83 protein-coding genes, 2 pseudogenes and 1 riboswitch are annotated in these 84,227 nt (G+C 69.0%); of the genes and pseudogenes, 48 read left to right on the top strand and 37 right to left on the bottom strand.

Annotated elements, in window-relative coordinates:
- The first annotated feature begins 691 nt into the window (after positions 1–691).
- The 4 genes from ACFWV3_RS19280 to ACFWV3_RS19265 are packed head-to-tail and all read left to right on the top strand — an operon-like array spanning position 692 to position 4,002.
- Positions 692–1,045, top strand: a complete 354-nt coding sequence (locus tag ACFWV3_RS19280) for a hypothetical protein (protein ID WP_382412737.1) — start codon at positions 692–694, stop codon at positions 1,043–1,045.
- The gene (locus ACFWV3_RS19275) at positions 1,042–1,755 is read left to right on the top strand and encodes a GPP34 family phosphoprotein (RefSeq protein WP_382412736.1); all 714 of its coding nucleotides are present in this window, start codon (positions 1,042–1,044) and stop codon (positions 1,753–1,755) included. Before ACFWV3_RS19280 ends, ACFWV3_RS19275 begins: the two co-directional genes overlap by 4 nt.
- 40 nt (positions 1,756–1,795) lie before the next feature.
- Positions 1,796–3,277, top strand: a complete 1,482-nt coding sequence (locus ACFWV3_RS19270; protein WP_382412735.1) for an APC family permease — start codon at positions 1,796–1,798, stop codon at positions 3,275–3,277.
- Entirely contained in the window at positions 3,274–4,002 is a 729-nt protein-coding gene (locus tag ACFWV3_RS19265) for a hypothetical protein (protein WP_382412734.1), read from the top strand. The genes ACFWV3_RS19270 and ACFWV3_RS19265 overlap by 4 nt, the downstream gene beginning before the upstream one ends.
- 766 nt (positions 4,003–4,768) lie before the next feature.
- Here ACFWV3_RS19265 and ACFWV3_RS19260 read toward each other — a convergent pair.
- Entirely contained in the window at positions 4,769–5,014 is a 246-nt protein-coding gene (locus ACFWV3_RS19260; protein ID WP_382412733.1) for a hypothetical protein, read from the bottom strand.
- 18 nt (positions 5,015–5,032) lie between these two features.
- Here ACFWV3_RS19260 and ACFWV3_RS19255 point away from each other — a divergent pair, with 18 nt between their 5' ends.
- The 20 genes and pseudogenes from ACFWV3_RS19255 (at position 5,033) to ACFWV3_RS19160 (ending at position 21,678) form a co-directional block, all read left to right on the top strand.
- The gene (locus tag ACFWV3_RS19255; RefSeq protein ID WP_382412732.1) at positions 5,033–5,863 is read left to right on the top strand and encodes a trypsin-like serine protease; all 831 of its coding nucleotides are present in this window, start codon (positions 5,033–5,035) and stop codon (positions 5,861–5,863) included.
- Positions 5,864–6,036: 173 nt separating this feature from the next.
- A complete protein-coding gene (locus tag ACFWV3_RS19250) occupies positions 6,037–6,282 on the top strand; it encodes a helix-turn-helix domain-containing protein (protein WP_382412731.1) in 246 nt (81 codons plus the stop codon).
- Between the two features lie 445 nt (positions 6,283–6,727).
- Positions 6,728–7,570, top strand: a complete 843-nt coding sequence (locus ACFWV3_RS19245; RefSeq protein ID WP_382412730.1) for a DUF5753 domain-containing protein — start codon at positions 6,728–6,730, stop codon at positions 7,568–7,570.
- A 30-nt stretch (positions 7,571–7,600) separates the two neighbouring features.
- Positions 7,601–8,512, top strand: a complete 912-nt coding sequence (locus tag ACFWV3_RS19240) for a helix-turn-helix domain-containing protein (RefSeq protein WP_382412729.1) — start codon at positions 7,601–7,603, stop codon at positions 8,510–8,512.
- Positions 8,513–8,554: 42 nt separating this feature from the next.
- A complete protein-coding gene (locus tag ACFWV3_RS19235) occupies positions 8,555–9,130 on the top strand; it encodes a hypothetical protein (RefSeq protein ID WP_382412728.1) in 576 nt (191 codons plus the stop codon).
- A 513-nt stretch (positions 9,131–9,643) separates the two neighbouring features.
- Complete coding sequence (locus tag ACFWV3_RS19230) at positions 9,644–10,201, top strand: DUF3558 domain-containing protein (protein WP_382412727.1); 558 nt, start codon at positions 9,644–9,646, stop codon at positions 10,199–10,201.
- Positions 10,202–10,475: 274 nt separating this feature from the next.
- Positions 10,476–10,700 (top strand): hypothetical protein, encoded by a 225-nt coding sequence (locus ACFWV3_RS19225; protein WP_382412726.1) that lies wholly within the window; start codon positions 10,476–10,478, stop codon positions 10,698–10,700.
- 246 nt (positions 10,701–10,946) lie between these two features.
- Positions 10,947–11,186: a hypothetical protein gene (locus ACFWV3_RS19220; protein WP_382412725.1), complete on the top strand. Its 240-nt coding sequence runs from the start codon at positions 10,947–10,949 to the stop codon at positions 11,184–11,186.
- Positions 11,183–11,719, top strand: coding sequence for a DUF6879 family protein (locus ACFWV3_RS19215; protein ID WP_382412842.1), 537 nt, complete (start codon positions 11,183–11,185; stop codon positions 11,717–11,719). Before ACFWV3_RS19220 ends, ACFWV3_RS19215 begins: the two co-directional genes overlap by 4 nt.
- Complete coding sequence (locus ACFWV3_RS19210; RefSeq protein ID WP_382412724.1) at positions 11,694–12,566, top strand: helix-turn-helix domain-containing protein; 873 nt, start codon at positions 11,694–11,696, stop codon at positions 12,564–12,566. The genes ACFWV3_RS19215 and ACFWV3_RS19210 overlap by 26 nt, the downstream gene beginning before the upstream one ends.
- 105 nt (positions 12,567–12,671) lie before the next feature.
- Positions 12,672–13,838, top strand: a complete 1,167-nt coding sequence (locus ACFWV3_RS19205) for a radical SAM protein (RefSeq protein ID WP_382412723.1) — start codon at positions 12,672–12,674, stop codon at positions 13,836–13,838.
- Positions 13,835–14,413, top strand: a complete 579-nt coding sequence (locus tag ACFWV3_RS19200; protein WP_382412722.1) for an exonuclease domain-containing protein — start codon at positions 13,835–13,837, stop codon at positions 14,411–14,413. Before ACFWV3_RS19205 ends, ACFWV3_RS19200 begins: the two co-directional genes overlap by 4 nt.
- Before the next feature lie 13 nt (positions 14,414–14,426).
- Positions 14,427–15,038, top strand: a complete 612-nt coding sequence (tmk, locus tag ACFWV3_RS19195) for a dTMP kinase (RefSeq protein ID WP_382412841.1) — start codon at positions 14,427–14,429, stop codon at positions 15,036–15,038.
- 122 nt (positions 15,039–15,160) lie between these two features.
- A pseudogene (locus tag ACFWV3_RS19190) lies at positions 15,161–15,408 on the top strand (leucine zipper domain-containing protein); the annotation flags it as partial.
- A 366-nt stretch (positions 15,409–15,774) separates the two neighbouring features.
- Positions 15,775–16,272 (top strand): hypothetical protein, encoded by a 498-nt coding sequence (locus ACFWV3_RS19185; protein WP_382412721.1) that lies wholly within the window; start codon positions 15,775–15,777, stop codon positions 16,270–16,272.
- A gap of 109 nt (positions 16,273–16,381) precedes the next feature.
- Positions 16,382–16,681: a hypothetical protein gene (locus tag ACFWV3_RS19180; RefSeq protein ID WP_382412720.1), complete on the top strand. Its 300-nt coding sequence runs from the start codon at positions 16,382–16,384 to the stop codon at positions 16,679–16,681.
- 81 nt (positions 16,682–16,762) lie between these two features.
- Entirely contained in the window at positions 16,763–17,905 is a 1,143-nt protein-coding gene (locus ACFWV3_RS19175; protein WP_382412719.1) for a hypothetical protein, read from the top strand.
- Between the two features lie 1,996 nt (positions 17,906–19,901).
- Positions 19,902–20,192, top strand: a pseudogene (locus tag ACFWV3_RS19170) (tetratricopeptide repeat protein); the annotation flags it as partial.
- A gap of 6 nt (positions 20,193–20,198) precedes the next feature.
- Positions 20,199–20,663, top strand: coding sequence for a tetratricopeptide repeat protein (locus tag ACFWV3_RS19165; protein WP_382412840.1), 465 nt, complete (start codon positions 20,199–20,201; stop codon positions 20,661–20,663).
- Between the two features lie 493 nt (positions 20,664–21,156).
- The gene (locus tag ACFWV3_RS19160; RefSeq protein WP_382412718.1) at positions 21,157–21,678 is read left to right on the top strand and encodes a class I SAM-dependent methyltransferase; all 522 of its coding nucleotides are present in this window, start codon (positions 21,157–21,159) and stop codon (positions 21,676–21,678) included.
- Positions 21,679–21,709: 31 nt separating this feature from the next.
- Here the strand turns inward: ACFWV3_RS19160 and ACFWV3_RS19155 are convergent, their stop codons facing one another.
- The 4 genes from ACFWV3_RS19155 to ACFWV3_RS19140 all read right to left on the bottom strand — a co-directional run bounded on the left by ACFWV3_RS19155 (position 21,710) and on the right by ACFWV3_RS19140 (position 23,765).
- Positions 21,710–22,375: a 4a-hydroxytetrahydrobiopterin dehydratase gene (locus tag ACFWV3_RS19155; RefSeq protein ID WP_382412717.1), complete on the bottom strand. Its 666-nt coding sequence runs from the start codon at positions 22,373–22,375 to the stop codon at positions 21,710–21,712.
- A complete protein-coding gene (locus tag ACFWV3_RS19150) occupies positions 22,376–22,579 on the bottom strand; it encodes a toll/interleukin-1 receptor domain-containing protein (protein ID WP_382412716.1) in 204 nt (67 codons plus the stop codon).
- Between the two features lie 259 nt (positions 22,580–22,838).
- Positions 22,839–23,243 (bottom strand): ATP-binding protein, encoded by a 405-nt coding sequence (locus tag ACFWV3_RS19145; protein ID WP_382412715.1) that lies wholly within the window; start codon positions 23,241–23,243, stop codon positions 22,839–22,841.
- 291 nt (positions 23,244–23,534) lie between these two features.
- Positions 23,535–23,765, bottom strand: a complete 231-nt coding sequence (locus ACFWV3_RS19140) for a hypothetical protein (RefSeq protein ID WP_382412714.1) — start codon at positions 23,763–23,765, stop codon at positions 23,535–23,537.
- 390 nt (positions 23,766–24,155) lie between these two features.
- Between ACFWV3_RS19140 and ACFWV3_RS19135 the strand changes: the two genes are divergently transcribed.
- Complete coding sequence (locus tag ACFWV3_RS19135; protein WP_382412839.1) at positions 24,156–24,686, top strand: RGCVC family protein; 531 nt, start codon at positions 24,156–24,158, stop codon at positions 24,684–24,686.
- A gap of 298 nt (positions 24,687–24,984) precedes the next feature.
- Here ACFWV3_RS19135 and ACFWV3_RS19130 read toward each other — a convergent pair whose 3' ends face one another.
- On the bottom strand, positions 24,985–25,266 hold the full coding sequence (locus tag ACFWV3_RS19130) for an ANTAR domain-containing protein (RefSeq protein ID WP_382412713.1): 282 nt from the start codon (positions 25,264–25,266) through the stop codon (positions 24,985–24,987).
- A gap of 384 nt (positions 25,267–25,650) precedes the next feature.
- Here ACFWV3_RS19130 and ACFWV3_RS19125 point away from each other — a divergent pair, with 384 nt between their 5' ends.
- Both ACFWV3_RS19125 and ACFWV3_RS19120 read left to right on the top strand, forming a co-directional pair.
- Complete coding sequence (locus tag ACFWV3_RS19125; RefSeq protein ID WP_382412712.1) at positions 25,651–26,175, top strand: DUF5994 family protein; 525 nt, start codon at positions 25,651–25,653, stop codon at positions 26,173–26,175.
- Positions 26,172–26,327 (top strand): DUF6307 family protein, encoded by a 156-nt coding sequence (locus ACFWV3_RS19120; RefSeq protein ID WP_382412711.1) that lies wholly within the window; start codon positions 26,172–26,174, stop codon positions 26,325–26,327. Before ACFWV3_RS19125 ends, ACFWV3_RS19120 begins: the two co-directional genes overlap by 4 nt.
- A 452-nt stretch (positions 26,328–26,779) precedes the next feature.
- On the opposite strand, the gene ACFWV3_RS19115 is transcribed toward ACFWV3_RS19120, so the two are convergent.
- The 11 genes from ACFWV3_RS19115 to ACFWV3_RS19065 all read right to left on the bottom strand — a co-directional run bounded on the left by ACFWV3_RS19115 (position 26,780) and on the right by ACFWV3_RS19065 (position 36,281).
- On the bottom strand, positions 26,780–28,054 hold the full coding sequence (locus ACFWV3_RS19115) for a glycosyltransferase (RefSeq protein ID WP_382412710.1): 1,275 nt from the start codon (positions 28,052–28,054) through the stop codon (positions 26,780–26,782).
- A gap of 155 nt (positions 28,055–28,209) precedes the next feature.
- Positions 28,210–28,977, bottom strand: a complete 768-nt coding sequence (locus tag ACFWV3_RS19110) for an ANTAR domain-containing protein (RefSeq protein ID WP_382412709.1) — start codon at positions 28,975–28,977, stop codon at positions 28,210–28,212.
- A 62-nt stretch (positions 28,978–29,039) separates the two neighbouring features.
- Positions 29,040–29,741 carry a GAF and ANTAR domain-containing protein gene (locus tag ACFWV3_RS19105; protein WP_382412708.1) on the bottom strand — a complete coding sequence of 234 codons (702 nt, stop codon included), beginning with the start codon at positions 29,739–29,741 and terminating at the stop codon, positions 29,040–29,042.
- Between the two features lie 259 nt (positions 29,742–30,000).
- The gene (locus ACFWV3_RS19100; protein WP_382412707.1) at positions 30,001–30,228 is read right to left on the bottom strand and encodes a DUF2188 domain-containing protein; all 228 of its coding nucleotides are present in this window, start codon (positions 30,226–30,228) and stop codon (positions 30,001–30,003) included.
- A gap of 124 nt (positions 30,229–30,352) precedes the next feature.
- Positions 30,353–30,553 (bottom strand): sigma factor-like helix-turn-helix DNA-binding protein, encoded by a 201-nt coding sequence (locus ACFWV3_RS19095; RefSeq protein ID WP_382412706.1) that lies wholly within the window; start codon positions 30,551–30,553, stop codon positions 30,353–30,355.
- Complete coding sequence (locus ACFWV3_RS19090) at positions 30,550–31,050, bottom strand: GAF domain-containing protein (protein ID WP_382412705.1); 501 nt, start codon at positions 31,048–31,050, stop codon at positions 30,550–30,552. The genes ACFWV3_RS19095 and ACFWV3_RS19090 overlap by 4 nt, the downstream gene beginning before the upstream one ends.
- 185 nt (positions 31,051–31,235) lie before the next feature.
- Complete coding sequence (locus ACFWV3_RS19085; RefSeq protein WP_382412704.1) at positions 31,236–32,366, bottom strand: hypothetical protein; 1,131 nt, start codon at positions 32,364–32,366, stop codon at positions 31,236–31,238.
- A gap of 334 nt (positions 32,367–32,700) precedes the next feature.
- A complete protein-coding gene (locus ACFWV3_RS19080; protein WP_382412703.1) occupies positions 32,701–33,360 on the bottom strand; it encodes a Type 1 glutamine amidotransferase-like domain-containing protein in 660 nt (219 codons plus the stop codon).
- A 142-nt stretch (positions 33,361–33,502) separates the two neighbouring features.
- On the bottom strand, positions 33,503–33,856 hold the full coding sequence (locus ACFWV3_RS19075) for an alpha/beta hydrolase (RefSeq protein WP_382412702.1): 354 nt from the start codon (positions 33,854–33,856) through the stop codon (positions 33,503–33,505).
- An 86-nt stretch (positions 33,857–33,942) separates the two neighbouring features.
- Positions 33,943–34,713 carry a hypothetical protein gene (locus ACFWV3_RS19070; protein ID WP_382412701.1) on the bottom strand — a complete coding sequence of 257 codons (771 nt, stop codon included), beginning with the start codon at positions 34,711–34,713 and terminating at the stop codon, positions 33,943–33,945.
- Between the two features lie 353 nt (positions 34,714–35,066).
- Positions 35,067–36,281, bottom strand: coding sequence for an amidohydrolase family protein (locus tag ACFWV3_RS19065; RefSeq protein ID WP_382412700.1), 1,215 nt, complete (start codon positions 36,279–36,281; stop codon positions 35,067–35,069).
- 88 nt (positions 36,282–36,369) lie between these two features.
- Here ACFWV3_RS19065 and ACFWV3_RS19060 point away from each other — a divergent pair, with 88 nt between their 5' ends.
- The 3 genes from ACFWV3_RS19060 to ACFWV3_RS19050 are packed head-to-tail and all read left to right on the top strand — an operon-like array spanning position 36,370 to position 38,172.
- A complete protein-coding gene (locus ACFWV3_RS19060) occupies positions 36,370–36,954 on the top strand; it encodes a helix-turn-helix domain-containing protein (RefSeq protein ID WP_382412699.1) in 585 nt (194 codons plus the stop codon).
- 22 nt (positions 36,955–36,976) lie between these two features.
- Positions 36,977–37,303 carry a hypothetical protein gene (locus ACFWV3_RS19055; RefSeq protein ID WP_382412698.1) on the top strand — a complete coding sequence of 109 codons (327 nt, stop codon included), beginning with the start codon at positions 36,977–36,979 and terminating at the stop codon, positions 37,301–37,303.
- On the top strand, positions 37,300–38,172 hold the full coding sequence (locus ACFWV3_RS19050) for a fructosamine kinase family protein (RefSeq protein ID WP_382412697.1): 873 nt from the start codon (positions 37,300–37,302) through the stop codon (positions 38,170–38,172). Before ACFWV3_RS19055 ends, ACFWV3_RS19050 begins: the two co-directional genes overlap by 4 nt.
- Before the next feature lie 233 nt (positions 38,173–38,405).
- Here the strand turns inward: ACFWV3_RS19050 and ACFWV3_RS19045 are convergent, their stop codons facing one another.
- The 4 genes from ACFWV3_RS19045 to ACFWV3_RS19030 all read right to left on the bottom strand — a co-directional run bounded on the left by ACFWV3_RS19045 (position 38,406) and on the right by ACFWV3_RS19030 (position 43,950).
- Positions 38,406–38,798 carry a hypothetical protein gene (locus ACFWV3_RS19045; RefSeq protein ID WP_382412696.1) on the bottom strand — a complete coding sequence of 131 codons (393 nt, stop codon included), beginning with the start codon at positions 38,796–38,798 and terminating at the stop codon, positions 38,406–38,408.
- 350 nt (positions 38,799–39,148) lie between these two features.
- A complete protein-coding gene (locus ACFWV3_RS19040) occupies positions 39,149–39,484 on the bottom strand; it encodes a hypothetical protein (RefSeq protein ID WP_382412695.1) in 336 nt (111 codons plus the stop codon).
- 110 nt (positions 39,485–39,594) lie between these two features.
- Positions 39,595–39,975, bottom strand: coding sequence for a hypothetical protein (locus ACFWV3_RS19035; protein ID WP_382412694.1), 381 nt, complete (start codon positions 39,973–39,975; stop codon positions 39,595–39,597).
- 204 nt (positions 39,976–40,179) lie between these two features.
- Entirely contained in the window at positions 40,180–43,950 is a 3,771-nt protein-coding gene (locus ACFWV3_RS19030; RefSeq protein WP_382412693.1) for a hypothetical protein, read from the bottom strand.
- 331 nt (positions 43,951–44,281) lie between these two features.
- Between ACFWV3_RS19030 and ACFWV3_RS19025 the strand changes: the two genes are divergently transcribed.
- Positions 44,282–45,145, top strand: a complete 864-nt coding sequence (locus ACFWV3_RS19025; protein ID WP_382412692.1) for a hypothetical protein — start codon at positions 44,282–44,284, stop codon at positions 45,143–45,145.
- On the top strand, positions 45,142–45,873 hold the full coding sequence (locus ACFWV3_RS19020; RefSeq protein ID WP_382412691.1) for a hypothetical protein: 732 nt from the start codon (positions 45,142–45,144) through the stop codon (positions 45,871–45,873). Before ACFWV3_RS19025 ends, ACFWV3_RS19020 begins: the two co-directional genes overlap by 4 nt.
- 7 nt (positions 45,874–45,880) lie before the next feature.
- Here the strand turns inward: ACFWV3_RS19020 and ACFWV3_RS19015 are convergent, their stop codons facing one another.
- The 3 genes from ACFWV3_RS19015 to ACFWV3_RS19005 all read right to left on the bottom strand — a co-directional run bounded on the left by ACFWV3_RS19015 (position 45,881) and on the right by ACFWV3_RS19005 (position 47,782).
- The gene (locus ACFWV3_RS19015; protein WP_382412690.1) at positions 45,881–46,771 is read right to left on the bottom strand and encodes an NmrA/HSCARG family protein; all 891 of its coding nucleotides are present in this window, start codon (positions 46,769–46,771) and stop codon (positions 45,881–45,883) included.
- Between the two features lie 94 nt (positions 46,772–46,865).
- A complete protein-coding gene (locus ACFWV3_RS19010; protein WP_382412689.1) occupies positions 46,866–47,297 on the bottom strand; it encodes a DMT family transporter in 432 nt (143 codons plus the stop codon).
- Positions 47,210–47,782 carry a DMT family transporter gene (locus tag ACFWV3_RS19005; protein WP_382412688.1) on the bottom strand — a complete coding sequence of 191 codons (573 nt, stop codon included), beginning with the start codon at positions 47,780–47,782 and terminating at the stop codon, positions 47,210–47,212. The genes ACFWV3_RS19010 and ACFWV3_RS19005 overlap by 88 nt, the downstream gene beginning before the upstream one ends.
- A 115-nt stretch (positions 47,783–47,897) precedes the next feature.
- Here ACFWV3_RS19005 and ACFWV3_RS19000 point away from each other — a divergent pair, with 115 nt between their 5' ends.
- On the top strand, positions 47,898–48,335 hold the full coding sequence (locus tag ACFWV3_RS19000; protein WP_382412686.1) for an Lrp/AsnC family transcriptional regulator: 438 nt from the start codon (positions 47,898–47,900) through the stop codon (positions 48,333–48,335).
- On the opposite strand, the gene ACFWV3_RS18995 is transcribed toward ACFWV3_RS19000, so the two are convergent.
- Positions 48,332–49,255, bottom strand: a complete 924-nt coding sequence (locus tag ACFWV3_RS18995; RefSeq protein WP_382412684.1) for a phosphotransferase family protein — start codon at positions 49,253–49,255, stop codon at positions 48,332–48,334. The genes ACFWV3_RS19000 and ACFWV3_RS18995 overlap by 4 nt on opposite strands.
- A 95-nt stretch (positions 49,256–49,350) precedes the next feature.
- On the opposite strand from ACFWV3_RS18995, the gene ACFWV3_RS18990 reads away from it, so the two are divergent.
- Positions 49,351–51,615, top strand: coding sequence for an RCC1 domain-containing protein (locus ACFWV3_RS18990; protein WP_382412683.1), 2,265 nt, complete (start codon positions 49,351–49,353; stop codon positions 51,613–51,615).
- Between the two features lie 105 nt (positions 51,616–51,720).
- Here the strand turns inward: ACFWV3_RS18990 and ACFWV3_RS18985 are convergent, their stop codons facing one another.
- The 7 genes from ACFWV3_RS18985 to ACFWV3_RS18955 form a co-directional block, all read right to left on the bottom strand.
- Complete coding sequence (locus tag ACFWV3_RS18985; RefSeq protein WP_382412682.1) at positions 51,721–55,443, bottom strand: glycoside hydrolase family 2 TIM barrel-domain containing protein; 3,723 nt, start codon at positions 55,441–55,443, stop codon at positions 51,721–51,723.
- A 164-nt stretch (positions 55,444–55,607) separates the two neighbouring features.
- A complete protein-coding gene (locus tag ACFWV3_RS18980; RefSeq protein WP_382412681.1) occupies positions 55,608–56,912 on the bottom strand; it encodes a cellulose binding domain-containing protein in 1,305 nt (434 codons plus the stop codon).
- Positions 56,913–56,930: 18 nt separating this feature from the next.
- Entirely contained in the window at positions 56,931–59,777 is a 2,847-nt protein-coding gene (locus ACFWV3_RS18975; protein ID WP_382412679.1) for a glycoside hydrolase N-terminal domain-containing protein, read from the bottom strand.
- A gap of 25 nt (positions 59,778–59,802) precedes the next feature.
- Entirely contained in the window at positions 59,803–61,164 is a 1,362-nt protein-coding gene (locus ACFWV3_RS18970) for a glycoside hydrolase family 43 protein (RefSeq protein WP_382412678.1), read from the bottom strand.
- Between the two features lie 73 nt (positions 61,165–61,237).
- Positions 61,238–62,572 carry an endo-1,4-beta-xylanase gene (locus tag ACFWV3_RS18965; protein WP_382412676.1) on the bottom strand — a complete coding sequence of 445 codons (1,335 nt, stop codon included), beginning with the start codon at positions 62,570–62,572 and terminating at the stop codon, positions 61,238–61,240.
- A gap of 405 nt (positions 62,573–62,977) precedes the next feature.
- The gene (locus tag ACFWV3_RS18960) at positions 62,978–65,350 is read right to left on the bottom strand and encodes a ricin-type beta-trefoil lectin domain protein (protein ID WP_382412674.1); all 2,373 of its coding nucleotides are present in this window, start codon (positions 65,348–65,350) and stop codon (positions 62,978–62,980) included.
- Between the two features lie 320 nt (positions 65,351–65,670).
- Positions 65,671–66,123 carry a MarR family winged helix-turn-helix transcriptional regulator gene (locus ACFWV3_RS18955; RefSeq protein ID WP_382412672.1) on the bottom strand — a complete coding sequence of 151 codons (453 nt, stop codon included), beginning with the start codon at positions 66,121–66,123 and terminating at the stop codon, positions 65,671–65,673.
- An 83-nt stretch (positions 66,124–66,206) separates the two neighbouring features.
- Here ACFWV3_RS18955 and ACFWV3_RS18950 point away from each other — a divergent pair, with 83 nt between their 5' ends.
- Positions 66,207–67,517 (top strand): amidohydrolase family protein, encoded by a 1,311-nt coding sequence (locus tag ACFWV3_RS18950; RefSeq protein ID WP_382412670.1) that lies wholly within the window; start codon positions 66,207–66,209, stop codon positions 67,515–67,517.
- A 52-nt stretch (positions 67,518–67,569) separates the two neighbouring features.
- Here the strand turns inward: ACFWV3_RS18950 and ACFWV3_RS18945 are convergent, their stop codons facing one another.
- A complete protein-coding gene (locus tag ACFWV3_RS18945) occupies positions 67,570–68,694 on the bottom strand; it encodes a glycosyltransferase (RefSeq protein WP_382412668.1) in 1,125 nt (374 codons plus the stop codon).
- A gap of 76 nt (positions 68,695–68,770) precedes the next feature.
- Positions 68,771–69,409 (bottom strand): TetR/AcrR family transcriptional regulator, encoded by a 639-nt coding sequence (locus tag ACFWV3_RS18940; protein ID WP_382412667.1) that lies wholly within the window; start codon positions 69,407–69,409, stop codon positions 68,771–68,773.
- 88 nt (positions 69,410–69,497) lie between these two features.
- Here ACFWV3_RS18940 and ACFWV3_RS18935 point away from each other — a divergent pair, with 88 nt between their 5' ends.
- From ACFWV3_RS18935 to ACFWV3_RS18910, 6 genes are all read left to right on the top strand, one after another.
- Complete coding sequence (locus tag ACFWV3_RS18935; protein WP_382412665.1) at positions 69,498–71,498, top strand: ATP-binding protein; 2,001 nt, start codon at positions 69,498–69,500, stop codon at positions 71,496–71,498.
- A complete protein-coding gene (locus ACFWV3_RS18930) occupies positions 71,488–71,988 on the top strand; it encodes a hypothetical protein (protein WP_382412663.1) in 501 nt (166 codons plus the stop codon). The genes ACFWV3_RS18935 and ACFWV3_RS18930 overlap by 11 nt, the downstream gene beginning before the upstream one ends.
- A 49-nt stretch (positions 71,989–72,037) precedes the next feature.
- Positions 72,038–73,504 (top strand): carboxylesterase/lipase family protein, encoded by a 1,467-nt coding sequence (locus ACFWV3_RS18925; protein WP_382412661.1) that lies wholly within the window; start codon positions 72,038–72,040, stop codon positions 73,502–73,504.
- A gap of 69 nt (positions 73,505–73,573) precedes the next feature.
- The gene (locus ACFWV3_RS18920; RefSeq protein WP_382412659.1) at positions 73,574–74,524 is read left to right on the top strand and encodes an NAD(P)-dependent alcohol dehydrogenase; all 951 of its coding nucleotides are present in this window, start codon (positions 73,574–73,576) and stop codon (positions 74,522–74,524) included.
- Between the two features lie 51 nt (positions 74,525–74,575).
- On the top strand, positions 74,576–75,097 hold the full coding sequence (locus ACFWV3_RS18915; RefSeq protein ID WP_382412657.1) for a TetR/AcrR family transcriptional regulator: 522 nt from the start codon (positions 74,576–74,578) through the stop codon (positions 75,095–75,097).
- 109 nt (positions 75,098–75,206) lie between these two features.
- Positions 75,207–75,713, top strand: a complete 507-nt coding sequence (locus tag ACFWV3_RS18910) for a peptidoglycan-binding domain-containing protein (RefSeq protein ID WP_382412655.1) — start codon at positions 75,207–75,209, stop codon at positions 75,711–75,713.
- A 98-nt stretch (positions 75,714–75,811) separates the two neighbouring features.
- Here ACFWV3_RS18910 and ACFWV3_RS18905 read toward each other — a convergent pair whose 3' ends face one another.
- Together ACFWV3_RS18905 and ACFWV3_RS18900 are read right to left on the bottom strand one after the other, a co-directional pair.
- Positions 75,812–76,186 (bottom strand): hypothetical protein, encoded by a 375-nt coding sequence (locus tag ACFWV3_RS18905; protein ID WP_382412653.1) that lies wholly within the window; start codon positions 76,184–76,186, stop codon positions 75,812–75,814.
- Positions 76,187–76,190: 4 nt separating this feature from the next.
- Positions 76,191–77,189 (bottom strand): prenyltransferase/squalene oxidase repeat-containing protein, encoded by a 999-nt coding sequence (locus tag ACFWV3_RS18900; protein ID WP_382412652.1) that lies wholly within the window; start codon positions 77,187–77,189, stop codon positions 76,191–76,193.
- 52 nt (positions 77,190–77,241) lie between these two features.
- Positions 77,242–77,311, bottom strand: a riboswitch (cobalamin riboswitch).
- 194 nt (positions 77,312–77,505) lie between these two features.
- Here ACFWV3_RS18900 and ACFWV3_RS18895 point away from each other — a divergent pair.
- Genes ACFWV3_RS18895 through ACFWV3_RS18880 form a run of 4 tightly spaced genes read left to right on the top strand, consistent with a single transcriptional unit; the run spans position 77,506 to position 79,905 of the window.
- Complete coding sequence (locus tag ACFWV3_RS18895) at positions 77,506–77,709, top strand: hypothetical protein (protein ID WP_382412651.1); 204 nt, start codon at positions 77,506–77,508, stop codon at positions 77,707–77,709.
- Between the two features lie 2 nt (positions 77,710–77,711).
- A complete protein-coding gene (locus tag ACFWV3_RS18890) occupies positions 77,712–78,302 on the top strand; it encodes an EamA family transporter (protein ID WP_382412838.1) in 591 nt (196 codons plus the stop codon).
- Positions 78,303–78,352: 50 nt separating this feature from the next.
- Positions 78,353–78,853: a SigE family RNA polymerase sigma factor gene (locus ACFWV3_RS18885; RefSeq protein ID WP_382412650.1), complete on the top strand. Its 501-nt coding sequence runs from the start codon at positions 78,353–78,355 to the stop codon at positions 78,851–78,853.
- On the top strand, positions 78,853–79,905 hold the full coding sequence (locus tag ACFWV3_RS18880; RefSeq protein WP_382412649.1) for a hypothetical protein: 1,053 nt from the start codon (positions 78,853–78,855) through the stop codon (positions 79,903–79,905). Before ACFWV3_RS18885 ends, ACFWV3_RS18880 begins: the two co-directional genes overlap by 1 nt.
- Positions 79,906–79,958: 53 nt before the next feature.
- Here the strand turns inward: ACFWV3_RS18880 and ACFWV3_RS18875 are convergent, their stop codons facing one another.
- The gene (locus ACFWV3_RS18875; protein ID WP_382412648.1) at positions 79,959–81,149 is read right to left on the bottom strand and encodes a helix-turn-helix transcriptional regulator; all 1,191 of its coding nucleotides are present in this window, start codon (positions 81,147–81,149) and stop codon (positions 79,959–79,961) included.
- A gap of 102 nt (positions 81,150–81,251) precedes the next feature.
- On the opposite strand from ACFWV3_RS18875, the gene ACFWV3_RS18870 reads away from it, so the two are divergent.
- The 3 genes from ACFWV3_RS18870 to ACFWV3_RS18860 all read left to right on the top strand — a co-directional run bounded on the left by ACFWV3_RS18870 (position 81,252) and on the right by ACFWV3_RS18860 (position 84,102).
- Complete coding sequence (locus ACFWV3_RS18870; protein ID WP_382412647.1) at positions 81,252–81,680, top strand: VOC family protein; 429 nt, start codon at positions 81,252–81,254, stop codon at positions 81,678–81,680.
- An 80-nt stretch (positions 81,681–81,760) separates the two neighbouring features.
- Positions 81,761–83,098, top strand: coding sequence for a cytochrome ubiquinol oxidase subunit I (locus ACFWV3_RS18865; protein WP_382412646.1), 1,338 nt, complete (start codon positions 81,761–81,763; stop codon positions 83,096–83,098).
- Positions 83,095–84,102: a cytochrome d ubiquinol oxidase subunit II gene (locus tag ACFWV3_RS18860; RefSeq protein WP_382412645.1), complete on the top strand. Its 1,008-nt coding sequence runs from the start codon at positions 83,095–83,097 to the stop codon at positions 84,100–84,102. Before ACFWV3_RS18865 ends, ACFWV3_RS18860 begins: the two co-directional genes overlap by 4 nt.
- Positions 84,103–84,227 lie beyond the last annotated feature (125 nt).

Genomic DNA, 84,227 nt, shown 5'->3' with positions numbered 1-84,227 from the left:
GTGGGGTAAGCGGGGAGGAGGGGAGGGGCAGAGAAGAAGGGAAAGGGGTGGGGGAGGGGGGGGGGGGGGGGAGGAAAAAACAAAAAACCTCTCCCCCCCCCACCACCCTGGCTGACCACAAGTGACCAGCGCGATGGGTGGAGCGTCAGCCGTGAACACGGAAGCGCTGTATGCAGAGCGGTCGTTGATGCTCGGGTTTGCCGTGTGTGGGAGCGGCCGCCTTGGCCGACATATTGGGCGCTGTCGAGGACGGCACCGAAGGCGACAGGGGTCGCCTTTTGACGGCACACGGAGGTGCGCTTCAACTCGATCGAGGTCCGCCGAGACAGCGTGATCTGGGTGTGGCGCGCTAAGCCGCGTTCAGAGGGTCTCGGCGTCACCAGACCGGATTGACGACATCCGGTTCCGTGACGACGAGACACCGCCGCGACGAGTGCGCCGACTGCCCGCGGCGCTGCGGCGATAGGTGGTGGTGCAGCGTCCCGACCTTCAACTCAAGCGCTGCACCACCACCGCTACACATGGCTGGCCGCACACCGTTCGCATCTCGCGAGCAACCCCGACCGCGAAGAGATTCCCGCCGCAGCGCAGGGATCAAGTTCGAGGCCCGATCAGCACGTTCGTGCGATCTCGAGCGCCGAATGCCACCGAGCCGGTCGCTCGAACTGCAACAAAGATTGAGGTTGTCGCATTGAGAAGCAACATCCGACAGATCCTCGCCCGCGTCGGCGTGGCGCTGGTACTCGTCCTCGGGAATGCCCCGCTGGTGGCAACTGTCTGGCGGACCGATGACCGCACCGCCGTCGTCGCGCCGTCCATCATCGAACACCGCGTCACAACCGAGTTCTACGGGCGCAAGGCGAGTCTGCAGAATCCGGCTGGGGACGGTTCGTTGCATCATTTCCGCTACGCGTTGCTGATTCACCGCCAGTGGCTGGTCCCCGAGTACGGCGCGAAGACCAATGTCGTGATCGAGCTCGAACGGACCGTGCCACAGCAGCCGAGGGTGCCGTCGGCTGCCCAGCCCCTGAGCGGATCGCGATGACTTTCGTTGTGAGGCCGGCACTCCCGCGTGGTGCGGCAGAGCAGTTCTACCTCAGCGCCCATGACCACAGGGGAATCCCTCAGCTGACCGGCCGCGCCCTTGAGTTCGGAGCTGCCACCGCGCTGCTCGGCGAACTCGTCATCCAGGAATATCTCGCCTTCTCCGACGAGCAGACCCTGCTGCGTCGGCGGGCAGCACAGGTGCTGCGGTCACCGGTCGCGCCGAACCGGCCCACGGTCGTCTACAGGTTGCTGCAGCAGATCGCCGGCTCTCCCAAGCACACACCGGGTGACTGGATCACACACTTCGCGCCAAAAGCTCCACTGTGGATCGCACGACGGATGCTCGCGGCCAACGTGGTCAGCGCAGCGACGCCGCCCTGGGTCAAGTTTTGGGACACGACCACCCGCTACATGCCTCGCGATCCCAACGCGCCGTACAAGCTCGGCGATCACCTCGTGCTTGCGCTGCAGAACCGCAGTCGCCTGACGCTGCAAGACCTGTTTCTGGCAGGGCTGCTCCGGGCGACCGCGCTGCACCACACCCGCATAGCCGATCTTCCCCATGCCGACGAGCTGATCGCCACGAAAGTCCGGGCCCTCGACAGGCCCGCGCATCTGCAGAACGCCCGCCGCGACCGCTCGCTACGGGTGCTGCTCTCGCACACCGAACACCTGATCAACACCGCAGTGCTCGCCCAAACCCTCTGACCTGCCCTGCACAGCGACCATCCGGAGGACCACGCTCGCCATGCCTACCACCAGATCCACCGCCAGTCCCGGACCGGCCACAGCAGGGGAGACCGTCAACACTCCCTACATCGTGATGACCATCATGTCGATGGCCACTCCGATGACGGTGTTCACCGGCATCATTCCCCTCGGCTTCGCCGCGACCGGCCTGCTCGGCATGCCCGCCGCGTTCGTCCTGTCCGGCGCGTTCATGAGCCTGTTCTACGCCGCCTACACCCGGATGGCGCCGCTGATCGGCAACCCCGGATCGTTCGCCGGTTACATCGCGCACGGCCTGGGCCGCGTCGCCGGTGTCGGCGGCGCGCTGGTGGCGCTGGTCGCCTACGGCGTCTTGCTGTGGGGGCTGTTCGGGTTCGTAGGCACCGCAGCCGGGCCGCTGGCGCAGAATCGGCTCGGGATCGACCTGCCCTGGTGGGTCTACGCGGTGCTCGCCTGGGCTCTGGTGGCCTGGCTCGGGCACCGGCGTGTGCGCGACGCCGCGCGCGTGGTCGCCGGGCTTCTCGTCCTCGAGCTCACCGCGATCGTCGCGTTCAGCGTGACCAACCTGGTGCACCCCGCCGCCGGGATCATCACCTACGAGGCGCTGGTGCCCAGCGCCTTGATCACGCCGGGCATGGGCTCGCTGGTCGCCCTGTCGGTGATCGGCTTCATCGGCATCGAGGGCGTGGTGGTGTTCGCCAAGGTGTGCGCCGACCCCAGCCGCACTGTTCCTCGCGCCGCGCAGATCACGATCGTGGCCACCACCGTGCTCTACGCGGCCGGATCGTGGGCGCTCACCGTCGCGGCCGGCTCCGGCGGCATCGTCGAGGCCGCCCGGCAGCACGGCACCGAGCTCGTGTTCCAGCTCGCACTGCCGTACCTGGGCGAGGACGCCGTCGACGTCATGAAGCTCTTACTGCTCACCAGCGTCCTGGCCGCCATGATCGGTTTCCACAACGCCGGTGCCCGCTACCTGCTCTCGCTGGGCAAGGAACACACGACGCCGCTCTGGCTGGGCACCACCTCACCCAGGACCGGGGCTCCAGTGGCGGGCTCACGGGTGCAAAGCGCCGTCACCCTGCTGGTGATCCTCGTCTACGGCATCGCCGGCATCGACCCGGTCACGTACTTGTTCTACTGGGCCGGTGCCGCCGGCGCGCTCGGTGTGCTGATGCTGATGACTGCGACAGCGTGGTCCACGGTGCTGTACTTCGTGCGCACCCCGCGCAACACCCCGATCCTGTGGTGGATCGTCGCAATCACGGGCGCACTCGGGGTGAGCTGGATGCTGGCCGCGGTGGCATCGAACTTCTCCTTCGTGCTCGGTGAACAGCCCGGTTCTCCCGCCGCCCGCATCATCCCGGTGATCCTGTGCTCCGCGGGCGCGATCGGTGTGGCGTGGGGTTTGTGGCTTCGATCTACCCGCCCGGATGACTACCTGGCCATTGGCCTCGGAGGTACTCACGAGTCGGCCGGCGCGACCGGCATCCACGGGCGGTGACCCTCGTGCACGACGTCGACAGCAAGATCCACCACCTCGGGGCCGGCGAACCGAACCAGCTGCTGCGGGTGGCCAACACGATCGCGGACCGGTTCCAGCACCTCGACACCACAGCTTGGCTTGTCAGCAGCTCCACGCGGCGCGCCAGGATCATGCAGGGCAACGTCTCGATGTGGGCCAAGCACGCTCTCGACTACGGCGAGGTCCACCTCGCCACCCACAGCGTGCTCGGTACCGGTCCGCAGGCGGCGTTGGTGTCGCACGCCGCAGCGATCTGGCTGCACTATGACCGTGCCGACGGATCGCCTCCACCGCTGCCCGTTCGCTACCGCGAGCGACTCGCCGCCGACTGCGGCCGGTACGCACACGCTTTCGCCCAGCTCGACGAAATGCTCGACAAGCACCATCCGGCAGACCGCGGCCCGCACCACTATCTCGCGTTCCTGGCCGCCGCCCGCTCCGGCCACGGACACGGCAGCGCCCTGCTGAGCCACCACCTGTCCTTCCTAGACGCCCGCGAGCTCGGCGCCTACCTCGTCGCCGCTGACGCACGTTCCCGCGACCTGTACGCGCGGTTCGGTTTCGAGGTGCTCCACCCAGCGCTCGAGCTGCCCCACGCGGACGGCCGCGGCCCAGCACACGTGATGTACCCGATGTGGCGCGACCCCCAGCCACCGCAGCCGCAGCCCGACCACGACGAGCCGGACCGCTCGCACAGGGCGTGAGTACGGCGCACTGCGCCGTCGCGCCATCCATCGCAACTCCTGCCGCTCCCGGCTTCTGGATTACGACGAAAAGGACCATCTCGTGACGAACCTCCGTGCTGTCGCCGGCCTCACCACGGCCGCGACGCTGGCCGCAGCAGTGCTGACCACGACAATCGCGGTGTCCGCGACCACCAACCCGGGCAATCTTGGGCCCGTGGAGTATTCGCCGCCACACACGCGCCCCACGGTGACCCCACTCGTGCACCGCGCACGAATGGCACTCGACCAGTCAGGCGCGGCGTGTTCCGCCGCCGGTTGCGCACCGTCAACGTCGTCTCCCGAGCCGACCCCGGACGCGGCACATCGCTGAGCCACCACGGGCTCGGCGCACTTCCCCCGGCTTCATTGCTCGTGTGACATCGGGCAGGAGCCGGCCATCACCGCTGCGGCGCCGTGGGGGCTCGCAGCGGTGGGGTGGTGGCGCAGACCTCCCCATTCTGCGTCACCACCCACTACACGCGAGATCGCCGGCTCGGGCAACGGGCCCCGCGTCTGCGGCGACCGAATCCTGGCGGGTGTGAAGCCAGCACCGGCTGGCATGGATTGCGATTCGGTGGTCGAGCGCGTTGCGACGACGGCCGGTATCGACCCTGACCACTGGTTGCTGGGGACGCCGGGGGACTGGGCCGCAAGTCTCGGCAGGGCAGCGAGAAACCGTGGATGCGGTCACGGCGTGCACGACTCGCTCACAAGCTCCGGATGACCGTGTGGGAGTCCGGGTTGTTTACAGCTCAACCGATCGGAGGAACGTTCCGTTTTGAGAACCAATATTCAGCGTGGTCTCGGCGCGGTGCTGGCAGCGCTCGCACTCGTGGTCACCATGGCCACAGGCGCTGCTGGCCAGGTCGCCCTGACCGAGCCGACGGGTGAAGTCGGTACGCAGGTCGTTGGCGGTGGGCAGGCGAAAAAGCTCATCGATGGACTCGCGGCCGTCGAGTACGACGCGCCGGACTACTTCCGCGACGATCACCTGACCTGCACTGCGACGATGCTCGAGGACGAGCAGCGGCCGGGTTGGTCGCAGTGGGGCCTGCTGGCCGCGCACTGTGTCACGAACCTGCCCACGGGCATCTCGCAGGCGAGAGCCTGGATGTTCGGCGAGAGGCTCAACGGCTCGCCGGTGTGGGTCCCGGTGGAGAAGAAGGCGTACCAGGTGCGGGCGGGCTCGCTCGACCGCACGCAGGTGCCACCGGTGCAGATCGACCAGGTCGTGGTCTACCCCGGCTGGGAGTGGATCCCGGGCGGGGAGGCACCAGTCGAGGCAAAAGAGGCCGGCGACGCCGCGCTGTTCCGGCTGGCCACCCCGGTCAAGGTTCGGGGGGCCATCGTGGCCACCACCGAGCCGAAGCCGGGTGCGAAGGTCTCGCTCGTCGGATTCGGGCGCACCAGCAACGGTTCGGCGGCCACGCCCACGACCGCGTACACGCTGCGCACCACGGTCCTGCAGAAGCAGGCCTGTGCCAGCGCGGACGTCTCCGTCAATGACGTGTGCACCGACAACCCTCGCCGGGGCAACGGGCCCGGTGCCGGCGCCGGTGCGTGCAGCGGAGACTCCGGCGGCCCGGTCATCAAGGAGCAGCCAGGCCGCGACGAGGTCACGGGAGTCATCAGCCGTGGTGCCAACGTGGACTGCGGTGAAAGCCCCGACGTGAGCACCAGCGTCGCCTCGATCGCACCGTGGATCAAGTCGGTGCTCAACGACGAGATCGCCTACGGCCTTCCGCTCACCGCAGCGCAGGGCGGTCCGATTCCGCACCCGAGCATCAAGTTCAGTACCACCGCACCGATGCAGCGGTCGGACCGGCCGCGCGTCGGCTAGTTCCACCCGGCGCGCGGTAGCTCATGCCTTGCGCCCTTGACCCACCCTGACTGCAGGGTGGTCCGGTTGGGCGCGCGCCGCCACTCCCTCGGTGCGCGCCCAACCATCTACCAGAGCTCAGTTCCCCGCATGCCCCGCCAAGCACCCGAAGTACGTGAGGAGCGCCGACCGGGATGGCCATCCAGATTCCAGGAAAAGGGAAAAGGGTAATCTGTCCTGCCCGCACCAAGCTCGGCAAAGAGCTGGGGGAGAAGTACGAGAAGGGGGCCAGCGTCCGTGCTCTGGCCGAGGAGATCGGCCGCTCGTACGGCTTCGTGTACGGCCTCTTGACCGAGGCCGGTGTGAGTCTGCGCTCGCGAGGCGGCGACCGTCAGGCGGTAGCAGCGCGCTACTCGAAGCGGCGACGAGGACCACAATGATCAGCTCCTCCCGAATCCCGCGCATCGGCCCACAACCCATGCCACGACCATCGCGCAGAACCATCCACATGGAGTGATGTCCGCGCTTGTTTGCCTGGCGCGGCACCGCGGTCAGACCCAGCCGAAGTCGTTTGCCTCGCATATGGGTACGAAGTGGCCCGCTACTGGAAGTCGGGCCACCGGACCGATGGTCCAGTTACTCGGATTTCCGGCCTTGGTGCCCGGCGGCTGGGCTGTCTTCGGGCATCAAGCCTAGGGCAGGCCGTCCGCGCAGCGTGGCTGAGCGGTGCGCTGCCCGCACGGGTGCACGCACGGCGCCGAAACGCCGCGGATTCGACCACGCGCGTGCCCGTGCCTGCGAACTCGGCTTCACCTTCATTTCCCGGAGCAGAGCGCCCATCCGCCACCGGACACGCACTCGCTCATCACAGGAGAAACAGACGACATGAACATCAGGCTCTCCACCGTCCATGGCCGTGAGTTCGGCGCTGGAGTAGAAGCCGCGATCGTACGATCCGACCTCCGCCAAGCGGACATCGCGCGCATCCTGAACTGGCACGACTCAAAAGTCTCGAACCTCGTAAACGGCAAAGGCGGCGCCACCCAGCAGGAGATCGCCCAGCTACTGGGGGTATGCCGGACCAAGCCCGCTATAGTCACGCACCTGCTGGCGCTCTTCGCCATGCGGGAACAGAGCGGCTGGTGGCAGCAACACGGCATTTGCCAGCCCGTCGAACTTCGGACGACGACCACTAACCTCCGGTCGGCCGCGACTCTGGTCAGCTGGAACCCCCATGTGGTGCCGGACCTGCTGCAAACAACCGACTACCTACGGGCAGTGCTACAGGCGTCCGCAACCCTGCCGGCCGACGAACTCGAGCAACGAGTGGAAGCGCGCCGAAAATTGCAAGGAGCAATGCTGCGCGTCAAGACGCGTACGTTTTTCATCCACGAACTGGCACTCCGTCTGCCCGTCGGGGGTGCCGCGGTACACACGGAGCAACTGCGGCATCTTGCCACAGAAATAAACCCGCCGAACATGACCATCAGGATCGTTCCCGCAGCGCAGGGCGCGCACGCCGGCATGGCGGGGGCCTTCACCCGGCTGACCGGCGTCAGGCAAGCGCCGGTGGTGCTGGTCCAGACAGAGAACTCCAGCCTGTTCGCCGAAGCGAAGGACGCGGTCACCGGATACGAAATGGTCATTACCGCCCTTGAGAAGACCAGCCTGACCTGTGAGGAGTCGAAAAAGCTCATCGCTGGGTTGTGTCGGGAAGCGCGGTTGTGATCGCCCTGCAGGCACGATCCGCGGTCAGGGGTGTTTTTCCTGCTTGCATTCCGCATCGCCACACGGCGAGCAGCCGAAGGCGACATCCGCCATGCGAGACAGGTCACGGAAGAGCGAGATAAGAAATCTGAGATGCCGACGTACTATGCCGAGATTCTCGGTCGTGAATTGCGTTCCATGCGTGAGCGAACTGGATACCTTCAGAGTCAAGCATCATTGGCTGCGGGCATGTCGACGCCCACGGTGAGTCGCTACGAGAACGCGCTTGAACTGCCTTGTCTGACTCGTGTCGTCCAGCTGGCCGGCATCTACAGAGATAACCCGCAGGCGCTTCTTGTGCGGGCGGCACGGCTGGCACCGTGTTTTAGTCGTGCCGAGCTGGGCATGCCGAAGGGGCGGACGGTACTGTCTGCCGGAATCACTCACTACCTTGCGGGAGTGCGAGGGCGTCTTCCTCGAGGATGGGACCGCCACTATCCCGACAATCAGACCTCCTTGACGAGAAACTCTTCTCGCGCGCTTCCGCAAGGAAAATCCTATTCGGCGGTCCTTGCCAACGAGCTGCTCAAGATTCGATCCGAAAAGAACGTCGATCAATACTACGTAAGTCGGGAGCTGGGTGTCACCCAGAGTGTCGTATCTCACTGGGAGCGCGGAGATGTAATTCCGACCCTGCCGCTGCTCGTACGACTGGTCAACAAGGTCTATGGGCTGTGTGCTCAAGAGCTCTTGATCGAAGTTTGCAGAAGTACGGTCTGGGATCCTGACGTGGCGCCACTCAAGATCCCTCAGGGGCTGCAGATTCTCGGCGCTGTTCCGGAAAAGCAGCCGGTTCTGGCGGCGCTGGTGGCTTATGACCTTGGTACCCGCATACCGTCGGCGGCCCGGCATACGCGCAAATCCCAAGGCGCCGCTCGCGGAAGTTCGCATGAGGGCACGTGATAGGGCCCGTGCTTCCCTCGTTCGCTGTCCTTCGCATCTGTCATGGAGTTTCCCGTGCTTGCGCAGTCGCTGCAGTCGCTGATCGCCGTCGCTGCGGCATTGAGCGGATCTCTGATCACCGCCTGGATGCAACGGCGCGCATCCGCAGAACAGCGGACGGCCGAGCGGCGACGCGACCTGGATAAACACTTCATGGAGACCGTGGCCACAGTGGCGGAGGTCATCGACGCTCACCGGTCGGCGATGTGGACACTGGAGGAAGCTCGCCACGGAACGGGCGGGCACGCTGACGAAGACCTCGTCACGCGCAGCCGGTCGACCCGCATCGCGATCTCGGCACCGCTGATGACCTTGCAAATCATCGACCCCGTCCTGGGCGATGCCGCCCAGGCAGCAGCCGACGCCACGTACCGGATGTACCAAAGTCTGGATGTCGAAGCCCTCAAGGCCTGCCGTTCAGATGCACTCGACGCCGCGAGGGCATTCACTCTGGCTGCGAGGACGTGCCTCCATGCCACACGACTCAGACCTGCCCTGCCCGGCGAGGGGGTGGCGTACTCGAAGTCGTTTCTCGGCAGGTTCTTCCGCCGCCGGTGCCACCATGATCATGTGAGTTGAGGCGATGGAGACGATCGAGCCTGCCACGGGGATCGACCCGAACGGGTCTGGCGATCATGGCCAGTTCCATGCATGTCGACGCGTCCTCGACGAACTCGGGCGGTCACCTTCGCGAGTGCGGTGGGAAGGCCAAGATCAACGGACCGAAACAGTACGCCGCGCGGGGACCGTCAGTCCAAAGTCGCCAAGATCGAAGTCGGCAGGTTGTGGTCCGTTCAGACCGCGGACTGCTGGGGAGCTCGTGATCCTGTTAAGCGGCTACCTGGTCGATCGAACGGAAGTGTCCACGCTCAGCTGAAGCTCATCGGCCTCAGCGTCAGAGCCCCGGACGAGCGGCGCAATGTCTACCGCTTCGCCGCAGTAAAGCAGTCTCTGAAAGGCCTCATGAGGTTCCGCACCGATGTAGACAAGGCCATGGCCACTTATGAGACCAATGACGATGACACAGAACCGGGGGCGTCACCGGCACTCGTGGCTCCACCTATTCCGCATGACGGACCAGGAATGCGACTCGTGAGCCTTCGGATCTTCCTGACCTGCGTCGCCGCCGTGGCACTGACCACCATCACCGCGTGCACCGGAGTGACCCCGGGAAGTCCGGGGCCGGCACCGGGTACCGGCGGCTCCGCCTCGAACGAGAACGCTCGCAGCACGACCAGCCCGGCGACCCCGACCGACGCGAAGGAACCGCTCGAGAGCACCGATCCGTGCAGCCTGCTCACCAGGAGCGAGGCGGAGCAGGTGATGGGGCCTCTGGACGCGGAGCCGGCTCAGGAGAAGGTCGGCAGCGCACGGGTGTGCGACTTCGCGCCGAACCAGGCGAGTCTCGGGGTCGGCATCCGCACGAACGTGGGCTTGGCCGGTATCCAGCCGAACGGGGGCGAGGTCAAAGACGTCACCGTGAAACGCCATCAGGCGAAACAACTGCTCGGTGCGACCGGCAGCTGCGGCGTCTACATCGGGGTCACGTCCTCGTCTCGAGTGGACGTCGTCCTGAACGCGGGCGCGTCGACCGACCCGTGTCCGTTGGCCTTGAAGATCGCTGAGCTCGTCGAGCCGAGGTTGTCGTAGCGAGCTGTTGCCGGAGAGGGGTTCGAAGGGATGGACGAGGGAACACCAAGATGACCGTCCAATGCGCACTGGCGCCAGCCCGCCAAGGCACAGGCGCTCCTAGTGTGCTCTGCAAGGCCGGTGCACCGGCTGCTCGACGCGGGAGTCGAGTTGGCCTACGTCAACTCAACTTTGCGAGCTGCGTGAACCACCCCACTCGATCGGGACAAGAGTTGCTGGCGCGAACTGCCGATTCCTCTTGATGAAGGGATAGGTCCGAGAAGGGGGAGCACACGTGAACGTCCAGCTTGATGAGATGGCACTCGAGTACCTGCGCCTGGACACACAGCTGAAAGAAACACAGGAAGCGCGGCCCTCGACTCGGCCAACCCAGAGCCTCAAGGAAGCTCACTCCCTCGCATGGGTGCGCTTTGCGGCAGTTCTCGGGACCGAGCACGCCGAAACTTACTTGCGCCGACACGGCGAGCGGCTCAACGCGCAGCTGGATTCCGAGGGGTGAACACGACCGTGTCCTTCACACGGCCGTGACGCATATGGCACCGACGAGTAAAGCCAACTCGATAGCCGGAGGCCAAATCATCCCGCTGATATCACTGCCCCGGGCCACCCCGTCAGCGTCCCTGCAGCGGCCGGCGCGGTGACTCTGTCGGTCTAACCCGCCGTGGCCCGTGCGGAGTTGACGCGCCCCACCCGGTACCACGACCATAGCTGAGCATTTTGCTCCAACTTCGAGCAAGGAGACACGGTGCGCGCCGAATTTCTTGGCAAAGATCCCGAGTCCACCGAGGGTGCCTCCCCTACGCTGTTCGCAACCGACAGGACGGACCGCGTCACCTACATCGCCCAGGGATGGAAGGTGACCGACCCGCAGGTTCTGGCTGACGTCGGCCCGGTACCGGACCACGAGACCTTGATCGAGATCCCTGAGGAAGTGCTCAAGATGTACGTCCGCCGCTACGCCCAGGAGAAGGGAACGGACAGCTGACGTTCATCGAGCCCGGTCCGGAGTTCGCGAAGCTCTTCACGACCTTCGAGCACACGGCCTACCGCCTGGAAATGCGCGACCAGTACAACATCCCTCGTGAGGCAGAGCCGCTGGCCAAATTCCTGGCCGGCGAGCCGGACATCTCGTATCACGAGAGCTGGGCGAACATGGTCCGCCAGGCGACCGCCGAGGGGCGCCGGTTCTCCCGTGTGCGGGTGGTGAGCTTCCCGCTCGCGGACTACACCCGTTTCGCCATGTGGGTAGCGGGGCACACGCGCGAGGCGGGCGACGACATCCGCTACCTCACGCGTGAGCAGGCGGCCGGTCTGCCCAACTACGACTACTGGCTGTTCGACTCCCGCAAGTTGCTCAAGATGCGCTTCTCCGAGGCCGACGAGTTCCTGGGCGGAGAGTTCGTCGACGACCCCGCTGAGATCGTTCAGCACACCTACTGGCGTGACGCCGCTCAGCACCACGCCACCGAGCGAGACGAGTTCCTGTCCAAGCATGAGCAGCGCGACGACCGGCGTTGATGAGGCGCGCAAGGCACTTGGCAAACGACTCCGTGGGCTTCGGGTAGCCGCCGTGCTATCCGGCAAAGAGCTCGCGGAGTCGTTGTCATGGGCGGGTTCCAAGATCTCGAAGATCGAGAACGGTCATCAGAACCCATCGGATAGCGATATCTTGGCTTGGACCCAGGCCACGGGCGCGGAGCATGAAGCGGCCAGCCTGCTCGCTGCGCTCCACAACCTTGAGCAACAACATGCCGAGTGGCAACGGGTTCTCAAGGCCGGCCTGAAGACCCACCAACTGACACTGTCGCAGTTGGACGAACGAACCAAGCTGTACCGCGGGTTCGAGAACACCGTCATCCCTGGACTGGCGCAGACATCCGAGTACGCGCGGGCCCGCTTCGCTCAAGTGGTCATGGTGCACAAGGTGCCCAACGACATCGACGAAGCCGTGAAGGTCCGTATGCGACGTCAGGAGATGCTGTACCGGCCAGACAAGCGCTTCCACTTCGTCATCGCCGAGGCCGCGCTTCGCTACCGGCTTGTAAGCCCGGACGTCATGATCGGCCAGCTTGATCGCCTGATGGCAATGACCTCAATGCGCAACGTCAAGCTTGGGGTTATCGGCTTCGGGACGAAGTACGTCACCGACCCTCGCCATGGCTTCTGGATCTATGACGATCACCTTGTGCAGGTAGAGGTCTACTCGGCGGAGATCAACCTTCGGCAACCGCAGGAGATCGAACTCTACGCCAACATCTTCGAGCATCATGCCAGCGTCGCCAGCTATGGCGCTGAGGCGCGGTCCATCATCGGCCGCGTCGTAAGGGAGCTGGCCGATGAAACCGAAGAAGATCTTGGCACCTAATTTCGATGGTCGAGCATGCTGAAGATATTTCGAGAAAAACTGAGAAATTTTCTTTTCATGAAGTGATCATGTGCTTACTCTCCAGCAGCGTCGAGCCCTCTGACCTTGGAGAAGAGCATCGTGATGCTGCCTGTCCCTCTGCTCAGTCAGGAACGGATCGCCCGAATTCCGAAGCGCGCACAGGAGGTGGTGGAGTACCGCAAGAGTGGACTGAGCTTGAATCACATTCAAGGCTGCCCGCTCGGATGCGGATACTGCATCCGGCACACCTACGGCCTGTGGGACGAGAACAAGCCGGTAGCGCTGATGTCGGACGAGCAGGCGGTCGAGGCACTGGTTGGGCACCGATACTTCCAGCCACACGTGACGCCGATCCAGCTCTTCAACCGGGCCACCGAGCCCTTTTTGCCGAAGGTGCGCCCGCACACCTTCGCTGTGCTCGAAGACTTGGATGAGCGCGAGCTCACCAACCACGTCCTTGTCATCACTAGGCACCAGCTGAACGAAGCCGACATCGACCAGCTCTACCAGCTCCGTCACCTCAAGGTGACGTTGCTCTTCACCTACTCCGGCATCGATGACAAGAGGGTCGAGCCGTACCCGTCCCACGTCGCGGCCGAGTCGCTTAAGCTAATGAGTTCGCCCCGCATGCGGAAGTACCGGACGGTGCTCTACTGGCGCCCGTTGGTCCCCGGACTCAACGACACTGATGCGCACCTGGCCGCGGCGCACGAGCTGAGCAAGCACGCGGACGCCACGGTGTTCACCGGCCTCTTCTACCGGGACGAGATCGCCGCGTACTACAAGGCCAACAAGCTTCCCGAGCCGTACCAGGGCACGGCCCGGCGGAAGATCGTGCCCGAAGAGCTTGAAGCGCGTGTGCTCGATGCCTTTTCGAACTCTGCGGCCCTGTTCCGCAAGACCTCGTGCGCCGTCTCCTACGCGCATGGTCTTCCGGACTACAACGGGCACTACGGCATCCGAGAGCTCTGCGACATCTGCCCGCTCTCGCAGCTGGAGCTGTGTGCTGGCGCCCACCGAACGCCGACACTTGAAGAAGTACACCAAATCGCCAGCGTGTTGCCGGACACCCGCTCGCTCAAGGTTATAGACCTCACTAACCGGGCAGCACTCGTCAGCGGCCTGGACTCCGAGCAGCCGCGGTACTTCCTGCAGCACACTCTCGGCTTCCAGATCCACGACGAGGCTCACCCGCACCGCGAGAAGCGGCATGGCCGCGCCGAGATCGGATGGACGGAGAACGAGGCATGACGCACTGGACTTCCCTGAACTACGTCGTAGTCGACGTCGAGGGCAACGGCCGGCAGCCACCCGATCTGGTTGAGCTCGCAGCGGTGCCGATCGTGGGTGGGGTCATCGGTGAGGCGCGAACGTGGCTGGTGAAGCCCGACGAGCCGATCACCGGCTTCGCAAGGAGGATTCACGGCATCAGCAATGAAGATGTGCTGGGAGCTCCGCTGTTCGCGTACGTGGAGGCAGATGTGCTCAAGGCGCTGGATGCGTCAGCGCTTATCGGCCATAACGTGCACGTGGATCTCGGTGTCATCCAGCGCAAGCTCGGGGACTGGGAGTGCCCTGAGGTCTTCGACACGCTCAAGCTCGCCAGGCGCCTGCTGCCTGGTCTCCCGTCCTACAAGCTCGGTGCACTTGTCGAGAAGTACGACCTGGCAAGCGGTCTCGGCGGCGAGGACAGGCCGCACCGAGCCAAGTACGACGCGATCGTGACAGCAAGGCTCTTCGTTCACCTGACAGGCCGGCGCAGTCTCGAGGAGCTGCGGGATCAACCAGCAGGGGGCGGTTCCGCTGTAGAGCCAGCTCTCTTTTGATCGCGGGAGCGGTCTGTTCGTCACCGTTGATGGCCCTAGCGGCGCAGGGAAGACCACGATCATTCGTCATCTCGCACAGATGCTCCTGGTTGAGGGTGCACACGTCCATCTCACCGCGGAGCCGTCTAGCGGCCCTATCGGCAAACTCGCCGTAGAGCTGACCGAGACGGTGACCGGCCCAGCACTGGCCTGCTTATACGCAGCCGACCGGTACCACCACGTTGAGCATGAGATCTTGCCGCTTCTGCTGAGCGGTCACACAGTCATCTCCGATCGCTACATCGCGTCGGGTCTGGTGATCCAGCGTTTCGACGGTGTGGCCCCGGAGTTCCTGTGGCACCTCAACGAAGAAGCAAGGCGGCCGGACCTTGCGGTCATCCTTGAAGCCGACCCTGAGGTGATCGCGAGCCGTCTCGTCGAACGCGGCCCACATAACCGCTTCCAGCACACACCGCGCGGTAGCTACATCGAAGTGGAGTTCTACCGGCAGGCCACTGAGAGTCTGTGTGGTGCGGGTTTCGAGGTGTTCACTGTGGACTGTTCAAACCGTCCGCCTGAGCAGTCCGCCACGATCATCTACCGCCAGCTCATGCGTTCCGCCGCGCGAAGCGAGGTGCTGAGCTGATGAACAGCCCGATCACCGCAGAAGGGTTTGGGCGTGTGACGGCCTGTCATGAAGACAGGTGAAGGGCCTCCGGTTGTGAAGTCGAAACGTCTAGGAACGGCTTCACATTTCCGGAGGCCTTCGTGTCCCATCCAAAGGCGGCGTTGACACCGCGTGCCCGGCTACCCTGGCGTGTCTGATCGTCGAGCAGAACTGGCCGGTCGCCGAGGCGGCGAAAATGTTCATGGTCTCGGCGCGGACCGCGCGGAAGTGGGCTGACCGGTACTGGATCGAGGGCCAGGCCGGGATGGCCGACCGCAGCTCGCGTCCACACCACAGCCCGAACCGCCCGCCAGAGCCGGTGGTCCGCCAGATCGTGGTGCCGCCGTGGCTCCAGCACCGATGATGGCCGCAGCGTGGTGTGGTGTCGGCGAAACGGGTCAGGTTCGGGCCATGAGATGACCTCTACCTGGGCATACGGCTCGCCTCGCGCATCTGGTCGAGATAGACGCCCTGAGCATCTGCATGTTCAGCACGGTCGTTCAGGTCGGTGTCGACGCCTTAACCACTCGTAATGTCGGACTTTCGCATGGGCAAGAGCCACCGGCATCGGATCTTTTCCGGGGTCACTGGTCGTACTCGCGGTAACACCTGTGCGGGTTCGGCCGATCAGCCCAGCACACCGTCTGTCTGGAGAGGTCGAATGCGTCGCTGGTCGTCATGCTCCTCGCGGTGGCTGCGTCGTGTGGTCACCGCGATGGCCAGCGCGTGGAGGGTGAAGACCGGCTCGCGCGCGGTTCGGCAAATCGCGCCGTTGATGGTCGCCCGGTATCGCGAATTGGCCGACGTTCTCGATGGCGGTCACGATCGGGAGGTCCGCTTCGACTCTAGAAGCCAGGTCACGATCCTGCTCATGAAGGACCGCCGGGAAGACGGATCCGCGTGGCGGTCGATTCTGCGACTCGACCAGGCGGAGCTTGACGGCGCGGGCTGGAACGGTACGACGCCGGTGGTGTTCGACGAGTTCATCCTCGAGCACCACCGCCCGATGGTCCGGCATCGGTTCGGCGCGGTGCAGATCACACGCGACGCTAATGGACGCGCCCGCGTCGCCGGGCTTCCCGGACCACGCCACGACGACGTCACGGCGGAGGTGACGTGCATGCTCGAGCGCACCGGCGCCGACCTCGCGTTGACCAGCGACCTCGACCACCTGGTGACGCAAATCCGCGCCGGCGTCGCGCTCGTCCCGTAGCCCGCGGTGATCACGTCGGTGCCGCGCCGCCGCGTCGAGCCAACTCAGGCGCTTCAAGCGCTTCTCGCCAACTCTGCGGGATCGGATCATTGCCGGGACCATATCGGTCATGGCCGATCGGATTCTGGGTGCGCTCGCGGACTTCCACGACATGGACGGCGAGGCCAGCACGCTCGCGGACCTGGTGCTGGAATACCTGGGCCCGACAGCTGGCGACCATGACGTCGAGGCGATCTCCCGTGACTACCTCGACGTGGTGAACGCCCGCCTGAGAGAGACGGGGCTGAGCGTCGACGAGAACGGTGATGTGCTCGCCGACGGGTTCGTCGACGACGATCCACGCGAACTCGTCGACGACGCGCTGTTCAGGGCGAACCTGCAGGCGATCAGTGAGCGGCACCGGCGCTGATCACGGTGCCGTTTGCGTGACGAAATTCGAGGGCGAAAGCCTGAGGTGTTGCACACCGCGACGTCGCGACGACGTAGAGGCATGACTGTCGTTGAGTCTCCGCCCCCGGCGCGCTGGCGTCGAGCCCTGCGCAAGCTGCGAACGCTCGGCACGAAAACGGACACTGACGAGCAGTTGCCGTGGACCGCGCTCGTGCTGGGGCTGGTCGTTCTGGTGGGCGCGGTCATCGTGGCGCTGTTCTTCGTGCTGGGCTGGGTGGACGACGTCGCCGAGGTGCAGATGAAGCCAGACGCGGCGATCGGCGGCAAGGACTTCGTGACCGCGAAGCTCGACGTAGTGAAGATCGCGTTGAGCGCGGTGGCGGGCGGCGTCGCGCTGTTCGCGCTGTACCTCGCGGTACGTCGGCAGATGACCGCCGAGCGGGACCTGCGGGCCCGGTTGGACGCCCAAGCGCACACCGAGAACGACGCCAAAGCTCGACGGGTCACCGAGCTCTACACCAAAGCCGCCGACCAACTCGGCTCCGACAAAGCTCCGGTCCGACTGGCCGGCCTGTACGCGCTCGAACGCCTCGGCCAGGAAAACCCGGACCAACGGCCCACGATCGCCCAGCTGTGGTGCGCCTACCTGCGTATACCCTACACCCCACCCACCACAGCCCCGACCACCGCACAAGCCGCGAGTGTCAACCGGCCACTGCTCCACAACCCCTGCCGACGCATCGGGATACGCCCCCCAGACCCTAACCCTGCACTACCTGCCGATCCCAAAGCCGCCCACGCCGAGGCAGTACTCGAGCGCGACGTCCGGCTCTCCGTCCAGCGCCTACTCGCCAAGCATCTCCGACCGCAGCCAGACGACAACGGCCAACCACACCACGACTACTGGCCTGAAATTCTTGAACTCGACCTGACCGAAGCCACACTGATCGACCTCGACCTGCACAGCTGCCACTTACCGTACCTTCTCGTGCGTGGCGCTGCCTTCACCGGCGGCGCCAGGTTCGACGGCGTCACATTCGAGTCGGCGGCGCGACTACGATATGCGCGGGCCTGTCTTGAGGATGCCGAGCCGCTGGTGTCACGTGTTTGGCCGCGCGCGTGGACGCTGGATGCGACTGATCCGCGGGTTGATGGTGATGTTCGGTGGGGACGGTTGGTTCCGGTGCCGGAGGTCTTCGACGAGTCACACCGCTGGACCGATGTAGGTTCTCGCCGCCGATGACATGTTGATCTTCTGCGACCTGCGCGTTCCTGAGCTGTCTCACGGCGAGGTCACATAATCAGTCTCGGTTGTGATGCCACTCCTTCAGGTGCCAGTGCATCTTCGTGTTGCGTACCGCGATGTTGCAGCGACGTAGAGACGTGACCGTCGTTGATCCCACGCCCCGATCCCGTTGGCGCCGCGTGCTGGACTGGCTGCCGTCTGACGGCAGGCAGCGTATGAGCTGGTTGCGTGGAATGCGGTGGTGGCAACCGCTGGTGTCCGTGGTCGCCGCGGCAGGCGTTGGGGTGGTCACGAATCTGGCCACCGATAAGTTCTCTAAGGGGTTGACCGCCTTTTTGGTCGTGCTGGTGGTGGTCCAGATGAGCTTGTCGGTGTGGCAGGCAGCACGTGATCGGCGAGACCTGCGAGACGCCCGCGACTTGCTGCTGGGGCAATTGCGGCCGCCCGCACCCACTCTGTCTGACCTGGCCCCTGGTTCCCGTGACCAAGAGGCGGGAGCTGGAATGCGAGCGGTGGTGCACTGGCTGACTGCACCGTTTAGTCCCACTCCGCTGTGGGGACGCAGTATGGTCCACGACCGACTGGTGGCCTGGTGCGAGCCCCGAGACCCGCGCGCTGAGGTGGCGAGGGTGGTGACTGGCCCGGCAGGGATCGGTAAGAGTCGTCTGGCTTTGGCTGTCGCAGAGTCGTTGCAGGGCAAGGGATGGGCGGCTGGTCGCCTGCAAGGTGATGGGGCCGAGTTGGTACAGCGGATCGCGGCAGCTGGCGACCCGACGCTGGTCATTGTTGACGACGCTGATCGTGTGGCCGCTCCCGTGCTGGAAGCGCTTCTCGGCACGGCGATCCGGCACCCCGAGATGCTCCGGGTGTTGTTGCTGGCCCGTACGACTGAAGCAGTGCCAGTGCTCTCCGACACGGTGCTGCCGCACCTGAGGCGAGTGGAGGTGCTGGGGCCAGTGGGTGAGGCCGGTGACCGGCAGCGTTGGTACTCCCAAGCGGTCCGGCAGTACGCCCGTGCGCTGCGCGTACCTCCACCGGATCTGCTGGAACGCCCGGTCGGGTCGGACGACGACACCCTGCTGGTACTGCATGCCCGAGCACTGCTGGCCGTGCTGGGCCGCGCTGACACCCGCATCCAGCCACGGTCCAACCTGATCATGGAACTGGTCACACTGGAACAACGCGGCTGGTCCGCTGACCAGCCCCGGTTGCCCGCAGGATGTGACGTCGACGTACTTGCAGAAGCCGTTACCGTGCTGTTGCTTCTGCCTGCCGCTGACGTTGAGGACGCGGCCCAGTTGCTCGGTCACGTGCCGCAATTCGCTCACGACACGGCCCAGGAATCCCGGATCGCGGTGGCCCGTTGGGTACACCGACGCTACCCGCCGGGTCCAGACAATCGGCTGGACCTGCGCCCACACCTAGTCGCCGATCGGCTGATGCTGGATACCCTCACCCGCTGCCCAAAGCTTCTACACGACCTGGACGCGACCGCCGCCGCACCCGTGCTAACTCGCGCCTACAGCGCCTACCCCGATGCCCTCCAACACCTCGCCAATCTGCTCACATTCCAATCTGGGCAGTTGCCTGAAGCCCTCACCGCAGTCCTGGCCACCGGAGTCACCGACCACCTGCTTGACCGCGCCCTCGCAGCACTGATTGACACCCACGGCGCCGACGACACTCCCACACGACTTGTCGCGCTTACTCCAGCTGCGGCGTTTCCCCACTTGCGCGTCGCCCTCAGCCGACTTCTCGTGATCCACTACCGCCAGCTGACAGAAGCTGAGCCCGCATCGCACCGCCCAGACCTTGCTCAGTCCCTTGACGATCTCGGGACCAACCTTTGGGTGTTGGGGCACTACGGCGAGGCGTTGGAAGCCGCTGAGGAAGCGGTCAGGATCTGGCGGCAACTGGCTGAAGCTGAGCCCGATCAGGATCGCTCTTCCCTCGCCGCAGCGCTGAACGGACTCGGAAGCCGCCTGTTTATAAGTTGGGGCGGCATCGTGAGGCCCTGGAGACCGCTGAGGAAGCGGTCAGGATCCGGCGGCAACTGGCTGAAGCTAAGCCCGACCGGGATCGCTCTTCCCTCGCCGCAGCGTTGCACGGACTCGGGGTCAGCCTGTCGGCGTTGGGGCGATACGGCGAGGCCTTGGAAGCCGCTGAGGAAGCGGTCAGGATTTGGCGGCAGCTGGCTGAGATCGAGCCCGACCGGGACCGCCCCTCCCTCGCCGCAGCATTGCACGGCCTTGGGATCAAACTGTGGGAATTGGGGCGATACCACGAGGCGTTGGAGGCCACCGAGGAAGCGCTCAGGATCTGGCGGCAACTGGATGAAATCGAGCCCGGCCAGCGCCGCCTAGACCTCGCCTATTCGCTGCATAACCTTGGGGTAATCCTGGCGGAGTTGGGGCGGCATCGTGAGGCACTGGAGGTCACCAGGGAAGCGGTCGAGATTCGGCGGCACATGGCCGAGACCGAGCCAAACCTGCAACGCCCCTATCTTGCCATCTCACTGCACAGCCTCGGCACGCTGTTGCACGAGACGGACGACGTTAACAGCGCACTGAATGTCTTTCGTGAAGCACTGGCCGAGTGGAGAGCCTGCATCGAACAGGATCCGCAGCTGTACGCAGCACCTTACCGACGCGAACTGGCGCACCTACGCAAGCAGTTGGAGCTTCAAGGTCGTCACGATGAAGCAGCCGCCCTCGATCTCGGCGCGCCAGACGCATCCGACCAGGATGCCGAATAGTGTCCACGCCCTCACTCGGTCTTGGGGCGACCTGCGGCGGCAGCCGGCGAGGTGTTGTCACGACACGGCCGCGCAGCGCCGGGCCGCCGAGGTCGCACCGGCCGATCGGGTGCTCGGGCGGCGCGTGGCGGCCGTACTCCACCGCGACGTCGTTCTTCACGCCGTCCAACACGGCCTGGTCCAAGTGTTCGGTGCCGCATGGAATCTCACGAGAATGTCGTAAATGACATCCATACGACACGAACAATGAGATTATGACATCATTCGTGAAGCCCTACAGCGCATGTAGGTTCTCACTCTGCCGATAGCATGGCGATCTTGCTCGACCTCCGGCGTTTGTGGCTGTCTCGGAGCGAACGCACCATGATCAGTCTGCTCATCGAGCAGACTGCATGCCGAGACGAGCGCTGGGTTACGCAGCATGTGGCCGCGCTGCCGGACAACGTCCGAGCCGACACCTTCGCCTTCCGCAATCCTTACCCCGGACCTGCGTGTGTTCGAGGTCGACCACCCCGCCACCCAGGCGTGGAAGCGGGAACGTCTTGCTGCTGCTGGGATTTTGAGCCCGGAGACGGTGACGTTCGTGCCGGTCGACTTCGAAACCCAGGCGCTGGCAACGGAACTGGAGTCCGCCGGGTTCAGCCGGGCCCATTCCGCTGTGTTCGTGTGGCTGGGCGTCGTCTACTACCTGACCCCGGAGGCCGCCCGCGCCACGCTGGCGTACATCGCCGGTCAGGGCGGGGCAGTCGAGGTGGTGTTCGACTACCTGCGGTCGGCTGTCACCGAGGAGGAACGGGCTCACGAGCGGACTCGTGCCGACCGGCTGGCCGGGGTCGGTGAGCCGCTCTTCAGCTACTTCAGTCCTGATGGCATTGCCGCCGAGTTGCTCGCGCTGGGGTTCACCGGTGTCGAGGACTGCTCCGGGCCCGACCTGATCGCTGGCTACGGTGCAGTGTGCGACGGCGCTCCGCCCCCGGCGCTGTACGTGCTCCGCATGCTGCGGGCGAGCCGATGACCGCGACCTGGAGACCACCGGTACGAGGTTCTCACCTCCTGTCCACGGCGCCCTCGAACCTGGAGTAGGCGGCGTCGAGGTACTTGGCGAGCTGGATGTCGCGGTCGGACAACTGGTGTCCGATGTCCCAGGTGGTGAGGTACACCCGGACGGTCCGCCAGATGTTCTCCCAGCGCGGGTGGTGGTTCGCGATGTCACACCCCGGCGCGACTTCGTACATGAACTCGATGGCGTCCCGGAACCGGCGGAAACGGTACTCGCGGAACAGTTCGGTTCGCATGCCCGACTGATCCTCGGGCAGTGCGCTGCGCAGAACCGACCACGCGCTCAGGGCGCCCTGCAACCCGATGTCGAGCTTTTCGGTGCTGAGCGGATCCGGGGTCTCAGGTGGTGGCACCGGGTACGGGCCGGAGGGATAGGGCTCTCCGGTGTCCGATCCGGTGGTCAGCAGCGATCGGATCCTGCTCACCACGAGCTGGACGTCGTGGTCGAAATAGGTGTCTCGCAGCTCCACCGCCTGTCTGTCGGTCAGCGGGGCGATGGACGCCGGCAATTTGTCCGGCGGTGCCAGCTCGGCGCCACTGACAAGCAGGGGTATCAAGGGTTTGTCGAGCGAGAGCCCCAGTTCTATCTCCTGGCGCACCCAGTCGGTGGTTCTGTCGACATGTCGTTCGCCCCACCGGTTGGCAGCGCGCAATCAGTTCGGCCCGATCACCACCAGAACCACGCCCGCCTCGGTGATCGACTCCTTGAGCCTGTCCGGCCACACTGCACCCGGTTCGACGGAGGAGGTGTCGAGGAAGACCATGTCAGCCCCGAATTCGGCCCGGAGAGTGCTGTGCAGGCGGCCGGCGATCGTGCCCGCGTCGCTGCGTCGGTACGAAATGAAGACTTGCCCCATGCGCGAGCATCATAGTTGTCGCATTCATCGACACTACGGAGTCAGCACCCTCCAAGCGCAGATGTATCCAAAAAGGACGGTTTCCGGCCCTGTGCTGGTTCATCGCGCCAGGAATATCGCCTTCACCGCACACACTGACATCAACCCATTAGCCGTCCGGCGTCAGATCCTCCGCGGTTCGTCTGGACACGCTCTTCTCAGTGCGTTCCAGCACGGATAACGCCATCCTGACCCACCGGCGGTCGGCGGCTGAGGTCGGTCACGGCATCGTCGCGCAAGGCATGACAGCCCACACGGACTTGCCCGTCAGATGCCGGACCACGCCCCAACGTTCGGACAGCCCCTCGACGATCACCAGCCCGCGGTTGCGCACCGAGTCGAGAGTGGGCGGCCGCAACCGGGGCAGGGCGGGGGAGGAGTCCTCGGCGACGATGCTGACCAGACAGGGCTCGGCAGACTTGCGCAGCCTGAGACGGGCCGGGAACCGGGCGTGGTCGAACACGTTGGACGCGAGTTCGGAGACGACGAGAAGCACGTCGACCAGGTCGTCCTCGACCAGGTCGGACAACATCGCCTGGACCCATCTGCGCACTTTGGCGATGTCGGGGACACCGCAGATGAGTTCGAACGTGTTCCACCCGTCACCAGGATCCACGTCAGCCACGACAGGGCTTCCTTCTTCTGGCGTCACGTCAGTGAGGTACCTCGGCTGAACAGGTCAAAACCCTGGCGTTAGTGACGTGCCGGTCACGCGCTGTGCTCGCAACTGGTGGGCGTCCCTGCAGACGGGTGATGATGTTTCCATCGCCCGCTGGTGGTCGCCGCGGTGAACGGTCAGCCGTCGCCGTCGAGCAAGGTCACGGTGTGAGGGTCGCTGTTCGGCGCAGATGATTCGTGGGTAGCGCGGTTGCGGCCGCGAGCGGGCTCGCGGCGCGAACGAAGAACGATGTGCGGTTCAGCGATTCGAGGACGGGAAGTGACCGCCGGCGCTGCCGAGCGCGATGAGATCGGTGTACTGGTCCTGCCACGACCTCTCGGTGGCGAGCAGGTCCGCGAGCCGCTGCGCCCATTTCGCGTCGACCGGGGGAGCAGCTGCTGCTGCCAGGTGCCGCTCGGTCTCGTTGCGAGCGCTGATCCACTCGGACAACGTGGGGCCGAGGGTGGGGCCGCCCTGCGCGTCAGTCATGGGGTGATATTACCGCCGTGTGCTCCTGCCGGTGGGGGATCGAAGCCCGCTCGCCGCCCTCGGGGGTGATGAGACTGAATGCCTTGATGGTTGAACCACTTCACGGTGCGTTACACGGTCGCAGACCGGACAGGGCCTGCGCGAAATCGGGTGCGGCACCGTTCTGCCCACCGAATTACCTGGTCCGTTTCATGAACGCATCCACTCGCCGGGGGCGGCGCCTAGCCTCGGAGGAGCGAGGAGAGGAGCTGGCGGTCCGGCGTCAAGCCTGTGCTCCGATCTCCTGCCGGGGTGGCTCCGGGCGCCAGCAGGTCGGGGACCGCAGACGATCATCCACCGCGAAGAGTTGACGCCCAGGTCGGTCTTGTGAGGACGCTGGTTCGACGGGCGATGCCGCTCCGCCAACGCACCGGAGTCTCAGCGCTCCGAAGGAACGCGTGGTGCGGGCGACGGTTCCCGGAACACGTTGTCCAGGACGTTTGGAGTCCACTGTGGACTTATGAATGTCGCAGTCTGTCTCAGTGGACGTGCCTCGTGGCGGGACAACCGCCGACGATCGGCTTCCGGGACTCGCGTAGAGTGAAAACCGCCGAGGGCATGTCGTGCAGCAGCGATCGAGCTGGTGCCGCCTTGGGCGCTTCACAAGACCCGGCTGTCAGGCCGGAGGTGGGAGCGCCTGGCCGACCTCGGATACAGTCCGGGGCCTTGGTTTTCGCGTCTCCGTCACCGGCATCCGCCTCTTGCCGAACCGTTCATCGGAGTCCCCGCATGACCACGTCCGAACCGCTGATCATCGACACCGAACCCGATCGCACGTGCGACGTCTGCCCCCACCCGTGGCAGGAGCACGACTCTCTCGGTGTGCGGTACTGCACCGCCACCGCGACCTCCGCACTGCCCCGTGGATGCATATGCTCATGACTTGACCTGCCCACATCACCGAGCAGCTGGCCCACCCGTGGCAGCTCGAAGACCCATCCGCGGCACTGGACGTTCGCGGGCACGCCAGCGGTCAGCCGCGCACCTCAGCGGCGGCCAGGCCGCCCAGCGACAGCACCGCGCTCACCGCCGCGTTCGTGCTGATCAAAACTGAACCACCCGGTGCCGTCGGCTGCCGATTCCAGCCCGGCCGGCTGAAACCTCGTGAGCTCGGTGACGGCGACCAAGTCGCCACGAGCACACGACGTCACCGTCCGGCAGGTTTCCATCCAATGTGGATTCAGGTCGGCAGGCGTGCAGCGACTCGGCACCTCGTCAGCCCCATGACCCGAGGTGACCGCTCGATGACCTGTTTCGCGACTTCCGACAGCTGCTGGCCGGTGTTGCGCGCGTAGTTCCGCATGAGCGACAGGGCATCCACCACGCCGATCTCCAGGCGTTCCGTCAGCACGCCCTTCGCCTGCGCGATCACGACCCGGTCCGACAATGCGGACGCCAGTCGTCCCGCGGCCACCTCGTCCCGCGAACTCGCGGGCATCTGGGACAGGCTGATCGTCGTCACGTTCGCAAAGGACCGCGCGAGTGCCTCCGCCTCGGCCGGCCCCCGCATTTGCGGCCGAGGAGGTCTGGACACTTTTCTCCATCGTAGCGCCGGACGAGTCGCCCAGGCCCTTTTGGGCGATTTCGAGATGCCGGTGCCAACGCGAGGCGAAGGCCGAGGTGGAATTGAGCGGCTGAACGGGCGAGTGGCGACGAACTGGGTCGTGCGAGCCGCCAGCTGCGCTGACGCACGACATGAGGCTGATGGAAATGATGTGCGGCCAAATCGGTTGAAAACCTTGAAAGCGTGTAGTGTCGATTCTGTCGAGAACATCTCGTATCCCTGCGAGGTCGAGCTCGGCAAAATCTGAACCGGCCTTTTCCAGCCGGAGACGGGAGTCCCGGCATGACGTCGGCTCCGAATCAGTCCTACAGCGCCTCATCGTCCGTTGAACAGCCTCGGCACCCCCTGCGGTTGCGGCTGCGGCCGGAAGCACGTGCCACGGGGTACGTCGACGGTGCCTGGTGGCCGCGTTCACGGAACCTTGCCGCCGAACTGCCGGCACTGCTCGCGGCGCTGGCAGTTCGGCTGGGCGAGATCCCGCGGGTGAGCTACAACCTGACGGAGTGGGACACCGCGCCGCACCAGATCGCCGTCGGCGGTGTCCGCGTCCGGCTCAGCGGGTTCTGGTCCAGGCCCGCGCACACCGTCGACCTGGTCGCGGGGGACCGGCGCCGCCTCACACTGCTCGTCGTACCGCCGGGCGCCGACTCGTCGGCGGCCCATCACACGATGATGCGCGCCGCCCGGCGCGACAACGCCGACACCGTCGAGGGCCTGCTCCGCTGGGCCTCGACGTCCACTGCGGACCGCTGGCACGACGAGGGCGTCCGCCTACCCCGACAGAAGACGAGAGAAGAAGACCTGTGACCGAAGCGAATTTCACGTCCGCTTACGACCGCCGTCTCACGATGGTGCAGGACGTGCTGACCGGCCGCACCGAACTCGGCGGTGAGGCCGCGCGGGAACTGGCCGTGCACGTGTTGCGCGCGCTCGACCACATTCCGGAACAGGTGCGGTGACCTCACGCCCAACGGTCGCGGGGCACAACCGGCGCGGGGCACTCGGCTGCTCCGCGCCGGTTGTGCCTTCACCTGTGGAGCGGAAGTGTTCGCACCGGCACGACCAGGTGCGTGTGAGCCGTGAGTATCCGTTCACCGAGGTGTGCCGGGGCTTCGCGAATCCGGCGATCTCATTCCGCCGTGCCCTGAACATCCCGGCCTGCCAAGTCCCTTCCAGCAACTGACAGGTGGAGTAGGACCAGGGGGAGCCGCCCCAGCCGAAGCACACGTTGGTGATCAGCTGGTCGTTGAAGCACACCCAGCCCGCCAGGTTCCGCACATCGCCGATGGCCACGTGCAGCCGCTGCCGCACCCGGTTCGGATGGACCCCATCATTGCGGGCAGCACTCCACAACGGTGTGATGGCAAGGCCTACCTCGGACTGTCAGGTCGACGAGTCGTCATCACGGCCGTCACGCCGGAGCCGAACTTCTTCGCGGGCGTGCGGACCGAGGACTGACTGCAGAAGCCGTCCGGTTGGCACAGGCCGTCGAGTAGGTGCGCACCAGATCGGAGGCGACCCTGTGCCACGAGTACCGCGCGTGTGCCCTGTCGTGCCCTGCGGCGCTGAGCATCTCCCGGAGTGCGCTGTCGGCGAGCAGAGCCCTCAACGCCTTGGCGGTCGCCTCCGGGTTGTCCCGCGGCACCAACACGCCGGTCAGCCCGTCCACCACGAGATCCACGAGACCACCGACCGCGGTGGCGAGAACGGGGATGCCGCAGGCCATCGCCTCCAGCGCCACACCTGCGGACGACTGCTGACTCGGGGTGCACGCCACCACATCGGCGGACCGCAGCAGCACGGGTAGCTCCGCGTACGGCACGTGGCCCGCGAACATCACGCGATCATCGACACCCGGCGAACGGGCCAGCGTGAGCAACCTCTTCGCCTCCGGATCACCGTGGACGTCCCGATGCGTGCCCCCGCCGGCGATCACCAGCTCCACCCCGTCCACAGCGGACAGAAAGCGGATGAGGTCGTCGAATCCCTTGCGTGGCAAAAGCCTTCCCGCTGCGACGATCCTGCGTGGACGATGTCGTCCGGCGGTCTCCCGTCCTGCCGAGAACAGGTCGAGATCGACGCCGGTGGGCACCACGACGAGTTTCGACCGGTCCACACCCAGCCGCAGGACCGCGCGCGCCTCCGCCGACGAGGTCGCGACGACGCGAGCGGCCTCGTGGCCGACGAGCCGCTCCACGGTGAGACGTTTGGTCGAGCTGGAATCTGTCGCATGCCGGTCCTGTGGTCGCGCCACACCCAGCGAGTGATACGTCTGCACCACGGGCACCCGGCTCCTCCGGACGCTGAGCACGGCCACGATGCCGGACAGCCAGCCATGGGCGTGCACGACGTCAGGGCGGTGCTCGTTCCAGGCGCGCTCGAGGAACTCGACGAAGGCTCCCGCGTGGGCGAGCACTTCCTCCGGTCCGAGCGTCGTGGCAGGTCCGGCTGGCACGTGCACGACGTCGTAACCGTGAGGTGTGTGCACGCGCTGGGGAAAGTGGGGGTGGTCGCGCCTCGTGTAGACGACGACCTGGTGACCGAGGGAGGACAACGCCGCGGCGAGTCCCGCCACGTGGCGAATCCGGCTCCCTGCCACGCCCGGTTCGGTCAGGGGATTGGCCTGCTCGGAGACGAGCGCGATCCTCTTGGGCGCGAACGCTCCCGACTTGGTGCTGACACCCACGACGCTCTCCTCACGACGAGGTGACGAGGCCGCGGGTCCGGGCGGTTGTTGCTCACCGGCAACGAAATCAGTCTACCCGCACCGGGGTCGTTTCAGCACGCGACAACAGGGTGTGCGCTGTCGGCTGGAAAGTTCGAGCGACGTGACAAGCGAGGTCACGCGTCGGAGGCAGGACGCCGCACTGCGAGCAGGTCTTGGGGGCGCAGTTCGCCGACGACGAGCTCACGCGCCACGTCGGCCAGACGGCGACCACTGTTGCGGGCGTAGCCGCGCAACGCGTCGAACGCCTGCTCCATCTCCAGATCCCCGGCGAACGCCAGCACGCCTTTGGCCTGTTCGATGACGACCCGGCTGTTCAACGCCGTCTGCAGCTGCTCGGTGACGACCTCGCTGCGCCGGATCGCGCGTTCCTGCAGGATCCCGATCGTCGCCGTGTCGGCCAGCGCCCGCACGACCAGCAGGTCCTCGTCGCTGAGCAGTCCGGTCTCGCGGCGGAACAGGTTCAACGTGCCGATGGTCTCGCGGCGCAACCTCATCGGCACCGCGTGCACGGAGGCGAAGCCCTCCTCGAGGGCCAGTGGTGCGAAGCGGGGCCAGCGCCGGATCTCCGTCGTCAGATCCGCGACCAGCACCGCCTCGCCGCTGTGCACGCAGTCCAGGCACGGACCTTCGCTCGCTTGGACCTGGAACAGCTCGAGCATCCGCGTCTGGGCCGACGAGTAGGCCACCACCCGCAGACCGCCGTGCTGGTCGGAGAGCATCAACCCGGCCGCCGTGGCGTCCAGCAGCTGCACGCAGTGCTCGACCAGCCGGTGCAGCAGATCCACCACGTCGTAGTCGTCCACGAGCGTGTCCGCGAGCTGGACCAGCGCCTGGAGCAACCGCGACTCCCGCTGTGTCGTGGACGGGGCGTTATCGCTCATCACCAGCTCCTGTCTTGTTCGTCCGGCGGTGCCGCCAGGACCGGTTGCCGTCTCGTGCGTGCTCATGTTCCGAGGTCCAGTGGCGACAGCCTGCGGTTCGCGATGTCCCTGGCGACCTCGTCCAACGATCTGCCCGCCGCGAACGCGTGGCCCCTCAGTCGCGACAGGGCCTCCTCCGCGGAGATGTCCAGAGCGGCGATGAGCATGCCGGTCGCCTGGTGCACCTGTTCGCGCCCTGGCGACATCACACCCCTGAGCCCGACCACGTCGTCGACCTCGCCCAGGAGCACTCCGAGCAGCACCGCGGTGACGACGTCGACCACCTCCAGCGCCACGGCGAGCTCGTCGGCGGAAAGCCAGCCGGGCCGCCGGCGGTAGAGGTCGAGGGCGCCGATGCCGATCGCGCCCGCCTGCAACGGGAACGCGAAGATCGCCCCGATCGGCAGCGCGGTGATGGCGGCGGCGAACACAGGCCACTCCACGACCGACGCCTGGGGCAGATCGGGAACCAGCACGGGCTTGCGGGTCGCGAACGCCTCGAAGCAGGGGCCCTCGCCCAGGGTGAACTGGACGCCCTCGATCTCCGTCGCGATCGCGTCGCTGGCGTACAGCGTCTCCCGTTCCCGCGGGCCGCTCATCACCGAGATCGAGGCACCGTCCACCGGCAGCACGTCCACACACACGCGGATGACGCGCGCCAAGGCATCGAGCCCGCTCTTGTTGCCCCGCAACGCGGCCATGACCGCCGCGCGCGCTTCGTCCACCGACCGGTGCGGTCCATCAGGTACGGGCACCTGCGGTCACACCGCCGAACAACGGCGGGTTTTCTACGGCTGGCACAGGATTCCTCCACCACGTCGACTGGTCCCAGTCGTCCTGGACGTAGCGAGGTCTAGGCCCACGCCTTGCGCGATCGCATCAGGATCAACGACTTCAGCGTACTGCGCTACCGGGCAAGCCCGTCCGGGGCGGTCGCCAGTCGCGGGCAGGCAGTCGAGTCGAGACGTCGGCACGCTCACTGGCTCAGCGGGGGAGAGGAGTGCGGGAGTCACGCCCGCGGGGATAGACATCGCGCTCGATCGTGCCGTCACGGTCCCGGACGATGTGGTCCACCGCGCGCATGATCGCCATCTCCCGACCGTTCGTGGTTGCGTCCTTCTTGGTGAGGTGGGTGCTGGACACCTCGTCGCTGCCCTCGGCCTTGTTCTTCCACCGGCCGTCTTCGAAGTAGGTTTCGATGTCGCCGCGCATGGGACCGCTCCTGTCACGTTGCCCGGCCGAGTACCCCGGACGTCGAGGCGCACACCACCTGGTGACCTTCCGGACTGTGCCCAGCCGCACGGTGCGCTCTCCTGCGGCTGTGGTCCTTGAACACCTACTTGTGCCACGTGATCGCGTCGCGCAACGCGTTCAGGGCGTGGTGTTGCAGCAGCAGTACCGCCGCCACCGTGGAATCCAGCACCAGTGCCGCTTGCTCGGCGGACAGTCCGTGCACCACCCGAAGCTCGAGCACGCAGCGTTGCTCCTCGGTGAGCGCGGCCAGATGCCTCAGGTCGGCTCGGGACGGATCGCTCACGGCGGCACGTCGAGCAACAGGTTCAGCACCACGGCGGCCAGGTGCACCACGTCGACGATCTCGTCGGGCGTCAGCACGTCGCCGGTGTCGCGGTGGATCTCGAAGGCGCCGAGCGGTGCGGAGTCGACCGTCAGCGGGAACACGAACACCGCCTCGACCCCGGCTGAGACCGCCGCGGCCGAGAAGAGAGGCCAGCGCACGGAGGTGGCGTGGTCCACGAGGTTCGGCACGAACACCGGCCAGTTGTGCCGGATCGCTTCGAACGCCGGCCCGTCTCCGAGGACGGATTGCAGCTCCGCGATCTCCTCCCCGCAGAACCCCGAGCTCGTGAACGGGTGGACCGGACTTCCCCCTGCCCGCAGGTAGATCGCCGTTCCGACCGCGTTCGTCATCACCCCGCAGGCTGTGCAGACGGTTCGGATCGCGGCCTGCCGGTGTTCGAGCCCGGCGAAGACGTCGTGCGGTGCGGTGGCCGGAACCCCGGCAAGACCCAGCATGGCGGACAGCACTCCAGACCAGCATTGGTGAAGTGGTACCGCCGGGGACCGGGGCGGCTTGACAGGTGCTCGCCTGGTAGGGGCGAGCGTGGGGTCGACCTTAGCGCGATGTCGGCTCGAGGTCCGCCGCCGTTCGTGCATGCCGGTGAACCGGTTCGGGCGAAGCGGCGGGGTCTCGCGACATCTCAGTGGTTGTACATGGCTTCGAGCGCGCAGCGGCGGGTGGTGACGTCGCCGGGATCGTCCCCGAAGACGATCAGGTGCAGCGTGGTCTGCCTGACCGGGTTGTCCGTGCGGCGGGTGTCGTGGCCGCCGGTGACGAGCAGCCCTCCGCGCTGAAGGGCAGGTCGCAGGGCGGCCAGCAGTGCGGCGATCGGTGCTGTGGTGGTGAGTTTCGTGGACTCCGATGGGCGGTCGAGGGCGTCGGGACGGACGGTGTGCAGTGCCAGCAGCGGGATCGAGCCGCTGGTGATGCGGAAGTTGAGGTCGAGCATGACGAGCTTGCCGTCGTAGGTCTGGGCGCAGTCGAGGCTGCACATGCCGCGGTAACCGACGTCGGCGGCGCGCTGGGCGATCGCCAGGCATTCGGTGAGCAGCTCGGCCGGGAGGGGGACGATGAGCCCGAAGCGGCCGCCGGTGTAGACGCCGTGAGCGTCGATGCGCTGGTCGGTGACGGCGAGCAGGCGAGCCCGCCCGTCGACGGCGACGTAGAGCTGGACGCCCCAGTTGCGGTCGATGTTCAGGTACTCCTCGACGACGACCTCGCTGAGCACGTCGGTGAACGCGGGCAGCGCCACGAGATCTCCTGCCCGGTGCAGGTAGACGTCGAGGCTGGCACCGTGGGCGGCGTTGGTGGCCGCTTTGAGGACCCAGGACTTCTCGACAGGGGTGGCGTGGGCGAGTTCGGCGGTGGTGACGATCTGGCGGCGTGCCTGGAAGCGCGGGTCGACGAACGTGCTGATGCTGGCCTTGTTGTTGAGGTAGCCGACGAGTTCGGCGCTCTTGACCGACCGCTCGTCGGGGCTCAGGCCGACAGGCTGCGGATACTCCATGGACAGGCGCAAGCCATCGCTCAGAGCTTCGCGGACGCGCGTGGCGAACTCGGCTTCGGTGCGGAACTCCCGCGCGTCGGTGCCCACGGGCAGGCCGCCATCGCGAAGGGTGGCGATCAGGTTGGGCTCGGTACCACCCGCACTGCTGATGACAGGGGTGTCGGCGGCGACGGCGAGGGGACGGGCGGACAGGACGTCGCGGGTGTTCCGGTGCCTGCTCGACGGCACCGCCGGCTCCTGGGCGGGACGGGCACAGACGGCCACGTCGGGGCCGTAGATGTCGGTGAGCGTGCGAGGAGCGGCCGTAGCGGGCGTGAGTGCCGGAGCGGTGATGGGAGGTCTCCCTTGTGGGGGTGGTGCTGAGCCCGGTGAAGGGCGTGGAGTGGGGCGAACCTTCCGCGAGCGGTGAGACGCGCCTGGACCAGGCGGCGTCCGCTCCCAGATGAAGAAGCGCCTTCCGGCGTGAACCCGAGGCGACGTGAACCCCCACTGTGTCACGTTTCGCGGCTTCCGGTGCCACGACGCTGCCCGGCACAGTGGCAGCCGGCCTGTCGAGGCCGACACGCCACCCGCGCCTCCGCCGTGTCGCTGGGAGTGGTTAGGAGAACTGCGTCCAATTCCCCTTGGAGACGACCTCGACGGAGCCGTCGGTCACTTTGATGGCCGTCTGGTCGTCGATCGCGTACGCCGGACCCGCGATCTCGGCTGCCCACGCCTCGGCCACCGCCATGGTGTTCTCCGGCACGAGACCCAGGTGCGGGAAGATCGAGAAGTCGATGACACCGAGGGCGCTGTCTCCCCCGCCGGGCGGAGTCCACTCGACGAACTCGTCACCGATCCTGGGGGTCATCACCATGCTCCCGGCGCTCAAACCCACCCAGACGGTGTCCTGAAGCGAGGGCAGGAGCTCCGCCAGCCAGGACTGCCGCATCCAGTGGGACAGGAACAGCGCGTCACCGCCGCCCGCCAGCAGGACATCGGCCTTCCGCACCCAAGGGACCCAGTGCTCCTCGCCGACGCTGGGCAGTGCCGTCAGCTCCAGCACGCCCAGCGACTTCCAGCCGAGATTGCACATGGGCAGTGGCGTCTGGCCGGTGATGAAACGCCAGGCCGAGACCGGCCCGGACATGGGGTGGCCGTACTGCGCTGTCGGGATGCACAGAGCGGTGGAGTCGGCGATCGGCTTGCCCAGCAGGTCGACCAGCGCATCACGGATGCTCGGGTTGGTGACGCCTGCGGACGTGAGAAGAAGTCTCACGCTTGCCTCCTGTGAGTTGCCTTCCTGACGCTCTGCCGGAGTCAGGAAGTCGGGTGTGCAGGAAGGCAGACCGCACGGTGCGGCGAAATTCATCGCCGTCGCGCCTGACGCTCTGCTTGCGCACGCGCGTGGCACTGCGGGGTCAGTGGAGTGCGGGGGCGCGATCGAGGAACCCCTTGATCGCGAAACGCGCGGTCTGGGCGGGGATCGAGCCCCACTTCCACCGCGCCGAGGCTTGCCGCGAGCAACGCCAGGTGCCACCCGCCGACGAACCGAACAACGCGATCCGCGACGGGTCGACACCGAGTTCGCCAACGTGCGCCTCGACCCAGCTCATCGCCTCGAGCACGTCGAACGGGGCGACGTCCCACCTCGCCGGGGGAGCGAGCCGGTAGGTGACGCAGATGGCCCGGTAACCGTTGTCCGCCAACCAGTTGGCGTAGGCGCGCAGCTGCCGCCAGTTCCAGCCTGCCCATTCTCCGCCATGCGCCAGCACGATCGCCGGTCCCACAACCGGGCGGTCAACGGGATGCCGGACTCCCAGGGGGTGGTCTGGGTTCGGGGTGTGATCGCCCCACTTGATCAGGGACGCTGGTACACGCAATCACGTGTGCGTGCGATGTACAGGCCTCGGTTCAGGTAATCGAGAAGGGTGTCGATGGTGTCGTTGTCGAGGGCCTCTTGTGCGGTCGCTTGGACATTGGTGCCTGCGCCGGGAATCGTCTGGTTCGCCGCGATGCGGAGGTCGGTCGTCCAGGACGTCCACATGCGTGTTTTGAGGAATGCGCGAATGTCGTCCGGGGTGCCGTTCGACAGCTGCTCGTCGAGCCTGCCGGGCAAGGTGGTCAGCGCTTCGGGTCGGATGCGGGCCAGGATCTGGTTGGCCAGTAACCGTATGTTGGTATCGGAAGCGGTGTCCAGATCAATGGTGACAAGCTCGCCAATGTCCTGGAACAGCTTGAGGGCCCCGGCGGCCTGTGCCAATGCGAGGTACAGGCCGCGGTTCAGGTAGCCGAGAAAAGCGTCGACGGTACCGTTGTCGAGTGCTTCCTGTGCGGCTGCTCGTACTGTGTCGCCGGCACCCGACATCGTCTGGCTCACTGCGATGCGAAGGTCGGTCGTCCAGGACGTCCACATGCGTGTTTTGAGGAATGTGCGAATGTCATCCGGGGTGCCGTTCGACAGCTGCTCGTCGAGCCTGCCGGGCAAGGTCGTCAGCGCTTCGGCTCGGGCGCGAGCCAGGATCTGGTTGGCCAGTAGCCGTGCGTCGGTATCGGAAGCGGTGTCCAAATCAATGGTGACAAGCTCGCGAATATCCGTGTGCAGGGTGACTTGGCAGGTTTCCTGGTTCATGCTCGGTGAACTGGTCTGAGTCATCGCCGATGATGTCGGGGCCATTAAGGCAAGAACCACAAGAATGCCAGCTGAAATATTCCATCGCATGTGCATTTCGCTCCCCAGTTCAGTCGATGCGCATGGACTTTATCGTCAGCGGGTCGGAGAGACCAGCGGTATGACCTAAATGGTCCGCTTCGCTTCCGACCTGAGGACAGGGCGCTCCTCGCGCCGCTGGCTCGTGCCACTCTGCGCCGAGTCTTTCGCGGCCAACGTCGCCATCACCGTCTGAAGTTCCGAAGCGGAAGGCCAGGAGGGGCGACAGATGCCCCGGGTAGCGACAAGCGGAAGAAAGCCCGGGGTGCGAGGTCTCATCCGGTCAGGTCGGATGTCGCCTGGCCGCCGCGCCACACGTCCACGATCGAGAGGCTGTCGCTGATCGTGGTGGTCGGGTCGCCGTCGACGAGCACCAGGTCGGCTCGCAGCCCGGCGGCGACGCGCCCCCGGTCGTGAAGACCGAAACGCTGTGCCGGAACAGCTGTGGCCGCCCTCAGGGCGCGTACGGGGGAGAAGCCCGCTTCGACGAGCAGTGCCATTTCCTGGTGCACGCTCGCGCCGTGGGCCTGGCCGCCCGTGGTGGGGATGGCGACGGAGGCGTCAGTGCCGACCAGGACGTCCACGCCTGCGGCGTCAAGGGCGGCGACGCTGGCGAGTGCGTCGTCGAAAGGTGCGTCCCAAGTGGACATCGGCCTGCTCAGTGCCTCGGCCCAGTGCGGGGCCAACTTGCCCGACACCCGCGGATCGGCGGCGAACTCCGTGGCCGCGATGCCCAGGAAGGAGCGGACGAGCACCAGGCACGGCGTCACGAACGCGCCGGAAGCGGCGATCGTGTCGACGAGACGGTCGTCGTGGGGGCGGTCGATGAACAGGTGCGTCAGCGCGTCGGTGCCGCCCTGCGCGGCCTGGATCCAGGTGGCTGCGGTCTGCGCGTGCGTCATCGCCAGGTATCCGCGCTCGTGGGCGGCTTCGACGCCGGAGACGTAGGCGTCGTGAGGCAGAAGAGGAAGCCCGGGGTCGCCCAGGACGGTGCCTTCTTCGAGGATGAACTTGATGTAGTCGGACCCCGTGGACACGAGCCGGTCGACCAGCGTGCGCGCCTGCTCGGGTGAGCTGGTCTGTGGAAACGCCGCCACGTCGGGAACTCCGGGGCCGCTGAGCTTGGCGAAGAGCTGGGTGGGGTGGCCGTGCGGGGCCGTGACCGGATGCCCGGCGCCGCGGACGTCGGCGCTGCCGGGACGGTTCGCCCACGTCGCGCGGTCCTCGGCCGAGGACGGCCCACCCATGTCCATCACGGTCGTGACGCCGAAGCGCAGGGCCGTCACGAGGTCGTCCGGCTGGGCATGGGCGTGGGAGTCGATGAGGCCGGGCATCAGGGTGCGACCCGTCCCGTCGACCCTCCGGCCGGTTCCCTCCGGCGGCTCGGAACCGCCGACACGAACCACGAGGCCGTCCTCGACGACGACCGTCGTGGACTGCCGGACTTCCTCGCCGTCGAAGACGCGGACATCGGTGAAGACGGTGCGCACGAGTGGGCTCCTTCCCAGCCTGCGAGAACTGATGTGTACGACCATACACATCATGTGTACGGACGTACACAAGTGCTAGGGTGAGGCGGTGAGCGATTTGGACGGCGTGACGAACGAGCGGACGCGCGACGCCGCCCGGACCCGTGCCGTGATCCTCGCCGAAGCGCGCCGCCAGTTCGCCGCCACCGGCTACAGCACGACCGTGCGTGCCATCGCAGCCGGCGCGGGCGTGTCGCCGAACCTGATCACGCGCTACTTCGGCGGCAAGGACGGCCTTTTCCTCGCCGCGACACAGGTCCACCTGGAACTCGCCAAGCTCGACGGTCCTCGTGCGACGCTCGGCCGGCGGCTGGCGGACGCCGTCGTCGCGAGGTGGAGCGGCATGCAGGGCGAGGATCCACTGCTCGTGCTGCACCGCGCGTCAGGGGAACGGCCAGAAGCGGCCCGAGCGTTGACCGCTTTCCTGGACGAGGAGTCGTTGCGCCCGTTCACCGAACAGCTGCTCCGCTACGGGCTGACCCCCGCCGACGCCGCGGCGCGCGCCGCGGCCGTCGACGCGCTCGTCCTGGGCGTGAGCACGCGCCGCAGAGTGCTCGCCGACGACCTCGGTGACCTCGACGACCTGAGCGACTGGCTCGCCGGCGCTGTTCAGCGTCTCGTCGACGCGCCCTGACCCGCCCACGTCCCTCGGGTGGATGATGCGCGGAGAACTGCCCGCCGATGATGTGCAGCGTCCCGCCCCATGCGGGCGCCGCCTTCTGCCGCCGCGCGTGGAGACGGAGGTCTGCAACCACATGCGTGTCACGAGTTCGCGGGCAGCACCATCGGACCGCTTCGCTGATTTTGCGGTGAGCGCGGCCCTCTTGACCTTTCGCATCAGCAGCACCGAGGTGCACGTCATCAGCGCGATCGCACCGGGCATCGACCCGGCCGCTCTGCCGTACGACGCGCTGTCCTGCGGGGAAGTCGACGATCTCGTTGCGGAGCTCGAACCGATCGCCGCGAAGCCGGTAGCCCGGTGACCGCTTCCCTGCTGCGTCGCCTGCACGTCGCGGGGCTGGACGACGCCACGGTGGTGGAGCCGGTCGAGGGCGGGCTCGCCGCGGTCGCCGGCATCGCCGTACGGCGTGACGGCTCCCGGTTGTTCGTCAAATCGTTCGCCGAGGTGCCCGCACAGGACCTGTTCGCGGCCGAGGCGGAGGGACTGCACGCTCTGCGGGACCGCGGCGGGCTCGTGACGCCTGAGGTCGTCCTCGCGACGCCGGACCTGCTGGTGCTGTCGGTCCTGCGTGAACGACCGGCGGAGGAGGCGTTCTGGGAACAGCTCGCCCACGTACTCGCCCGGCTGCACACCTCCACGGTGCACGATCGGTTCGGGTGGGAGCGCGACAACTGGCTCGGCCGCTACCGGCAGGTGAACACGTGGACTGCCGACGGGCACGAGTTCTTCGCGCGCAACCGCCTGCTGCGCTGGTTGCCGGAGCGGCGGGTCCGGGCGGCGCTGGACGAACGGGACCGGCGGGCCCTGGAACGGCTCTGCGAGCGGTTGCCCGACCTGCTGCCGGCGAACCCGGCCTGTCTGACCCACGGCGACCTGTGGGCGAACAACGTCCTCGCCACCGCCGACGGCAAGCCCGCTGTCATCGACCCGGCCGTCTCCTACACCTGGGCCGAGGTCGACCTGGCCCACCTGTGGTGCTCGCCTCACCCGCCGGAAGCGAAACGGTTCTTCTCCACGTACGCGGAGCTGACCGGCCTCGACGACGACTGGGGCGCCCGGATGCCCCTGGTCCAGCTACGCCAAAGCCTCGCCCTCATCGCCATGTTCGACCACGACTGGGGCGCGGCTGATCAGGTCCGCGCCATCCTCAGGCCGTTTCGGACTGTGTGAACCTTGCCAGCGCGCTTCGCCTGGCTGTCGATGCCGCGGGTCTGCCCTTGGCGGTGATCCTCACGCCTGGCCAGGCCGTTTGTTCTTTCCGGGTGGAAGGAAACCGCGCAGCCGCGGCGTTGACAGTCGACACGGCCAGTCGTCCCTGACCAGAGAGCTGGTCAGGGACGACTGGCGCACCACGGCCTGCCGCCCATCAAGCACAGAGCCGATCGGCGCGGTCGGGGCAGGGGTCAGGCGTGCACCTGAAAGCGGCCGACGTTGTCGCTGAACCGCTCCAACCAGTGCCCCCGCCCTCCGATGAACAGGGAGAAGTCGTCCGCGTCGGTCAAGCCGATGTTGTAGACGCGGGCGACGTTGCAGTTGTTGTTCCCCGCGATCGAGCTGACGTTGCCCTTCCAGAAGGAAGTAGGAGTAATGAGATAGCCCGCGTTGTCGCACGGGTCATCAGCGGTGATCGTGGTCATCTCGTGGCCTGGGCCCGGCGGCCCCGATTCGAAGTTGTTGTAATCGACGTTCTGGTACCAGTACATGATCGGGATGCCAGCTCGCGGGACGACGCCCTGGGCGCGCGCGGTCGCGTTGTACTGGTCGTTCATCGCGACCTGGGCCCGCTCCATGGACACGTCCGAACAAGACTTGGCCACCACTGGAGACTCTTCGCCCGCCGGTGCCTTCGCGACTCTGATCGCACAGTACCGCCCGTCAGGCACGGTGATCGCCGTGCCCGGCGGGGTGACGTGGGCGCCTGGACCCGGATCGGCCGCCACAACGGCGGGAGGTGCGAGAGCCACCATGACCGCCAACGCGGCTATCGCTCCGGCCGCCCTCCGTAAACTCATCGTTCTTTGAGGCACGTGAATACTTCCCCTCAGTAGGTAAGCCGATCCACCGGGAGCGAAACCCTGTTCGTGGCGCCCCCGACTCTTGTTCTCCGATTTCCGGTTCGGACTCGCCGAACCGGCCGACGAGTCCGCTATCCGCGCGTCTCGACGATGAACCCGGAGTTCTGGACCAGGTAGGCCCCGCAGTCGCCGTAGACGAACCAGGGGTCCTGCCGGGCACCGATCCACCCGCCGACCCGGTTGCTCCCGTCGGAGCAGTAGGTGATCGTTCGGATCTGCCCGGAGGCGACCGAACAGCCGCCTTCCCAGCGGGAGGGGGAGACCAGGTGGAACCCGTAGCAGTTGTAGTTCGCGGCTGCGGCGGGAGGCGTCGTGTCCGGCTCGGAGCTGCCGGCGAGTGCGGGTGTGGTACCCCCGAGTGCGGCGAGTGCGAGGACGGCCGTGGACGCGAAGATCTTGCTGTTCATCGTTTCTCCTCGTGTTGGTCGGATGAGATGACACCGGGTGCCGTTACGGCGACGACCACGGTGCGGAAGCAGGGAGGCGGGGCACGGGCGCCAGCGGAGAGCGCCGTGCGTCAGCACGAATAACCGTTGGGAGTCACGGTCTCGTCGTCGGTGATCTTGTACCAGCCCGGGTCGTACCAGGTGATCCAGCCGTTGGTCGTCACAGTGCAGCCGGCGTCGACGCGGAAGTAGTCCACGTCGATCCCGTCGTTCCAGCGGCCACCCTTCTTCGTTCCCGGTGCGACCCAGCTGTAGGTGAAGCCCGAGTCGTCGTCCGCCCACGCCACGTAGACCTCGCGCTTGGTGCGGTTGTCCAGGGCGCCGCAGATCAGCCCGAGGAGGCAACTGCCCCGCACGCCTGCCTCCCCGTCGCCGGGCTGGGCGATGCCGCTACCCGAACCCGCCAGCGCCAGCGTGGCGCCGGTGGCCACCACCTTGCGCAGAAACCTCATGTGTCCCCCTTTGACCTGCCGTGCGCCCCCCTGCGCACGGCGACTCGGCAGGGCTCCGCGGAGCCGTCGACCCGCCGTCCCCACGGCTGGTCGCACCGATGGCCTCAGGTTTACCGATGCGGTGTTGTTCACGGTCGACGGGCGAGTGGTCAAGAAAGACCGGTGAAGAATGAGGAACGCCCTACAGGACGAAGGGGTCAGGCGCTATCGGCACGGTTCGGGGACGTCGACGCCGGTGAAGTAGGAGGTCCACTGCTCCGCGGTGGCCCGTGGGTGGGCGAGCGCGCACACCTCGGCCGCCGCGTCGTCCGGCTCGACCCGCCAGAGCAGGCTGACGGCGTCACGCCCGCCGGTGAGCAGCGTCCGGCCGTCGGGGAAGAACCTCACCGTGTGCACCTCGTCGGTGTGCCCGGAGAGGGTCGCCCACGGCGTGGGCTCGCGTGGGTTGGTGACGTCCCAGAGCCGTGCGGTGTGGTCGTACCCGGCGGTGGCGATGCGGGAGCCGTCCGGTGAGTAGGCCACCGCGGGCACGGCGCCGTGGTGCCCGGTCAGCGTGGAGAGGTGCGATGGAGAGCGTGGGTCGCCGATGTCCCACACTCGCGCGGTCTGGTCGAGGCCCGCGGACACGAGGTGCCGGCCGTCGGGGGCGAAGGCGAGCGCCAGCACGCGGTCGCGGTGACCTTCCAGCACCGCCACGAGACGGGGCCGTGCGGGGTCCGACACGTCGGTCAACCGCACCGTCCGGGACATGGCGGAGGCCAGCAGGGTGCCGTCCGGCGAGAACGCCAGGGCCGGTACGAAGTCCGTGAGTCCGGTGACCTCGCCGGCGAGTGTCGGCGCGGACGGGTCGCGCAGAGACCAGAGCCGGATCACGTGCTCGGGATCGTCGCCGCCGACGGCGAGGAGTAGGCCGTCCGGGCTGAACCCCAGTGCCCTTGCCGTGCCGGGGTGCTTGATCGTGCCGGGTAGCAGGTGGGCGCGGGCCGGATCGGAGACGTCCCACAACCGGACCAGCCCGTCCACGTCCCCGGCCGCCAGCACCGACCCGCTCAGCGCGATCGACCGGATCCGCGCCATCGTCGGGGAGGGCAGCTCCAGCCGGCGCGGGTGGTCGGGGTCGGAGGTGTCCCACAGCCGCACGGTGCCGTCGCGGTCGCCGGTCGCGACCGTCCGCCCGTCAGCGGAGACCGCCGAGGCACGCACGGTGTCGGTGTGCCCGCCGAGAACCCGGCCGGGCACGTCGGTCAGGCGGACCGTGCCGTCGTTGGCGGCGGTGGCGACCACCCGCCCGTCGGGGCTGAAGTCGGCTGCCCACACGATGTTGGTGTGGCCCGCGATGGTGGCCGTCACGACGGGCATGGCCGGAGCCGACACGTCCCACAGCATCGCGGTGTAGTCCCACCCGGTGGTGACCACCGTCCTGCCGTCCGGGGAGAACCGCGCTGCCTGCACGGTGTCGCGATGCCCGGCCAGCCGGCCCACCTCGCGTGGCCCGCCCTCAGCCCGCAGGTCCCACAGCCGCGCGGTGGCGTCGAACCCCGCGGTGAGCAGCAATGCGCCATCGGGACTGAACACCGCCGACGTGATCTTGGACGAGTGCGCCTGCAGCAGTGCCGTGCGCAGGGGCCGGGCGAGGTCGGTGACGTCCCACAGGCTCACCGTGCCGTCGTCGGAGGTGGTGACCGCACGGTGTCCGTCGGAGGCGAACTCGGCCCACACGACCGCGCCGCCGTGGCCGGTCAACGCGGAGACTCTGGTCGGCGTGGACGGGTCGCGGACGTCCCACAGCACGGCGGTGCCGTCGTTGCTCGCGGTGATCAGCGCGGTGGCGTCCGGGCTGAAGGCGACGTGGTAGACCGCCTCGGCGTGGGCCTGCACCTCGGCGAGCAAGCGGGGCTCGCCGGGGTTCTCCACGTTCCACAGCGACACCAGTCCGTCGTGCCCTGCGGTGGCCAGGCGCGTTCCGTCGCGTCCGAACGCCAGCGACTCGATCCGCCCGGACCGGGCGGGGATCTTCGCGACGGGTTTGGGGGAGTGGGCCGAGGACAGCCGGAACAGCTGCACGACGGGGGAATCTCCCGCGCTGGCCAGCAGGTTGCCGGTCGGCGAGAACGCCACCGCGCGACGGGCCATCTCCTCGGTCAGCACGGTGGTGCGCGGCCCGGCGACCGAGCTGAGCAGGGTGCTGCGGGTGTCGGCGGTCGGGTCGAGGCGGAAGGCCGCGAGGGCGAGCTGTCCCGCGAGCGCCGGTGCGATCGTGCGCAGTGCCGGGGCCTGCGTCGCCACCTTCTGCGCGAGCGCCGAGTTGCGTTGCTGCGCGGTGACCTGCGCCGCCCGCACGGCGTACCAGGTCGCTCCGGCCGCGATCAGGAGCAGAACGCTCAACAGCGCCACCAGCACGCGCAACTGGGCCGACCGCCTGCGTGTGGCGGCCCCGGCGCGGGCGTCGTCGGCCACCGAGGCCGCGAGGAAGTCGCGTTCCGACGGGCTGAGCGCCTGCTCGTGCTGGTCGGCCCAGGACCGGGCCAGCACCAGCCGCACACCGCGGTACAGCGCGCCGGGGTCCTCGTCCAGCGCGCGCCAGGCAGCGGCGGCATCGGTCAGGTCGCGGTGCAACCGCAGTCCGTCGCGGTCATCGGCGAGCCACCGGCGCAGGCGCGGCCACGACCGGATGAGCGCCTCGTGCGCGATCTCCACGCTGTCCTCGCCGAGCACGACCAACCGCGCGGCGGCCAGGCGTTCGAGCAGCGAGGGGACGTCGTCGCCGAGCTCGTCCAGCTCGTCGCGGACCGCCCGCCGCTTGGTGTCCTCGATGCCCTCGCCGATGGTGCACAACCGCAAGAACACTTGCCGGGCCGTGCGTTGCTGTTCGGGGGAGAGGGCGGTGAACGCGGCCTCGGCGGTGTGCGCGACAGCGTGCTCGATGCCGCCTGCCGCCTCGTAGCCCTTCAAGGTCAGCGTGGTGCCGCGCCGCCGCCGCCACGTCTCCATCAGCACGTGGGACACGAGGGGAAGCACACCGGGCTGTCCGGTCGCGTCGGCGATGATCCGGGCGACGAGCGCCGTCTCGACCACGCAGTCCGCCCGAGCCGCCGGCCGGACGATCACCTGGCGGAGCTCGTCGGTCGTCATCGGCTCGACCGTCACCTGCCCTTCGCGCATCGCCTGGGACAGCGCGGGATGCGCGAGGCAGTTGCCGTAGAAGTCGGCGCGCACGCTGAGCACCACCCGGCAACCACCTCGGTCGGCGGTCGCCGCCGTGAGCAACTGGTCGATGAAGCGGACCCTCTCGGCGTGGTCGGCGCAGAGCGTGAACACCTCCTCGAACTGGTCGACGACCAGCACCAGTTCGCTGCCGGCCGGCACGACGCCGCGCACCACGTGGTGCAGCCCCCTGGGATCGTCGGCGGGCCGCACCACGGGCGCGTTCGCCCAGTGCGCCAACTGGATCAGGCACTCCTCCAGCGGATGCGTACCAGGCGTCATGACCACGGCCGGGCTCTCGAGCCTCGGCATCACGCCTGCCCGCAACAACGACGTCTTGCCGGTACCCGACGCTCCCACGACCACGACGACCCGTTGCCCCGCCAGCAAGCCGAGAACCTTCTCCACTAACGCTTCCCGCCCGAAGAACGTCTCCGCGTCCTCGGCTGTGAACGCCGCGAGCCCGGTGTAGGGCGACCCGCCCAGGTCAGGTGGCTCGGGCGGCTCCAGCGCCGTCCTGACCTCGTGCCACCGGGCCTCCCACTCGTCGGCGTCCCCACTGCACGCCCGCACGTACGCGAGCGTCACGTCCAGGCTCGGCAGCTTCCGTCCGGCCGCGGCCTGCGACAAGGCCGCCTCGGAGTAGTGCGCCCGGCCGCTGAGCACCCGGTAGGTGGGCTTGCCCGCCTTCTCCCGCAGCAGCCGCAGATCACGCGCGAAATCCAGCAGCGGCCCGTCTCCCTCGACCAACGGGCTTTCCCCACGCGCCATTGGAACCACCCCCTGCCGACGATCAAACCACCGGTTGCGGAAGGAGGTGTTGACGGTGAACGGACCGCCTCGACGTGCACTACCGTCCACAAGGGACTGATCGGCTCAGGTGAGTGCTCTGGTGAGTCGTGTCCGGAACGGGAGAGACGACCCGCTCGCGAACAACGGCGGTGTACCCAAGCGAACCACCGGCGCTCCCTTGACCCCTACGTCGGGATCGCGGAAGAAGGGTCGGTACCCAGGAGACACCGGCCTTTTCGCGTTGCGCCGTAACTCTTGCGCCGAGCCCGGCGATTCCCTCTCGGAGTCGCCCGAATTCGGAGGGAGCCAGGTGGGTCAACGCGCGGAGAAGTTCACCAAGAACCCGTGGTTCCTGCTCGGTGGCGGAGTCGTCGCGGCCCTCGCGCTGGTGGCGGCCATCACCGGGCCGCTGCCCGACCTGACCGAGGACAAGACGTCGGTGACGAGCCTGATCGCCGAGCCGACGGGCAGCCCGATGAGCGACTGGGCGTTGCCCCTCGACGTGCCGCTCGACCTGATGCCGCGCTCGGCCAGCGGGTACTGCGAACCCGAGACGGTCGAGTGGCTGCGGCGGTTCGGCACGGAAAGCACGCCGTACCACGGTATCTCCGTCCGCAGCGCGGCTGAGGACGGTGCGATGTTGTCCATCGGCAACCTGCGGGCGGTGGACGTCGAACGGCACGATCCGAAGCCGGTGATCCACTTCCAATGTCCCAGCGGCGGCAACGCGGACACCGCGGTCCTCGGGCTGCGACTCGACCGGGATCGCAAGGCGGTGGAGTTCGTCGACGGCTCTCGGGAGAACACCCGGCCGTTCGCGTTCAACCTGGAGCCCGGCGAGACGGGGAACCTCGAGCTCCAGCTGGACAACGCGGACGGCTACTCCTACACGGGCCGGATCGTCGCGGACGTCACCGTCGGCAAGGAGAAGAAGACCGTGTCGCTGCCGCTCAGCGGCGACCACGTGGAGAAGTTCGACTGGGTCAGCCCTGGCAAGTACGCGCGTCTGGTGGTGCAACCCGGTCGTACCAAGGACGTCCAGTTCCAATGCGTGCTCTACCCACGTGGATACGCCCGGTGGCGGCCCGCCACCACCGACGACTTCGAGGACGCCTTCGACTGTTCGCACGACCGGGTGCGATCGCTGCTCACCGAGATCGGGGGCTCGTCGTGAAATGGGCCTGGGCGGTCGTGATCACCCTGGTCGTGGTGGCCGGTGGGATCTTCGCCTTCCGGATCGTCACCGCACCGGACACATCCGGCATCGGCGTGCAGACGGTCACGAGGACGCCGGTCCCGATACCGACGACCACCACCACTGCGACGGTTCCGGAGTTCGCGGACCCGAGTCCGGACCAGGCGACCGAGGTCGTGAGCGTGGTGGCCGTCGACAAGGCGGGCAACCCGGCGGCGGGGTACCAGGTCTCGGACGGCGGAGAGGCGGAGAACTGCCTGCCGTCGCCGGCGGCGACCGACACCGGTGTCGTCAGCTGTTCCCCGACCGCCGCGGGTGCGGGCGTCTGCTGGGTCACGCCCTCTCCGGGTGTGTTGCTGTGCGGGGACGAGCCGTGGAGGACCTCGCTGCGACGGGTGATCACGGCAGGCCCGGTGAACCAGACACCCCTGGGGGAGGAAGCGCAGCCGTGGGGGCTGGAGCTGGCGGACGGTGCGAAGTGCCAGCGCCGCAACGGGGGCTCGTGGCCGGGACGGGCGGACGGGTTCGTGGGCGCCTACTCCTGCGACCGGGACGAGGAGTTCGTGCTCGCCGGAAACGGCCCGCTGGTGAATCGGGCGAAACCCGCGTGGACGGTCAAGGTCGGCGGCCTGAGCGCGGACAACGGCGATTTCCCGCCGCCCGCCGACGTACGCGTGGTCAAGGCGTACTTCGCCGCCTCCCGCTGACGGAGCGTCAGGAACGGACTCGGTCCGCGGGCACGGTCCAGCCGGTGGCGCGGATCCACTCGGCCAGGTCCCAGGTGGTCGGTTCGATCGCCTTCACCGCCGCGAGGTCCGACGGGTGTTCGGACGCCTCGGCGAACTGGCGGAACATCGCCCGGTCGAGGTCGTTGGGAAGCACGCTCAGCGGCAGGGCTTCGTAGCGTGACGGCAGCCCGGCGTGCGCGCCGAACGCGGCGGCGATCTGCGGGCCGATCGGTTCGTCGCCGACGACCTCGACGGCTCCGCCGGGCACGTGCGCGGTGCCGAGCAGGATCGCGGCGGCGACCTGGCCGATGTCCCTGATCGAGATCATCTTCAGGGCGACGTCGGCCGGCAGTGGCAGCCTCAGCACGATCGTTCCGTCTTCCAGGGTCGGCGCCATCACGGTCGCGAAGTTCTCCATGAAGGCGGTGGGGCGGACCATCGTGGCCCGCAGGCCGGAGCGCTTCAGGTACTCCTCGATCCGGTGCTTCGAGTCGTGGTGCGGCACGCCGGTTTCGCGATCCGCTCCGAAGACCGAGTTGAACACGACGTGCGGCACGCGTGCCTTGGCCGCCGCGTCGACGAGGGCGGTGCCGACGCGGACTTCCTCCTCGACCTCTTCGAGGCTGTTCGCCTCCGGGGTCATGAAGTAGAACGCGTCGACCGCGTCCAGTGCGGCGACCACGGACGTCGGGTCGTCGATCCGGACGGCCGCCAGCTCGACACCTCGGGCGGCCAGCGCCTGTGCTCGATCGGAGTCGGGGGTGCGGACGAGGGCTCGCACCCGCGCCCCTCTGGCCAGGAGCGCGTCGACGACCGCCCCGCCCTGCTGTCCCGTCGCACCGAAGACCGCGATCACGCCGTTCTCCCGCGTGGTCATGTCGTCACCTCTCGCTGGAAAGGGCACGAGCTCCAACTAGTTCATGCCGTGAACGACACTAGTTCACGGCATGAACTGATGCAAGGAGGCCGAATCAGGTGGGATCCGGTGTCTCGGCGCGCTGCGGCAGCGGATCCGGTGAGCGTTCCTGGTGCAGGGCAACGCCCGCGACGACGAGCACCACGCCGATGATCTCGGTGACGGCGGGGATCTGCGTGAGCACGATGATCCCGACGACGGTGGCGGTGGCCGGGAGCAGGGAGACCATCAGGGCGTAGGTGGCTCTGGGCAGGCGGGCCATGGCGAGCTGGTCGCCGACGTAGGGGATGACCGACGAGCAGATCCCCACCCCGGCCGCCGCGGCCAGGACCACCGGGTCCAGGAGGGCCGGTGCCGCCTGGCCGATGCCGATCGGCAGGGCGATGACTGCCGCGATCATCATCGACAGAGCCAGGCCGTCGATGCCGGACACCTGCCGGCCGCGGGCCACGCGGTGCCCGAGGACGATGTAGAGGGCGAACAGCACCGCGTTGGCGACGGCGAACGCGATGCCCAGGGTTCGGCGACCAGGCGCACGTCGGTGAGCAGGTACACGCCCACCACTGCCGCGACCAGCGCGGCGACGTTGCGGCGGGTTCGCGCGGCGAGCGCGGCCAGCACGATGACCGGCAGGAACTCGATCGCCGCTACCGTGCCCAACGGCAGCCGGTCGATGGCGAGGTAGAACATGCTGTTCATCACCGCCAGCACCGCCGCCCAGCCGGTCAGCAGCCATCGGGTGGGCCGGTCCAGGTGCTGCCACAGCCGCCAGGGCCGCCGCCACACGGCGAACACCAGTGCGGCCGTGGCGATGCGCAGCCACGCCACCCCGAGCACCTCGACGCGGGCGAACAGCAGCACCGCCAGTGCGGGCCCGAGGTAGTGGAACACCGCGCTGACGACGAAGTACGCATGGGGAGGCATCCGCTGCACCGCTGCACTGCCCCTGTCGCGGAAACGTGGCTCGACCATGCCTCTATTGTCGAAAAGCCAGTCCCCGCAACACCATGCGCGAACAAAGGCAGAGGACGTCGATATGGTGGCAAAAGAAGGTGGAAGCTCCGTCGGCTTTCCTTCTGGAAAGCCGGTGCTGGACGACACGGACCGGCGGCTGCTGGACGTGCTCGGTGCCGATCCGCGGATCACCTCGGCCGAGCTGGCCCGCCGCATCGGCATGTCCGCTCCCGCCGCCCGCGACCGCCTCGCCCGCCTGGAACGGGCCGGCGTCATCCGCGGCTACCGCCTCGACATAGACCCCGCCGCGATCGGGCTGCCCGTCACCGCCTGGGTCCGGATCCGGCCCGGCCCCGGTCAGCTCCCGCGGATCGCCGAGCTGGCGGCCCGCACCCCGCAGGTCAGCGAGTGCCACCGCATCTCCGGCGAGGACTGCTTCCTGCTCAAGGTCCACGCACCCGCGATCGAGAGCCTGGAAGCCATCCTCGACCAGTTCCTCATCCACGGTCAGACGCACAGCTCTTTCGTCGTGGCCACCCCGGTGCCCCCACGCACACCCGCGGCCGGTTAGCCGAGCAGCGCCTCCAGCTCCGGAAGCCGGCCGAACAGCTCGGGCAGGCCGCGCACGCCGTCGCGCACGGACTCGTGCGACAGCGCGAGATCGGGGCCGGTGCTCGCCTCGACGCCGGCCAGGCACCGGAGGACGTTCCACCTCGTGTGCCCCAGCCAGCCGTCGACCAGGAACACGAACCAGCTCGGACCCGGCGGCGGCAACGCTCCGCCTCCCGCGACGTAGCCGTCGAGGACCGAGCGGAAGACGGCGGGCTCGATGTCGTCGAAGCCGGGGCCCTTCGCGAGGCTCAGCGCGGTCGAGCCGAGCTCACCGGACAGGTCGAGCAGCCCCGAGAGCTCCCAGTCGAGCACCACCGGCCGGCCCTCTCGCGCCAGCAGGTTCCACGGCTGGACGTCCCCGTGGGTCAGCACCACCGGGCCCGGCCGTGCGCAGGTGCCGACGAAGCGGGCGATCGCGAGGAAGGTCTCGGCGTGCGAGGCGAGCTCGTCCGCCCACGGCTGTCCGGTCGCCTTCGCCCGCGCGGCGAGCTCGGGCCAGTCCCGCGGCGTCGGCTCCTCGACCGGCGTGGGGGACCACGGGACGTCGAGCGCGTGGATGCGCGCGAGGATCTCACCGATCTCGAACGCGAACGCCGCCGGCACCGCCGCCTCGGGCACCTTCTGCCCCTCGACCCACCGGTGCACGAGCGTGCCGTGGCCGGCGGAGATCGGCTCCGGCATCGGGACACCGGCGGCGAAGGCCTCCCGCTCGAACCTGAACACGTCCTCGACGCGGTAGGCCCGGCGGCGGTCGGCGACGTTCAGCTCCTTGACCGCGAACGACCCCCGGTCGGTGTCGAGGCGGTACGTCCGGTTGGCGAACCCGCCGTGGACGCGGACCATCGGCCCGATCGGCGCGCCCAGGTGCGAGAGGTCCACCCGCGCATGCTAGTGCGGTCCAAAACGTGCTCTGAACCCCTCGACCAGGAGGTACGCTCCCGCGCGATAGCGAAGTGATCCTTGGGGGAAGTGGAATGATGCGACGTCTCGTGCTGCCTGTGGCGGCCCTCATGCTCTCCGCGATCGCCGTCTCGTCGCCCGCCGCCGCGGCGGCCGAGCCGGTGGCGTCCTCCTACACCCCGGTGACGCCGCTGCGCGTGCTGGACACGCGCACGGGCCTCGGCGCGGCGGGGCCGGTGGGGGCGGGGCAGAGCGTCGTGCTGGACCTGTCCTCACGGACGCCGGTCGGCACCACGGCCGTCGTGCTCAACGTGACCGCGACCGAGCCGACGTCGCTGACGCACGTGATCGTGTGGCCGTCCGGCAGCCCGCGCCCTGCCGCGTCCAACCTCAACGTCGTCGCCGGGGAGAGCAGACCGAACCTGGTCACGGTGCGGCTGGACCAGAGCCGGAAGGTGAGCCTCTACAACAACCTGGGTTCGGTGCACCTGCTGGCCGACCTGGCCGGCCACTACACGTCCGGTGCCGGCGCGCTCTACCAGCCGCTGCCACCCACGCGCGCCCTGGACACCCGCGACGGGACCGGTGTGACGCCGCGCAACCCGGACGGCTCGCTGCCGTTGAACCTGTCCGGTCTCGTGCCCGCCGACGCCACCGCCGTGACGTTCAACCTGACCGCCACCAACGTCACCGCCAACACGCACGTCATCGCGTGGCCGCACGGCAGGCCCCGGCCGGACACGTCGAACCTCAACCTGGCGCCGGGCGACACCCGCGCCAACCTGGTGACCGTCGCGCTGGGCACCGACCGCACCGTCGACCTGTTCAACAACCTGGGCGGGATCGACCTCGTCGCCGACCTCGCCGGCTTCTACGTGCCGGGCGAGGGCCTCGCCTACTACCCGCTCGACCCCAGGCGGGTCGTGGACACGCGCTCGTCCGCGACGATCCGGCCGGACAACCCGCTGAACCTGTGGCTCGACGCCGACGACTCCGTCCCGGCCACCGCGTCCGCGGTCGTGATGAACGTGACGGCGACCGAGGCGACGGAGGCGACCCACGTGAGCGTGTCGCCCGCGTGGGACTTCAGGTCGTCGACGCTGAACATCACCCGCGGCGGCACGGTGCCGAACCTGTCGGTGGTGGTGCTCGGGATGTACGGCGTGCTCAACATCAGGCCCAACGCCGGCGCCATGCACCTGATCGTCGACCTGGCCGGGTACTTCGCCCCCGCGCCGTCCACCTGCGCGACCGGATGCGTGTACGGGTGGGGCCAGAGCAACAACGGGTCGCTGGGCTCGGGTGGCGGCCTGGGCGAGAACCAGTACTTCGGCGAGCCGACGGCGCGGCCGGTGTCCGGCCTGAGCGGCGTGACGGCACTCGCCGGGCGCTACGCCCTGCTCGCGGACGGCACGGTGCGGGCGTGGGGCCCGAACAACTGGGGCGAGCTCGGCGCCGGATGGCACACCTACAACGGGTTCGCGTCGGTCCCGGTCCGGGTCAAGGGACTGTCCGGCGTCACGGCGCTCGCGGCTTCGGGGTCGAACGGCTACGCGCTGCGCTCCGACGGCACCGTCTGGGGCTGGGGCTACAACTACGCGGGCCAGGCCGGGCCCCGGACGACCCCGGACGACATCGTCGACCTGCCCGTCCGCATCGCCGGCCTCGACCAGGTGGTCGCCATCGCCGCCACCGCGGGCACCGGCTACGCGCTGCGCTCGGACGGCACGGTGTGGTCCTGGGGCAACAACTTCTCCGGCGAGCTCGGCAACGGCACGACGGGCGGCTCCTCGCCGGCCCCGGTGCAGGTGGCCGGTCTGACGGACGTCACCTCGATCGTCGCGAGCGGCAACGCCCGGTACGCGTTGCGCTCGGACGGCACCGTGTGGTCGTGGGGCAGCAACTCGGAAGGGCAGCTCGGCAACGGCGCCGGTACCGGCATGTCGGGCACCGCTGCCCCGGTGCGGGACCTGACGGGTGTCGTGTCGGTGGCGGCCGCCTACGCGACCGGGTTCGCCATCAGGGCCGACAAGACCGTCGTCGCCTGGGGTTCGCACTACAACGGTGCGGCCGGCGTCGGCTTCGCCGACCGGTTGGTGACCGTGCCGACGCGGATCAGGAACCTGTCCGACGGCAGGGCGGCCGACGTCACGAAGATCATCGGTACGTACGCGCTGCGGGCCGACGGCAGCCTGTGGGGCTGGGGGAGCAACGTCTGTGCCCAGTTGGGGTACCAGGACGCCTCCGACGTCGCCGTCGAGCCGAAGCTGATCCCCGGCCTCCCGCCGGTCAAGGCGTTCGGCACGACGGGCTCCGCGCTCTTCGCGATCGTCAGCTGAGCACCGCACCGCCTCCGTGAGCCCGGTGCGTGCGGAGGAACACCCCGGCATGCCGGACGACGTGATGACACGTCGTCCGGCATGCGCGCGTCGATTCCGGTCCGATCACAGGCGCTGGAGCGCGAACTGCTGGTTGAGGCCGGAACCCGCAGCCCACTGGGACACGCGGGCACCGTCGGCCGTCGACTGCTCCCACACGTCCATCGCGAGCCCGCTCTGCCGGTTGACGAAGCTCACCACGCCCAGTCCCCGGTCGACCACCTGCCACTGCTGGCTCGCCGAGCCGGCGTCGGGCTGCTGGGTGATGTCGGCGCCGCTGCCCGAGCTCGCGACCTGGAGCACGAGACCGCTGTGCCGCGCGCGGATCCGGTAGTGGCCGCCACCGGAGTCGAGGAAGTCGAAGACCTGGTTCAGCCCACCCGTGGCGGACCACTGGATCGCCGTGGCGCCCGCCGCGGTGGAGGCGCCGTTGATGTCCACCAGCTTGCCGCTGTGCTGGGCGACGAGCCGGTAGTCCACCCCGGTCTGCACCGGTCCGGTGCCGCCTCCCGCGGTGCCGACCGGCCTGCGGGACAACGCGAGCGCCTGGCCCAGGTCGGGCAGCGGCTTCAGCCGGTACGTGTAGGTGTAGTCGCGGTTGGGGAAGAGCTTGTAGGTGTCGAGCGGGTGCGCGCCCCAGCTGTCGTTGCCGCCGACGCCGGTCTGCCGCAGGTTCAGCCGCAGCACCACGTCCTGCCGTGGGGTCAGCTGGTAGTCGTGCCGCGCGCCCTTCGAGAGGTCCTCGGGGGTGAAGTAGGACGCGTTCACCTCCAACGGCTGGTCGCCGCACGCGAGCAGGCCGCGGCCGCTGCCGTTGACCAGGGCGACCCAGCGGACGTCGGTCTTGGTGCCGTTCTCCTGCGGCCGCAGGTAGCCGGTCCACTGCTCGGCCACGGTCGAGGAGTACGTGCCGACGTCGGAGCCTGTCTTGCGGTCCCACTGGTTCTCGTGCGGGCCGCGGCCGTAGTAGCGCAGCCGGGAGAGCTCTCCTGGCAGGAGCAGCAGCGTGCCGACCTCGGGGATGTAGGGCAGGGACGACGAGCCGGGGTGCAGGGTGTTGTCGACCTTGATCTCGCCGTTGCCGTAGACCGTGTACGTCATCGTGAACGTCGACACCGTGCTGGTCGGCAGGGTGCCGCTCACGGTGATCCGCACCTCGCGGTCGGAGGGCCGCTCGAGCGCCACCCGGCTCACCGTCCGGTTCGTGCCCGCGTAGCGCCAGGTGGCGTTGCGGCTCGGGTGGCCGTTGCCGACGTCGTTGTCGGTCGGCGCCCGCCAGAAGTTGGGCACCGGTCCTGAGCTCAGCAGCCGCATGCCCATCGCCTCGTAGGACGTGATCACGCCGGTGGGCTTCGCGACGGTGACGGTGAAGTCCTGACCGGTGACGGTGATGCGATCGCCGGTCTCGGTGGCGGACAGCGCCGGCACGGAGGTCACCGGCACCGGGACGACCGGCGGGCTGCCGAGGCTGACCGGCAGCTGCTGCTTGGCGACCTCGAAACCGGCGCCGGCCCACGGGGTCGCCGTCCGCAGCTTGAACGACAGCTGGAGGAAGTGCTCCTCGCCCGGTGCGGGGTTGGCAGGGCGTCGCACCGGCAGCTGCACCGTCTTGGCGGACAGCGGCGCGATGTCTGCCTGCGCCGCGGTGAGCTGTCCACTTTGGACGACCGTGCCGTCGGCGACCAGCGCCCAGTCGGCGACGAACTCGCCGACGTTGGTGAACAGGAACTCGTTGGTGATCCGGACGGTGTCGAACGAACCGCCCGAGGCGACGGTGATCGCCTGGTACACCTGCTTGACCTCGACGGCCTTGCCGCTGATCCGCCGGTCGGTGGTGACGATGCCGTCGCCGCTGAACGCGCCGTCGTTCGGGTTGTCGCCCCAGTCACCGCCGTAGGCCTGGAACGTGACACCGGACGAGGTCTTCCAGGTGAGCGCCTGGTCGACGAAGTCCCAGATCCAGCCGCCCTGCAGGACGGGGTTGGCGCGGATGACGTCCCAGTACTCCTTGAGGTTGCCGGTGGAGTTGCCCATGCTGTGGGTGTACTCGATCATCACGTACGGCCGGGTGTCCGAGGTGTTCCGCGCGCGGTTCTGCACGCCGGCGGGACTTTCGTACATCGCGGACCGGATGTCGCTGACCTCGGGCCGGTTGTCGCCCTCGTACTGGATGACCCTCGTCGGGTCGGCCGCGCGGATCCAGTCCCGCATCGCGACGAAGTTGCTGCCGCCACCGGCCTCGTTGCCGAGCGACCACATGATGACCGACGGGTGGTTCTTGTCCCGGTGCACCATCTGGGCGGCCCGGTCGAGCACGTTCGAGGTCCAGTCCGACCTCGACGCGGGGTAGTTGTCGCGGATTCCGTGGGTCTCGAGGTTGGTCTCGTCCAGCACGTAGAGCCCGTACTCGTCGGCCAGGTCGTACCAGAGCGTGTTGTTCGGGTAGTGCGACGTGCGGACCGAGTTGATGTTGAGCTGCTTCATGACGGTGATGTCGCGGACCATGTCGTCGCGGGTCAGCGCCGCGCCGCGGTCGGGGTGCATCTCGTGCCTGTTGGTGCCGCGCAACGACACCGGCTTGCCGTTGATGCGCATCAGGCCGTCCTTGAGCGCGAACTCGCGGAAGCCCACCCTGGCCGACACCGTCTGCACGACCGCGCCCGTCGCGTCCTTCAGCGAGAGCACCGCCGTGTACAGGTTCGGTTTCTCGGCTGACCACAGCGCCGGTCCCTGCACCGCCTTCGAGCCGCGGCCGGTGACCTCCTGGCCGGACGAGGGCGCGCTCACCGACGTGCGCAGCGGTTCCTGCCACACCGGTTGCCGGTTCTGGTCGTACAGCTGCGTCTCGACCGTGAACGTGCCCGTCTGGCCGCCGTTGTTGCGCACCACCACCGCCACGCCGAGATCGGCGTTGGTGTAGTTGTCGCGCAACGGCGTGGTGATCGTGAAGTCGCGCAGGTGCACGGGCGGCAGCGAGTAGAGGAAGACCGGCCGGAAGATCCCGGACAGCCGGATCATGTCCTGGTCCTCCAGCCAGTCGCCGTCCGGGTAGCGGAACACCTCGACGGCGAGCAGGTTCGACCCCGCCCGCACCTGGTCGGTGACGTCGAACTCCGAGGGCGTGTAGGAACCTTCGCGGTACCCGACCTTCGTGCCGTTGACCCACAGGTAGAAGCCGGCCTTGACGCCCTCGAAGTGGATCAGGACCCGCCGGCCCTGCCACGCGGACGGCAGGGTGAACGTGCGGCGGTACTGGCCGACGGCGTTGACCCGCCGCGGTGCGAACGGCGGCTGCACGTTCTCGTTCTGGCCGTTGCCGCCCCACCACGGGTAGGTGATGTTGACGTAGATCGGGTTGTCGTAGCCGTGCAGCTGCCAGTTGGCGGGCACCGGGAGGCTCGCCCAGCCGCTGTCGTCGACGTCGGTCCGCCAGAAGCTCAGGTCGCGGTCGGCGGGTTTGGTGACGTGCTTGAACTTCCACGTCCCGGTCAGGTCGAGCCGGAACGGCGACGTCGAGCGGTCGGCCGCCAGCGCCTGCTGGAGGTCGGCGTACGGCATGAGGGTCGCGTGCCCCGGCTGGGAGTTGACCTGGAAGATCCCGATGTTGTTGTTCCACTCGGGGTACCCGTTGGGTGGGTCGGGCCACGCCGCCGCCGGCACCTCGGCCGGAGCCGCGGCCTCGGCGGCGGGACCGGTCAGCGCGGGTGCGGCGAACGCCGCGAGGCCGCCGCCGAGCAGGGTGCGTCGGCGGATCGGGTGGGCCGGCTGTTCCTGTGGTTCCTGGGACACGTCTTCTGGCCTTTCGCCGTCGGCAGGGGGCGGTGGCGGGGCACTTCCCGAGCATCGACCAGAACTGCGCCGTCGTCCACCGCTGGTCGTGCCGTCGGCGGCCGCGATGAGCGGCCACGCCCGTCGTCGGATGGTGTTGCGTCGCACGGACTTCTCATCCACGGTCAGGTGGCTGCGCAGGTCTTGCCGTTGAGGGCGAACGAGGGCGGGGCGGAGGCGTCACCGGTGTGGCTCGCCTGGAAGCCGACCGTGATGGACGCGTTCGGCGCTATGTCGGCGTTGTAGGACACGTTCCTCGCGGTCACCTGGCCCGACGCGGGGGAGTAGGTGGCGCCCCAGCCGGAGGTGATGGCCTGCCCGCCGGGCAGGGTGAAGGCCAGCGACCAGCCGCTGATCGGCGTGGCGCCGGTGTTCGTGATGGTGATGGTCGACGTCAGGCCGTTGTTCCAGGCGTTGATCACGTCGCCGACCCGGCACTCCGCGCCACCCGGCGGGGTCGTGGTGGTGGTGGTGGTGGTGGTCGTCGTGGTCGTCGGGCCGGTACCGCCGTCGAACTGGGTGATGAACTTCCACGCCTCACCGGAGGTCCAGGTGCGCCAGCCGTCGCCGCCCGAGTCGATCGGGCCCGGCGTGTGGCCGCCGTCGAACGCCGCCCACACCACCGGGTATCCGGCGCGGCAGCCGCTGTAGGCGGTGACGATGTGCGTCCTGCTGCCCGCGCTCGGCTCGCGAGGGTTCTGCGCCGTGCAGCCGTTGTTGCGCACGAACCTGTCGCGCAGCCCGCGGCCCAGGCCGATGCCCAGGACGTTGTCGCTGACGCCGTGGATGCCCAGGTAGGCGATGGGATCGCTGCCGCCGCTGCACCCGCTGAGCTCGGCACCGGAGTAGACGACGACCGCGCGGAACACGGTGGCGCGGGCGCAGGCGAGGGCGTAGGACATGCCGCCGCCGTAGCTGAAGCCACCGGCGTAGCGCTGGGTCGTGTCGACGCACAGGCTGGTGTCCAGCAACCGGACCAGGTCGTCGATGAACGTCAGGTCCTGGCCGCCGGGATTGGCCCAGCCGTTGCCGTTGCCCTGCGGCGCCACGAAGATCGTGCCGTTGTTCGCCTGGTCGGACAGCCGGCGCAGGCCGTAGTAGGACCAGTTGTAGCCGTCGGTGCCACCGGAGTCGACGTCATTCGCCGTGCCGCCGCGCCAGTGCAGGCCGACGAACAGCCGGTACTGGCGGTGGGCGTCGTACCCGGACGGCACCCGCAGGACGTAGGTGCGGTTCTGCCCGCCGCTGCTGATGGTGTGCTGTCCGCTCGCGAGAGCCGGTGCCTTGCCGCACCCGGCCGTGCCCGCCGGCGCGGCCGGCCGGCCCGGTGTCGTGCCGCCGACGGCGATGCCCGCCGCGCCCAGGAAGACGACGGCACTCACCGCCGCGAGCACGACTCGGTACCGGAACCACTGGTGCTGCTGGACCATCGTCGTTCCTCCGGTCGGTCAGGCTGGCTGGAGCTGGAACCGCTGGTTCTCGGCCCCGCTGGGAGTCCACTGGGAGATCCGCGCGCCGTCGGCGGCCGAGGCCTCCCACACGTCGAGAGCGAGGCCGCTCAGCCGGTTCACCAGGCTGATCACCCCGCCGCCGTGGTCGGTCACGCGCCACTGCTGGGCCGTCGCACCGGTGTCGGTCTGCTGGGTGACGGCGGCGCCCGTGGCCGAGCTCGCGACCTGGAGCACCAGGCCGCTGTGCCGGGCCCGGACGCGGTGGTAGCCGCCGCCGGAGTCGAGGAAGTCGAACTGCTGGTTGGACCCGCCGGTCGGGGACCACTGCTGCAACACCGCTCCGGTAGCCGTGGAAGCACCGCTGATGTCGGCGTACTTGCCGCTGTGTCGTGCGATGAGCCGGTAGTAGACGCCCGGTTGCACGCCAGACCCGGTGCCCTGGCCGGTCGCGCGGTAGGTGTGTCCACTCTGGACGGCGAACTCCGCGACGTCGGTCTCCGGTTTCCCGGCCTGGATCGCGGCACCGGTGGTGGTGTCGCGCAGCTCGAACGTGCCGGTGAAGATCCGGTTGCGGACGCGGACCGTGCCGTCGCGGTCCGCGGTGACGGACAACGTGACCGTGCCGTCTGCCGCCCAGGTCGCGCCGACCGTGTAGCCGCCGCGTCCGCGCAGGCCGGTGACGCTGCCCGCGGGCCAGGCCGGTGGCAGGGCGGGGAGCACGTGCAGCTCGCCGTTGTGGCTGTGCAGCAGCATCTCCGCGATGCCGGACGTCGCGCCGAAGTTGCCGTCGATCTGGAACGGCGGGTGCAGGTCGAACATGTTGGGCGCCAACCGGTCCGTGGTCACGAGCGACCGCAGCAGGTCGTGTGCGCGCGACCCCTCTTCGAGCCGCGCCCAGTAGTTGATCTTCCAGGCGAGCGACCACCCGGTGCCCGCGTCACCGCGCAGTTCGAGGGTGCGGCGCGCAGCCGTGTGCAGTGTCGGCGTGCCGCGCTTGGTGATCTGGTTGCTCGGGTGCAGGCCGTACAGGTGCGAGACGTGCCGGTGGTTCGGTTCGGTCTCCACCCAGTCGTACAGCCACTCCACGACGTTGCCCCGCGACCCGACCCTCATCGGCGCCAGCCGTTGCCGCGCCGACCGCACCTGCGCGCGGAAGTCGGTGTCGACGCCCAGCACCTCGGACGCGCTCGCGCAGCCGTCGAACAGGTCGCGCAGGATCTGCATGTCCATCGTCGGCCCGGCGCAGACGCTCGCGTTGGAGTGGTGGTTGAGCTCCGGTGAGTTGGACGGGTTCGTGACGAGGTGGCCGAGGGCCGGCTCGGTGACGAGCGTGTCGAGGAAGAACTGCGCGCACCCCTTGAGCGCCGGGTAGTACGCGCGCAGGAACTCGACGTCGCCGGTGAACCGGTAGTGGTCCCAGATCAGCGTGGACAGCCAGGCCCCGCCGGTCTGCCACATGCCCGCCGCGGCGAAGTCGACGACCGAGGAACCACGCCAGGCGTCGGTGTTGTGGTGGGTGACCCAGCCACGCGCCCCGTACTGCACCTGCGCCGTGCGGGCACCGGTGATCGTGAGGTCGTCGACCATGCGGAAGACGGGCTGGAGGCACTCGCCGAGGTTGGTGGTGTCCGCCGGCCAGTAGTTCATCGGCAGGTTGGCGTTGATCGTGTACTTCGAGTCCCACGAGGGCGCCATCTGGTCGTTCCAGATGCCCTGCAGGTTCGCCGGTTGCGTGCCGGGCCGCGACGACGAGATGAGCAGGTAGCGGCCGTACTGGAAGAGCAGCGCGGCGAACTGCGGGTCGGCGGTGCTCGCGTGCCGCGAGATCCGGACGTCGGTCGGCTGGTCGGCAGCCGACGTCCGCCCCAGGTCGATCGTGACCCGTCCGAACAAGGCTTGGTAGTCCGCGACGTGCCGGGCCCGCAGCGTGTCGAAGGAAAAGCCCTGCGCGGCGCTCAGGCGGTTGCGGGCGAGGCCCTGGTAGTCGCCGTCGACCGTGCGGAAGTCGACGTAGCTGCTGCCGATGGAGATCAGCACCGTCACGGCGTTCGCGCCGCTCACCCGCAGCGTCCCCGCCGAGCTGCTGACGCTGCCGCCCTCGGCCACCGCCCTGGCCAGCGCGAGGAACCGCACGGTGCCCGTGATTCCCCGTTGGGTGCCGGAGATCCCGTCCAGCGCGATCGTCGAGGCGTCCGGACTGGACGTCGTGGTGCGCTGGGGCGAGCCGAACGACGCGGTGAACGAGATCGAGCCCGGCGTCTCCGCGGTCAGGCGCACGACGACCACCTGGTCGGGTGCACTGGCGAACACCTCCCGCCGGTGGCGCACGCCGTTCACCACGTAGCCGACCGAGGTCGTCGCCGTCGTGAGGTCGAGCGTGCGCTGATAACCGGTCGCGGTGCCGGACGGCAGCACCAGACTCAGGTCGCCCACGGGTTGGTAGGCGAGCTGCCCGGCTGGGCTGCCCAGCATCGTCTGGTCGATCAGCGACTGCGCCTGCGTCCACTGGTTCGAGAAGACGAGCTGCCGGATCTGCGCCAGTGATCCGGCACCCCGCGGGTTGCTGTAGTCGTGCGGACCTCCCGCCCAGACGGTGTCCTCGTTGAGCTGCAGGCGTTCCGTGTCGGTGTTGCCGAACACCATCGCGCCGAGCCGCCCGTTGCCCACCGGCAGCGCGCGCAGCCAGTCGCTGCCGGCGGGGCGGTCGTACCAGAGCGCGAGGTCGTTCGCCGCCAGCACTTCGCCGGGTGCCGCCGCGGAGGTGCCGGCGGCCGTCCACCCCGCCTGCGTCAGCGCCACTCCCGCGCCCAGCTTCATGAGCTGCCGCCGGTTCAGGTCGGACATGTCGCTCCTCGAGAAGGGTGGGGGATCAGGCGGTGAACTGCCACCAGTTCACGTTGAGCAGGTAGCCGCTGCCTCCCGCGAACCTGAGGTAGAGGTCGCGGGTGCCGGTCAGCCCGCTGACCTGGCAGGAGACGGTGGCCCAGGTCTGCCAGCCGCCGGTGTTCGGCACGGAGCACGTGCCGGCGAGGGCACCGGTGGGGCCGCCGGAGCGGACCTCGACGGAGCTTCCCGCGACGGTGGACGCGACCCGGGCGGTGAAGGTCCTGGCACCGTTGCCGAACGCGACGTTCTTCAGCTTCACGTAGTCGCCGTTGTCGACGTACCCGACGTTCATGCCGCCCTCGCTCGACGGCTCGGTCTCGATGCCGCTGCCCCAGGCGATGGTCTCGGCTTCCTGACGCACGAACGGGTCGAGGGTGTCCGCCGCCGGTGGCCCGGTCGTGGTCATGGTGATCGTCGGGATGGTGCCGTCGGAGTTGTAGCTGAACTTCTCCACGGCGACGGAGCGCGTGAAGCCGCCACCGCCGGGCAGGGCGCCGTTGTGGTAGAAGAAGTACGAGCCGCCCTTGAAGTCGACGATGCCGGGGTGGTTGGTGAAGCTGCTGCCCTGGGTGGGCATGACGGTGCCGCGGTAGGTCCACGGTCCGGTCGGGCTCGGCGCGGTCGAGTAGGCGATGAACTCCGAGCAGCACTTGGCCGCGAAGACGTTGTAGTACAGGCCGTTGCGCTTGTAGACCCAGGGGCCTTCCTCGTAGAGGGTGGGCCGGTTCGGGTCACCGGTGCGGGTGCCGAAGCCCGCGGTGGTGAGCTGGATGCGGGTGACGGCGCCGCTGTAGGAGACCATGTCGGTGTTGAGGCGGACGTAGGACAGGTTCGGGTTGCCCCAGTAGAGGTAGGCCTGGCCGTCGTCGTCGATCAGGACGGTCGGGTCGATCTCGCCGTTCTCGACCAGCGGCCTGCCGATCGCGTCGCGGAACGGGCCGGTGGGGCTGTCCGAGACGCCGACCCCGATCGCCGGGCGGCCGGTGGCCTTGGTGACGACGGGGACGTACCAGTAGAACTTGCCGTTGCGCTCGACCGCCTGCCCGGCCCAGGCGTCCTGCTTGGCCCAGCTGAAGGTGGCGAGGTTCATGGGGGAGCCGTGGTCGGTCCAGTTGACCATGTCGGCGGAGGACCAGACCCGCCACTCCTTCATGGTGAACCAGGTCGAGCCGTCCTCGTCGTGTCCTGTGTAGAGGTACACGCGTCCGTTGTGGACCAGCGGCGCCGGGTCGGCGGTGTAGATGTGCTGCACGATCGGGTTGTCCGCCCGCGCCGGGGCGATCGCGGTCAGGACCAGTCCCACCACCGCGGCGGTGGTCGCCCAGAACCTTCGTTTCGTGGTCATCGTGGTCTCCCGAGGGCAGGGAGGCTCCGCGGCCCGGTCGTCCGGGCCGCGCGAGCCGTACTCCGGTGATGTGTCAGGCCGCGGCGCAGGAGGGGGTGAGCCCGGACCCGCTGCCGGTGCCCTGGAAGCCGAACTCGGTGGACTGGCCGGCCGGCACCGCGCCGTTGTAGTCCACGTTGGTGAAGGTGACGGTTCCGCTGGTGCCGCTGCGGTTCGCGCTCCAGGACGAGGTGACCGTCCCGCCCGACAGGGTCGTCGTGACCCGCCAGCCGGTCAGCGCACTCGACCCGGCGGTGACCTTGATCGTGGCGACGAAGCCGCCGTTCCACTGGTTGAGCGAGACCGACGCCGTGCAGCCGCCGGGACCGCTGGAGGTCGTGGTGGTCGTCGTCGTGGGGCCGGGGCCGCCCGCGTTCAACGCGTCGAGCACCGAGGTGTAGGCGGCCTTCTTGGCGCCGGAACTCGTGAACAGCAACGGGTTCTCACCGGTGCGCCACGAGTCGGAGTCGCGGATTCCCCACACGGTGATGCCCGCGCAGGCGCGGACCGCCATGCACGCCCTCGTCACGGCGCCGTAGGCGTTCGCCTGGTTGCTGCCGGAGATGTCGAGCTCGGTGATCTGCACCTCGACGCCCAGGTCGGCGAAGCGCTGGAGGTTCGCCTGGTAGTCCGACGGCGCGTTGTTGGACAGGTGGGACTGGAAGCCCACGCAGTCGATCGGCACGCCCCGGGACTTGAAGTCGCGCACCATGGTGTAGATGCCGGTGGACTTCGGGTTGATGCTGTCGGTGTTGTAGTCGTTGTAGCAGAGCTTCGCCGCGGGATCGGCCGCACGGGCCGCGCGGAACGCCGCCTCGATCCAGTCGTTGCCGGTCCGCTGGAGGTTGGAGTCGCGCCGGCCGCCGCTGTTGCCGTCGGCGAAGGCCTCGTTGACGACGTCCCAGGCGTAGACCTTGCCCTGGTAGTGGGTGGCGACCTGGGTGACGTGGTTCATCATCGCCTGGCGCAGGTCCGACCCCTCCAGGCGCTGCGCCCAGCCCGGTTCCTGCTGGTACCACAGGAGAGCGTGCCCGCGGACCCGCTTGCCGTTGCCCACGGCCTGGTTCAGGACGCGGTCCCCGCCGGAGTAGGTGAACTGGCCGCGGTTGGGCTCCGTCGCGTCCCACTTCATCTCGTTCTCGGCGGTCACCATGCTGAACTCGGTGTTGAGGATGTTCACGTACGTCTGGTCGCTCAGCTTGCTCGCCGCGACGGCCGCGCCGAAGTAGCGGCCGGACTGCGCCGCGGCGGCGCCCAGGGTGGTCGCCGCGCTGGCGGGAGCGGTCACGACGAGCACGGCGCCGAGAGCGGCCGCCGCTGCCGTCGCCACGATCGGGACGAGTGAGACCGACCTCGATGTCAGTTTCATCTTCCACACTTTCACCGGATATGCCCGGAATTCGGGCGTGCTGGCTGCGCCTCCGTCACCCGCGGTGCGGAGGGAAGTGGCTGCTGGAACCGATTCGTCTTCGGTGGAAAAGCGTCATCGCCGTTCCCTTCCACATGCGACTGCGCTGTCCAGGAGTCTTGCAGCTCCGTGTTCACGCTCACAAGAAGGCGAACGCGACTTGTCCGTGGAATTGCGCTGGATGGGGGAGGGTGAGGTGGAAACAGCGCAAATGCGCATGTCGAATCATGTCGAATTCCGTCGAAAAGGGTCGAACAATTCGAGTTCCAGCTGAGGTGAACGCTAACACCGACGCTTTTGCGCGCGCGGGAGCCGGGTGCGTCGCCACGTGGTCCGGCACCCGGCTCCCGCCCTTGCCCGTACTGCTCAGCCGCGCAGGCTCCACTGCTGGTTCGTGCCGCCGTTGCAGGTCCAGAGCACGACCGGAGTGCCGTTGGCCGTCCCGTTGCCGGTGGCGTCGAGGCACAGTCCCGACTGCGCGCCGGTGATGCTGCCGTCCGCGCCGGCGGACCACTGCTGGTTCAGGCCGCCGTGGCAGTCCCAGAGGATCACCGCGGTGCCGTTGGCCGTGCCGGCGCCCGACGCGTCGAGGCACTTGCCGCCGATCGTGAACTGCCTGGCGGTGGTGTAGCTCCAACGTTGGTTCGCGCCGCCGCAGTCCCAGAGCCTCGCGGCGCTGTTGTTCGCCACGGCGGCGACGTCGAGGCACCGGCCCGACTGGGCGCCGACGACGGTGACGTTCTCGCGTCCACCGCCGCTGCTCCCGCCCGGTCCGGCATTGGCCATCACCGCTTGGGCGCCGGACGGCCAGGCGCCGCCGGACACGACGACGTTGCCGTTCACCACGTTGCCCCGGTCGCCGTTGGAGATGTTGCTGCTGCCGTTGCTCGACCAGTTGCCGGTGAGCGTCCAGCTGCCCATGTTCTCGCCGCCGCCGTAGTTGGCCGTGGCCCACGTTCCGGTGGCGGAGAAGACGTTGCCGGTCGCGCGGTAGTACTTGGACCCCTCGTCGAAGTAGAGCCCGAAGAACCCGTTGGTGCGCTGGCAGTAGTTGCCGCTGATCTCCGCGTTCGGGTTCCAGCCCAGTGTGTAGATGCACCCTCCGTCGGTCATCTGCTGCATCACGTCGTGGACGTAGTTGTTCAGCAGCTTGTTGCCTGATGCCGTGGTGGGAGTGGAATAACGCGGCTGGTAGTCGTAGAGACCTCTGCCCGCGTAGTGGTTGCTGCCGCCCGCGTCGTTGGAACCCCATCCGTAGCCGAGAGAGATGCCGGAGTACGGCAGGTTGTAGACCTCGTTGTGCGCCACGGTCGCGTTGGTGACGTAGGTGTTGAGCACCGAGACGATGCCCCGGTACTCGATACCGAGGTCGTGCACGCGGTTGTAGCTGACCGTGATGTCCCGGTTGACCATCCGCGGGTCGCTCGGGTGGTGGGCGTCGGCGCGCACACCGCCGACCACGACACCGCCCGCCGAGCTCTGCGCGATCTCCGAACGGGTGATCGTGATGCTCGACGCGCCCAGGCCGACTCCGCTGGTGTGCGCGTTGGCGTCGTTGCCGATGCCGATCGCGGTCTGCCCGAGGTTGACGAAGCGGGAGTCGGTGAAGGTGACGCGGGTGGCCGCGGAGATCTGGACGGCGGCGGGCATCTGCGACCAGTGCGGCCGGACCGCCTCGAACGCCGGGCACCCGCTGCGGCACGAGCTCAGCCGGTCGGCGGGCCAGTTCCAGCTGCCCGCGATGTACGCGCCGGTCTGCTGGTCGGCGTACCCCTGGCTGCTGCTGGGACCGAGCCACGACGTACCGGTGAAGGTGACGCCGCTGAACGAGATGTCGTGCGCGGGCGCGTCGTAGGTGCCGCCGACGGCGACCAGCGACTGCAACGCCGGCAGCTCCACGCTGACGTTGTTCATGTTCTGGCCCGAGCGGGGGAGGTAGTACAGGACGCCGGTGCCGGGGTCCAGGTACCACTCGCCCGGCGAGTCCAGGAACTCGTAGGCGTTCGCGAGGTAGAGCGGCCCGGCGCGGAACGGGTTGTTGAGCGTGTCGTAGCCGAAAGTGTTGTTGTTCCAGGCGGGTTGCTGCATCGTCAGGACGTTGCCGCTGATGCTCTGCACCGGCGAGTACCGGTCGGTGAAGGAGTTGACGCTCTCCACCTCGACCCGGTTCTGGTTCGCCACGCTGTTCAGGTAGCTCAGTGCGTTGGTGGAGAAGCGCATTCCGCTGTCGGTGAAGGTGAAGTCGGACCGGTTCACCTGCGTGCGCGCGCGGGTGGCGATCGCGCCGTCGACGTAGAGCTGCCTGCTGTCGAGGCCGGCACCGACGTTCGCCCGCCAGATGTTCTTGCCGGCGTCGGCGACCGTCCAGCCCGTGACGGCTCTGGCGCCGCTGATGACGGGACGGGCCGACGCGGCCGCCTGCCACAGCACGCGGTAGCCGTTGGTGCCCGAGTCCGCCGCGGTGAGCCGGAACGGCTGCGAGAGCCGGTACACCCCGTCGGCGAGCTCGACGACGAGGTCACCCGACATCGAACCGGTGCGGGAGCGCACGGCGAGCTGCGCGGCGGGCAGCGAGCACGGATCCGTTGTGGTGCAGGAGGTTCCGGCGCCGGACGGAGACGCGTACAGGGTGGTCGTGGCCGCCGAGACCGGGGGAGCGGTGGCGACCGCCGCCACCACCACCGCGACGGCGGCAAGAGCTGTTCGCCGCCGCGCTGCGGAGAACGAGGACGTGGACAAGTGACCTCCAGAGGTGAGGACGCGGCGGCCGTCGGGGAGCTGGTGTCCTGTGTGGACGTTCGGTGTGAGGCCACGTCCACACGCGCGTGCGGAGGAATGGAGAAGCGATCCGGTCGCGGCGGTCGGATCGCGCGCCGCGGCGTTCGGATCACCGCTGGTCCGTCCGGGCGGAGCGGACGGTGCCGGCGAGGGCGGAGCCGGCCAGCGGAGTCGTCTCGAACGTAACTCGTATGACGTGTGACGTCAATGGTGTGACGTTTGGGCGGATCCGCGTTCGACGCGCGTGGCTTTTCTTCCTCCGATCGCCGCCCTGGCATCGGTCACGCCTCGCGCTCGGTCACCTGCTCGCTCCAAGCGCGCAGAGCGGTGGCCTGTGCCGATGTGAGCCCGTCGAGGAAGTGCCGGCGGATGTTGTCGCCGTGGTGCAGCGCGGCGTTCTCCGCGGTTCGCCTGCCGGCTGCGGTGAGACCGACGCCGGTGCGTCGTCCGGTGGCGCCGGACTCGGTCCTGCGCACGAAGCCGCGGTTCTCCATGCGTGTCAACATGTGTGCGACGCGGCTCTTCTCCCAGCCGAGTGACTCGGCCAGTGCGCCGACGCGCAGTTCGCGGTCCGGTGACCGCCACAGCGTCATGAGAACGCTGAACTCCGCCTTGGAGATGCCGCAGTTCTCCTGCAGGCCGCGGTCGAGCTCGTCGGCGATGCGGCGTTGTGCGCGCGTCCAGGCGTCCCAGAACTCCCACTCGTCGGTGGTCAGCGCCCGCGGTTCGGCCATGCGCCGAATGATAGGAGAGTGGAGTTGACGCATCAACTCTGCGAGTGCAAGAGTTGATGCGTCAACTCTGAAGGAGGCGTGCGATGCCGACCACTCACGGCGCGACGAGGACCCTGGTGCGCGGGGCGGTGGTGGTGACGGTGGATCCGGCGATCGGAGATCTGCCGCGGGGTGACGTGCTCATCGAGGACGGCCGGATCGCCGCGGTCGGCGCCGATCTCGACGCGGCAGGCGCCGAGGTCGTCGACGCCACGGGCAAGATCGTGCTGCCCGGTTTCGTCGACAGCCACCGGCACACCTGGCAGACCGCGTTCCGCGGCGTCGGCGCGGACTGGACGTTCGGCCAGTACGGGCGCGCCGTGCACGGCACGGTGCGGCGGCACTACCGGCCGGAGGACGTGTACCTGGGCAACCTCCTCGGCCGGATCGAGGCGGTGAGCTCGGGTGTCACCACGATGCTCGACTGGTTCCACTGCTCCGACCACCCGGACAACGCCGACGCCGCGGTCGAGGCGCTGCGGCAGGCGCCCGGCCGGTCGCTGTTCTGCTACGGCGCCGGTGCCGGGGAGGAACCGATCGCCGCCGAGGTCACCCGCGTCCGCGAACAGGTGCCCGGTGACGACATGGTGCTGGGCCTGCGCGGGCCGGTGCTGACCACCATGGACACCACCGCCGCGGACGTCGGCCTGGCCCGCGAGCTCGGGCTGCGCGTCAGCGTGCACGTCCACGGTGCCACCGGCTGGCCGCGCGGGGACCGTCCGATCGCGGACATGCGCGACCGCGGGCTGCTCGACGACCGCACGACCGTCGTGCACGGCAACGGCCTGTCCGACGACCAGATCGCGATGATGGCGGACCACGGCTGCTCGGTGTCGATCAGTCCGGACGTCGAGCTGAAGATGGGCCACGGCTGGCCGGAGACGGGGCGGATGCTCGCGGCCGGGGTCAGGCCGTCGCTGTCGGTCGACGACTGCCCGTCCGCCGGCGGGGACATGTTCTCCGCCATGCGCACCGCCTTCGCCGTGGCACGGGGTTTCGGCGGCGACCTGGGTGCGCGGGACGTCCTGGAGTTCGCCACGATCAACGGTGCCATCGCGTGCGGCCGGGGCGACCGGACCGGCAGCATCACGCCGGGCAAGGACGCCGACCTCGTCCTGCTCGACGCCGAGGACCCCTCCGTCTTCCCGGTCGGCAACGCCGTCGGGACCGTCGTCACGGCCGCCCACCCCGGGCTCGTGGACACGGTCTTCGTCGGCGGGCGGGTGGTCAAGCGCGACGGCCGCCTGGTCGGGGTCGACCTGGCCTCACTGCGCGAGCGGGTGCTGGCCTCCCGCGACCGGATCGCCGCCGCTGCCGGCATCGCGGTCGACGGGACGTGGACGCCCGACGCGTGACGGGCGGATCGTCACCATCTCCCGCGGCGCCGGCCTGTGACCGGCTTCCTGGTCAGCGCCCGGCAACACCGGCGCGGTCTCGCAGCGCCGACCACACCGCGTCCGGCTTCGGGCGGCCGTCCAGGAGTCCGGCCGCCGCTTCCGCCCGTGCCCGCAGATCCGGTTCGCGCAGCATCGCCGACACCGCCGCGGCCACGGTGGCCGGGTCGTCGCAGACCGTGCCGGCCCCGAAGCCGGTGACGAGCGACGCCACGAGCGGCTGGTTCGCGATGCGCGGCACGAAGGCCAGGGGCAGGCCGCGGGACAGCGCGGCCAGAGTCGTCCCCGAGCCGCCCGCGGTCACCACGGCCCGCACCCGGTCCAGCAGCCGGCTGATCGGGGCGAACGGGACGGCGTGCACCCGGCCGGGCTCGCCCTCGACCTGGCCGGGCGTCGCGGTGAGGCCACTCGTGACCAGGGCGTCGGCACCGGCGTCGAGCACGCCGCGCACGGCCGCGTTGAGCAGGTCCAGGTCGTCGACGACCGTGCCGAGCGTCACCAGCACCACCGGGCGCGCGCCGTCGAAGTCCGGCAGGTCGACGTGTGCCGACGTGTCGTACGGGCTGGTCGCGATCGGCATCGCGTCGTCCGTCTGAGGGGTGTGCTGTTCGAGCCATTCCGGCCACAGCTGGACGGTCGCCAGCGGGGTGGGCGTGGCCAGTTCGCGTTGCTGCGCCGCCGTCACCAACCCGCCGTGGAGAACGGCGTCGATCGGTGTGGCCGGGCTGTGCACGAAGCTGACCCACGGGATGCCGAGCCGCTGCGCGACCAACGGCGCCAAGTAGTCCCACATCTCCGCGACGATCACGTCAGGACGCTCGTGGGCGACCAGCTCGCACAGCGCGTCGAACGCCACGTCCGCGCGGGTCGTGCTGAACAGGGCGATGGTCGCATCGAGCGCGCGGTCGTTGTCGGTGCGGTATTCGAGGACGTCCTGTCCGGAGCGGCGGTCGTTCTCGGCGAGGAGATCGGGCAACGACGGCCCGAGAGCGCGCACCTGCAGCCCGTCGACCGTTCCGTGCAGCTCGGCGGAGGCCACGACGACCACCTCGTCGCCGGCCGCGGCCGCCGCGGTGGCGAGCGGCAGCATCGGGAGTAGGTGGCCGTACGCGGGAAAAGTGGTGAAGAGTGCTTTCACCTCCGCGACCTTGCCAGCCGGTCCGCCCGATCTTCGGCCGCCGGGCGTGCTCACTCAGGCTCACCTGTGCTCGCCGCTACGGCTTCAGCAGGACCCCGGGCAGCGTGTCGTTGAGCCAGGCCTCGGACGCGTCCAGCGACCAGCCGAGGTCGTCGGTGCGGATGAAGTAGGCCGCGTTGCACAGGTGCAGCCAGAGCAGGTCCGTGGCGCGGGCGACGTCCACGCCGTCGCGGAGCGCTCCCATGTCCGCGAGCCGGCGGGCGGTCAGCGCCAGCCCGCCGCGCATGCTGTCGTGCGCGATCCGGAGGATCTCGTGCACGCTCGGCTCCTGCGGGGCGGCGGCGACCACCTGGCGCATCAGGTCGGACCACTGCTCGAACTTGACCCGCGTGGCGTGCACGAGGAAGCCGATCAGCTCGCGCGGATCGGTGATCGACTCGATCGTGGCGAGGATGGCGGCGACGTCCTCGGCCGTGGTGCCGGACTCCACCAGTGTCCGGAGCAGGCCGTGCTTTCCGCCGCCGACCGCGTACACGGTGGCCGGGGCGACCCTGGCCCTGCGCGCGATCTCCTCGACCTTGGTGCCGAAGTATCCCTTGTGGACGAACAGGTCCCGCGCCGCGTCCACGATGGCCTGGCGCGTGAGCTGGGCGTACTCGCTCCGCCTGCCCGGCCGGGCACTGTCGTCGAGCTCGGGCGCCATGCAGTCGATCATACATGCTAGTGTTCGTCAGAGTCGACTCTGGCGAACATACTGTGCTCTGAGTCGAGCTGTGGTGAAGGCACCGAGGCCGGGGTGGAGGGTGGCTGTGCCGTTGCTGTCCGGGCCTCGCCCTGGATTGGCGGAGCGCTCGTCGAGCCTGGCGGCCCGCCTGGCTCGCGCGCGGACTCGGGCGCTGGTGGGCCGGGAGCCGGAACGGGCGGTGCTCGACCGGGTGCTGTCGGGTGCGGCGGACGCGCCGGTCGTGGTCCACCTGCACGGACCCGGCGGGATCGGCAAGTCCTCGCTGCTGCTCCACGCCGCCGAGCGGGCGGCGTTCGCGGGGCGGCGGGTGGTGCACGTCGACGGCCGGTTCCCCGGCACGGACCCGCGTCGCCTGGAGGACATCGCCGCTGCCGCGTGCACCGACCCCGGCACCGTCCTGCTGGTCGACGACGTCGAGCAGTGCCCGCCGCTGGAGGCGTGGTTGCGCGAGACCTTCCTGCCACGACTGGCGGAGGACGCGCGGGTGGTCCTGGCGAGCCGGGTCGCGCCGGACGCGGAGTGGTCGCTGGACCCCGGCTGGGCGCCGCTGTTCACCGCGCTGGCCCTGCGGCCGCTGGACACCGCCGGATCCCACGCCCTGCTCGCCGCCCGCGGTGTCCCCGCCGGCCGACGCGCGGCGCTCGTCGCGTTCGCCGGCGGCAACCCGCTCGCACTCTCGCTCGCCGCGTCGTCCTCCGCGTCGAGCGAGCCGTGGGAACCCGCCGGGCACGTGTTGACGACCCTGGTCGACCGGCTGGTCGGCGACGTCCCGACCGCGGTCCACCGGCGTGCCCTCGAAGTCGCCGCACTGGCGTGCGTCACGCGGGAGTCGTTGCTGCGCACCGCATTGGGCGAGGCGGATGCCGCGTCGGCGTTCTCCTGGCTGCGGCAGCAGCCCTACATCGAGTCCACGCCCGAAGGGCTCGCCCCGCACGACGCGGTCCGGGCCACCCTCGACGCCGACCTGCGCTGGCGCGACCCCGAACGCCACGACGCCGTGCGCACGCGGATCGCGGCCGCGACCCTGCAGGCGGTGCGGGCCGCCGCCGAGGACGACGCCGTGTCGCGGGTCGCGGAGTGGGTCTTCCTCCGCGACGGCCGGCAGAACGGGCTCGCGCACCACCAGTTCGACGAAAGCCCGCTGCGCCCCGCCGACGTGCCCGAGGTGCTGCGCCTGGCCGAGGACGCTGCTTCCGCGGTCGCGCATTGGGTGCGTCGCCAACCGCAGGCGTTCCGCGTCTACCGGCACGCCGGAACGACGATACCGGTGGGGTTCATGGCGATCCTGCGCCTGACCGCGGAGCTGCCAGAAGACCGCGCGGCGGACCCGGTGGTCGCCGCGGTCTGGGACGCCATCGCCGCGGTCGCTCCACTGGGCCGCGGCGAACACCTCGGTGTCCGGCGTTTCACCGTGCACCAGCGCAGTTCGGCCCTGCTGGAGCTGATGAACCGGCGCGCCATCGCAGACGAGATGCGGGCTTCCGGCCGTGCGCTGTCCTTCGCCGTCCACGACATCAGTCGCGCCGGAGCCGGGTTCCGCGAAGTGGCGGCCGGGGAGGTCGGCGGGCGGCACGTGGTCGGCCGCGACTGGCGGCGGCAGACGGTGGACCAGTGGGTGGAGCACGAGGTTCGCGCGGCGGCAGCGCCGGTGGCCACGTGGCCGGAAACTCCGTCGGTCGACGCGCAACACCAGTGGCAGCGCGACGAGTTGGAGAGGGGCGTGCTCGACGCGCTGCGCTGGTGGCACACCCCGCGGGCGTTCGCGACGAGCGTTCTGCTGCGTTCGTCCCTCGTACCAACGGTTTCCGCCGATCCGGTGGCCGATCTGCGCCACGCCATCACGACCGCCCTCGACGCCCTCCAGGTCGATCCCGCCGGCATCAAGGCACACGAAGTGCTCACCACCACCTACATCGCGGCTCCCCGAACGCTCAAAGCGGCGGCCTTGCGCCTGGGCGTGCCCTACGGCACCTACCGCCGCATCCTCGCGAGAGCCAAGAACCGCCTCATCGACCAGCTGCTGGGACCTGTGGACGAGGAGCAAAGCCATGCCGGTTGAACGGACGGACGCCGTCGGCTGCGTGCCGTGCGACATGATGCGCGGCAGAATTCCCTTGCCAGGCGGGCAGATTCACGAAACGCCGCAGTGGCTGGTCATGCACGTGCTCGGCACGTTCGGCCTCGGCGCGTTGGCCGTGGTGCCACGGCGGCACGTCGTCCACGTCGCGGACCTGAACGACGACGAGACCGCCGAGCTGGGCGGTCTGCTGGCCCGTACCGCGGCCGTGGTCACGGCCCTGACCGACCCGGTGCAGGTCTACACCTGCCAGTGGTCGCACACCAACGGCGAAGCGGCCCACGTCCACTTCGTCCTCCAGCCGATCCGGCGCTCCGACATGGACCGTCACCCCGGTCGCCTGGGCCCGGTGCTGCAGTCGGCCATGTTCACCGAGGAGTGCAAACCCGGCCCGGCCGAGGTGGACGCCTTCGCCGCGCTCGCCCGTGCGGAGTTCGGCACCGCGACCGAGGGCGAGAACATCCCGTCTTGAGCTGCGGGCCGCGCGGGGGAAGGCTGCAGGGATGGTCGAAGCTCCCGAAGTGACAGTGGAAAGCGGTGTCGTGCGCGGACGCACCGCGGACGGGGTGTCGTCGTTCCTGGGGATCCCCTACGCGGCGGCACCGTTCGGCGGCAACCGGATGCGGCCGCCCCAGCCGGTGCCCGCGTGGACGGGCACGCGGGCGGCCACCGAGTACGGTCCGACGGCGCCGAAGGGCGACTACCCGCCGCAGTACCGGCCGCTGTTCCCGGAGGTCCGGATCGACGGCGAGGACTGCCTCAACCTCAACGTGTGGACGCCCGCCGCGGAGGCCACCGGACTTCCCGTGCTGGTGTGGATCCACGGCGGTTCGTTCATGAACGGCTCCGGGTCGGTCGGCGAGTACGACGGAACGGCGTTCGCCCGGGACGGGGTCGTGTGCGTCACGATCAACTACCGGCTGTCCGCCGAGGGGTTCCTGTACCTCGGCGACGGGACGGCGAACCTGGGGCTGCAGGACCAGGTCGCCGCGCTGAGGTGGGTGCGGGACAACATCGCCGCGTTCGGCGGTGATCCCTCCCGGGTCACGGTCGCGGGGGAGTCCGCCGGGGCCATGAGCGTCACCACGCTGCTCGCGATGCCGATGGCGAAGGGCCTGTTCGCCCAGGCGATCGTGCAGAGCGGGGCCGCCGCGCACACGGTGACGCCCGAGCTGGCGACGATGGTGGCCGGCCACCTGGCGGACGCGCTCGGCGTCGAACGCACCCGTGAGGCGATCGAGGGCGTTCCGGTCGACACGCTCGTGCGCACGGCGTCGGACCTGGTCGCGCAGGCCCAGACGGCGCCCGACCCGGCCAAGTGGGGGTCGTTGGCGTTGAGCCTGCTGCCCTTCGCGCCCGTGGCGGACGGCGACGTCCTGCCGCGGCTGCCGCTGGACGCCTTCGCGGACGGGGACAGCGCCGGCGTGCCGGTGCTGATCGGGTTCAACCGCGACGAGGCCCGGCTCTTCTTCGTCGCCGGTGGTGCCCTCGACTTCATCGACGACGCCGCGCTCGCCGCCGCGGCCGCCGTGTACGGGCTCGGCCCGGACGGCCTCGCCGTGTACCGGGCCAACCGCCCGTCGGCGAGTCCCGGTGACCTGCTCGCCGCGATCGTCACCGACTGGTTCTACGCGATCCCGTGCCTGCGCGTCGCGGAGGCCCGCGCCGGGGGAGCCACCTGGGTCTACCGCTTCGACCACCCCGACCCCGCCGCGAACCACGGGTTCGGGGCCTGCCACGGCGCCGAGATCCCGTTCGTGTTCGACACCGCGACCCGCGCGGATGTGCGGCCGCGCATCGGCGACGCGCCGTCGCAGGCCGTGGCCGACAACCTGCACGGGACCTGGGTTTCCTTCATCACCGCGGGCGAGCCCGGCTGGGCGAGGTACACCCCCGAGTCCCGTGCGGTGGGCCTGCTCACCGAGAAGGTGGAGGAGGTCGGCGACCCCTCTGGCGACGAGCGCGTCCTGTGGGACGGCATCCGCTGAAGCCCGGCTTGCCAACTGGGGTGTCCCTCCACTTATGCTGGTGTCCTCAAGTGGAGGGACACCCCAGTTATGCGCAGAGTCGAGTACGACCGCTACGGCGGGCCCGAGGTGCTGCACGTCAGCGACGTGCCGGTGCCGTCGGTGGGAGCGGGTCAGGTCCTGGTGGCGGTGCTGTCCGCCGGTGTCGGCGGTGGCGAGAGCACCATCCGCGCGGGGAAGCTGCGCCGGGTCTTGCGGCTGTCGTTCCCGCAGGGGAGCGGGAACGAGTTCGCCGGCCGGGTGGAGGCCGTCGGCGACGGCGTGGAGCTCCGTCCCGGTGACCTGGTGTGGGGTCTGATGCCGCACGGCACGTTCGGCGCCATCGCGGACGTGGTGGTCGTCCCGCGGGACCGGCTCGCGGTGCTGCCACCGGGACTGGACGTGGTCGAGGCCGGTTCGCTGCCGGTCTCCGGCACCACCGCGATCACCGCCCTGGAGGAGAAGGCGGCGCTGCGCCCCGGCGAGCGGCTGCTGGTCCGCGGGGCCACCGGCGGTGTCGGCAGCGTCGTCGTGCAGCTCGGACGTCACCTGGGCGCCCACGTCACCGCGATGGCGTCCGCGCGCAACCTCGACTGGGTGCGCGAGCTCGGCGCGGACGCCGCGGTGGACTACCGGACGACGGCTCCCGGTGACCTGGGGCCGTTCGACGTGATCGTCGACCTGGTGGGCACGGACCTGCTGGCCTACCGGGCGAGGCTGGCGCGCGGCGGCCGGATGGTCGCTCTCGCCATCGCACCGGACGCGGTGGCTCGTTCGCTCGCCGCGACGGTGGTCGGCAGGATGCTGCCGCGCCCGATCCTGTCCTTCAGCAACAACCCGTCGCCGCAGACCCTCGCGCGGCTCACCGAGCTCGCTCGAGCCGGAGTGCTCAGGCCGGTGGTGGACCAGGTGTTCTCGATGGACGAGCTCGCCGAGGCGCACCGCCTGCTCGAGGCCGGTGGGGTGCGCGGCAAGTACGTGATCGACCTGGCCAAGGCGTAGCGCGACGAACCGGGGTGGCACCCCGGTTGGTCTCCCCGTAGAGTGCGGGACGTGCGAGCAGACGCGCGGCGCAACTACGAGCTGATCCTGGCCGCGGCCGAAGCGGAGATCGCGCGGACCGGGGCGGACGCCTCGCTGGAGAAGATCGCCCGCGACGCCGGGGTCGGTTCCGCCACCCTGCACCGCCACTTCCCGTCCCGGCAGTCGCTGCTCGAGGCCGTCTTCCACGACCGCGTCGAGGTGCTGTGCGCCGACGCCCGCCGGCTGTCGGCCGCGGCCGACCCCGGACAGGCCCTGGTGGACTGGCTGCGCGACCTCGCGGTCTACGGGGCGACCACCCGCGGCCTAGCGGAGTCCCTGCTGCACACCGCCACGGGCAGCGGCTGCGAGGTCATGCTGCGCGACGCCGGCAACGACCTCATGCGCCTGGCCCGGCAGGCGGGCGCGGTCCGCGACGGCGTCGACATCGACGACCTGCTGGTCCTCGTCAACGCCGTCTCGCTGGCCACCCGCGACGCCGGGGACGCCGCCCGGCTCGCCGTGCTCGCCCTCGAGGGCATCCGCCCCGCCTGAACCGCCCGCTGACCAGGGCGATGCAGAAACCTGGCAGCGGTTCGCACGAAGGGCCGTCCACTGTGGGGACCGCAGTTCACCTCAGGACGAATCTTCGGAGTTGATCGACATGAGAACGTGGATGAAGGTCGTGGCGGCGACCGCGGTGATGATCGGTTCGACCGCGGTCGCGTCGGTCGTGGCGCACGCGGACCCGGTGCCGGCGGCCGGCCCGGTGGCCACGGGCGCGCCGTCGGCGGGGAGCGTGCGCGCGCCGTCCAAGCCCGAGCAGGTGACGGGCGCGGACGACGTCGCTCCGCTCGCGGTGGTCAACCTCGGTCTGAGCAGCACGCGCGCCATGTTCGTCCAGTGCTGGCTCCGGACGTACTGGGGCTACACGGGCGGCATCGACGGCGAGCTGGGACCCAACAGCTGGAAGGCGTTCCAGCGCAACCTCCGGGAGCACTGGGGTTACACCGGCGGGATCGACGGCGACGTGGGCTCCGGCACGGTGTCGGCGCTGCAGCGCCTGCTGAGCGCCCACTGGGGCTACACCGGGCCCATCGACGGCCAGGCCGGCTCCGGGACCCAGGCGGCCTTCCAGAGGTTCGCCGACGCCTGCAGCGGCCTCTGCTGATCCCGCTCGGCGACGACCGCACGGGGAAGTCGCCGATCGAGCCGGCTGACGGTGGCGGCTCGACCTGAGCAGACGAAGTGGCACAGGGGGGTGGGGGACTACTTCGGTCCTGGCGTGGCGACGATGCGCCCGGCGATCAGGGGCGGCGGTGCGGCGACGCCGGGACCGCCCGCCTCGACCCAGTCGGCGACACCGTTCACCGCGTCCTCGTCCAGGACCGATCCCACCCACACGGGTTTCGCGCCCGCGGCTCTCGCGGACGGGCTGGGCTGCACGACGACCACGTTCGACACCTCACACGCGTCGAGGCAGTCGGCGACGCGCACCGACGGGAGCCGTCGCCGGAGCACCTCCAGCTGGCGGTCGTGGTCGACCTCGGGGTGTTTGCGTTCGGTGCCGCAGCAACAGCCTCGGCAGACGGTGATCCGGGACGTCGTCGATGCGCTCGCCCGTGGGCTGGATGCAGTCGGCACGGCGTCAGCACGCGAGAGCCGGGGCCTGGGACCTGCCCCCACCGCTGAGGTTCGCGAGCTTCACCCCGGTCAGTCCGAGGATCGCCTGGGCCGTGGCACGAGGTGCGGTGGCGGGGTCGAATCCCGTGCTGTCGTAGGAGATGGCGCCGCGGTCGGCGATCGGTCCCGAACACCCGACCTGCAGCGAGCGCAGGAACTGCCGGGCCTTCCCGGCGGCGACCGGACGGTGTCCGGCCAGAGCTTCGGCCGCGAGACCCGTGCTGTTGGCGTTCGACGCACTGGTGCCGGCCGAGAAGCCGCCGTCCGTGTTCTGCTTGCCCGCCAACCAAGTCGTGCCCTCGTTGGCGTTGATGACGTCACCGGTGGCGCGCAACGCCTGCACGGCCATGGCCGTCGAGTCGACGTCGCTCACACAGGGGGTCAGACCGAAGTCCTGGGGGAACCCGCCGTCGGCGCACTGGGTGCCGGCCAGGAACGACACCGACGACCGGGGCGCGCCGCCGGGCGTGCGGTCCAGGGCGATCACCGCGAACGACTGGGTGAACGCGTTGGAGAAGTCGCCGAACTCGGACCGGTCGGAGAACCGGCCGGACGGCGTCAGCAGCGCACGCAGACCCGCTTCCACGTCCACGCCGCCGAACGACGTGCCGCTCCTGTGCCGCACCTGGGTGGCGAGCAGGAGTTTGGCGTGGGCGCCCGCGTACGACTCGGTGCCGGTGCCGAGGTAGCCGGCGGTGATCTCCGGCCTGGCCAGCCACGTGACGGCCTTCTCGGCGTTGCCGTCGGACACCCGCGCGGCGGCGAACGCGAAGATCGCGTCGATCGTGCCGCCCTGGTCGGGGAACTTCTGGCCGCCGAAGTCGACCTCGAGCCTCTCGCCGTCGACGAGCTGCCGGGCGAGCCAGCCGGCGGCGGCATCGGCCCTGTCGTGCGTGGCGGCCACCGCGGGGGTGACCGTGCCCAAGCCCAGGACCACGACAGCGGTGAGCAGCAGACGTCTCATCGGAACCCTTTCCCGTACATCCACGACAGGAGTTGGTGACACCGCGTGGACCGGGTGATCGGGCTCGCCTCCGCCGAGGCACACCGTTGCGGGACAGCGCCGGGCTCTCACCGGACTTCCCCCGCTCCACGCTGAACGCCTCGAAGGCTCTCACATCCCGCACCGTGTCCGTCCCGGAGATGTGATCAAAGGAACCGGCGGGGTCGGCCAGCTTTCGCACATGAGTTGCAACAGCCAAAGTATGGCAAGAAGCGGCCGTGGCTCGACCGGTCCCTGGTGCGGTGGGCGTCGACATCGACGAACCGCGGGGGGAACTGTGCAGGACTCCGGATCACCGGCCGACTCGGCGGTCACCGCGCTCGCCCCGATGATCTGGGGCAGCACCTACCTCGTCACCACGCAACTGCTGCCACCCGACCGCCCGCTCCTGGCCTCGGTCGTCCGCGCGCTGCCCGCGGGCCTGGTCCTGGTGCTGTTCGGGCGAGTGCTGCCGCGCTCGTCGGCTCGGTCCAGCCGGTGATCATGCTGGTGCTGGCCGCGTTGGTGCTCGGCGACAGGATCCGGCTGCCGCACGTGCCGGCCTGCACGGCCGCGACGACCGGGGTGGCCCTGCTGGTGCTCAAAGCCACGGCCCAGCTGGACTTCACCGGTGTGCTCGCCGCGGTGGGCGGTGCGGCCAGCATGGCGTCCGGGGTGGTGCTGACGAAGCGGTGGAGGCGCCCGGCCGGCGTCGACGTCCTGCTGTTCACCGGGTGGCAGCTCACCGCGGGCGGGCTCGTGCTGCTGCCCGCGCTGGTCGCGGTCGAGGGCCTGCCGAGCGGGATCACCGGTGCCAACGCGCTGGGCTTCGGCTACCTGATCGTGTTCGGCTCGCTCTTCGGCTACTCGGTCTGGTTCCGCGGCACGGACCGGGTGCCCGCGATCGGGCTGTCGTTCCTCGGCTTCTGCAGCCCGATCGTCGCGACGGCGCTGGGTCGTGTTCCTGGGCGAGACGCTCTCGCCGTTGCAGGTCCTCGGTGCGTTGGTCCTGGTCGGCGCGATCGTGGCGGTGCAGCTGACCTCGTCGAGGACACCGCAGGCCGCACCGGTGCGCGAGCTTCACCGGCGAACTGACGTCCGTGAGCGGGTAAACGGATCGTCGCCGGCCTGAGTCTTCAAGAGTGATGGCTGACTACGACGACTTCGCCCGAGCGCAACTGCCGCGGTTGCTGCGGTACGCGACGATGCTCACCGGCGAGCGGGAGCAGGCCGCCGATCTGGTGCAGGACGTGCTGGTCAAGATGTACCGGCACTGGTCCCGGATCAGCGGCGCGGACCACCCGGAGCGGTACGTGCTGCGGATGGTGACCAACGGCTACCTGTCCTGGCGACATAGCCGGTCCGCGCGTGTGATCACGTCGGGTGAGCTCCCCGACGAGGCACGGGCGGATGATTTCGCATCGGACCACGCCGCGCGCGAGGACATGTGGCAGCGCTTGGCGAAGCTGCCCAAGCGCCAGCGCGCCGTGATGGTGCTGCGGTACTACGAGCAGCTGCCCGACGCCGAGATCGCCGAGCTGCTCGGCTGCGCCCAGGCCACCGTCCGCGCACACGCACACAAGGCATTGGCCTCACTGAGGAACGGCTTGACCATCGAGCAGATGGCGGAGGCCAGGGAGACCTGATGGACATCGAGAACCTGATCAAGGACACCTTCACGGCGCGCGAGCACGACGCGCCCGACGGCGACGCGGTGCTGGCCGCGGCGCGCCACCGCATCGACAGCAGGCGTTCCGCGCTGAGCCGGCCGCTGGCGGTCGCCGCCGGGGCCACCGTGCTGAGCCTCGGCGCGGTCACCGGCGTGGTGCTGAACCGGCCCGACTCCGCCGAGCAGTCCCGGACGGTCGCCGCCGGGGCCCAGAGCAGTCAGGCCGCTGCCGGACCGGCGATCGCGGACCTGCGGATGCCCTACTCCCTCGGCTGGCTCCCGCCCGGCACGGTCGCCTACCGGACGCAGCGGATCAACGTCGGGTTCGGCGCGGCCGGCCCGCAGGCGCCGCTGTACGGCGGCGAGTACATGCTGACCGTCACGGAGGGCGGCCAGGAGCTGTTCGTCGACGTCCAGCAGTTCCGGATGACGGACGTGGACAGGGCGGCGTTCAAGTCGGGGCCGGGCGCACCGTTGACGATCAAGGGGCAGCGCGCGGCCGAGAGCTCGGTCTCCGACGGAGCGGGCGGGTACGAGCTGTACGTGGCGCACCCCGACGGCGGGTCGATGTACGTGCACGTGTCCGCCGGGCAGGGCAGCACCGCGCCCGCGAAGCAGCTCGTCGAGGCCGGTCGCCGGATCGCGGAGAACATCCAGTTCCCCGGCGCGACGACCGTGACCCCGTCGTACGGCCTGCGCGACCTGCCCGCCGGGATGCGGATCTGCGCCTTCAGCGTCGACCCCGGCCTGGCGGACCGGGTGCCCGCCCCGAGGGGGCCCAACACCAGCTATTCACTGGGCACGTGCACCGTCCTGCCGACGGTCCTCATCACCAGCGCCGCCGCCCACGACGTGGCCGGCACACCGGGAAAACCCGTGCAGGGCCACGAGACGCGCTACGTCGACGACAACGGCTACCACCGGTTGTGGATCCTGAACGCGCTCGGGGAGACCCCGATCTTCGTCGCCGGTGAGGTGCCGGAGGCCGAGCTGTACGACATCGCCAACCGGCTCGTCCTGCCGCACTGACGCCCGGGGGCGGCGAACCGCTGCGCGGCACCGGCAGAGCCGGTGCCGCGCAGTCAGTCGTCCAGGCCCGGCAGGTGGTAACCGGTGTGGTCCTGCCACTCGATCTCGTAGTCGTCGAGGGTGAAGGTCCAGTCCGCGTCCGGCACGGCGGTGCGCAGCGCGGTGACCGCGGCCAGCCAGTGCACCAGGGACGGGAACGCCCGGTCCTCCGCTCCCGGCAGCTTGGTCGACCCGTTGAGCACCGTCCCCGGCTCGAGCTCGTCGTAGAGGTACAGGCCTTCCTCGTCCCCGGCGAACGGCGCGGTGGCGTTGTGGTCGTCGACGACCCGGCCGACCGCCGCGAGCTCGGTGTCGCTCAGCGGGGCCGCGCGACGAGCCGTGTAGTAGAGAGATACGCCCATGCGGGACATTTTAGGTTCCTGCGCCTCGTCGCTCCCGTCGTCCTCGGGTGCGGAGGAGGTGAGCACGACGATCTTGCGTTCGGCGTCGCCGTCGGTCAGCACGTCGCAGTCGACGGCGATCGCCCCGGCCTCCGGGTGCTGCACGACCTTGTGGCTCTCCCGGTGCGCGCCGACCACGCCGGAGGCCCACAGCTCGGCGAAGCGCGGACTGCCCGCGAGGAGGTCGCGGACCAGGCCCGCCAGCCGTTCGCTGCGCGGGAACCGGCCCGTGGCGCGGCGCAGGTCGGACACGACCGAGACCTCCACGTCCGGCTGGTCGAGCGTGGACACCGGCCAGCGCGTCAGGCGTGGGCCCGCTCCGCCGACGGGGAAGGTGTCCCTGGCGAAGTTGCGCAGTGCCGGCGGTTCCGGTGACGGGTCGCCCAGCAACGCGGCCCAGGCGCGGTTCCACCAGAGGAGCTGCCAGTCGGCGGCGAACACGGCGACCGCGGCGTCGCCCAGCCGGTCCAGCATGCGGTGCAGGCCGGGCGGGATGTGGTCGGAGACCTCGTCGGCGGACGGCGGGGCGAGCCCGGCCAGCCGGTAGAGGTGGTCGCGTTCGGCGTCGGTCAGCCGCAACGCCCTGGCGAGGTTCGCGGTGACCTGCGCGGACGGGGTCGTGTGGCGGCCCTGCTCCAGGCGGACCACGTAGTCGACCGAGATGTCCGCGAGCTCGGCGAGGTCCTCCCTGCGCAGGCCGCTGACCCGGCGCCGGTGCCCGCCCGCGAGGCCCGCCGACTCCGGCGCGACCCGGCCGCGCCACGCGCGCAGCATCGCGCCGAGGTGGGTGATGTCAGCGGTCACGGCGTCGATTGTCCCACCCGGGGACGGCCGGACAGGGGTACGGGTTTTCCTGCCGAAGTCCCGTACCTGGTGGCCGGTCCGGCGCCTGGCGATCCTCGGGGCATGACCTTCACGTTCTCCCACGACCACCTCGGCATCACCGTCACGCCGGACGAGCTCGAAGCCACGATCGCGTGGTACTCCCGCAACCTCGGTTTCGCCGTCGAGCAGCGGTTCGAGTCCCACGGCACGACGTTCGTCTTCCTCACCGCGCACGGCGTCAGGATCGAGCTCCTCGCCGGTGCGTCCCGGCGCGGGGTGCCGACCGACGACGTGTTCACGAGCATGGACCCGTCGCGCCTGCACCACTTCTGCCTCGCCGTCGAGGACCTCGACGCGGCCGTGGCGCGCCTGCTGGAGCTCGACGTGCCGCTCATCGGCGGTCCCGTGGAGATCCCGGAGATCGGCCGGCGCATCGCGTTCGTCGCCGACGACGTCGGCACCGTGATCGAACTGAGCGAGCCCGGTGCCCGAGGCTCCGCGCGGCCGTGACGCGGACCCGCCGGCGGCCGTTTGGCAGGGGGTCGCGCGGGTAGTCCGGCCACGTCGACCGACGCGTGGTGTGGAGGATCGTGCTGGACTTCCTGGCTGATACGAGCGCGAACCTGCATCCCGCGCGGATGCAGATGGCGCTGTCGCTGGGATGGCACATCGTGTTCGCCTGCTTCGGCATCGCGTTCCCGGCGATCGTCGTGTTCGTCGAGTGGCGGGCCCACCGGCGCGGCGACGAGGTGCTGATGGCCTTGGCGCACAAGTGGGCGAAGGCGATGGCCGTGCTGTTCGCGGCCGGTGCGGTGTCGGGCACGCTGCTGTCGTTCGAGATGGGTGTGCTCTGGCCGGGGCTGATGGGCCGGTTCGGCGAGGTGTTCGGGTTCCCGTTCGTGCTGGAGGGGTTCGCGTTCTTCGTCGAGGCGATCTTCGTCGGCGTGTACCTGTTCGGCTGGAACCGGTTGTCGCCGCGGGCGCACGTGCTGAGCGCGCTGCCGATGGTGGCCGCGGGCATCGTGGGCGCGTTCTGCGTGGTGTCCGCCAACGCGTGGATGAACAACCCCACCGGGTTCCGGCTGGACGGGCGGGGCAACGTGGTCGACGCCCGGCCGTGGGCCGCCATGTTCGGTCCGTCGACGTGGGCGCAGTTCGTCCACATGTGGCTGGCCGCCTTCATGGTGACCGGGTTCCTGGTCGCCTCGGTGTACGCGGTGGGCATGCTGCGCGGCCGCCGGGACCGCTATCACCGGGCAGGACTGCTCGTCCCGCTGACCGTGGCGGCGCTCGCCACGCCGGTGCAGATCGGTGTGGGGGACTGGATCGCGAACGTGGTGGCCGACAACCAGCCCGCGAAGCTCGCGGCGATGGAAGGGCAGTACGAGACGACCTCCGGCGCCGGGTTGTCGCTCGGCGGCCTCTACTGGGACGACGAGCTGCACTACGCCGTGGAGATCCCGTACGGGCTCTCGTTGCTGGTCCACCACGATCCGCACGGGGTGGTACCCGGCCTGGAGGAGGTGCCGGCCGACGAACGCCCGCCGGTGAACGTCGTGCACCTCGCCTACAACGCCATGGTCGGCATCGGAAGCGCACTGCTGCTCCTCGCCGCCTGGTTCGGCTTGGTGTGGTGGCGGAGGCGGCGACTGCCGGACGGCGTGTGGTTCCTGCGCGCTGTCGCGGTGTCGGGTGCCGCGGCAGTGGTCGCGATGGAAGCGGGGTGGATCACCACCGAGGTCGGCCGGCAGCCGTGGGTCGTCTACGGCATCCTGCGCACCGCCGACGCCGTGAGCCCGGCACCGGGACTCGGCTGGGGTCTGGTGGCGGTGGCGGGCGTCTACACCGTGCTCACCGTCTTCACGGTGGTGGTGCTGCGCAGGCTGGCGCGCGACCAGGACACACCGGTACCTCAGGAGCAGCGGTGACCCTGGCGGAGGTGGTGCTCGGAGCGGCGTTCGCGGGCCTGGTCGCGTACGCGTTGTTCGGCGGTGCGGACTTCGGCGGGGGCGTGTGGGACCTGCTGGCGGGCGGCACGGAACGCGGACGCCGCGTGCGCGACCGGGTCGAGCGGTCGATCGGCCCGGTCTGGGAGGCCAACCACGTGTGGCTGATCTTCGTGCTGGTGGTGCTGTGGACCGGCTTCCCCCGCGCGTTCGCCGCGGCGGTGACCACGCTGTACGTCCCGCTCACGCTGGCGGCGTTCGGCATCATCGCCAGGGGAGCGGCGTTCGCCTACCGCAAGAGCGTCAGCACGCCGGGCATGCGCCGCCTCTTCGGTGCGGCCTTCGCGTTGTCGTCGCTGCTGACGCCGTTCTTCCTTGGTGCCGTGGTCGGCGGCGTGGCCTCCGGTCGCGTTCCTCCCGGCATCGCCGGGGGCGACGTGGTGGGCAGCTGGGCCAACCCGGCCTCGGTGCTGGGCGGCAGTCTCGCCGTGCTGGTCTGCGCGTACCTGGCGGCGGTGTTCCTGTGCGGCGACGCCCGTCGCGACGGGGAGCACGACCTGGCCGACGCGTTCCGCCTGCGCGCCCTGGTGACCGCGGTCGTCACGGGTGTGGTGGGCCTGGCCGGGATCGCCGTGCTGCACGCCGACGCGCCGGAGTTGTTCGACGGACTCGTCGGACGCGGTCTGCCGGTCGTGGTGTCGTCCGTCGTCGCCGGGCTCGGCGCGCTCCTGCTGGTGCTGGCTCACCGCTACACCGCCGCGAGGATCGCCTCCGCCCTCGCCGTCACGGCGATCCTGGTCGGATGGGCGGTCGGGCAGTACCCGTACGTGCTGCTGCCGTCCGTGACCGTCGAGCAGGCGGCGGCAGGCCGGAGCACCCTCGTCGCCCTGCTCGTGGCGCTGGGCGCGGGGGCGCTGGTCCTGGTTCCCTCGCTGACGTACCTCTACGTGCTGTTCCAACGCCCCCGGCCCGTTCCGCGCGGATGAAAGTGCCGGTCCCGGCTTCGTCGAAGCCGGGGACGGCACCCCCCTGCCCGGCCCCCCGGGGTGTGGGGGAATCACTCACGATCCGTTCTTCGAAAGCCGGAAAGTCACCGGGGGAACTGCTGGTG

It is taken from the genome of Lentzea sp. NPDC059081, from assembly GCF_042738015.1.
In the GTDB taxonomy this organism is placed as follows: domain Bacteria; phylum Actinomycetota; class Actinomycetes; order Mycobacteriales; family Pseudonocardiaceae; genus Lentzea.
Note: the sequence above shows the minus strand (reverse complement) of the source record. Positions and strands in the feature narration are given on the sequence as shown.

Coding starts and splice junctions, on each gene's coding strand:
- ACFWV3_RS19270 (WP_382412735.1), top strand. CDS start 1,796: ATGCCTACCACCAGATCCACCGCCAGTCCCGGACCGGCCACAGCAGGG.
- ACFWV3_RS19070 (WP_382412701.1), bottom strand. CDS start 34,713: ATGAACCAGGAAACCTGCCAAGTCACCCTGCACACGGATATTCGCGAG.
- ACFWV3_RS18975 (WP_382412679.1), bottom strand. CDS start 59,777: ATGTCCGACCTGAACCGGCGGCAGCTCATGAAGCTGGGCGCGGGAGTG.
- ACFWV3_RS19210 (WP_382412724.1), top strand. CDS start 11,694: ATGAGCAGCGCGACGACCGGCGTTGATGAGGCGCGCAAGGCACTTGGC.
- ACFWV3_RS18990 (WP_382412683.1), top strand. CDS start 49,351: ATGATGCGACGTCTCGTGCTGCCTGTGGCGGCCCTCATGCTCTCCGCG.
- ACFWV3_RS19245 (WP_382412730.1), top strand. CDS start 6,728: ATGAACATCAGGCTCTCCACCGTCCATGGCCGTGAGTTCGGCGCTGGA.
- ACFWV3_RS18970 (WP_382412678.1), bottom strand. CDS start 61,164: ATGACCACGAAACGAAGGTTCTGGGCGACCACCGCCGCGGTGGTGGGA.
- ACFWV3_RS18910 (WP_382412655.1), top strand. CDS start 75,207: ATGAGAACGTGGATGAAGGTCGTGGCGGCGACCGCGGTGATGATCGGT.
- ACFWV3_RS18920 (WP_382412659.1), top strand. CDS start 73,574: ATGCGCAGAGTCGAGTACGACCGCTACGGCGGGCCCGAGGTGCTGCAC.
- ACFWV3_RS19100 (WP_382412707.1), bottom strand. CDS start 30,228: ATGCGCGGCGACATCGAAACCTACTTCGAAGACGGCCGGTGGAAGAAC.
- ACFWV3_RS19180 (WP_382412720.1), top strand. CDS start 16,382: ATGGCCGATCGGATTCTGGGTGCGCTCGCGGACTTCCACGACATGGAC.
- ACFWV3_RS18900 (WP_382412652.1), bottom strand. CDS start 77,189: ATGAGACGTCTGCTGCTCACCGCTGTCGTGGTCCTGGGCTTGGGCACG.
- ACFWV3_RS19175 (WP_382412719.1), top strand. CDS start 16,763: ATGACTGTCGTTGAGTCTCCGCCCCCGGCGCGCTGGCGTCGAGCCCTG.
- ACFWV3_RS18870 (WP_382412647.1), top strand. CDS start 81,252: ATGACCTTCACGTTCTCCCACGACCACCTCGGCATCACCGTCACGCCG.
- ACFWV3_RS19185 (WP_382412721.1), top strand. CDS start 15,775: ATGGCCAGCGCGTGGAGGGTGAAGACCGGCTCGCGCGCGGTTCGGCAA.
- ACFWV3_RS19055 (WP_382412698.1), top strand. CDS start 36,977: ATGATGCGCGGAGAACTGCCCGCCGATGATGTGCAGCGTCCCGCCCCA.
- ACFWV3_RS18950 (WP_382412670.1), top strand. CDS start 66,207: ATGCCGACCACTCACGGCGCGACGAGGACCCTGGTGCGCGGGGCGGTG.
- ACFWV3_RS19200 (WP_382412722.1), top strand. CDS start 13,835: ATGACGCACTGGACTTCCCTGAACTACGTCGTAGTCGACGTCGAGGGC.
- ACFWV3_RS19235 (WP_382412728.1), top strand. CDS start 8,555: ATGGAGTTTCCCGTGCTTGCGCAGTCGCTGCAGTCGCTGATCGCCGTC.
- ACFWV3_RS19250 (WP_382412731.1), top strand. CDS start 6,037: ATGGCCATCCAGATTCCAGGAAAAGGGAAAAGGGTAATCTGTCCTGCC.
- ACFWV3_RS19140 (WP_382412714.1), bottom strand. CDS start 23,765: ATGACTGACGCGCAGGGCGGCCCCACCCTCGGCCCCACGTTGTCCGAG.
- ACFWV3_RS19275 (WP_382412736.1), top strand. CDS start 1,042: ATGACTTTCGTTGTGAGGCCGGCACTCCCGCGTGGTGCGGCAGAGCAG.
- ACFWV3_RS19015 (WP_382412690.1), bottom strand. CDS start 46,771: ATGACCACGCGGGAGAACGGCGTGATCGCGGTCTTCGGTGCGACGGGA.
- ACFWV3_RS18955 (WP_382412672.1), bottom strand. CDS start 66,123: ATGGCCGAACCGCGGGCGCTGACCACCGACGAGTGGGAGTTCTGGGAC.
- ACFWV3_RS19110 (WP_382412709.1), bottom strand. CDS start 28,977: ATGAGCGATAACGCCCCGTCCACGACACAGCGGGAGTCGCGGTTGCTC.
- ACFWV3_RS19030 (WP_382412693.1), bottom strand. CDS start 43,950: ATGGCGCGTGGGGAAAGCCCGTTGGTCGAGGGAGACGGGCCGCTGCTG.
- ACFWV3_RS19040 (WP_382412695.1), bottom strand. CDS start 39,484: ATGAACAGCAAGATCTTCGCGTCCACGGCCGTCCTCGCACTCGCCGCA.
- ACFWV3_RS18930 (WP_382412663.1), top strand. CDS start 71,488: ATGCCGGTTGAACGGACGGACGCCGTCGGCTGCGTGCCGTGCGACATG.
- ACFWV3_RS19125 (WP_382412712.1), top strand. CDS start 25,651: ATGACGTCGGCTCCGAATCAGTCCTACAGCGCCTCATCGTCCGTTGAA.
- ACFWV3_RS19035 (WP_382412694.1), bottom strand. CDS start 39,975: ATGAGGTTTCTGCGCAAGGTGGTGGCCACCGGCGCCACGCTGGCGCTG.
- ACFWV3_RS18880 (WP_382412649.1), top strand. CDS start 78,853: ATGGACATCGAGAACCTGATCAAGGACACCTTCACGGCGCGCGAGCAC.
- ACFWV3_RS18885 (WP_382412650.1), top strand. CDS start 78,353: ATGGCTGACTACGACGACTTCGCCCGAGCGCAACTGCCGCGGTTGCTG.
- ACFWV3_RS18940 (WP_382412667.1), bottom strand. CDS start 69,409: ATGATCGACTGCATGGCGCCCGAGCTCGACGACAGTGCCCGGCCGGGC.
- ACFWV3_RS19090 (WP_382412705.1), bottom strand. CDS start 31,050: ATGCTGGGTCTTGCCGGGGTTCCGGCCACCGCACCGCACGACGTCTTC.
- ACFWV3_RS19255 (WP_382412732.1), top strand. CDS start 5,033: ATGCTCGAGGACGAGCAGCGGCCGGGTTGGTCGCAGTGGGGCCTGCTG.
- ACFWV3_RS19005 (WP_382412688.1), bottom strand. CDS start 47,782: ATGGTCGAGCCACGTTTCCGCGACAGGGGCAGTGCAGCGGTGCAGCGG.
- ACFWV3_RS19150 (WP_382412716.1), bottom strand. CDS start 22,579: ATGGGGCAAGTCTTCATTTCGTACCGACGCAGCGACGCGGGCACGATC.
- ACFWV3_RS18890 (WP_382412838.1), top strand. CDS start 77,712: ATGCTGGTGCTGGCCGCGTTGGTGCTCGGCGACAGGATCCGGCTGCCG.
- ACFWV3_RS18965 (WP_382412676.1), bottom strand. CDS start 62,572: ATGAAACTGACATCGAGGTCGGTCTCACTCGTCCCGATCGTGGCGACG.
- ACFWV3_RS18980 (WP_382412681.1), bottom strand. CDS start 56,912: ATGGTCCAGCAGCACCAGTGGTTCCGGTACCGAGTCGTGCTCGCGGCG.
- ACFWV3_RS19135 (WP_382412839.1), top strand. CDS start 24,156: ATGCCGCTCCGCCAACGCACCGGAGTCTCAGCGCTCCGAAGGAACGCG.